The sequence below is a fragment of the Natrinema sp. LJW11 genome, from assembly GCF_056135975.1.
On record NZ_JBWBDM010000001.1, the window covers coordinates 842,477 to 930,319 of the forward strand.

Consider the following 87,843-nt stretch of genomic DNA (forward strand, 5'->3'; position numbering starts at 1 on the left):
TGAAGAGGTAGATGAACGAGTTTCGGACGTGGTTTTTTGCTCTTCTGCATCCGGCTGTGTTCTGCCGATCGATTCTTCCTCTTGATTGGCGTTGTCTGTATCCTCTGATGTACTGTCGTCGGGCTCATTGGCGAACGGATCGCTCCCGGAGCCTGATTTCATACCGTCTGTCATTCGCCTACCTCCGCGATATGTGCTGCAAGGTCACGTAACTTGTCCAGTGTTTCGACCTCGTAATCTCGCCGTCGATTCCGGTGATAACCCACGTAGTGATAGGCTGTACAGCGCTGATCCCAGCAACCATCGAATAATGATGACCGATCGCGTAACGCGATTGGAGCGCTGTATCCAAGTTCTCGAATCTGTTCTAAGTACTGGTCCCGATCCGCCGTTTTTCCTATTCCGTTTGGGACGATTGCAAGCACGCCGACATCGATCCCCAACGCGTCTTCAAGATTTACGACCATATCCTGAATCCCTTCAACGGATTGGATTCCTTTTCCAGTAGGTTCAACAGGGAGGACGAGCGATCGGGTCGCAGCCACGGCGTTATACAAGTGCGGACCAGCTGTCGCGGGTGGATCGACGATAATTGTATCGTAGTTCTCCGGGACATTCGCCTCAACCAAGACCTCACGGAGACGGTCATTCGGAGTGAATGACTCACCGAGATCCTCAGCCATTTCTTCTGCCTTCGACAACAGCTTCGGCAAGCTTTCAAGCATGTTGTGGGAAGGGACGATGTCGAAACCATAAGGGGTCTCGTAAACGAGGTCATCGAAACTTCCCTTCGGTCGATCAATGAGATGCCGAGCGATGTTATCTGCTTCCCCGTCATCACGAGGGGCAGACGTCCCAAGTAAGTAAGTCAGAGAGCCCTGCTGAGGGTCTAAGTCAATGACCAGTACGTCACGGCCCTGCTGTGAATGAGCATCAGCAAGATTGCTAGCGAGGGTACTCTTCCCGACGCCTCCAGCCTCAGAGTATGTCGTATACGTTAGCATGAATACTCATTAGTCATGCGTACTTAAAAGTATAATTAGACTTGGAAGTTATACTAATGAGTTAGACTAACCTATCACACTCCTTCAGTTAGATCTGATGTAGCGGAGATATTGTCTCAACTAGAAAATTAGACCGTATTCAGCATAGCGGTACCCGCCGTTGTGAGAGGATGGGCGCTTATACGATAGGCGGATGAACGGCGTGACATGACCGCGAACGGCGCGTCGCTGATGCGGGCACTGTTTGCTGGTATTGTTTTTGTCGCGCTGGGAATGCTCGCTATTCGGATCTTCCAGGTCCCGTTCTCCGGCCTTCTGGTATCAGTTGGAAGTTTTCTGCTTGTCGGACTTGTCGTAACGATTCTCTATTTACACGTCGTTAAGAACGTGTCACTCCCCGTCGCCGGGTCCGACTAACCCTCCGGCAAAAATGCGCTCCCTGTTCATTCAGCCGTGTAAGATACGCGCCCTGTATTGGTCACGTGGCCAACCGCAGTTCGCACCCTCTCTGAGGACGAGGGTTTATACCGGCCTGTTTATTTTAATTCTGCGAACCGATCAATGCACAATCGGAATACGGACTCAGCGCACCCCGATCTGGGAGGTATATCCCTCATTCAAACCAGTTCGGTTGCAACAACCCCTCCACTATATCGGTGGACCACTGCTGGGAGGTGGGGATAGTGAGCCAGTCCCAAAGCGGAGGCAAGTACTCACATCTCCTAGACGCACTTAATCAGCGTCAGCGCACGATTTTTGAGGAGAAAATATCTCGGTTTTCCGAGTACCTCCAGACTGAGGCGAAAGATCCCGTCAAGGGCGTCGGTTATGCAGAAGGATCTGTCCCAACTCGTGTCTCGCGTGTACTGACCATCGTCGAATGGGTCTGGGAAAACGAGGGGTTCACTACGACACTTGACCCGGAACAGGCTGACGTGGCGATGAAAGCTCTCAAAAAGAATGATATCGCTCGTGACGACGGAGAGCCCTATTCGGGGAACAGTAAGCGGAAGATCAGCGATGCCCTTGCAAACTGGTTTGCCTTCGAGAACGAAGACTGGGAGTGCTCTGTCTCTTTCTCTGAAGGCGACTCGCCACGGGACAATGCAGATCCCTTCAGCCGGTCGGAGGCTCAACTCCTTTGGGAGGCTTCGCTCGATTATAAGACGATACCCAGTTACAACAACCTTTCACCAGAGGAGCGTCGTCGATGGAAGCGTTATCTCGCACAGGAACTAGGGAAACCAATGGACGATGTTGTCCCCGCTGACTGGGACCGCGTAAACGAGGACTGGAAGATCCCCTCAATCGTTGGGTCCACGAAATGCGCTGGCTTGCGACCCGCCCTGATAGGCCGCATGCAGGTAGACTGGTACTTCCCTGACGAACAGAAAATCGTCATTCCTGGAAAGCATGCGGTCAAGAACAACGAAGAATGGGAACAGACACTTAACCAAGACGCGGCGATGGCGCTCGATAACTGGCTAGAGCAGCGATCGAACATGGAGAAATACGACTCCCGGTCAGAGATGTGGCTGACCCGGAAGGGGAACCCCTACAGTTCTGACCCACTCAACGATCTCCTCGACAATCTCATCGAAGAGTCAGGGATTAGTCACCGAGACCGGAAACTAGTCTGGTACTCCTTCCGCCATTATGTCGGGACGTACGTCTATGACGAGTACCAGGATCTGAAACTCGTGGCAGACACCCTGCGACAGAAGAGCACTGCTGCTGCCGCCTGCTACGTTCACCCGACAGAGGAACTGAAGCGACAAGCAGCGAATCTCCTGTAAACTCAAGATTATTACGGGATTCTAGTGGGAGCTAGAAGTCGATTCCAACTGGCAAAAACAGACCCGACTACCCTTTATATAACACAGATTACGACGCGGTTCCCTATAGATTGGAACTCACGAACGAGAATGCTGCCAATGCAGCTGTCAGCTCCAGCGGCTCTGTCCACCCTGTTGGTGAGCAGAGCCGCACATATCCAGACAAGTTTTCGAAGTTCACCATCTCAGTTCGCGCATGCACGGCTTTGTTGGAGGACGCTTGATCGTCGATAAGATGGTCTCACATACCACCCGTTGACGATGGCTATGCCCAGCTACCCGCGCGTTGAGTCCTCCGAATCGGGGTTGCCCGGCGGGCAACCATCTCGGGTTTTATGTAGGTAGAAGCACTAAAAGAAGGTAGTAACAGCCAGATTGCGGGGTTGCGAGGTAGATTGGTGCTCACATCGGCCGAGCCCGTTTCCCACAAGAGGATGGCCTCTCACGGCAATGACCTGGGTTCGAATCCCAGTCGGAGCATCCCAATTCGGTCCCCTTCTCGCGGTTGTGGCCTGCAGAGGTCATCCATGTTCGACTCAACGCCTAGATCAAACAAATTCGAAGGAGTCACACACAACCACGCCGTCTCGCGATTTTACCGTTTTTCCGGGCTATCCGATTCACAGGACTCGCGAACGAACGTTGATGCTGACAACAGCGCACTTCGAATCCCGAAAGAGGAGAGTACGAAAAACGAGGAACACTGGGTCGCCGGGTTGCGAGATCGAACCGCCGGGTTACACGCCCGTTGCGACTATACTACCCATTAGAACTTTCCACTCAAAATGCTTCTGAATGTCGTGAGTTGACTCGACGATACCTCTGTCGAGGATTTGCAAAACGTCCTCGCAACGTGGACGGAAAGAAGCGAATAGAACGGCTATTAGCGACGATTGCGCACAAAAACAGTGTCACTGTGACTGAATTAGCCGGGTGGTACGGGGATAAGCGACGAACTACCTATAGCTGGCTCACGCGACTCGACACTGACGAGTCGATTGAACAGGCAGTGACTAATATCTAATAATCTGAGAGAAAGCAAGAATCCTCATAAATGTTTCAAAATTCGAAGAGACTGTCTACGAATCACTCGCCGGAGTTGGGGTTGACGCATCGGCGTGGACGCCGGCGCTCGTTCAGCAGTATCTTGTCGAGACGTACGATGTCGAGTACTTGATTCCGAGTTGTCGTCGGTTGCTCAAGGAAGATGGATTGTGCTATCAGAAACACGCTGTACAGCCGCCAAATCTGACGCTGAGGTGCAAGAAATCCGTGCAAGTTGAGCCCCGCACCGCGTGGTTTCCACGCGGCGCGCGGTCTGCTGGTGAACTCTCTGGACAGCGCGATTGGACGTGTCTACTTGGTGCAATCACCGAAGACAGTGATCGCGTTTTCTCTCACCTCGAAGAGTACGTTACCGCCGATCGCGCAAATATTTCATTTCCACACTATGTAAAGAGTTCGGACATGGTTCGGTTATTGTGTTGAATGAGCGCCGAATTTTCGGATGTCGGCCGTCACGGATCTAGCGGCCCGTGACAACCTCGCCTTCGTAACGTTGCCAACGACTCGCCAGAGCTAAATCCTGCCGAAGAGTGCTGGAAACGATTCTAAGCGACACTCAGCAACCGCTTCATTGACTGACCCCACGAGCTTCCAACAGCGATTGATACAGCTATCGATCCGACCTCTGTAATATATGAGTGATTATTTCTAACGTCTACTACAGTATCGGAACTTCCGTTTGGTGGCCACAACGGTCTGGAATTGGCCGTAAACTAATAGCGGTATCGTAGAAGTTCATCGATTCGGAATACAAGACCAAGAAACACGGCCCAGTCGAGAATTGCAAACACCCGGGTGGCTACGATACTCCCTACGAGCGCAGCCACACTGAACCCTGGCGCTAGTAACGCTTCTCTTTCAGACAACGTCCGGTAGGGCTTCAGGTCGCGGCGTCGACCCGCGTGATCTCGATTCAGCGAACTACACCGGTGTCGAATTACGGAACGGCATTTTCCGGTATTTTCCTAGTTCATCCTCGGTGAGCCGGCTTTTAAGTTTGGTATACCAGTAATTCCTATCCGGAATTTTCGTTCCCCGTTACGGAATCTTTTGAGATGTGTTATCTCTAGCCAGGGTATTCTCACCCACTGGATTATACAAGCATATAGTTGTAAAGCAAAGTCCCTCTGATCCGCCCACCCCTCTCTTGGATAATGATCAATAATTATATTCAGTACTATAGTAAATTTCATCCGATATTCCAATCACGCAACTGATTAGGTTTGATTCCGCTATGTCGAACGTTCATTGGTCCCTGTCCTCACAGAACATGGTTGGCATCTCAGCGATCTCACCGTGATTCGAAGACCACGTCCGACCGTCGCACCCGCTCAAGATCGAGTACTACCGACGGGGACCTCTCATGCAACGGTCTGCTGTCTCCCACTGTTCCGAAGCGACGACGTTCCGCGATGAGGACTCCCGCTCTCGAACGGAGCGCGGGGATCGGTCCAGTGAACATCGTCATCGGATCAACGCTAACGACTTCGGTCTACACAATAGAAACCATAGGTTCCCAGCTTTGTTGCCGGGCCTCCTCCTCGCTCGTGATCAGCAGCGCTCTGGGCCCGACGATGCCGAAGGATTTGACCAAGTGCAGAAATATATCTATATGAATATAATCTATCCTATCGGTCAAGAATTAGAATTGCCGGAGATATAAGCGATCCGGGAGTTATTTGACGCTCCGAAACGTACGCCATAACATGGGAAACCGAGTTCCTGACACCCCACAGAGAGGTGGTGGCAGGCGATGAGCGACGGCAACGACGAGTTCTTCGACCGACTTGTCGATCGGGACCGGTTACGAGTTCGCCTCGAGTCCGCGCTCGGTCCGGTGGACGAGTTCGAGGTAGAGCGCCATCTCGGCGGACAGTCCAACGAAACGCTGTTCGTGACGTGGGGCGGTCGCGATCTCGTGCTCCGACGGCCGCCGCCGGGAGAGACCGCCGACACGGCACACGATGTCCTCAGGGAATACACGGTCATGGAAGCGTTACAGGAGACGTCCGTCCGGGTGCCGACGACGGTGCTGGCCGTCGAAGACGAGGACGTCATCGGTTCCGAGTTTTACTTGATGGAACGCGAGGACGGCGTCGTTATCAGGGACGAAGAGCCGACGCGGTTCGCCGAACCGCGACACCGCGAAGCGATCGGGCGCCAACTGATCGACACGCTCACCGAGATCCACAACGTCGACTACGAAGCGGCCGGACTCGGCGAGTTCGGATCACCTGCCGGTTTCACCCAACGGCAGGTCGATCGGTGGGAGTCACAGTACGAGTGGGCCTTCCAGGTGACCGAAGACGATCGGCCGGTGCCCCACATCGACGAAGTGACGTCGTGGCTCCAGGCGAACGTTCCCCAAGAGTACCCCCACACGCTCGTTCACGGGGATTATAAACTCGACAACGTCATGTTCGCTCCCGAGAAGTCGCTAGAGATCGCCGCCGTCCTCGACTGGGAGCTATCGACGCTCGGCGATCCGTTCACGGATCTCGGCTGGCTCCTCCTGTTCTGGCCCGAAACGAAAGCGGAGACCGATATCTTCGGCTCTCCGGGGGGGAGGGAGTTCCAACTGTCAGAGGGTTATCTATCGCGCGACGAACTCGTCAAGTACTACGAATCCCAGACTGAATATACGTTCCGGAATGAACGGTTCTACCGCGCACTGGCGATCTACAAGATCGGCGCGCTCAGCGAGATGTTCTACCGGCGATATCTCGAGGGGAACGCGGATAACGAGACGTACCCGCGGATGGAAGAGCGGACGGTGACCCTCGTAGACTGGGCACACCGTATCGTGAACGGCGAGGAACTCGAGTGACGGCGCAGCGCTCCTCTATCGTCTTATATGTCTGCACCGTCTGATTCGATAGCGGCGGTCTGAAGTCCGCCGACCGTGCCCTCTCCGAACCTCACAGCGACGATAATCTCGTTGGAGAGTCGGGCTGGTCGATACTCACCGGTCGACAACGATAGGTGAAAGAAGCGGAGAGAAGGCAGGTGCTTCTGCGGGAACCGTGGATGCCTTGGCTGTGTACAGGAGTTTCAGGTGCGACTGGCTTGATAATCTCTATGAATTTATCAGTGGGTTCTGTCGGTGTTTCGGGGAACCACCTCACGTTGCACGACACCACAAGTCAAGGTATAACGACCCATACCGACAATATTTTCCCCATTATGACGAGAGCCCTTACGCTATCACCTCGTCGAACAGCCCGATCGCTCGCGGATATTCGAACCCGACCTCCCCCCGGTTCGAGTGGGGCGACGAGGGGGTCTTCTCGAGGCCCCCGTTCAGACTCGTCTCGGTCTTCCATCCCGCTGACGTCACCACCGGCGCAAAACGCGTTTCCGGTTCCTTCGAACACGATGGATCGAACATCGTCTCGCTCGTTTACGGCGTCCAGTGCGCTCTTGATTCCTCGATCGATGTCATCCGACGGCGCGTTCGATCGGTCGGGTCGATCAAGTGTACTCGTCGCGATTCCGTCTCAAAGCTCGCTGATACCGCATCGTCTGACATCCCACGTAGATGACCGCAGAACGTGAAAGACATGTGCCTGTACAGTTTTGCACCGAGCGGGACGCGACGGCTCTGCTTCGGAGACTGTAACATGCAGCTACCGACCTGTTTCTTCGCCGAGAACGCTTATCGTGGGAACGTTCCCCGAGGCTATCATGATCCGTCTGTGTGTAGCTGACTGAATCTCGTACGGTACTGATTCGCACAAGTATTATTAGGGCGTAGCAAATCGGAAAGAGTATGGCTGGAACAGGAGCGGCGCCAGCAGATAATGATGGAGACACTCCAGATAGCATAGATGACCTTCCCGAAATTCTCCCTCGGTCACGATCCGATCTCTCTCTCGAACGGGGTGTTCGCATCCTACTGTATACGCTGGGTATCGCAACTGTCCTCTGGCACCTGTACTATGCCTCCAGTGGCCGGATGCCGCGATCGCAACACTCGAACATCCACTTGGGGCTGCTGCTATCGGCCTTTTACCTTGCCGATTTGGACTTCTCCCGAGAGGGCGTACGCGGACGCTTAAACAACGTCGTTTCCGCCGGATTGCTCGTCACGATCGCTGCTACGACAGCGTACGTGCACACCAATTACTGGCGATGGCTCAGAGAGGCACGGGAGCAGTTGCTCTACACGAACACTGACCTAATCGTTGGCGCGATAATCATTCTGATCACCATCCACGCGACGTGGAAAGCGTACGGAAAACTGCTCGGTCTGGTCACCGTCTTCGCAATTTTTTACGGCTATGCGGGTCCGCTCTTTCCCGGAATTCTCAACCACGGCGGCTTCTCCCTCGAGACTATCGTCTACAGCAATTCGGTGGCGCTGAACGGCGTCTACGGGTTCTTGCTGGGCGTCGGTGCGACGTGGGTGGTAATATTCATCTTCTTCGCCGGCATCGTCGAGTCCTACGGAGGCATGGAGTACGTGATCAAGGTCGGGAAATCCGTCGGCAGTCGCGTTAGTTCCGGCATTCCGCAGACCGCAGTTATCGCAAGCATGCTGATGGGATCGATCACTGGGAGCTCGGCGGCCAACGTCGCGACGACCGGCTCATTTACTATTCCGCTGATGCAGAACAACAAGATCAGCGATAAGTACGCGGCGTCGATCGAGTCTATCGCGAGCACCGGCGGCCAGATTCTGCCGCCGGTTATGGGCTCGGCCGCGTTTCTGATGGCAGACATCATCGGCGTCTCTTTCGTCGACATCATTCAGGCGGCGATCATTCCGGCGCTACTGTTCTACATCGGCATGGCGTTTACCGTTCACCTCTCGGCGAACCGGCACGGATGGCTGCTACGCGGGGACGATATCCGCGACGTTTCGGAGGAGGAGAAGGTCGGCGTCGTGGAGACACTGATCAGCACTGCCCCGTACACGTTACCGCTCGTCGTGTTGATCTACACGCTCGTCGTCCTCCGGTGGGATCCGATGAGCGCGGGAATGTACGCGATCCTCACCGTGGTTCCGGCCGCGTTGCTTCGCGACTTCATCCTCGACGGACCGTCGACGGAGACGATCCGAATCTGGGGCCGACGGACCATCGAAGGCTGCAAGATCGGCGTCGTGAATATGGCTCCGCTGGCGGCCGTGCTCGCCTCGCTCGGCATCGTCATCCGGATCATCACACAGACCGGCTTCGCGTTGAGCTTCTCGCTCCGGATGATCTCACTGGCGGGCGGCGTGTTCCTCGCAGTGCTAGCGCTCGCGATGCTCGCGAGCATCTTGTTCGGCCTCGGGATGCCGACGCCGGCCGCGTACGTCGTCGTGGCCGTGCTGACTGCCCCCGGCCTCGTGCGTCTCGGTCTCGGGGACATCACCGCCCACATGTTCGTGTTCTACTACGCGCTGCTCTCGACGATCACGCCGCCCGTCGCGCTGTCCTGTGCCGTGGCCTGTGGTATCGCGGGTGCGAGCTTCTGGGACGTCTGCAAGGAGACCATGCGACTCGGACTGTTCGCGTTCCTAATCCCGTGGATATTCGTGTTCAACGAGTCGCTGATATACTGGGACGGCGTGACGACCGCCCTCATGTTCGTGACCGCATCGGTCGGGATCATCTCGGTGGTCATCTCGTTGGTCGGTTACGACTTCCGGGGGAACCTAGGCTATCCCTCGCGAGCGGCGTACATGGCCCTCGGACTGGGAATCTGCTTCCTGCCGAACACGATGGTCAAGCTCGGTCTCAGCGCCGTGCTAGTCGTGTGGCTGATCGTCGTTGTGAACGGGAATGCTCCAACCCTCGAGACTGTCAGGACGTCTCGCTGACGCGGTCGCGCCCCTCTCCTCGCGGTCCGGTTCGATACGCGGCCCCTTCGAGGCGATCTCGGTTCTGCACGTACCAGCGTCCTCGTTCCCCTCGCCGCGCCGATAAGAGACCGGAATACATTTAGCGAGTATTGTGATTGAATAGCATATGTTAGATGGACGGACCGCGTACGTCACCGGCGCCAGTCAGGGAATCGGTCGCCGAATCGCGATCGAACTCGCGGAGCGCGGCGCATCGGTCGGCGTCGCTGCGCGAGGCGACGGCATCCACGACACTGCGGCGGAGATCGGCGATGCCCGAGCGCTCGCCGTAGAGACCGACGTCACGGAGGTCGATTCGATCGAACGCTCGCTCGAGCGAACGGCGGAGGAGTTCGACGGGATCGACTGCGTGGTCAACAACGCCGGTATTGGTGGTCCACACAAGACCGTCGAGGAGTTGCCCCTCGAGGAGTGGGAGCACACGCTGCGCGTCAACCTCACCGGCGCGTTTCTCGTCTGCAAGCACGCGCTGCCGTACCTCAAGGAAAGCGACCGGGCGAGTCTCGTCAACATCTCGTCGATCGCCGCGAAGGATCCGTATCCGACCCGGACGCCATACTCGGCGTCGAAAGCGGGGATGATCGGATTCGCGCGCGATCTCGCCTACGAGTGGGGGGAACACGACATCACCGTGAACACGGTCTGTCCGGGCGCGGTCGAGGGCGAACGCATCGAGCGAATGATCGAGAAGCAAGCGGAGAAACGCGGCGTCTCGTTCGATGAGGCCAAGCGACAGCGGATCACGGACAGACTCCCCCTCGACAGCATCGTCGATCCCGGCGACATCGGCGCGCTCGTGGCATTCCTGGCGAGTGAGCACGCGCGGAACATCACCGCACAGGACATCAACATCGATTCGGGCGCACGACAGGACTAACGGACGGATCCGTCGCGCCGGCCTCACTGAGCGACCGACCGCGTTTCGACGGCGACCGGGACGAAACCGACGCGACCGCGCGTCCGGTGGAGTCAGCTGTCGTCGCGATCGTACTCGGGGTTGCGCTTCTCGTCGAACGCGGCGATCGCCTCGTGATGCTCGACATCGTTGACGCGCTTCCACTGGTGCTCGATCGCGGCCGTGCAGTAGTCCTCGAACGACTGGCCCTAGTCGACGAGCCGGTTCGTGCGGCGAACTGCCGTCGCCGGGAAATCGAGAAGATCGGCGGCCAGCTCGTAAGCGCTGTCCACCGGCTCGTTAGCCGTTTCGACAGCCAGACCGAGTTCAACCGCATCCCTGGCTTCAATGTTCCCGGTGAGCAGATACTCCTTCGCCTTCGACTCGCCGATCAGTCGCGGCAGGAGCCACGCGCCGCCGTGGCCGGGAACGAGGCGACGCGGACGACCCCCTCCCGAAGGACGGGGTCTTCGCCGACGGTCCGAAGATCACATGCGAGCGAGACATCATAGTCCGCGCCGATCGCCGGTCCGTCAACGGCCGCAATCGAGATTCCGCGAGCGGGCTGCAGGCCGCACCGTAGCGACGCACATCGGGCCGTAACGGCGCCATTCACCGATACATATATGTATGATAATTCTCTTTAGTGTGGTATGGGTTATCAAAATGCAACCCGCCGGAAAGCACTGACAGCGATCGGAGCTGCCAGTACGTTTGGACTGGCGGGCTGTCTAGATTCGCTCAACGAACTGGGTGGCGGCGATAGCGACACGATTCAGATGCGGACCTCGACGGAAGATACAGCCGCCTATCAGCTCTCACAGGGGATCGCTGCCGTCGCCGACGAACACGGCGATTTCAGCGTCGACGCGCGACCGTCGGACGGCGCGTTACAGAGCATGCGGCTACTCGACAACGGCACCGCCGATATCGCGTACACTGACTCCCTCAACGCCTGGGAGATCGTCAACGAGGTCGGCGAGTACGAGGAGAACCCGCTCGAGAACGATATCCAATCGGTATTCTGGTACTACGACATTCAGGGCGGTCTCGCTGCCCGCGACCGAGACACCGCCGAGTCGGTGACCGACCTCCCCGGACTGTCGGTGAATCCGAATCCGGTGGGGACGGCGATGCGGACCCAGATGGAAGCGCAGCTCGAACACGCGATCAGCCTCGACGACTACGACGAGCTCGCGCTCAGCTACGGAGAGGAGGGCTCCGCGCTCAGCGAGGGAACGGCCGACGTGGTGAGCGACATCCGGATCAACGCGTCGCTGACGCCGAGCTACGTCGAGGAGCAGTACTCGATCAACGACGACGCGTGGCTGCTCACCTGGCCGGACGAGGTCATCGAATCGATCGAAGGCGACGAGCGACCGCTGACGGGCGGCTACATCAGCGCGGAGGACGCCCCTGGTCCGAACTACGGCGACCGCGACGAGGAGTACTGGACCTTCACGGTCTACAATACGTTTGTCAAGGCCGACATGGACGAAGACGTCGTCTACGACCTCCTCGAGTTGATCGTTGACAACCTCGACGAAGTAACCGAATACCACGCTCTCGCGGAAAGCTGGGAAGACACCGAAGCGCTCGCCGGACCGGCGGCGGACATTCCCGATGTCGATATGCACTCGGGTGCGCGGTCGTACTTCGAGGACCAGGGCGCGCTCTGATACGATCTACTGTAAGTCATTGCCGGTGGGACCGCGACCGCCCTGCGGTCCCACCGGTAAATCGTTACAGCAAACCGTATGAAAGGATAGGCAACCCCAGACCGAATCCGATCGACGGAGTCGTTTTCCGCAGGAAACACCGCTTCGGCTCGTCTCGCTCTTCGATCGACACGTGGGACATCGATCAGTTATTGCATGGTTCGCCACGCGCTATCGCATACCAATATTTACCTACCAGCGCCGAGTGGTTCGGCGCATGGCCGATTCGGAACCAGTGTACGTAGCGGGTGCGTACGAACACCCGACGAGAGAGGCACCCGACAAGTCGACGATGCAGCTACACGCCGAAGTCGCTCGCGGCGCGATCAACGACGCCGGCCTCGAGAAGGACAACGTCAACGGCTACTTCACCGCCGGAATGCCGTGGTACGATCGCGGGCTCACGCCGCTGATCATGGCCGACTATCTGGGTCTCGACGTGAGTTACGCGGAGACGACCGACTGGGGCGGCTCCTCTTACGTCGGCCACGTCGGACACGCGATGGACGCGATCCGCAGCGGCCGGTGCGACGTCGCGCTCATTACTCTCGCCGGGCGGCCGCGGACGGGCTCGAACGACGGCGGCGCCGAGTTCAACACTTATCAGGACGGGTTCGAAGTGACCTACGGCGCGACGACACTTTCGAAGTACGCCGTCGCCGCCCAGCGTCACATGCACGAGTACGGAACGACGCGGGAGCAACTCGCCGAGATCCGGGTCGCGGCGTCCCGGCACGCGCAGTACAACGAACACGCGCTTTTCCGGGATCCGGTAACGGTCGAGGACGTGATCGACTCGCGACCGGTCGCGGACCCGCTGCACCTGCTCGACTGCTGTGTCGTCACCGACGGGGGCGGAGCGCTGATCCTCGTCTCCGAGGACGTTCGCAGCAGCCTCGAGCGAGAATGCGTCGAGATTCTCGGCCACGGCGAGTCGATCGGGCATTTCGACGGCGGTCGACTCGACTTGACCCACACCGCCGCGCGGGAGTCGGGGCCTCGGGCGTTCGAGGAGGCGGGGATCAGTCCGGAGCACGTCGACTACGCATCGATCTACGATTCCTTCACCATCACCGTCCTTCAGACCCTCGAGGACCTGGGCTTCTGTGAGAAAGGCGAGGGTGGTGAGTTCGTCGAGGGCGGTACCTTACAGGCGCCCGACGGCGAGTTGCCATTCAACACGGACGGCGGCGGCCTCTGTTCGAACCATCCCGGGAATAGAGGCGGAATGACGAAGGTGATCGAAGCGGTCCGACAGCTCCGCGGCGAAGCCAACGAGGAGGTCCAGGTCGACGCTGACATCGCCATCGCACACGGGACCGGCGGCAGCCTCGGAACGAGACACGGCTCGATCACTGCGGTCCTCGGGAGGGAAGACCGATGATAGACCGTTGGGAACCGCGACCGGTACCAACGGTGACACCCGAGACTGAACCGTTCTGGTCGGCCGCCGCGGACGAACGGTTACTCGTCCGCGAGTGCCCCGATTGCGGGCTCGTCTACCACTATCCGAGCGCCCTCTGTCCGGACTGCTTCGCCGATGCGGAGTGGCGGGAAGCGTCCGGTCGCGGTGAGGTGTATTCGTACGCGATCCATCGTCACCTCGGCTACTGGCCGGAGGACGACCTCCCGGTCGTCTTCGCGTACGTAGAACTCGAGGAGGGTCCCCGCGTAGTCACGAACGTCGTCGACTGTCAACCTGAGGATGTCACGGTCGGCATGTCGGTGGAAGCCCAGTTCGTCCCGACCGGCGAGGACGAAATCGGAATCCCCGTTTTCGTCCCGTCAGAGCCGTAGCCGACTGGGAGCGTCCACCGGTATCACGACTCGGCGAACACGGACGGTCGACGCGGTGCGATCCATGCGGGAACCGGATGGCCCACATCCCGGAAACGTTGCTATCGGAGCAGTCGATATCGGAGTGATGCGCGGTTCGTCGCCGGCGAGACGCTGCACGTCAACGGCGGAGAACTAATGCGGCGAGGCCGGCTACTGATAGCCGTCCGGGAGTTTCTCTCGATAGGCAACGCGGTCGACCTTCCCGACGTCGGTCCGGGGGAACGAGTCGCAACGAACGACCCGCTTTGGAACCTTGTACTCCGCGAAGTTCCGCTCGGCGAACCTGAGGATCGCCTCCTCGAGTCGCGTCTCCGTTATCGTCTCGTCGGTCGGGATGACGTGGGCCTCGAGCACCGAACCGCGTCGCTCGTGGGGCGCACCGACGACGATCGCGTCGTCGACGGCGTCGTGCTCCGAGAGAACGACCTCGACCTCGCGGGGCGAGACGGTGTGGCCGGACACCTTGAGCGTGTCTTTCCGCCGCCCGAGAAAATAGAGGGATCCGTCGTCGGTCAGTCGCCCGACGTCGCCGGTATGGAGGAAGCCGTCAGATTCGAGGACGTCGTTCGTCGCGTCCGGTCGGTTCAGGTACCCCTCCATCGTCGAGGGCGATCGGAGGACGATCTCCCCCGGTTCACCGGCCGGGAGCGGTTCGTTCGTCTCGAAGTCGCGGATCTCGACCTCGACGCCGTAACACGGCTGGCCGACGAATCCCGGTTCGATCCGAGAGTCGCCGTACGTGTGCGTGTCCGTCGTGTGCGTTTCCGTGAGGCCGTAGCCCGACTCCTGGACGTAGGCGCCGGTCAGATCCTCCCACGCGTCGCTCAGTTCTCGCGTTAGCGTCGTGCCGAAGCTCGAACAGTTGGTGAACTCGCGTCGCTCCGACAGCGAGGTGAGGTCGTACCGCTGGACGTCGGGGTGGTCGACGATCTCCTGTATCGACGGCACCGCGAGCCACGTCGAGGTGACCTCGCGTTCGTCGATTGCCGACATCACCGCTTCGGGATCGTACCGGGCGAGGAGGACTACGTGACAGCCCGTCACTGCCAGGGCATCGCAGTACCGCTGTTTGCCCGCGACGTGGAACAGCGGCATCGTCCCGAGAAGGACGTCCGGCGACCCGTACCCGCGGACCTGTGCGGTCGTCGTCGCTTTGAACAGCAGGTTCCAGTGGGTGTGGACACACCCCTTCGGCAGTCCGGTCGTGCCGCCCGTGTACTGAAGCAGGGCCGTCTCGTCGAGCGCGATATCGGGCAGGTCGACCGAGCGCGTTTCCGCGAGCAGTTCCCGGAGGGGCGTCTCGTCGCCGACCGCCGCGTCGACCGTCGACTCGTCGGCGACGACCGATGGCAGGAGCGACGGGTCGGCGTTCCCGGTGAATTCACCGTACGCCGTGGCGACGATATCGGTGACGTCCGCCTCAGCGCTCGACTCACGTGCGACGTCGAGCGAATCGGTGTGGGTGACCAACACGTCAGTGCCGCTGTCGTCGAGCTGTCTGGCGACCGCGGGCGACTTGAACTGCGGGTTGATCGGCGTGACGGTCATCCCGGCCCGCTGGGCGCCGTAGTAGGCGACGAGAAACTGCGGCGAGTTCTGGAGGTAGATCCCGCAGACGTCCCCCCGGCCGTAGCCGCGTGCGCGCATCGATTTTGCGAACGTTCCGGCGAGGGAATCCACTTCGCGCCACGAGAGCGTCCGACCGTAGAACGTTACAGCCGGTTCCTCGGGGCGGTCCCGGGCGCGGACACGAACGTACTCGTGGATCGGCCGTCGGCCGGCGGGAAACGACAGCGTCCGCGGGAGGTCGTCGGGCCAGCCGTTCCGGGTCACCTCGAACGTTTCGTCCGGCGGCGGGACGTCGCTCATGCCTCGTCCTCCCGCCGATTCAACAGTTCGATCAGCTGTGCGACGGTCTCGGCGTCGTTTTCGCCGACGGTCGCGAGCAGTTCTCGAGCGCGGTCCTCGACCGCGTCGGCGGGCACGACGTCAGTCGCAAGCTCGAGCGACCGCATCCGTCGGGCGTCGATCTCTTCGCCGGTCAACAGCAGCTCGGCCGCCGGTTTCCGGCCAACGAGGTCGAGCAACTGGTCGGCGGCGCGCCGCGAGGCGATCCCGTATTTCACCTCAGGAATGACGACCGTCGCGTCGTCGCCGAGAACGACGAACTCGCAGGAGAGCGAGACGATCGCTGCCGCGCCAACCAGCGCGCCCTTGCCGGCGATCGCGACCGGGCCAGGATGAGTCTCGATCAGTCGATACACGTCCTGCAAGGTGGCGTCGAGCTCCGGATACTCCCCGTGGTAGTCGCCCGCGACGATCTCGGTGTCCATCCCCGCGGACGTCACGCGCCCCGATCCCGTGATCAGGACTCCGAGGCCCGCTTCGTCAGATATCTGGGTGAACACGTCGTGAAGTCCGTCGATCATCTCGGGCACCAACGCGTTGAGACTGTCCGGTCGATTCAACCGTATCTCGAGGTGGTCCGCCGAACGATCTAGTTCGACGAGATCAGTGTCAACAGTTGCCATGAGACTGGCGTTTGTCAGGCGGCCAATTACCTCTTTTGGTGCGCTCGGTCGATCTCGATAGCTGCGGAAACGGCGGGAGCGGGCCTGTGGGGTATCTGCCGTCCGGTTCGGTGGCATTAAGTACCGCGGCGTGAGGGTATCTACCAATGCCGCGTGAGGATATCCAACACGTCACGGTGCTCGGTTCGGGGAGTATGGGTCACGGAATCACGGAAGTCGCCGCCTTGGCCGGCTACGACGTCACGATGCGGGACATCGAGGAGGAGATCGTCGAGGAGGGGTATCGGAGCATCGAGTGGTCGCTCGAGAAACTCGCCGAGAGCGACGCGCTCGAGGAACCCGTCGACGAGATCACGGCTCGGATCGACACGGCGGTCGACCTCGAGGAGAGCGTCGCGGACGCCGATATCGTCATCGAGGCCGTTCCCGAGCAGATGAATCTGAAACGGGAGGTTTTCTCCGAGGTCGATCAGTACGCGCCTGAGGGGGCGGTTCTCGCGTCGAACACCTCGTCGCTTTCGATCACGGAAATCGCCGACGCGACGGATCGGCCGGCTGACGTCGTCGGCCTTCACTTCTTCAATCCGCCGGTGAAGATGGACCTCGTCGAAGTCATCTACGGTGAGGAGACGAGTGACGAGACGGCCGAACGAGCGTACGAGTTCGTCGAAGGCATCGGCAAGACGCCGATCTACGTGCGAAAAGACGTCCACCGGTTCGTCGTCAACAACGTTCTCGGCCCGTTCATCGACGAACCCCACTGGATGGTGTCGCAGGACGAGGCGACGATCCGCGAGGCCGACGCCGCCATGGTTCACCAGCGGGGGTACCCGATGGGGCCGTTCGAACTCGTCGACATGACCGGCATCGACGTCTCCTACCACGTTCGGCAGGCGGGCGACATCGAGGTCGCGCCCCTGATGGAAGAGAAAGTGGAGAACGACGAACTCGGCCGGAAGACCGGGACGGGTCACTACGAGTACGGGAACGGCGACGGTCCCGACTACGAGGAAGGCGACGGCGAGGACTTCGACACCCTGCGCGTCGACGCGATGATCGTCAACGAGGCCGCGCGCCTCATCGGCGACGGCGTCGCGACCGCCGACGCGGTCGACACCGGGATGCGACTCGGAACGGGGTTCCCCGAGGGACCGTGTACGTACGCCGACGAGACCGGGCTTGACGTAATCCTCGAAAAACTCGAGTCCCTGCACGACCGGTACGGCGCGGACAGGTACGAGCCAGCACCGTACCTCCGCGAACTCGTTTCGGAGGGCCGGACCGGTGAGGACGTCGGTGCGGGGTTCTACGAGTACTGACGACGTCGTCGACCACGGCCGAGTCCGTCGACCGAACCAGAATCACCGCTGACGCGGACTCACATCGAAGCACGGCCGTTCGGAGGGAACAGCCGAGCCGGAATGAAGACGTTCTGACGGGCGATTTGCACCCGCTAACCCGACCGAAACGGAGCGAGCTCGGCAAAACTGTTTTGGGCCCCCCACCCCATGGGGGAGTTACATGCAGCCGTTCGAAGAGATCGACGTCCTAGACCTGACCCAATCGATCGCCGGCCCCGTCTCGACGCAGTTCCTCGCGATGCTCGGGGCCAACGTCGTTAAAGTAGAACCACCGGAGGGCGATGCGTTCCGCGGCCTGCTCGACGGGGCGATGTTCGCGTCCGTCAACCTCGCCGGGAAGCGGAGCGTCTGTCTCGACATGAAGACCGACGAGGGGCAGGCTGCGGCGAGAGAGCTCGCTGACCAGGCAGACGTCGTCGTCGAAAGTTTCCGACCGGGTGTCGTCGAGAAGTTCGGGCTCGACTACGATTCGGTCTCGGAGACCAACGAGGACGTCGTCTACCTCTCTCTAACCGGGTTCGGACAAGAGGGTCCGTACACCGAATGGCCGGCGTACGATCCGATCATTCAGGCGATGAGCGGATTGATGTCCACCATCGGGTACAAGGACCGCCCACCGGTCCGAATCGGTGCGAGCGTGATCGACTGGGGGACCGGTACGACCGCGGCGTTCCTCCTCGCATCGGCGCTGCTCGAACACGAACAGACGGGCACCGGCGAGTACATCGACGTGAATCTGTTCGAAGTCGCGACCGCTTGGATGGGATACTGGATCGCACACTACACCGGCACCGGTGAGCTCCCGGAGCGGTCCGGGACGGGATTCGCCGGACTGGCGCCGAACGAAGTGTTCCACGCTGCGGACGACGACCCCTTCTATCTCAGCGTGGTCAACGACCACTTCTTCGAGCGGTTGTGCGACACCATCGATCGGGAGGATCTGATCACCGACGATCGGTTCCATACGAACGAGCAGCGGTGGGAAAACAGGGACGAGCTCCGCGAGATACTGAACGGCGAGTTCAGCGAGCACGATCGGAAGGACCTCTGCGAGCAACTAGCCGCCGCCGGTGTTCCGGCCGGGCCGCTCCAGCACTTCGACGAGGTCACCGAGGACCCCCACCTCGAGGCGCGGAACATGCTCACTGACTCGCACAACATCTACACGGACACGCCGGTTAAAACCGCGAACCCGCCGTTCTCGACGACCGACGGGCGGCCCGATCTCGGCGAGCGCCCGCCGGATCAGGGCGAACACACGCGCGCGGTCCTCGAGGAGCTCGGTTACTCCGACGACCAGATCGAGCGGATGATCGAGGTCGGTGCCGCGGGGCCGAGCGAGGAAAGTCAGTAATCGTCGATCCGAGGGCGTGGTCTCGGAGGGGAGTCAACTCGAATCAGCGCGGCAGAACTGCGCAAGGAACAGCAATCACCTCGTCACTCGGTCTCGGTTAGGACGCCGCGTTCGACGAGTCGCTGGATCTCGTCGTCGTCGTAGCCCCGCTCGCGGAGCACGTCGCGGTTGTGCTCGCCGAGAAACGGCGCGCGACTGCGGAGGGAGACATCAGACTCGGAGAGCGAGAGCGGCGTCGATGTCAGCGTCAGTTCTTCGTACCGCGGGTGGTCGATCTCCTCGAAGACCCCGAGATGTTCCATGTGCTCCATCTCCGCCGCTTCGGAGATCGTCTGGTATGGAGCGGCGGGAATTCCCATCTCATTGAGCGTATCGACCGCGTCTTCGACCGATTGCTTCCCGAGCCAATCCTCGAACTTCGATCGGAGGTGCTCGGCGTCTTCGACCCGCCCCTCGACGGTCTGATAGCGCTCCGCTTCGAGCAGTTCCGGCCGGTCGAGAAGTTCGCAGTACGCTCGCCAGATTCGGTCGGAGTACAACAGCAACGCGACGGAGACGTAGCCGTCGGCCGCTTCGGCCGCCCCGTAGAGCATGTCCGGTTGATAGTAGAGATTCCGTCCGCCCCGCTCCAACTCCTCGCCGAGGTTGTTGTAGAACTCGTAGGCTGCGTCGAGGTTGTGCGCGAGCGCCTCGAGCAGCGAAATTTCCACTTTCTGTCCACCCGACGAGTCGCGGTCGATGAGCGCTCCGAGCACGCTGATCGTCGCGCTGTACGCCGCGAAGTAGTCGGCGAGCGATGACTGCGATCGGATCGGCGGGCGGTCATCGTCGTAGCCCAGTAGGCTCGTGAAGCCAGACACATGCTGAGTCATCGCGTCCATTCCAGGTAATTCCGCCATCGGTCCTGACTGTCCGTATCCCGTGACGTGGACGTAGATGAGGTCCTCGTTGATATCGCGTAGCGTCTCGTAATCGACGCCAAGGCGCTCAGCGACACCCGGCGGCCAGTTTTGGATGAAGACATCGGTCCCCTCGACGAGGTCGTGAATGATTTCACCACCCTCATCAGACTTCAGATCGACCGAAAGGGCCCGCTTGTTCCGGTTGAACAGTTCGAACCCGGGGTTGTACGGTTCGCCATTGAGGGTCCGCCTATAACTGCGATACATCTCGCCGTTCGGCGGTTCGATCTTGACGACGTCTGCGCCCAGATCGGCGAGAAAGGTCGCACACAGTGGTCCTGCGATTACCTGTCCGCAGTCGATGACGGAAACGTCTGATAATGGCACATGCATACGATTAGCACGGTCGGTGATGTAGTTATCGACTCACCCGGTACCGTCCGAAATCGACGGCGAGTACCGAACCAGTGGCCGACTTGAGTTTCCCGGCAATCACCGAGTTTGCCGCGATCGATCGGTGACGGACCCGTACCGACGCCGGGTCGCAAAGTAACAGCGGCGTAATCGGTACGCCCGGGTATTAGTGCTTGACAACTCAGTCTTCGGTCGCCTTGTCGACCTCCATTCGACCGACGAATGTGGATCGCCGATAGGGCGAGCCAGTATCCGAGCGGCGTCCTCGCGAAGCGAGTCGACGAGAAGCGTGTCATCACGATCGTGGGAGGCAGAACGGCAGTCACACGCCTCTTGACCGCAATCGCCCGCTGTTCGTCGTTCTCGTCGCGTGCATCGTCCTCTTCGGTAGCGCCTCCGGTCTCCACTATAGCGTCTGGACGACGCTGCTTTTCCGTACTTACGACGATATCAGAACCGCGCTCAGGTGGCCGGATTGGGCTACTGACCTGATCACACTTTCGCCACGGGATTAGACGGATGCCGATACCACCACCGTTACCGATTCGCTAGCAACATCATCGACGCCTCAACGATCGCTGCGATACAACCGCCGAATTCGGTGTAATTGCCGGGAGTTAATGGGTCAGGTCATCTACAGCAGGCGCAGCGCAGTATTTAATAGACCTGTTCGTCCAATCGAAGGCCTTGCGTAATCTGCGAGAGAAGGCCGTCGGGTGTTGCTATTGCCGTTTTGATTCGTGTGATCCAAGACGCAACTACGTTAGACGAGGTCAGCGACCGCTTCCATTGTCGTCGCCTTCTGGGTCTCAGTCATCTCGTTAACAAAGCCGAGGCGAACAGCGTCGACGCCCTCAATGCTTGCGTACTCCTTGATCCACATCCGTACCTCCTCGGGCGTCCCTGCGGCCGCGAGTTCGTCCAGTAGTTCGTCGGGGAGGGCGGCGGCCATCGCGTCGGTATCGCGATCCTGCCACGCCTCTCGGACTTCCTCGACAATCTCGGGATAGCCCTGTTCGGCGACCGAATTGCCGTAATAGGGTCCGTAGGCACCTAGCATGAATGCGATGTTTGACCGTGCCTTCGATCGCGCGGTCTCGCGGTCCTCGCTGGCGATAGCGCGGACGATCGGGGCGACGCGCAAATCGTCGAGGCTCTTGTCAGCCAGTTCCGCGCCGCGCTCTAAGTCCTGGAGGCGCTCTCGGAGGCCGTCTTTCGTGAACATCTGTGGCGCCCAGCCGTCGCCGAAGCGGCCGGCCATCTCGGTCGCTTTGGGACCGAGCGTAGCGAGGTCAATTGGCGGTGGACTCTCGGGAGTCTGGCGATCGTAATTGAGCCCTTCGATGTCGAAAATCTCGCCCTCGTAAGCGGGATTGCCGTCCTCGTAAACCGAGCGAATGACCTCGATAGCCTCGCGGGTCCGCCGGAGCGGCCGGTCGAACTCGAGGCCGTGCCAGCGTTCGGTAATCGCAGGCGAACTCGGGCCGAGGCCGAAGCGGAACCGTCCGTCAGAAGCGTCGTGCAACGTTAGCGCCGTCTGTGCGAGCATCGCAGGCGAACGTCCGTACGGCGAGATGACGTCGTTCGAGATCCCCAGTTTGTCGGTCCGGTCAGCGGCTAGCGTCAGCGGCGGCACGATGTTCCAGCCGGTCGTCTCGCCGACCGAAATTCGGTCGAATCCTAACTCCTCAGCTTGGACAGCGCGCTCGGCGATGTCCTGCGGACGTTCGTAGTCGTAAAGTCGTACCAGTAGATCCAGTTTCGCGTTCATGAGTCTCTTCTCCGCGTCGGTAGCGTCGATTGATTGTCCGCCATCACCCGTTACCGCGTTACATGTTCACATAAAGTCAATCATTCTCGGCAGCCAGCGTTGATGTGGCAGTGTTCAGATATAGTTGAAGAAGTGAGGCGTACGGTTTTCAAAGCGATTTTTGTCCGGAAACGCACGTCTCTGACGTCCTGTTCTTCATTGATTCTGATCATTCACTAAACTATATCTATGACCATATATTCTCAATTTCAGGGCGCTCAAACGCGAGTGATAGTTATCTGCTCTCGAGCGTGTCTACAGCCTCGGCAGGCTCGACGTCGTGATCGCCGAGACGGTTCGCTGCGAATTGCCACGCCAGTGCGGCGAGTTCGGGATCGGTCTGCTTGTAATGGACGGAGAATTTGGTCAGTGAAACGGCAATCGGGAGGTCTCCCTGCTGGTCAATGAGAGGCACCACCGGCATTGGTTGCGGCTTTGCATATAGCCCATCACCGCCAGTGGCAGTCCGTGGTTCGTCGAGAGGAAGTAGTAGCGACAGGGTCATCTGGGGGATGACTACCTGCCGCACACCTGTATTCCAGAGTTATCTACAAAACAATAGCTCCAATACGCTTTGAAGCCTCGAGAAAACGCCGTCCAGAGGCCAGCGTTGAGCCCCATCCGATATCAATGGGTATCGACTTGGATGGGTCCGAAATCGGGTTTGGCAATCTGGGTATTGGCTTCACGTCGGGACGTGATTCGATCTCGGACAACGAGGGACCGTCTGTCTCGGGTCGGGCGGATTCTGTCGGGTAACGACTGAACCACCCGAACAGTCAAGCCCGAGCCAACACCTCGATCGCACTCCTTCGTGCTGGAAAAGCGAAGTAGGAGGGTGTCCAGAACCAACACTCGCAGCTTGAAGCAGTAGTTGACGGTCCCAGTCCCGAGGTGCGGGCAAACGTCTGTACGCTCGGTGCGAACGCCGATGTCCCGGCTTCAGTTGAGACACTCCGCGACCCTCGAATGAACGGTCTCAACGACACTGTCGGAGATCACGCGGCGAGTGCTCTTCAAGAGTTCTCGAGTGAATAGGGCAGGTCGCCATCAGAGCTAGTGCAAAAATAGATCTAGTGTGAGTTATCGGAGATGACCTACTCCACAATGCCGATGATCCATCGCCACCGCTGTTCGACGGTACCCTCGATATCTGCGAGCAACGCACGCGCCTTCGTAACGCGCTCGTCGACGGCGAGTTTCGGATAGAGACGCGCCGCCATCGTCGGAATGGCGTGGAAACGCCGAACGTCCTCAGCCGTCGTCGCAAAGCACCAAGTACCCGTGGTGACGGTAAACTCGTCGGCGAGCGCCGCCTCGACCGCATCGGCGCCCGTTGGCGACCGCGATTCCCGATCGAGGTCCGCGAAGACGTCTGTTCCGTCGGAATCGACCCAACCAAGCGGCGCAACGGCACCGACGACCCCGTCCGGACGCAGGACGCGTGCAGCCTCCCGCGCCGCGACTGCGGGGTCGGGGACGAGAAAGAGCGACGCGGTAAACGCGACGCCGTCGAACGAGTTGTCGACGAACGGCAGGTGATCGAAATCCGCCTCAATCCGCGGCGCAGCCTCGAGTTCGCGTAGCATCTCGCGGCTGATGTCCAGCGCGACCGTTCGCTGTACCCGCTCGGCGAAAACGTGCGTGCTCACGCCAGTGCCGGCACCGGCGTCTAAGACAGTGTTGACGGGGCCGTCCGCTCGAGCCAGCAATTCGGCGGCCAGCAGCTTGGCGAGTGCGGTGAACCGGCCGGTTCGCTGCTCGTAGGCGTCGTAGGCGGAGACGCTGTCGTCGAAGTTTGTCCGAACAACGGCTTTCATATGCTCCGATCGACCGACGACGGAATATGTATTCCCATCGGTCGAGCCCCTTGTGATAGGAGAGACGCGATAGTAGGCGTTAGAAATAACTTCTCATTTTGGGAGCAGACAGTCGATCAAGAGCGGTATCGATCGCTGTTGTCAGCCCAGAAAGCGAGTCGTAGAATCGGTTGGGACGTGTTGATTAAAGCCGTCTCCAGCACTCTTCGACCGGATTACGTTTCGGTGAATATGCTGGTAACGTGACGAGGGCGAGGTCGTCACGGGCCGCGAGGCCAATGACGGCCGATACCTAAAATATGACACTTCATCGAGCACGACGAGTAGATCCTCTTCATATTATTCAGAAAATATAGGAATGAAATGTTTCACGTGACCCGCGGTGACATACTCGGAGAATTGTGAGAAGAAGTACTCGCTATCTTTGGTAATCGATCCTAAGAGACACGTTCAGTCGCGTTGTCCGGACAAATTTCTTGGTTTGATCGATACAGACTACTGTGGGATCCATTTCCTGCCGCTTTTTTTCCAGTTCCTCGCGGAACGTTTCTTGTTCCTCAGCTTCAGATTCGGCGGCTGTACGGCGTGGTTTTTGGCAGGTCAATCCCGCTTCTTTGAGCAACCACCGGCAACTCGGGATTGAGTACTCGACACCATACGTCTCGTCAAGATACTGCTGGACGAGCGACGGCGTCCACGCCGGCGCGTCAAAGCCAACTTCATCGGGAGACTCGTGAACTGTTTTCTCGAACTCTTTTTGATATTTTCTGAAAATTTCGCGTTCTCCCAGATCGGTTAGTATCAGTAACGGCATGTACAAGCGACTCGTCAGTGTCGTGTCGCGTGAGCCAGCTATAGATTGTTCGTCGCTGAACGACGTACCACTCGGCTAGTTCAGTCTGTGTGAGGCCGTTTTTGTATGCTATTGCTGCTAATCGCCGTTGTGTCGGCTTTTTTCCTTCCACATTGTCGAGTGGATCTCGTAGTTCCTCGACAGGGATTTCGTCGAGATTATCCACTACATCCACGGCCCTATCTGAGTGGAAAGTTCTAACGGTTACTTGGCAGTCCAGGAAGTCTACATCGGAGAACAGGCACGCCCAGTCGAACCTTGCAAAGCCGGTCGCTCGGAACTCGGCTCGATCGCTCGTGCGTCAACTGTCGTCCCGTAGGTTCCCGCAGGCGGCGTATTATTGAATTGCGTCTCGAGACACGGGCGACGCTCCTGCGATGCCAGCCGATGAGTGCAGTTGTTGTCGGATGTTGCTCGTCGACGTAGTCGAATATCACTTCGAGTGTCTCTGCGTAACTCATCGCCCGCCGAATATTGGGACGATCGAACGGGCCATGCAGGTGCATCGATGGTTCAGAATGAGCATCGACGCGTTTCGATTCGCTATCGCGGGATATGGTCCATCGACTACAGTATCAGCACTGTCGGAGCCGAGTTGCCCACGCCCTCGAGAGGAGGTTCTTACGCGGGCATGTGAAGAATTTGATGAGTGCCCGGGGAGGGCTCCGAACCACGGAAAGACGAACGGGGTGAGTCTTTCCTGCCTTCACCTCGCTTCGCTCGGTGAAGACCACCGGGCTCGAAGCGAACCGGGCATGCTTCTCAGAGTTATCACTCGTCTTCGACTCGTGATTGTATCGAGAAGCATGCCCGGGGAGGGCTCCGAACCCTCGATCTCCGCATGTCCCAGGTTCGAGGCTCGGCAGTCCTCGAGGGACACGGAGGCTTCCAAGGCGAAACCGCACCGAATCTCTGAACCCTATGAGTGCGGCGCTATGTCCAGCTAAGCCACCCGGGCTCGATTACGAGTAGTGGGGTGCATTTCTTTAAGCTTTGTATTCGCAGCCGCCGTGCAACGTCGACCCACGGATTTATCATACGGTGTTACGAACGCCAGTGCATGAGCGTTCCCGGCATCGTCAACTCTACTCTCGATGGCGAAGAGATCGCAGCGCGCGTCTCTCTCGGCAGCGACGACGAGCTCTTCATCACGCCCACACGGACCATCGTCTACCGTGCAGACGGCCTTCTGAGCGACGAATCGGCCGACGAATACCCCCACGACGCCGACAGACTGACGCTCTCCGAAGGTCGTCGCAAGACGAAGTTCACGCTCGAGTACGCCCTCGACGGGGAACGGACGTTTTCGATTCCCTCGAGCGCCACCGACGACGTGTTGCATCCCGTCCTCGCCGGCGTGCTAAACGGAAACGGGATCACCGATCCGGGCGAAACGGTCGTCAAGACCTATCGGTTCAGTGAACTGACCCTGATCATCACGAGCGACCGACTCGTCAAACACATCGGCGGGCCGGTCTGGGACGGAGACTTCGAAGAGTACCACTTCGAGGACGTGACGCAACTGGCATTCGAAGACGGCAGCGTCGCCACCCAGATCGTCCTCACCGTCGACGGGCGACCCCAGCGGATCAAAGCCCCTAACGAGCAAGCGAACGATCTCCGGGAACGGCTGCAACGGGCCCTGTTCGACTACCACGACGTCGGTTCGCTCGAGGAACTCAACGAGGCGGTCGGCGGGGACGACGAGGACGAGACCAATCGCGGAGGATCGGTCGACTTCGGCGGTGGCGTCGACCCCCTCGACGCCGATCCGCCCGAACCGGACGATCACGACGCGACCGTCGAGGCCGCACGCGATGCCGCTGGGTCGGAGAGCACGGACCCGTTGGCCAGCGGCGAAACGGACGGCGTGGCGACAACCGAGTCGGAACGGCAGTCCAACGACAACGACGTCGGACAGTCCGCGTCGTCACAGGCGTCGGCAGCCGCGGATCGCGACCGTGATGAAGTGGGGACCGCTGAGACCGGCTCCCTCTTCGAAGCGAGCGACGACACCAATGCGTCGGCCGGTGCCGCCGATTCCACGGATCATGTCGACGTCGACACCCCCGGAGCCACGACCGGAGCCGACCCCGAACTCCTCGAGCGCCTCGACGCACTCGAGGTGGCGGTCGAGCGCCAGAGCGAGGTCATCGAGCAGCAGGGAGAGACGATCGAGCAGTTGATCGCTGAACTCCGGCAGGGCAGGTAGCGTCGCTTCCGCGCTCCACTGAACGCGAGGTCCGGGAACTGTGAAGTGATCCGGACGCAGTGGCCGATGATGCCCGGTTAGTCCTCGCGTCCGGTCACTTTTCGGATACACGAAGAGCCGAAGGGACCGAGTTCGCCCGCCTCGAGGTCGATGAAGTGGCCGGTCGACAGACCCGAGCCGCAGCGTCGGCAGGCGAACTCACCCTCTCTCGTGACGACGTCCCGTTCGAAGCGCACGTACTGCCGGCTCTTCGGGCGGACGATCCCGTCTTCGCGTTCGATGAGGCCGCGAAGCTCGGCTCGATCGAGTATCGTTCGGGTTACCGTCGGATCGCTCGTGACCGTCTCGAGGCGGTCGATCACTGCGGCCAGCGGAAGCGATTCGTGTTCGAGTCGGGCGAGCAACGCCAGTCCGAGTTCGACGCGGTGATCGTCCGCCTCGACACCGGATTCGCCGTCTCGTACGGTTCGGTCCCCGTCGCGATCCATCTATCTGTGGTGTCGGCTCGGGGCGAATAAACGTTGTTCCTCTCAAATCGAGGTTCGATCTGCAATAGCTATAGCTCGTAGCGGATAATATCGTCCGAATCGCATTCGGGACAGACTTCGGCATCCGCGCTCACATTTTTGCCACAGCGCCGGCATTCGAACAGGGTTTGTTCCCGGTTTCGATTGAAAATGTGTTTTAATTTTATCATAGAGATTCCGTCACGTTATTCGGATGCGATGGAGTCGTCGGTTGAACAGTCGGATCGGCTCCAATTATCGCGAGTACGGCCTTCGCCCGTACCCAACAGCGATCACAGAGAACGGTCATCGCAATACCGGAGTACGAACCGGAGGCGGAGCGGTCTTGACTCATTGAGTTGCTATTTAGGCAGGCGGCACGGCGTCGTTCAACTGGATTCGTCTGGAATCGGACGCGTGTGCTGGCAGTCGACTCGTGAGCGCGTGCGCCCGACCCCGAACCCATGCTCTTCAGGCCCTGTATTGTAGCGGTCCCCGTATATACGTGAGCCAACCGGAGTGAAAGTGGAATTCGGGAACGGCCGTTAGGAGTCAATCAGCTGTTTTCGGCTGTCTTGAGCTGCTTTCCTCACGGCACTCGAGATGGACGTGCTCGCGCTGCGGAGCCTCACGTGGTGAAGAATGCGGTCGTCGCGATACCCGACCCGCCACCGATACTCCGAATGGGACCCCGTACGGCTTGTCAGTCCTCTCGAGAAATCGATTCGTTTCGTGCGGTATCGACGATCGAAACCGGCCGCCTCCTCATCGGCGATCTTCGGTTCACGCCCTGGAGATCTCGAGTCTGCGGTCGTGCCACAGTCTAGTACCGACTGAAACGATTTACACCCTGATCGCACAGCGACCGTGCGCTCAGGTGTGCAGTGACGTTCGGTGGCTCCAATAGCAATTCGGACGCGGTCCCGGGCGTGATCAACTCGGTGCGTTCATCGCGGCTGGTCGAAGCTCCGCTGACAACAGTCGTCACCGAACGGGGAAGAGTTACAGACGGTAGTCGAGAACTCGGTTCCGGAAACGCGATCCATCCGACGGAACGGAGGACGTCCGTGGCTGCGTGAGCGAGTGACCGAGCGCGTGTTCCCGACGCTCTCTCCACTCGTTTGTTCTCGGAAACCTTATCTGACGACACACGGAAATTCCGATATGTACGATTTGACCGGCTTCCAGCGCGACCTGCTGTATACGATCGCTGGCCAAGACGACCCGCACGGCCTCGCGATCAAGGACGAACTCGAGGACTACTACGAGACGGAGATCCACCACGGACGGCTCTATCCGAACCTCGACGAAGTCGTCGACAAAGGTCTCGTCGAGAAAGGCGAACTCGACCAGCGAACGAATTACTACACGATCACGGCTCGCGGTCGGCGCGAACTCGAGGCTCGCCGAGAGTGGGAAGATCAGTACGTCGGCGAGTTGCTCTCCGAATCGGAGTGATGGAGACGATACCGGTACCAGTCGAATCCTCGACTGTCCGAAAGCGGTGAGCGACCCGCCGCTAACGGGACGGAACGTCCCAGATTCCCGTTCTGGCCGACTCGTCGTCCGCAGGTGAATAGTCACCGTCACGTTCGTACTCCTTTCAGCCCCTTCTCTGAACGGCGCTCTCGAATCCAGCGGACACGACTCGGAGAGAAGAGTGACTCCGACCGTTCCCACGGCCTGGGAATCCGCCGGTCGTTGATACCGTTGCTCCACCGCAATCCAAGAGAGGCAATCACACGGCCGGATGTACTCCGGCGGACACAGACCAATGAGTCAGACGATCGTCGGTACGGCTGACGGGGGATCGACCCGGAACGGTGAGCGCGAGACCGCTCCTGAGCGTCGGGAATCCGAGTGTCCGGAATGCGCAGGCTCGATCCACCGCGACGAGGAACGCGGCGAGCGAGCGTGTTCGGAGTGTGGCCTGGTTATCGAGACGGACGAGATCGATTACGGCCCCGAGTGGCGGGCGTTCGACGACGAGGGGGACCGGCGACGGGTCGGCGCGCCGGTGACGGCGCTTCGACACGACAAGGGCCTGAGTACGACCATCGGCTGGGAGGATCGGGACGCCTACGGCAACCAGCTCTCGGGGCGAAAGCGCGAACAGCTCCGGCGGCTGCGGACGTGGAACGAACGCTTCACATCGAAAAACGCCGCGGAACGCAACCTCAAACACGCGTTCGGCGAGATCGAGCGCATGGCGTCGGCGCTCGGGTTACCGAAGCCCTGTCGCGAAACGGCCGGCGTCCTCTATCGCCGCGCCGTCAAGGACGGACTGCTTCCGGGGCGATCGATCGAGGCGATGTCGACCGCGTGTCTGTACGCCGCCGCTCGGCGACACGGCACGCCGCGGACGCTGGTCGCGTTCGCCTCGGTGAGTCGCGTCGAAAAGCTCCCCGTCCAGCGAGCGTATCGCTATCTCTCGGACGAACTCGATCTGCAGATCGAACCCGCCGATCCGATCCACTACCTCCCGCAGTACGCGTCCGAACTCGAGATCAGCGACGACGCCGAACGGGTCGCCCGCGAGATCCTCGAGGCGGCCACGGAGCGGGACCTCCACAGCGGTCGAAGTCCGGCCGGGCTGGCTGCCGCGGCGATCTACGGTGCGGCGCGGCTGACGAACGAACGGATCACCCAGGAGACCGTCGGCGCCGAAACCGGCGTGAGCAAGGTCACGGTCCGAAACCGCTATCGGGAACTGCTGGACGCGTACGGGGAGGCCCGTGATCGATAGATGTTCGGACACCGACTCGAGCGCGAGATTCTCGACGCGCTCGCCGACGGGGAGCCGAGCTACGTCGTCGACCTCGCCGCGACGATAGACGAACACCCGGTCGCGGTCGAGCACGCCTGCGATCGCCTCCACGGGGACGGGGCGGTTCGGCCGATCGGCTGCCGGCGGTACGCGATCACCCCGTCGGGTCGCCGCCGACTCACCGACGCGAACCCGCTACCCGTCGACTCGGAGACGCCGACGGAGACGGAAGGTCGAACGTAGAATCAGTTACTCAGTTGCACGGCGGTCGTATTCGTTCTCGAGTCGTTTATCCCTCGTATCCGGCGTACTCCATGAGGTTCGCGAAGACGTCGGTATCCATCGCGTCGCGATAGACGATGCCGTTGACCATGCCACCGGGGTAGGACTCCCCGTTCATCGCGTGGTTGACCTTGTGGCAGTGCATGAGGTAGATGCCGGGGTCGGCGTCGGCCTCGAACTCGACGGTGTGACGTTCCGCGGGGGCGACGTTAGTGACGTCCTGTTCGTACTGGGCCGCTTCGGGGATCTGTCCGCCGTCTTTCTCCACGAGACGGAACCGGTGGTTGTGCGTGTGCATCGGATGGGACATGTAGCCCGCGTTGACCATGTGGAGGCGAACGGTGTCGCCGTGATCGACGATGATCGGCGAGCCGTCTTCGGGGTGGAGCGTCCGCGGGAGGCTCTTGCCGTTGATCGTGAACACGTCGGGGTTGCGGTTGCGAGGGCTGTAGTCGACGTCTTCGCCCGCGATCTGCCGGTTCACGCGGGAGTCCCAGTCTTTCAGCGTGAAGAAGTACTCCTTGTCCGCGGGTTCGTACCCCTTCGGATCGACGCGGAAGATGCCGTACATCCCCATGTCGATGTGCCGGTGGGTCTGATAGTGACAGTGGTAGAGGTGCGTTCCCGGAACGTTCGCGGGAATCGTGTAGGTGTGTTTTTCGCCGGGATTGACCGTGATACCGGTCGTCGTCGGGACGCCGTCGTTCTTCCAGGTTTTCTGCGACCCGTGGAAGTGAAGCGTGTGCGGCATATCGGCGTCCGTATTGTCCAACGTCACCTCGATGTCGTTGCCCTCGGTCGTCCGGAGGATGGGGCCCGGAACGCTCGGCTTCCCGTCGTCGGCTTTGAACGCCCAGACCTTCGGCAGTTCCACCGGGCCGCCCATCGAATCCATCGGATGAACGGCGTGTCGGGATGCAACCGACTGCAGCGTGACGCTTCCATCCTGGTCGTCGACCTGGACGACTTCCGGGGAACTCGTCCACGGCAGCTCTGAGCCGGACTCGTCAGCGGATTTCTCGGACGAATTCGACGGAGTCGAGTCCTGCGTGGCCCCCTGACTCATACAGCCGGCCAAGCCGGTCAGTGCCGCAACGCCGCCGGTCGCAGCAACGAATTCCCGTCGCGATATCCCCAGTCCGGGCGCGCCAATACGATCACTCATAACAACTCCACGTACGAAGTACCGGCGTATAACGGGTCGAGCCGGTTCTTACGGATCGGGAAGTCACGAGAACATGTTCACGGGTTCTTTATAAACGAAACGACGGCGAACCGCCGAGATCGTCGTCCAGTAGGGGACTCCCCCGAACCGAGGCCACCACTGTCAGCGACTCGTGGTCTCCGCTTGCGGTCGATTATTCGGTCCAGACCGTCTTCCGGTTGACGAACTCGAGCATCCCCTCTCGAGCGAGTTCGCGGCCGTAGCCCGACTCCTTGACGCCGCCGAACGGGACGCGCGGATCGGATTTGACGAGCTGATTGATGTAGACGCAGCCGGCGTCGATTTCGCGGGCGAGGCGTTGACCGCGAGCGCGGTCGGTCGTCCAGATACTCGCGCCGAGGCCGAACTCCGTGTCGTTCGCCTTCGCGAGGAGTCCGTCCGCGTCGTCGATCTCGTAGACGGCGGCGACGGGACCGAACGTCTCCTCGCTGTCGGCCGGACATCCCTCAGGGACGTCTGCGAGCACCGTCGGCGGATAGAACGCGCCGTCGCGGTCCATCGGCTCGCCGCCGGTGAGCACGCGAGCACCGGCCTCGGCGCTCGCTTCGACCTGTTCGTGGAGGTCTTCCATCAGGTCTTCGCGAGCCTGCGGACCGACGTCCGTGTCCTCGTCCATCGGGTCCCCCACGGTGAGCGATTCGACCTCGGCGACGAATTTCTCGAGGAACTCGTCGTAGACGTCGGTGTGGACGAGAAAGCGCTTCCCCGCGATACAGGACTGCCCGCCGTTCTGGTTTCGCGCCCACGCGCCCGTCTCGGCCGCGTCCTCGAGGTCGGCATCGTCGAGGACGACGAACGGATCGCTCCCGCCCAGTTCGAGGACGGACTTCTTGAGCTGATCGCCGGCCGTCGAGGCGACCGCGCGACCCGCCGGACCGCTGCCGGTGACGGTCGCGGCCTCGACGCGCTCGTCCTCGATGACGTCGTCGACCAGATCGGACGGAATCAGCAGCGACTGGAAGACGTCCTCGGGATACCCGGCCTTGCGGAACACGTCCTCGATGGCCCGCGCGCAGCCGGGAACGTTCGAGGCGTGTTTGAGCAGCCCGACGTTTCCCGAGGTGAGGTGCGGCGCCGCGAATCGGAAGACCTGCCAGAACGGGAAGTTCCACGGCATCACCGCTAGAATAGGGCCGAGCGGGTCGTAGACGGTTTTGACGTCCGATCCCGGCGGGCTCGGATGGGAGTCCGCCTCGAGGTAGGCGCTCCCGTGTTGGGCGTAGTGGTCACAGACCCACGCGCACTTCTCGATCTCGGCGAGCGCCTGCGAGATCGGTTTTCCCATCTCGCGGGTCATCGTCTCGGCGTACTCGCGCTCGTTCTCGCGAAGGACGTCGCCCGCCGCCGCCAGCAGTTCCTCGCGCTCCCGAACCGGACGCTCGCGCCACTCCTCGTAGGCCGCGGTCGACCGCTCGAGGGCATCCTGGACGTCGGATGCGGTGTGTTCCTCGACCGTCTCCTCGCGCTCGCCGGTGGCCGGATTGATCACTTGCATACATATGAGTGTGTATGGCGAAGACGAATAGTGTTTACGTCATTCCCGCTGAGACGTCCGGGCTGAGTCGTCCGCCGGTCGCTCTCGGAACCACCGGGTCGGATGGATCACGCCGAACGAGTTCGTCCGCACGTACAAGTGGAAGAACCGTCTCAATTCGTTCATGGCAACGGTCACATCGGTAGACGCGCTCGAGGAGACGCCACACGCCGAGGTTTTCGACGAACGGAACCCGCGAACGGTGCGATTACGCCTCGAGGCAGACGATCGCGTGCCCGCGCATCGCCATCCGGAGTCGAACGTCGTCCTCCACCTCCTCGAGGGAGCCGTCGACCTCACGCTCGGCGACGACAGCTACGCCCTCGAGTCGGGGGATATCGTTCGGTTCGACGGCGATCAAGAGATCTCCCCGCACGCGGTCGATGACAGTACGGCGCTGCTCGTGTTCGCGCCGAAAACGGACTCGTAACGAACGCCCAGTTCTCGCTTGGCCGAACGAGTGAGCGACGATGCCACCGCTCACCCGACCGTCGTCGCGACCCCTTTGGTCTGCCGATAATCGCTCGCGAGCAGCGCCTCGAGTCGCGCGACGATCGCCTCGCGATCACCCTCGACCCACTCCGCGGGATCCTTTATCGGGACGACCATGAAGCCGCGGCCACGGATCTCGGCGGCGTGGAGCGCTCCCATCTCGAGGTCGAATCGCCGTCGCTGCGTCGTGTACTCCCGGAGGACGCGGTCTGTTGCCCGGGCTCCGACCGGCAGAAGGATGTGGGCGTTGATCGCGCGGAGTTCGGCGTCGAAGAAGCGCTCGAGGTCGGCGTACGCTTCGGCGGTCGGTGCCTCCCCGTCCGGCAGGCTGCACATGTGGACGTAGCTCAGAAAGCAGTTCTCGAGGACGGGTTCGTCCCGTGGGCCGCTCGCGAAGCCCGTCTCGCGAAGAGCGTCCTGGAGCGCGAGTCCGCCCTCGGTCTCGGTGAACGGGACGCCGGTGGACTCGCCGCCGTGGATACCGGGGTAGTCGCCGATCACGTGGAAATCAGCGTTAGCGTCTCCGTAGCCGAAGACGGCCGTTCGATCACCGGGGTCGGAACGGTCGAACGGCGGGCGGAGTCCGAACGGATTGCTCGTCCTGTCGGTCACGTTTCGCACGACCGGGAGAAGGCCGTCAGCGATCAAAACCCCAGCGATCGCGGCGGGTCGATCCGGAACCGACGTGGTTCAGTCCCCGTCGAACTCGTCGCGTCGGTCGAATGGCGGTGGGTTTATACTCCGCTCGCGTGTCTCGTGTCGTACATGTATCAGGTGGGGCACTACGGTGGTGCGCTCGCGGCGTACGCGCCGCTTGGCACCACCGTCGCCCTGGGTGGATACGGCGAGATCGCCATCGTCGGCGGTCTCGTCTGCGTCGCCCTATCGACGGTACCGGACTACGACCACCGGCTGCCGCTGATCGAACACCGCGGGCCGACCCACACGATCCTTTTCGCGCTACTCGTCGGGGCCGGGCTCGCGGCGCTGACCGCCGTCCTCGTCGACGCCTCTTCCGCGTTCGTCGACGCCGGCGTGGTGAGCTTCGCGTTCCTCGTCGGGTTCGTCTCGATCGGCTCGCACCTCCTCGCGGATGCGCTGACGCCGATGGGAATCCGTCCGCTCTGGCCCCTCTCGCGCCGTCGGTACTCCCTCTCGGTGACGACCGCTGCGAACCCGATCGCCAACTACGGACTGCTCGGACTGGGCATCGTCGCCGTTCTCGCGGGAATCGGGATCGTCGTCGTCTTCGGCTGATTCGTCCCTCACAACGCGACTCCACTGCTACGGTGAGAGCGCATCTGACGCCTCGCTCGAGGCAGACCCCCGCCGGGTGAGCACGACTCCGGCGACGAACGCCGCCAGGAGCGCGACGGTAGCGGCGAGGTACGGGACCTCGAGGGTAGGGTTCGCCGCCTGTCGACCGAAGAAGAGAACGACGACCGCGAGCGGGGGTGCCGCGAGCAGTGGAATCACGGCCCGTCCGGTAAAGCGCCGGCGACCGACCATCGCGGCGACGATGGCCGCGCCGAGCAGCGTGAGACTGACGGCGTACATCGTCAGTTGCATCGTCGGCGAGTACGTCGCGATCCCGGCGTCAATAACGGGACTGAGGACGAGGTGCGCCGGGATCGCGACGATCCCGAGCGCGAGTGCGGCGGTAACGTGAGCGCCCGTCAGCCGCGGTGTCCACACGAGGACGGTGGCGATCAGGAACAGCGTGAAGATAGTGACCGCCGTCCAAAAGTGCAGCGAGAGGATGTCCATCGTGTACTGCTTGACCGTCTGCCGGCCGAGCGCGACCTGGACCGGCGTGAGGACCATTCCGGCCACGACCAGTCCGGTGACCCGCCGGTCGACGTCGGGGAGACGCCACGCCGCGAGCGCGGAGCCGACGATGGCGAACCCGGCAAACATCGAGACGAATCGGTGGAACCACTCGTAGAAACTCGGCATGCTCCCCGGCAGCAGGTTGTACGGCCCGGCGTCACACCGGGGCCAGTTGGCCTCGCAGGCCAGCCCCGAACCGGTGGCCTTCGCCGCGACGCCCAGCAGAATCGTCGCCGCGACCAGCGCGAGCGTTGCGGTCAGCAGGTGCGGATAGCCGAACCGATCGATCAACGACCGAAGTCTCGAGTCGGGCGCGTGATTGTCGTACGACACGGGCGTTCTGTCGAGGGTTAGGACGGCCCGTACTTATGTTGACCGAGTCGTCCGATTTGACGAGAATCGGCTGCTCGGCGTGCGATCGGGTTTGTACGGGCTTTCAGACGGTCTGCTGTACCGACGGTCACTTCCGCTTCGAACGCTCACGCCGATCGGCTGCACGGTGTTCGCCGCATTCAAGAACCGTCCTCGCCAGCACCCGACATGGACAAACGCGAGCGACTCGAGGCCTCCCTCGAGTCAAACGGGCTCGATTCGATCTGGTTCGCCCGGCCGAACTCGTTTGCGTGGCTCACCGGCGGCAACAGCGTCATCGATCGCGAGGGCGATACCGGCGTCGCGGCCGCCGGCTACGACGGTGACGAACTCGTGATCGTGACGAACAACATCGAAGCCGACCGCATCGCGGCCGAGGAACTGCCGGATCTCGAGGCGAGCGAGGTCTCGGTCGAACGGTTCCCCTGGTACGCGTCGTCGCTGACCGAAGCCATCACCGACCGCATCGGGAGCGACGAGCGGGCCGCGATCGACGTCGAACTGCCGGGGTTCGAGCGCGTCGATCCGACGTCGCTCCGTCAACCGCTGACCGAGCGGGATCGCGACCGCTATCGCGACCTCGGCGGCCAGACGGCGTCCGCCGTCGAGTCGGTCTGTCGGGAACTGCAGTCCGGCGACACGGAACACGAGGTCGCATCCGCGTTGCGAATCGCTCTCTCAGCTCGAGACATCGAAGCGCCGGTCGTCCTCGTCGGTGGCTCGGAACGGGCACAGCGATACCGCCACTACACGCCGACCGGGGCCGAACTCGGCGACTACGCGCTCGTCTCCGTGACCGCCCAGCGCGCCGGCCTTCACGCGAGTTGCACCCGGACCGTCGCCTTCGATCCCCCGTCGTGGCTCGAGGAGCGCCACGAGGCCGCCGCTCGCGTGGAAACGACGGCACTGGCGGCGACGCAGACGGCGGCGACGAGCGACGGCAACGCGAGCGAGAGCGGGGGGACCGCCGGCGATGTCTTCGCCGCCATTCAGGGGGCCTACGACGCGGTCGGCTACGACGGCGAGTGGGAACGCCACCATCAGGGCGGAGCCGCCGGCTTCGCCGGTCGCGAGTGGATCGCCGCGCCGGACCACGACGCGCCGGTCGAAGCGCCGATGGCCTACGCGTGGAACCCGACGGTTCAGGGCGCGAAGAGCGAGGATACCGCACTGGTCACCGACGAGGAAATCGAGGCGCTGACGGCGACGGATCGCTGGCCGACGACGACCGTCTCCGCGGTCGACCGTGACGTCGAACTCGAGCGACCGGACGTGCTCGAACTCGAGGAGTAACGGACAAGGGGAGGGACGCCGTCCGATGAGTTATTCGTCGTCAGCCCGGGCGTCGGAATCGTCGCTTTCGCCCTCGCCGACGTGGTCGCTCTCGTCTCCTTCGTCGGAGTCGGTATCGACGGTGTCGATCTGCACGTCGTCCTCGAACTCGATGATGTCGGCGTCCGGGTCGGTATCGGGATCTGCATCCGTCGCTGCGTCGTCGTCGCTCGTCGGTGCCGTGTCGTCGACGGTGATCGTCACCGGTTCGACGTACTCCTCGAGTTCGGCTCGGGCGTCGCGATCGTCCTCACGGTCGAGGACGCGATCGAGCGTGAAGATGGTGTTCAGCTCTCGTTGCACCTGATCGACGACGCCGCCGACGAGTTCGCTGGGCTGGATCGCGGTGTACTCGTAGGGGTTGTTCCCGGCCCCCTCGCTGGCGCGTTTTTCGCGCGAGACGCGGCCTTCCTCGTGGAGTTCCGCCAGCGCCTCGCGAACCGTGCTGGGATAGAGCCCGGTCCCCGTCGCGACCTCTTCGGAGGTACGTCCGGGGTCCGCCAGCAGGTAGACGTAGATCTTCGCGCGAGTTTCCGTGTCAAGGATCCACGAGAGCAGGTCGACGATCCGCTGATCGAGCTCCTCGACGGCCGGGTTTCGGCCGGCCTCGCGCTCGACGACATCGTCCGGTCCCTCGAGCGATTCGTCTCCGTCATCGGTATCGACCGGATGCTCGTCCGTGTCGTCGGACCTCATGTGGGTTCTCGTACAGGATGAGGCCTCGAGCGGAGTTAAACCTTTGTGGGGCCGACTCGGCACCGTTCGGAGACGGTCATCGGAGTGACGCGCGGCGGTTTCGATGCGACTTCCGCCCGAAATCGCACGCCTCAGTCCGTTTCGCTCCGTGCTGGTTCAGCTTATAGATTGTACCGCAGCTATTTATTATAGCGATTTGAGGAGATCGTTCTAATCCGGAAGGACTATTACCTAATTTCAAATTCTCATATTGAAGGGTATGACTGGCATATTTCGGTCGACATGGCGACAATACCGGTCAGTTCCAATCGTTTATCGAATCGGAGCAGCGTTCGTTCTCGGTGCTCTGGTTGGACTAATAGCCGGTCAACCGGCGACGTCACTGCAGCCGGTTGGAGATCTGTTCGTCCGATTACTCGAGATGATCATCGTGCCCATCATTATCTTCACACTGTTGATGGCGACGCGAGAACTCTCCCCGAAGAATTTGGGGAGGGTCGGCGGGCAGGTCGTGCTCCTGTATATCGCAACGACGGTCGTCGCGATCGCGATGGGGCTCGGTGTAAGCAATCTCATCGATCCCGGGACGGGGATGACCATAGAGGAGACGGACGTCCAGACCGAACAGACCCCGTCGCTCGTGGATCAGGTATTCAATATCGTTCCTGCGAATCCGTTCGCTGCGATAGCCGAGGGGAACATCCTCGCGATCATCTTTTTCACGCTCATCTTCGGCCTCGGGATGACGATGGTGCGAGCGGAAGTCGAACCGGACTCGGCGGTTCGAAACGGCATCGACACCATCTTCGACGTCGTCGACGCCGGAGCGGAGGTCATGTTCAAAATCGTCTGGGGGATCATGGAGTTCGGCGTCATCGGTGTGTTCGCGCTCATGGCGGCGTTGTTCGGGGAAGTCGGCGTGCAAGCGATTCGGGCGTACTTCTCTCTCTCCATGACGCTCGTGATCGCTGTCGGCCTCCAGATCACCCTCGTCTATCTACTCCTGCTCATCCGAGGGGCAGTCGGTGCGTCACCAGTGGACTTCCTCCGTGGTATCAAGGAGGCGCTCATCACGGCGCTCAGTATCCGGTCGTCCACCGCGACGCTCCCCGTCACGATGTCGGACGCCGACGAGAACCTCCGCGTCGAAGAGCGCGTGTACGGCTTCTCGCTCCCGCTGGGCGCGACCGTCAATATGGACGGGACGTCGATGTACCTCGGCATCGTCGCGGTCTTCGCCGCGAACATGGTCGGCGTCTCCCTGACGCTGGCCGAACAGTTCGCCATCCTGCTCACCGCACTCCTCGCGAGTATCGGCACTGCGGGCGTTCCCAGTGCGAGCCTCGTGATGATGACCGCGGTGTTGACGCAGGTGGGACTCCCGCTCGAGGTCATCGGGATGATCGCGGGTATCGACCCCCTGCTCGATCGCCTTCGGACGATGAACAACATCGCGGGCGACCTCGCGGTGACCACGGTCGTCGCGAAGTGGAACGACGCGATCGATCTCACGAGCGGCGTCTGGGCCGACGCACCGGCCGAGTTCGGTGACGAGTCCGTGAGTGCGACGGACGACTGAACGAGACCGCGACGGACGACTCTCCGTGGCATCCGAATCGAGACGAACCGATCGGTGGTCGTACGCGTGAACTCGTACTCGGCGCTACGAAAGTTATCTTCGGTCGCTCACCCCTCGAGCGACCGCCACGAACCTACTGCGTCTGCAAGATGAGCGACTCACACAGCGCGTCGGGCCCCTCCTCCTCGAGCAGGCGGCGCTGCCGATCCGCGCCGCTTTCCCGTTCGTACACGTCTCTGATACCGTCGACGCCGAGGCGCTCGCACTCGCGGTCGACGAGTTCGCCCAGCTCGACGGTTCCCTCGAGGTCGCGGTCGATGAACGAGGCGTCCTGTCCGTGACGGATCGCTCGCCACTTGTTCTCGTCGAGCAGTTCCCGGCGGTGTCGGTGGCCGCTCGCGCCGTCTTCGTACTCCTCGGCGAGGGCCTCGACGAGCGCGTGGGCGTACTCGACGAACGCCAGCACGATGTCGGGGTCGGCCTGCCCGTCCGGGGTGCGCAGTTCGACCGTGCCGTGGGCGGTGTGGGGCCGAACGTCGTACCAGAGTTCGCCGCGGTCGTTGATCGACTCGGTCTCGAGCATCAGCCGCTCGAATCGGTCGAACGCTTCGAAGTCCTCGAAGTGAGTCGGCATGCCGGTGTTGGGCAGCGCCTCGAAAATCTTCGCGCGGGCGGACTGGAGCCCGGTGTCGAACCCGTTCCAGTAGGGCGAGTTCGCGGAAAGCGCGAGCATGATCGGCACGTACCACCGCAGTTCGTTAGCGATCCAGACCGCCTTGTCGGCGTCGTCGACGCCGACGTGGACGTGGACGCCCGCCGTCGTGTTTCGGTGTTGTGGGTACTGAATCCGATCGAGCTGCGAGCGATAGCGGGGTTTCTCCGCGTGCTCGAGTTCTTGCCACTTCGCGAGCGGGTGGAGACCGGCGGCGGCGATGCGATAGCCGTGGTTTTCGGCGTGTTCGACCAGCGCCCGCCGGATTTCGAGCAGCGAATCGCGGGCGTCACCGGGGTCCGCTATCAGCGGCGTCTGGGTCTCGATGACGAACTTGAACAGTTCGTGATCGAGTCGGCCCTCGAGGATCTCGGGCGGGTCGTGTTCGTAGACGAGTTCGTCGGTCCCGCTGGTCGGGCGGCCGTCGGCGTCGACGACGAAACACTCCTCTTCGATCCCCAGCGTTCCCATGCGCGTAAACGATTCTCGCGACCCGCGTTCCATCGTGTCGTGCTTTCGTCCCCGATAGTAAATACGATTTGGAGTCGGTGCGTCCGACCGGCTCCTAGCCCAGGTTCTCGCGCGGGGATCAGGACGCGACGGTTTCGGCCTCGGGCTCGAGGCCCGCCTCGTCCTCGCGAAGCTTGAACTTCTGGATCTTACCGCTGGGATTCTTGGGGAGTTCGTCGACGAAGTAGTACGTCCGCGGGCGCTTGAAATCGGCGAGTCGATCGCTCTCGAGCGCGAACGCGTCGAGAGCCGCCCCCTCGACGCCGTCGGCCACCACGTACGCGACGATCCGTTCGCCCCACTCCTCGTCGGGTTCGCCGACGACGGCCGCCTCTTCGACGGCGTCGTGGGCGAACAGCACGTCCTCGACTTCGGCGGGATAGACGTTCTCGCCACCGGAGACGATCATGTCGTCTTTCCGGTCGACGACGTAGAGGTAGCCGTCCTCGTCCTGGTAGCCCAGGTCGCCGGTGTAGTACCACGTCGTCCCGTCGGCCTCGCGCAGCGACTGCGCGGTCGCCTCGGGGCGGTTCCAGTACTCCCGCATCGTACAGGGGCTGGCGATCAGTATCTCGCCGATCTCGCCCTCGTCGACTTCTCGGTCCGGATCGGCATCGGGCTCGACGATCCGTAGCCGGTGATTGAGCCCGGGCAGCCCGGCCGAGCCCTGCTTCGAGAGCTGGTCTTCTGGCGGCTGGAAGACGCCCGCGGGACCGATCTCGGTCATGCCGTAGGCCTGAAGGTAGTCGTCACAGAGGTGTTCCCGACAGTTCTCGAGCACCTGTTCGGGCATCGGTGCCGCGCCGTAGAGGCCGAGCCGGAGCGAGGAGATATCGACGTTCATCTCGGCGGCGGTCATCGAGAGCGCGTTCCAGGCGGTCGGTGCCGCGAACAGGAGCGTCACGTCGTGGGTTTCGATCGCCTCGAGCACCGCCTGTGGTTCGAACTCGTGGTGGATGACGTTCGCCGCGCCTCGATGGACGCGCGGGAAGAGGTTGCAGTGGAGTTCGGCGCAGTGATACAGCGGCATCATCGACAAGCCGACGTCGTCGCGAGTCATGTTCGCCTCCGCGATGCACAGGAGGTTGTGCTCGACCATGTCTCGGTGTTCGTGGACGACCCCTTTCGGACGCCCCGTCGTTCCCGACGTGTAGATGAAGGCGTACACGTCGTCCTCCGTGACATGAGCGTCGGGTTCCTCGGGCGAGCCCGACTCGAGCATCTCGTAGAATCCGCTCGCGTACTCCGGTATCGCCTCGCGGTCGTCGTCGATGAACACGTACTCCCCGACGGACTCGAGGTTCGGTCGTGCCCCCTCGACGGCCTCCCGCGTTTCGGACTCGAAGAGGACCATCTTCGCCTCGGCGTCGTTGACGATGTACTCGATCTCGCCCGCCGGGAGGCGGAAGTTCAGCGGGGTGAAGACGGCACCGATCTTCGCGCACGCGTAGACGGTGAGCGCCATCTCCGAGCCGTTGTACAGCACCGTCGCGACCCTGTCTCCCTTCTCGATTCCGGCCTCGAGCAAGGCGTTCGCCAGCCGATTTACCCGCTCGTCGAACGCCGCGTAGGTCCAGTACTGGTCCTTCCGCGGATAGACGATCGCGTCGCGCTCGGGGTAGCGATCGACCGTCTGCTCGAGGGTGTCACCTATCGTGGGATGGTCTGACATGCCAATGGACCGTACCACGGATGTCCTTATATTTTCTAGTGAGAATAGTACGGGTTAGTGTCGAGGGCGGTGACGAAACCGACCGATCCGCCTTCGATTTGCCAGGATTCGCTCGATGCTTGGTCGACCGAGAGGAAGCAGAAACGGCTCACGTTTCCGATCCGGACGGAGACGATCGACCGGTGTCCGAGAGGCGAGTAATCGAGAGCACCAATCCAACGGTCCCGACCGAAGCCAGAAGCAAGAACCCGTGGTCGAACGAGCCGTACTCGGCGAGCGTGCCGATGAGCAGGGGCGACGTCGCACCGACGACCATCCAGCCCGCCTTCAACGTTCCCAGCCCCGTTCCCTGCATATCGTCGGGGAGCGAGTCCGCGATATACGTCTGCGTGACCACGCCACAGCCGTTCCAGCTACTGATGAGAACCGTAACCGCGACGAGCGGACCGAGACCGGTAACGAAGGGTAACAACCATAGTCCGGTGACGCAGCCGCCGAAATACAGGACGAGCGTCGGGCGCGCGCCGAACCGGTCGAGCATGGTTCCCGAGAAGGGCTGTATAACCGCCCCGACGGCGAAGAACAACCCGAACAGCGTCGCTGCGACCGCCGGAGAGATCCCCTTCTCCACCGCGAGATACGTCGGATAGAATGAGGAAAACCCCTGTATCACGAAGGAGGCGGTGACCTGAACCGCGACGACGATCGGGATGGACTCGCGAGTGATCCCGCTTTTGATCCGCGCGAGCGTCTCGCTCGAGAGTTCGTCGACCGCGCTTTCCCCGCTCGACGTGCGGTTCGGAACGGCCATCCAGAGTCCGACGGCGACGACGAGAAAGAGGGGGGTGAACGCACCGATTCCGTACCGCCACGTGGAGTACGACGCGATAACGGCCGCCGCGACGGGAAAGGCCGTGTTTCCGAGGTTCCCCGCAGCCATCGTCAACCCGATGGCCGAGCCGGCCCGATCCGGATAGATGTCCGTGAAGATGGTGAATCGAGTCGGTCCGTAGAGCGCGGTCGCGAGGCCGAACACGATCGTTCCCGCGAACAGCATCCAGACGTTCATCGCCGTGGCGACGACGAGAAGGGTTCCGGCCGAAATGAGGGCGCTGAGGACGACCACGTTACCCTCGCCGATTCGATCGCCGAGGAACCCGCCGGGCACGTGGCCGACGGCGTACGCTCCCCAGAGCAAGGTCAACAGCAGTCCGGTCGTGGTCAATCCGATCCCGAAGTCGTCCTGCAAGTAGGGGACGAGCGCGGGGTAGACGAACCGAACGCCGATAGAGAGCGCCCACCCGGCACCGACGGCGAGGAGAATCCAGCCGCGCCCGCCGGCCCACAGGTCGCCCGTCGTCTCCCTCGCGTACCGTCTGATCGTCCGTATCGGATGTGCCACGGTGAGTCGTTGCTCTGCCTAGCAATACTCGGGTTGTTTCAGTTACGTCAGCGGCCAATGCTTCCGGGAATCGAGCGAGGGGGCCGGTTCCGGCAGTCACCGGGACGGAGTACGGCTCGTCGATCGCGAACCCCCGTTCGGGCTGGTGACCGACCGCCGGTCTCGGCGAACCGTCTCTCGCCGGAGCGCTCGGCGCGCCGGTCTCGAGGGCGACGAACGGTGGAGTCGCTCAGGGGGTCACGGATACGGAAGCGTGCGGAAGTCGGGCGGCTGGCAACGGAGTCCGCAGCGGGTCGCGGCCGCCGTTACTCACCGTTTTCCACTCACACTCGCGGCCGGCCCTCTCACGCGGCCTGCTGGCGCGGATCGAATAGCGCGCAGTTCGGGCACCACTCCGACCCGTCTGCCCGTCGAATCTTCTTCCCACTACAGTCGTCGCAGGGCTCTTCGGCATAGCGGACCATACAGTATCCGTCTGGGAGTTGGAACGATATGGGTATTTCGGTGGCCTCACGTTCTGTAATGTCTAATTCTCAGGTTATGCAGAGGGAAACGATGCGAATAATACGGCCGCCACGTGACCGAATGAGACGCCCGTGAGTCACGCCGGTCACGCGACGATCGCTGTGTGTGATCGGACGAGAACAGCAGTTCAGGGACCCGGCGGAGCTCCCCGACCGCTACCGTGCGTTCGGCGCGTCTCTGCCGACGGCTTCTCGACGGAAACTGATATTACGGATATATTTTCGGGACTAACGATCGGAACAACTCGATTACCACGCTCGTCCCGTCTACTGAATGTGGCCGTTTCCGCATCCGAAACGTTCGAACGAAAGTTCCGATTTTTGCCGATCTACGGCGGTAATTCCGTCGTAATGGCTTCCACAAGAGCAATCGGCGTCGCGGTCGTCGCGACGCTCGTTCTCCTCTCGGGGGCGAGCATCGCGTTCGCCGCGACCGACGCCGGAGGCGCGACCCAGGCGAACGAGACCGACAACGAAACGGCCAACGAAACAGCCAACGTGACGTTCGAGAACCAGACGTCGAACGGGACCGCAGTCGTGGTCAACAACACGACGCTGCCCGAGGGCGGCTTCGCCGTCATCCACGCGGCCGCGCTCACCGATGAGAACGCGTCCGAAAACGAGACGGTGACGAACATGTCCGAGGACTACGAGCCCGGAGCGGTCCTGGGTAACTCCACCTACCTCGAGGCCGGCGATCACGAGAACGTGACCGTCGAGCTCAACGAGTCCCTCGAGGAGAGCCAGGTCCTGATCGCGATGGCCCACCAGGACACGAACGGCAACGAGACGTACGAGTTCCCCGAGGCCGACGGCCCCTACGTCAGTGACGGAGAGCCGGTCATCGACGACGCGCTGATCACGCTCGAGGACGAGATGAACGAGACGAACGAGACGGCCGGCTAGAGCGCAAACGGGACGAACCCCACCGCGGCTGCATGTCGACGCCATCGAGAGGGTGGCACGCTCGAGGCGTCTCGACAGCCCGGTCACGCGATCCGGCTTCCGTCGCCGTCGACCGCGAGTTCGCAATCGTCACAGAGCCACCACCCGACCAGCGGATCGCGTTCGGGGAGCTCCCCGTCGCAGTCGGGACACCGAATCGGCTCCGCGTCTCGAGCCCCGATCATCCCTGCTCACCCGCCTCTCGAGCGGTCACCTCGTCCGTTCCGAACTCGGTCGCGCCGATCCCGCAGGCGTCCGCGAAGCGCTCGGCGCGTTGCAACAGGAGCGCGCGGCCGTCATTGGTGAGGCGGTACTCGGCGCGGGCCTCGAGTCGCCGCTTCTCGAGGAGGCCGCGCCCGACGAGGGTGCGCAGGTTCGGATCGAGTCGCAATCGGTCGACGCTGGGATACGCTCGCTCGAGCGTCTGTGTGATCGCGCGTTCGGTGGCCGGGACGCCGTCGCGCTCGAGTCGGGCGATCGCCTCGAGACAGTCGCGCTGGAAGGCGGTGAGTTCGATCCACGCGGTTCTTCCGTCGGATGCGGGGTAATTTGGTGGTGAGACGTCTGCTCGATCGGGGCGGTCATGGCCCCACGGAGTATCGTCGTTCATGGCTTCGGGAGGGTGATTTCGGGAACTGTTTGCAGGCTCAGTGTCACTAGCACCGGCTCACTTTTGTTTGGAGCCTGACCGTCAGGTCTGTCTATCCCTCTTTGAGCAACCATACTTTCTTAGAGATTGTATAATTAACGATAGATTCGATATGATCATTCTAATCGATTAAATTGCTTTCCGACGATGATTTGACGGCGTGAGGGTATTAGCGTACTATGCGGATTTCTGCTGACTGGATGGTTCTCGCCGATGATAGGATTCTCGAGTTCTTAGATGAGAACGGTCCTCGATCCCCTACGAAAATCAAAGAAGAAGGCCCCATTCCCTTCTCACGGCAACATATTAACAACCGTTGCATGAAACTCGAGAGCTACGGTCTGACTCAAAATATCGGGAACGGCGTTTACACAATTACCGAAGCCGGTGAGAGGTATCTTAAGGGGAAACTCGATTCGAGAGAATTGAAAAGTCACTCGAGTTAGCAGTTAGAATTTATTGCGGCCGCGCCACGATCCCGAGATGATCCGCGTGATACTCCTCGAGCCCCCGCGTCTCCACAATCTCGTACCCCGACGAAAGCTCCTCTCGAACGTCCTCGAACACCGCCTCGGGCTCTCGAGTCACGTCCTCGCTCCGGGCCTTCACAGCTAGCAACAACCGACCATCCTCATCCAAAAAGCGTCGATTCTCGAGCGCGACACGCGCCTGGCCCCTTGTAGCCACGTCTTGGACGATCACGTCCACGTCCGACTCGACGACGTGGGCGTAGGTCTCCGGCTTGCGGGCGTCTTTCAGCAGCGGGAAGAGTCGCTCCCGGCTCTCGGCGGCCTCGAGGAGGTCCCGAACCGGCCGCGCGGCGAACTCGACGGCGTAGGTCGGCCCGGAGAAATCGGCGACGTGGCTCACGGTCGTCCCGCTCGCGGCACCCAGATAGAGCACGGTTTCGCCGCCTTCGAGGCCGGTGTCCATCCCCAACTCGAGCATGGCACCCAGCTTCGATCGGTGGGGGTTCCACGCGCGCCACTCGCCGTCGGTCGGCTCGCCGTAGACGGGCTCCCCTCGAGTCGCGAGTCGCTCGGCCCCGTCGAACGCGCGCCGCTCGACTCCCGCCGGAAGCCCATCACTCATCGTCCGCACCTCCGTCGGTCCCGGCGTCCTCGTCCGTCGTCCGGGCCTGAATCGTCTCGATCCGTTCGGCGAGTTCCGCCTCGAGTTCGGGCTTTGACTCCCCCGAATAGTGATCCACGCGTGCGGCGATGGCGAGCTTGCCCGCCACGGCACGAGCCGCGGAGCCCCGCTCGTCGGGATGGGTCCCCCGCACCGCATCGTGCGTGTAGATGATTCCGTGCTTGGGCGAGGGCGCGTGCCCCCGCAGGTGGGCGAACAGGGCGTCCTCCGCGCCGAGCACCTGCACCGTCCCGCTTGGCTTCTTCGCGAGCTCCTCGAGCCCGCCCGCGAGGGAGATCAGGCGAGCCGCCAGCACGGGCTCGGCGAGCGCCGAGAGGTTCGGCGCGACGGCCGGCGTCTGGCGCTCGACGAACTCGCGGAGGTCGTCCGCCTCGTCCGCGAGGTCGGCCACCCGTTCGGCGAGCGAGCGGATTGCGGGCTCCTCGAGTCCGTCCTCGCCCTCGCCGCGGGCCAGCGTTCGCGCGTACTCGACGCCGGTTCCGGCGTCGGGGTCGACGGTCCCGGCCCACTCCGCCAATCGCTCGGCGAGTTCGTTCGCCGTCCGACTGCAGTCGTCCATCGCTCTGATCGCGTGGACCAACTGCTGATCGTCGGCTCGCTCGCGCTCGCGGACCGCCGCTCGAGTCGCGGCCATCGTCACGTCGTGCAGCCGGTCGTAGTAGTCCGCCGTCGAATCGACGTATCCGGCCTCGACGGCGACTGCGGGCCACTCCCGCGGTGCTTCGGCCTCGCCCTCGCTTATGGCGTCTTCGGCAGCCTCGAGATCCCCCGGCTGTAGATCCGAAAACCAGCCCGCGGTCGCGGTATCGGTCTCGTCGGTCATTACAGCGGGGTAGAGCCCGCGGTTGTAAATGCGTTCCCGAAACGACGAACGACCGGTCTCCGTCCGTTCGGTGGGACCTCACCGTCGTCACGAACGGTGTCAGCGCCGGGGTCGACGGTTCGGGACAGTCGATCACTGTTCGTATCTGGACTCATTCTCGAGAGCCACGTTCCCGGCCACACCTATTTCAGTCGTGGCCGAGTATATGTACCAAGTCCAGGCTGTCCCCGTCTCGGCGATCCGAGACGACAGCAGTTCCCGTTCGGGAACGGATTGGGCCCGGAAATCGAATTTTATGAAACTACTTGTCAAGCCACTCGACCGGCAAAGCGCCGGAAAGGGTATTGCGGCGATCGATAGCGAAGCGATGGCGGAACTCGGCGTTTCCAGCGGCGACTTCGTCACCGTTCAGGGTGATGCGGGGACTGCGGTCGCCCGCGTCCGACCGGGACGACCGGGCGAGCAACGACGCGGCGTCGTCGGCGTCGACAGTCAGACGCGGAAGGCCACCGGGTCGCGAATCGATCAGTTCGTTCGGGTCGAGCAGGCCGACGTGGCACCGGCAGACGAGTTGTCCGTCGCACTCCCAGGCGGACTGCAAATCCGCGGCGATCTCGCCTCGTATCTCCGCGAGAAGCTGGCCAACCGCGCGGTGCAGGCCGGACAGACCGTCCCGCTGGCGCTCGGATTCGGCTCCATGATGGGTCGATCCAGTCGCCGGATCCCGATCCGAATCGTCGAGACCGGCCCGGAGGGAACCGTGGTCGTCACGCAGTCGACTGACATCACCGTGGCCGAGCAGTCCGTCGAGGACGTCGACGTCGAGCGCGGAGACGAACCGGCCGACAGTGCCGAGCCGCCGGGAGTCGCCTACGAGGACGTCGGCGGCCTCGACGACGAACTCGATCAGGTTCGGGAGATGATCGAGCTGCCGATGACACACCCCGAGCTGTTTCAGGCGCTCGGCATCGAACCCCCACAGGGCGTCTTGCTCCACGGCCCGCCGGGAACCGGGAAGACGCTGATCGCGAAAGCGGTCGCCAACGAGATCGACGCCGACTTCTCGACGATCTCCGGCCCGGAGATCATGTCGAAGTACCACGGCGAGAGCGAGGAGCGCCTCCGAGAGGTCTTCGAGGAGGCCGGCGAGAACGAGCCGGCGATCATCTTCATCGACGAGATCGACTCCATCGCGCCGAAGCGAGACGACACGCAAGGCGACGTCGAGCGCCGCGTCGTCGCACAGTTGCTCTCCCTGATGGACGGCCTCGAGGACCGCGGGCAGGTGACCGTCATCGGGACGACGAACCGCGTCGACTCGATCGACAACGCGCTCCGCCGCGGCGGTCGCTTCGACCGCGAGATCGAGATCGGCGCGCCGGACACGCGGGGCCGGAAAGAGATCCTCCAGATCCACACCCGCGAGATGCCGATCGCCGACTCGGTCGATCTCGAGCAGTACGCCGAGAACACCCACGGCTTCGTCGGCGCCGACCTCGAGAGTCTCGTCCGCGAGGCGGCGATGAACGCGCTCCGACGCGTCCGCCCCGACCTCGACCTCGAAGGCGATGAGATCGACGCCGAAACGCTCGAATCGCTCGAGGTAACCGAGCAGGACATGCGGACGGCGCTCCGGGAAATTTCGCCCAGCGCGCTCCGTGAGGTCTTCGTCGAGACGCCCGACGTCACCTGGGACGACGTCGGCGGGCTCGCGGAGACCAAGGCGCGACTGCAGGAGGCCATCCAGTGGCCGATGGAGTACCCCGACGCCTACAGACAGGTGGACCTCCAGTCGCCGAAGGGCATCATGCTCCACGGGCCGCCGGGCACCGGGAAGACGCTGCTCGCGAAGGCCGTCGCGAACGAGGCCAATTCGAACTTTATCTCGATCAAAGGACCCGAGCTGTTCGACAAGTACGTCGGGGAGTCCGAGAAGGGCGTCCGCGAGATCTTCGAGAAGGCCCGATCGAACGCGCCGACCGTGATCTTCTTCGACGAGATCGATTCCATCGCGACGAAGCGCGGAAGCGGCGGCAGCGATTCGAACGTCGGCGAACGCGTCGTCAGTCAACTGCTCACCGAGCTCGACGGCCTCGAGGAACTCGAGGACGTGATCGTCATCGCGGCCACGAACCGACCGGACCTCATCGACGACGCCCTGACGCGTGCCGGCCGGATCGAGCGCAAGATCGAGGTCGGCGAGCCGGACGAGGAGACCAGACTCGAGATCCTGAAGATCCACACCCGGAACCGGCCGCTGGCCGACGACGTCGACATCGACCATCTCGCGGCCGAAACGGACGGCTTCGTGGGTGCCGATCTGGCGTCGCTCTGCCGGGAGGCGGCGACGACGGCAGTGCGCGAACACGTCCAGTCGCAGTCGGAGGAGACGCCGACGGCCGTCGAAGACATCGTCCTTACCGGAGCGCACTTCGAAGCGGCGCTCGAGGTGCTTCGTGGAGAAGACGACGACCGCGGCGAAGCGGACGAATAACGGCTGATCGTCGGTGTCTCGGCCGACCTTGTGCGGTTTTCGGACGACTATTCTTTTCGGCGGGTCGTACGTCTCGAGACGACAACTCGACTGTCCGATTATCCGAATCCTTCCGACTCGATGCGATCGGATGGCACGCCGAGTCGCTCGACTGCTTTGACGAGACTGTACACCATCGCATTGATGCCGCAGGCGTAGACGTCGATATCGGTCGGGTCCAACAGCGCTTCGACGGCTGAGTCGGGCTCTCGACGGAGCCAGCGCTCGAGCCGGTCGCCGAGCGGTGCTGCCACGGCGGTGGTGTCGGTGTGTTTCAAGAGCGCGTGCTGGACGTAGTCGGATTCGCCGTCCCAGTCCGAGAGGACGGGTTCGCGGCTCAGGCAGGGGACGAAGTGGAAGTTCTCGTGCTCGCGCTGGAGCGCTCGAAACGCCTCGTAGTAGGGCAGGTCGTCGAGCCACGCGGTCCCTAAGAACAGCCACACGTCCCGCTTTTCGCCCTCGAACTCGTCGCGACCGGTCTCGAAAACGTAATCGATCATCCCCTTGAACGGTGCGACGCCGGTGCCAGTCGCGAGAAAGACCATGTCTCGCGGCGATCGATCCTGCAAGACGAGCTCCCCGTACGGGCCCCGAACCGTGACCGTGTCCCCGGCGGTGAGCTCGTCACAGACCTGCGGCGAGAGCTTCCCGCCCGGTACCCGTCTCACGCAGATCTCGAGTTCGTCTTCCGTCGGAGAGTTCGCGATCGAGTACGCGCGCGGCGTTCCGTTGTACGCGAGACCGACGTACTGACCGGCGAGAAAGTCGATGTCCGGGCCGAAACGAGCCCGGACGAGCATCGGTTTGGGCCGCTCGTAGCGCTCGGTCAACGTCGCGACTCGCCGCGCAAGCGCTGCTTCGCCGGCCGCAACCAGCTGTTCGTCGAGGTCGGCCCAGTCGGCCGGGCCCGACACCGGACCGTATGTTTCCTCGAGGCCCGCGTCTTCGAGCCAGCGGTTGAGTGCCACGGTCACCTCCGGCCGGCGATCCTCATCCATTTTCACCACCGCAGTTACCTCGGCCGACTGCGTGAGCAGCGGTAACTCGCTCATCGCCTCGTGTTGCGAGACGTATTCGCGAACCGGTGTCTCGACCATACACTCATATGAGAGGACGCTGTGTAATACGTTCTCCCCTGCCAGACTATCTACTCGGGAATGTCATCGGCCGAACAGCCGTTCGGAACGAGACGTCCGCGACTATCGGAACCGGCACGTGACGACAGTACTCGAGCCGCGGGAAAACTGAACCGAGCCGATTACACTCCAAACGTCGCCCGCAGCATGTCGCGGGTACCGGGGCCGAGGCCGACGGCGACGACGGTGATCATGAGCAAGATCGCGTAGCGCGGGCTGTCCTCGAAGACCGTCTCGTCGAAGATCCAGATGACGAAGACGGCGGCGGCGATCTTCACGAGCAGGAACGGCCAGGCCGAGCCGGTAATCGAGACGATATCGGCCGGAAGCACGTCGGCCGTCGTGTTCGCGATCGCCCGATTGATCGGGTGCTTCGGAACGAGGTTCGCCGGGAGTCCGAGCGAGGTCGCCCAGTCGAGGCCGATCACGTTCGCGACGCCGTCGACCGCGTGCGCCCAGATGACGACGATCCCCATGTATCGCGTCCCGCGGTTCAGTTCCGGCGCGAACCGCTCGAGTGCGACCCACGTGATCGCCGTCGTCAGCGTCGCACCGACGAGGATGACCAGCGGGACCAGCGGGTAGAACTCCGCGTACTCCTTCGTCGCAGCAGTGTACGCCAGAAAGAGGATCGTCACCGTTAGCGCGGTGGTTCCGATCCCGGCCAAGGGATACTCGTAGCCCGAGACGTAGTCGTTGCGCTCGAGCCAGACCGAGGACACGACCGCGAACAGGGCGATGAAGAAGACGGTGAAGTAGATCAGCGGGCTGATGATAAAGCCGGACCACGGCAGGTCGATGGCCATCTCGCCGGTGTGGACGAAGGCCGCCGCGTTGGCGTCCTCGACGACCCGCAGCGCGCCGCCGAAGAGCATGAACGGGAACAGCGCGAAAAAGCCCGCGCGGTAGCGCTCGATCTCGAGCCGGCGGACGAGGAAGATGACCCCGAGTAGCATCAGGACCAGGGTCGGGATGTAGCCGGCGTAGGAGACGAACGTGTAGCCGGGTTCGGCGGTCGGGCCGGCGTCGGCGGGTGCTTCGGCACAGGATACCGCCTGGCCGTCGACTAACGTGGCGCAGTTCCAGCTGTGGGCGTCGGCGACGACCGGGCCCCAGAAGTACTGCCAGATGATCTCGACGTAGATCCGCTGTGGGAACAGGAGCGCGCCGAGGATCACCGCGGCGGCGAGACTCGCGACGGTCGCGGCCCAGACGCGCTCGGCCCCGAACCGGTCGATGACATCGTCCATACCGAATCCCGTAGTGGGGGGCGCTTACCGTTTCCGATTTTCAACGCGCGTGACTGTTCCCCGCGACCGGTCCCGACGAGGAACCTCGAGAGAGACCAACGCATCGCTCCGGACCAACCAACCGGCGTGCGGTGGCGCGCGCTGGCGGCCGGCCGAGTGCCAGCGAGGCGCGAACACAGTGAGCGCCTCGGAAAGAGAGCGGTGACCGGAGGGAACCGTGAGCCCAGCGAGGGCGGCCGACGATACTGCGCGAGGTTGTCGCGAGTGGAACGAGTGACAGCTTGGAAGACGCATAAGCGTCTTCCAGTGGATCAACGAAGGAACGGGGTGACTGAGTGAATCGGTTGGGGTGGGTGTGGCGATCCCCTGTTGCCACGATAGCGGGACACTTCTTCGCAATCATTCCCGTTAGAACCGACTGCTCCATTCACAATGCTATCGTAGCTATAGAGAACGTCAATATCCGAACTCCGACTCGAGAACCGTCGGTCCCGACCGCATCCGACGGCCCGTTCACTCCTCGATGTCGCGAGCCGCCGCGAGCAACTCGTCGTGAATCTCGCCGTTCGAAGCGACGATCCCCGTACTATCGTGCCGCCACCGGTCCCCTTCGAGATCGGTCACGACGCCGCCGGCCTCGCGGATCAACTGAACGCCTGCCACGGTGTCCCACGAGTTCGCTCGTAAGTTGGTCATCGTCCCCTCGAGCGCGCCCGAGGCGACCATCGCCAGCTCGAGCTGGGCGCAGCCGAAGCGGCGCATGTCGCCGAACCGCTCGACGACGGCGCGGGCGGCCGCGGCGTACTGGTCGCGCTGGTCGAAGTCCCACCAGAACGTCGGGCAGACGGTGGCCGCCTCCGGGTCGGCGCAGTCGCTGACCGACAGCGCCTCGCCGTTGCGGGACGCGCCCTCGGGGCCGACGCGGTAGCTATCGGCGAGGGCGGGACAGTCGAACGCCGCGCCGACCGGTTCGCCGTCCGCGACGGCCGCGACGGCGGTTCCGAACGCTCGAATGCCGCCGACGTAGTTGTTCGTCCCGTCGATGGGGTCGACGATCCAGGCCGGTCCGGTTTCGGGGACCTCTTTCAGCGCGTCTTCCTCCTCGCCGACGATCGGATCGTCCGGGAACGCCTCGCGGATGGTCTCGATGACGATCTCCTGTGCGTCGCGGTCGACCTGCGTCACTACGTCCGTCTTGCCGTTTTTCGCCTCGACGGCGAGCTCGGTTCGAAACGAGTCGGCCGCGACGGCGGCCCCCTCGCCCGCGGCTCGAGCCGCGACGGCTGCACGATCGGAGTCCGATTCGGGTTCGTACACGGACCATCCTCGACGGTCGGGGATGAAAAGTGGTCGTACTGCACCCCTCGAGCCGCCCTCGTCGGGCCCCTCGAGGGAGATCGGCTCTCGACGACCACGATCGATGAGCCGGTCGCTGGAGCGGGCGCTCGGGCAGGATACGGTCGGCGCCAAAAGTTTGCGAGGGCAAGACGCTCCGTCTTGCCGCGCACTGTGGTGAGTGCGAGGGGAGGGGATCGAACCCACGAACTCCTACGAGAGCGGATCTTGAGTCCGCCGCCGTTGACCGCTTGGCTACCCTCGCACGCACGCTTTCGTAGTGTCGTACAAGGGTTAAATGACCCGGTTTAGATCTCGGTACTTTCCTCGAGACGAGAAATCTACTTTCGTAATACGCTACCGCCTCGGGAGCCCTTTATTCGATGACCGCACTATTATATAATCAATTATACAAATAACATATTATGTTAAAGAGGAGAAATACGGGAGAGAGTCCACGATAGGGCCAGTAAGGGCAGAATCTACCCGAACGATGTATAGTCAGTAAACATCAATATTTATAACCCTGCCGTATCAGGTGAGTTACTATGAGTCGGATTCGGAGAGTTGACGATCAACGCGAAATGGAGCGAGTTATTGACGATTATATTACACAGGGGTACCAAGTGAAAAGCCAAGGAGAGCGAAGTGCCCGAGTGAAGGACAAAGACTGGGGATCGGCTCTCGGACACATCGTTGTCGCCCTGTTAACTCTTTGGTGGACTCTCGGGATCGGAAACGTTGCTTATGCAGCGTACAAGCGATATACGGCTGATGAAGTAACCATCAAAGTGGACGCACAAGACGACGTCTGAAGCGCCGTATCGCGAGGTGAGTAACCATGAATACAATCCGTATTTTTAGGCTGGTAGCCGCGACAGTGACGATTGTGTTTCTGTCAACGCTTTATTTGTTCCACACTGGGCGCGTGGCTCTCTCGCTTGCTCCACCGATGATTATACTGCTCCTGTCTTTTTCATTGATATTCTATGTCGGACTCTACCACGATTTCTCACGCGGGAATTCGGTCCGTCGAACTGTGGCCATCGGAGTATTATCTGTGATTCTGATTGCGTCCCTGATCTGGATTGCCGTTTCCGCTCTGTTCGGCGGAATAGCCGCTATCTTTGAGATTCGAAACGGTGGCGTGATTCTCCCCCCTGAAGAGTTCTTACCCGATTGGTGGCTTCTCGTTCTCCTCGTTCCAGCCGGGATTTTCCTCGTTTGTGGTGCGGTGCTAGATACCGAAAGACCGTCGTATTCTGCTCCGAGCGAACTGCATGAGTTGGCCGAATCACCGATCTACTTCGCTCTCACTTGCACTGTAATCGGGTTGTGGAGCGTGCTTTTCGTCGGATTGAACGTGGCACAACGAATCGTGATCATCGCTCCGATTTTCGAGGAGTTACTGAAATTCGGTGTCGCGTTGATTATTGGCGCAGCCATATTTGGTCGATCGATCTATTCTCGCATCGCGATCGCTCTGGTAATCGGCTGTATTTTCGGTCTGGTCGAACACTCGACCACGTACGCCGGGGAACCGGACATGCTCTACCTGTATCGTGTTCTGTTTCACTCGGTTTTAACGATGATTTCTGTTACGGTTTACACTGCTTTCGAAGAACGCGATCTGAACAAGTTGTTATGGATCGCTCCGATTTATCCGATCGTCCTGCATTACCTGAACAACGCATTCGCCGTTCTTTCCGGAGCGGTATTAGCTACGACGCCGGAAGAAACGCAACTGGTCGTCTCTATCGTGTTCGGCGGACTGATTCTCCTTCTCGGAGTGGCGTTGCTGATTATCGTAATCACACGGCACAATCTTGCAGAGTTACTCCATCGTGAACCGTATCTGTTCCTGAAAGGCGTGATCTGATATCCGATCTCCACTGTCACTCTCATCTCCGACTGTACGGCAATGCAGTGGAACACATCTTGGGCTGACACTAGGAGTCTGCCGCCCGAACCTCCGCTCGTCCTCAACGGTGTCGTACCGCGTCGAGACGAGTCTCGAAAGCGGTATCGCGAGCGAGGCTGCGCGGCAACTCGCTCGAGGACCGATGAAACCTCCCCGAACCGAAACGGGCCCCGTCGCTCAGGGCGTCTGCGTTTCGAGGGCCTCCTCGGTGTAGCGCCGCTCGCAGTTCAGACACTGGTATCCGCCCTCGATGTGCGCGTACAGGCGCTCGCCGCAGTGCTGACAGCGGCCGTAGGGCTGGACCATCTCGTGGAATATGGGGCTCCTACCGTGATAAATACGGTGCTTACACACGCTATAGGTCGTCTAACCGACGGAACTACCCGCCTCCGATCCTTGGCATCGATTATGGACGACCACACCCGCGACCCCACCGTCGAGCCGCCGGCCGGGAATCCGACCGGCTGGGATCCGTCCGCGGGTCGCTGGGAGCACGCGACGCTGCGCCGGGCGACCGACTGCGGCGTTCGGCTGTTCAACGACGGCGCGTACCACGAGTCCCACGACTGTTTCGAGGCCGAATGGTACAACTACGGGGCCGGCTCCGCGGAGAGCAAGTTCTGCCACGGAATGGTCCAGGTGGCCGCGGGAGCCTACAAACGCGTCGATTTCGAGAACGACGACGGCATGCGGAGCCTCTTCGAGACGGCGCTGCAGTACCTCCGCGGCCTCCCGAACGACTACTACGGGGTCGACGTGCTCGCGGTCCGAACCGCGCTCACGAACGCCCTCGAGGAGCCGGCTCGGATCGACGACTGGCGGATACGACTGGACGACGAGCGACCGACCGCTCGAGCCGTCGAGTACGAGTACGCTGACTCGCTCGAGGAGTGAGGCGACTCGCTCGAGGTCTGAAGTGATCCGAAATCTGTCGCGGTCGTGCTCGAGTCCGTTCGAGCGGAGAACCGGACGCGACCTGCGATCGGTCGACGCTGTGAAAGACCGAATCGCCTTTCCCCTTTCAGCCGAACTAACTAGTAATGAGAGTCGCACAGCTGGGGTCGGGAACGCCGGAAATCGCAGTCGTCGCGGGCGTCCACGGGGACGAACCCTGTGGCGTCCGGGCGATCGAACGCCTTCTCGACGACCAACCGACCGTCGAACGGCCCGTCAAACTCATCGTCGCCAACGAAACGGCGCTCGAGCGACAGGTGCGGTTCGTCGACGAGGATCTCAACCGAGCGTTCCCCGGCAGTCCGGACGCGAAGACGCACGAGGGACGGCTCGCACACGAACTCGTCGACGAACTCGACGGCTGTCTAACCTTCTCGATGCACTCCACGCAGAGCCACGCCGACCCCTTCGCGATCGTTAACGGGGTCAACGAGACGGCGAAAGATATCGTCCCGCAACTACCCGTCGCGGCGATGGTCGAGACGAGTAACTTCGCGGAGGGACGACTCTTCTCCGCGATCGACACCATCGAAGTCGAGTGCGGGCTGCAGGGATCGGAGACAGCCGCCGAGAACGCCGACCGACTGACGCGATCGTTCCTCACCGCAGTGGGCGCGTTGCCCGGCGACACCGTCCGCCGCGACCTGCCGATCTACCGGCTCACCGACGTTATCCGGAAGGATCAGGCCGACACCTACGAAGTGTTCGTCGAGAACTTCACGGAGGTCGAGGCCGGCGCGCCGTTCGCCGCCGCGGACGGCGAGCAGCAGGTCGCCGACGAATCGTTTTACCCTGTCCTCATGTCGTCGAACGGCTACCGGAACGTCTTCGGCTACAGCGCCGAGAAAGTGGACGTGCTCGAAACGCCCGCGACGGCGGACTGAGCCAGCAGCCGCGAGACACCTCCACCCGGCCACCGTTCGTTCCGTCTCCGACCGCCATTCGTTCCCGACTCGCTTTCGCTCGCCCACGCGGCAGGCCGCAGTTCCCGCATCGAGAGCGTCGATGGCGCAAGGCATATCCCCCGCACTGCCGTACGGGGGAGTATGGAATTCCCACCGAATCAGGGTCTCGACCAGGAGGAGGTCAACGAGCAGGTCGCCACGGCGCTCGAGGAGAACGAGGTCGTGCTCTTCATGAAGGGAACCGAACTGATGCCCCAGTGTGGCTACTCCCGCAAGGCGCTCGGGCTGATCGGCCAGCACCGCGACGAGTTCGAGACCGTCGACGTTCTCGAGTCGCTCGACGAGTTCCGGGGGGCGCTGTCCGAACGCAGCGACTGGGAGACCATCCCGCAGACGTTCGTCGACGGCGAGTTCGTCGGCGGCTCCGACATCCTCGAGGAACTCGAGGAGCGTGATGAGCTCGCTGAGACGCTCAACGCCGCGTAACGAGACGAACGCTCAAAATATTTACCATAACTGATATTTCACACATTCAATAGCAGGTCATATAAGTCACGCCCTCGTACTAGTAGATCACGACTATCGCCGTACACACCTCCCCCACAATGTCAACAGAGGAATCCAGACACGTATATCGGCTGCACTCGACACTCGAACTGCCCCTCGAAGACCTCCGCGAGCACATCGACGAGGCGAAGTACCCTGACGGGATCACCGACGTCGAAATCACGCGACGGAACAATACGCTCATTCTCAAAGCCGTCGCCGAGGACCAGTCCGTCAGCAAGTACACGCCGACGGCACAGCTCAAGGCCAGCGTCACGGAAAATCGGGTCTACGAGGAAGATCCCGACGAGCGGCGACAGAAGTCCTTCAGCTGGGACGAGGAGGAAGAAGAAGAGATCGAATCCGAACTCGTCGAGTTCGCCGCCTTCAAGGGTGACCGAGAGACCGTCCTCCAGAACTCGCTGTTGCAATACGAGATGTTCCTCGTTCTCTGTGAGATCGCCGAAGCGGCCGAGAAGGGCACCCTGACCGCGATCTCGGAGCGCGACGGGGACCTCGACGCGACCCGGATCGTCGACGGCGAACCCCGACCGGCCGACATCGAAGTCGTCGAAGGACCCCGCGACCGCGGCTCGGGTGAGGGCGGCGTCAACTGGCGGGACAACAAGTTCATCACGGACTGAGACGGTCTGTCGTAACGATCTACAGCAGCGATCGCAGGCCGGTCCGCGGGTGCGCCGGAGCTGACTGACAACGGTCCGTCCGAGCGAATCGGGAACCGATCGCTCGCCTCGACGCATCGACGAATAGCGGCGGCCACCGACGCCTCGACAACGCGATCCTGACTCTTCGAGTGCGAACAGCGTTCATCGCGACCGGATAGGTCTATATCCCCCTCGAGCCTGTACGACCCCCTCCATGGAACCCCTCACCAGCCGACGGCGATTCCTGACGGGCGCAGCCGTCGGCGCGACGGCGGGTCTCGCCGGCTTCGCGAGACGGTCTCGAGCCGGCGATGCCACGGCGCCGAACGCACTGGACGCGATCGATCGACTCCCGAACGCGGTCGGGCTCGAGACGCTGATCGACGGACTGGAGATGCCGCTGGCGCTCGAGTTCGCCCCCGGTTCGGACCGGCGATACGTCGCCTGTCGCGGCGGCCGCATCTTCGTTCACGAATCGGACGGACTCCGCGACGAGCCGTTTCTCGATCTTCGCGGAACCGTCGTTACCGGCGGTGAACGCGGGTTGCTGGGCGCGACGCTCCATCCGGATTTCGCCGAGAACCGCCGGCTGTTCGTCCACTGCAGCGTCCCGCGCCGATCCGGGACGCCGGCGGAGTTCGACCACACGGGCATCCTCGCGTCGTTCCGGGCGACCGACGACGGCAGGAGGGTTCGGCGAGACAGCGCACGCGTCGTCCTCGAGATCCCCCAACCAGCGGACTTCCACAACGGCGGCGATCTCGCGTTCGGACCGGACGGGTTCCTCTACGCCGGCATCGGCGCGGGTGGCGGCGGTGGCGGCGGCGGTCAAGACGTCACGACGGACTTTCTGGGAAGCGTTCTGCGACTCGACGTCGACGACCGGACGGCCGATCGAGCGTACGCCGTCCCCGACGACAACCCGCTCGTTGGACGGACGGGCCTCGACGAGTACTACGCGTGGGGCTTTCGGAACCCCTGGCGGCTCTCGTTCGACGACGGCGACTGCTTCGTCGCGGACGTCGGCGAGAGCGACTACGAGGAAGTCAACCGGCTCGAGAAGGGCGGGAACTACGGCTGGAACGTCAGAGAGGGGACACACTGCTACCGGGAGGAGACCTGTCCGGACCGCTCCGCCGAACGCGACGGCGGGGGCGAACCGTTCCGCGATCCGATCATCGAGTATCCGCACCCGCCGACGGAATCGGCGGTCAGCGGCGTGTCGGTCATCGGGGGCTACGTCTACCGCGGTTCGACACTTCCGGCGTTGGAGGGCGCGTACGTCTTCGGCGACTTCCTGCCCGAGGGGCGACTGTTCGCCGCCACTCGTCCCGACGACGGCGACGATCCGTGGTCGACCACCGTCCTCGAGATCGACGGCGAACCATCCCTCGAGCGACTGCTCTCCTTCGGTCGCGACGACGACGGAGAGGTGTACGCGCTCGGCACGGGTACCGGCGGGGGCGGGGTCTTCCGCGTCGTCCCCGCTACGTGAGTGTGTCTCGCACGAACCTCGTCGCACGAATTACGCACACCGCGGACGAACGCCGGTGACGGAAAGTCCGACGAGCGAGGAGGAATCCGCCTGCTGCGGCCGTCCGACCGGCGATAGACGTTTGTAGTCCCGATGGCGAACGACGAGTATGGACGATCCGGGCCCGTACGCGCTCCTCGGCCGCCTCGCCGTGGCGGCCTTCGTGATGATCGCCCCGACGCTTTGCTTTCTGGGACTGGTCCGGGGGCTCGAACGGCTGCGGGACGACGATCTGATCAACGAGTGGGCGCGAACGCGAGGACGTGACGACGCTCGCGACATCACGAAGTACGACGACGTACTCGCCGTGTTAGCGAACGAGATGGGGGTCGAGGCCGACGGCTCGTCGACGGTTCGGTGTCCCGCGTGTGGAACGTCGAACCGAGCGGGTGTAACGTACTGTCACGGCTGTCGACACCGGTTCGAGTCACCCTGACGGCCGGTTCGGCGCGGCCCCGTCGCTCGTCACTCGAGTCGGTCTTCCCACTCCGCGGCGGTCATCGACTCGCCGGTGACGCCGTTCGGTCCCTGCGCGGCCAGCAACGCGGCCGCGTCGTCCATCACGTCGGGTTGCAGGATCTCCTCGCGCTCAGCGTCGGGCAAGTGTTCCCAGATCCGCGTGTTCACCCGGCCGCCGGGATCGATCGCGTTGACGTTGATTCCGTCGTCTTCGACCTCGAGCGCGACTCCCTGCGTGAACCCCTCGAGGCCCCACTTCGACGTGATGTACGCTGCGGCGTCCGGAATCGCGTGGCGGCCGAGGCCCGAAGAGACGTTGCAAACGTTCCCCGACTCTTGCTCGCTCTCGAGCATCGCCTCGAGGACGCGTTTGGTGAACAGGTAGACCCCTTTCACGTTGACGTCCATAATCCGGTCCCACTCGTCTTCGCTCGTCTCGACCAGCGACCGGCGATCCTCGCCGAAACTGAGCCCCGAGATCCCGGCGTTGTTGATCAGCGTATCGATCCCACCGAAGCGGTCGACCGTCGACTCGACGACGCGGTCGACGGCATCGGCGTCGCGAACGTCCGCCGGCGCGACCAGCGTCTCGCCGTCCGCCGCGTCGGCCACGGCCTCGAGGTCGTCTTCGCTACGGGCCACGAGGACGACGTTCGCCCCGCGTTCCGAGAGGTGCAGCGCCATCGAGCGTCCGAGTCCCTTGCTCGCGCCGGTCACGATGATCGTCTCGTCGGTGAGAGTCGTCATACGGTGATAGTCGAGAGCCACGAAGTAATACGTTCGCCAGCGGACAGCGCGACGGGTCCGTGACGAGACGTTCCCCCATTGCGGGAGCGACATTTGCCGGCACCTCCGACACCGTCTCCCCTTTCGCCGCTCGACTCGAGTTCACGGCCGGACCACGAAGGACGCGACGTCCGAAATTCCGCGTCGACGTATCGCTGACGACCGAACCGCGACGACCCACTCGGTCCGGGATGCCGACAGAGCTTTCCGGCGACCCAAAGGATTTACATCTCCTAATTATATCTAATTACGAGATGGCCGAGAACTTCCCCGACTACGTGAACGTCGACTATTCCGACGGCGAAGGCGAAGATCCAGAGGAGTATCCCCACATTCAGGACAAAATCGAGAAAGCGATCGAGGTCACGCGCGAGGGCCTCGAGGAGTACGAGAACCCGGCGGTCATGTGGACCGGCGGTAAGGACTCGACGCTCACGCTGTACTTCATCAAGGAGGTCGCCGACCGATTCGATCTCGAGGTACCGCCCGCGGTCTTCATCGACCACTACCAACACTTCGACGAGATTCACGACTTCGTCGACCACTGGGCCGACGAGTGGGACCTCGAAGTCATCTACGCGCGAAACGAGGACGTCGGCGAGTACGTCGACGAACGCGGACTCGAGCCCGGCGACGACATCGACATCTCGGAACTCTCCGAGCACAACCGACATCACGTCGACGACATTCTCGAGTACGAGGAGGACACGTTCCCCTTCCTGCTCGACACCTACGTGGGCAACCACCTGCTCAAGACGGTCGCGCTCAACGACGCGCTCGAGGAGTACGACATCGACGGCGTCATCAGCGGCGTCCGCTGGGACGAACAGGAGGCCCGCGCCGACGAGACGTTCTTCTCGCCGCGCCACGATCCGGACATCTACCCGCCCCACGATCGTATCCAGCCCATCCTGCAGTTCGACGAGGCGGCCGTCTGGGACGCCTTCTGGAACTTCGCGGTGCCGGACACGGTCGAGAACTTCCCCGAGGAAGGCTACGTTCCCGAAAGCGACACCGACCTCCCCGAGGGCGTCGAACAGGACGACATCCCGATCTCGCCGAAGTACTTCGCCGGCTTCCGCTCGCTGGGCAGCGAAGTCAGCACCGAGAAGAGCGACCAGGAGCCCGCCTGGCTGCAGGACCTCGAGGGAACCACCGAGCGCGCGGGCCGCGCCCAGGACAAAGAGGACCTGATGGAGCGCCTGCGCGATCTGGGCTACATGTAGACCGACGGCGGTCGACCGCCGACTGACGCGCAACTACCGATGTTCTCCGTTTTCGTTCGTTCGAGAGAGTGGTAATACGAGCCGGCTCTCCTCCGTCCGACGAGAGTATTCGTCTCGAGCGATATCTCCGTCCGTCGCTACCGGCCCGTCGTCCGGTACTCGCCGTGTTTGATGCCGAGCCCCAGCATGATGAGCCCGAAGACGATCATCGACGGTGCGACCATCATCAGTACGGTGTCCATCCCCATCATCGGCGCTGCGATTAGGCCAACGACGCCGATTGCGATGACAGCGATAAACGCGGCAGCGGTCGTAGGAAGATCGAACTCCATGCGTGACCCTTGGGAATCCGATGCCTAATGCTGTCGGGAATCGGCAGGCCGTTCATCGAGGAAGACGAAACGAAGCCGCGGCGACCGAACTACTGCGACGGACGAACCAGATTCGCCAGTGCCACGACGGTTCCGAGGAACCAGCCCAGCGGGAACGAGATCCCGACCCACATCGCGGCGTAGGCCGGCCCCTCGAGCGTGTAATTGTCGCGCAGATAGTCGCTCAGACCGCCGACGAACAACACGTTGTCGAGCGCCCAGACGGCGAATTCGTAGCTGGGATCGAGGACGTAGGGATGCAGCGACGGCGTGACGAGCGCGGCGACGACGGGCGGGAGAAACAGCGCCGTCATCGCGAACGGGTACGCGAGGACGGCCGTCGTGGCGCGGCCGCCGATCTTCGAGAACGTCGCGGCGAGAGCGGTCGAAACCGTCGCGACGCCGCTCGCCGCTGCGACCGCGAGGACCGCCTCGAGGGGGATCTCGACCTGATCCATGTACGACATCGCACCCCAGGCGATCGTCAGGAGTCCCCAGCCGAGCAGTGCAACGCCGGTGACGCCGACGATGCCCAGTCTGGTCCTGGTCGAGTCGAGTTTCGCCGCGTAAAAGCGGGTTCCGAGACCGAGTACAGTCAACGGATAGAGGAAGAGCAAGCCGATGACCCCGAGCACGCTCCAGCCGTGATAGGCGATCTTCTGCGGGAGGGACTCGGGCTTCCACTTGCCCATGACGGAGTGACCGCGGCCGCGTTGCCTGGGGAAGACGATCTCCATCCAGGCCCCGTGTAACCGCCGAACGTCGGCCTTGATCGCGCCGACGAGCCCACCGCCGCCACCGCGTTGTGAGCGGGTAGACATACGCGAGCCAAAAAGCCGGTGTACCGTAAACTTTCCTGCTTTTTCTTTCCAGATGATATATCGATGATAGCCCCGCTGTGAGTCCGCACAGCGGCTATCAACGGTGAACGGGGATCCAGATGAACGCCGCGAGAGCCGCTGTCGCCGATCAGTTCCAGGGGGCGAAGTCGGGGTCGACCTGACGGCTCGTCTCGTCGATCGCGTCGATCGTGTTGATATCCTCCCGATCGAGTTCCACGGTCAGGGATTCCCAGTTGTCGCCGATGTGGTCCGCGCCGGTCGCCTTCGGAATCGTCGTGACTCCCTTTTCGCGCGCCCAGGCGAGGCTAACCTGCGCCTCGGTGACGCCGTGTTTCTCCGCGACGTCCTGAATCTCGGGCCGGTCGAACACCTGTCCGCGGGCCAGCGGCGAGTAGCCGACGACCTCCACGTCGTAGTTGTCACAGGCCTCTCGGATCTCCTCCTGAGGGAGCATCGGGTGGAGTTCGACCTGATTTGCGAAGATCGGCGCATCGCAGACGTCGACGGCTACCTCGAGATTTTCGGGGAGGAAGTTGCTGACCCCGACGTTCTCGATCAGCCCGTCGTCGTACAGTTCCGACAGCGCCGACAGCGTCTCCTCGGCGTCGTACTCACCGGACGGCCAGTGGGCGTACAGCAGGTCGACGGAGTCGACGCCGAGGCGGTCTAAGCTGTCGCGGGTGGACTCTATGACGGCGTCGTGGTCCAGTTTCGAGATCCAGACCTTGGTCGCGAGGAAGATCTCCTCGCGGTCGACGTCCGCTGCCGCGATACCGTCGCCGACCGCGTCCTCGTTTCGGTACGCCTGCGCGGTGTCGATGTGACGGTAGCCCGTCTCGAGGGCCGTGCGGACGCTCTCGGCGCACTGCTCGGCGTCGTCGTTCTCCCACGTGCCGAGCCCGAGCATCGGCATGCCGTTGGCGGTCGGGCACGTCCCCGGAGCGATCGCGTCGGCGTCTTCTGTTACCATGTGCGAACGGTGGAGGAGAACGCGAAAATGGGTTTGGGTTGCGGAGAGCGATTCGGGTTACGACAGCGAAGTTCGCGGGTAAACGTTTCATGTGGGCCGTTAACTCGGACCAATAGCGCTCGCCGTTACTCGTACAGGTGGTCCCACGGTCGCTCGCGCTCGAGCGCCGCGCTCGCCGCGAGGATGTCGTCGTCGGCGAATCGACGACCGACGACCTGGAGGCCGACGGGGTAGCCGCGCTCGGTCAGCCCCGCGGGCGCGGAAGCGACGGGGTGGCCGGTCCAGTTGAACGGCCAAGTCATCGGCCACTCCCAGGCCTCGGCCCCGAGGTCGGCGTCTAGCTCCACGTCGGCTCGCGAGAGCGTCGGTGCCACGAGCAAGTCGTAGTCGGCCAGCACGTCCTCGACGGCGTCGTAGACGCCCGTCCGAACGATCCCGGATCGGGCGGCGTCCGCGGGGCCGTACTCGTCCGCGATGTGGAGCATCGCGAGCAGACTGTCGGAGACCTCGTCGGAGCGCTCCCGAAAGTCGACGCCGTGGGCTTCCTCGACGATCGTCGCACTCTCGAGGACGGAACTCGTGTACGCCGGCAGCGCGGCCTCGCTCAGGTCGCCCATCGAGTAGCCGTGGTCGAGCGAGATTTCGTCGACCGTCGCGCCGGCGTCGGCCAGCGCGGTGACGGCCTCGTCGACGACAGCCCGCACCTCGTCGGCGACCGGAAAGACGTCGAGATCCGAGCTGTACGCGATCCGGTAGTCGTCGATCGGCCGCTCGAGCGCGTCGAGGTAGTCGATATCGATCGGAACGCTATTCGGGTCGGCCGAATGCGGGCCGCCCATCAGCGACAGCATGAGCGCGGCGTCTTCCACGGTCCGGGTCATCGGCCCCTTCGTCGTGTGCTGGATCTCCCGGCCGAACGCGCTCGGCCGGCCGTCGTCGGGTACCAGCCCGAACGTCGGTTTGAACCCGTAGACGCCGCAGGCCGCGGCGGGAATGCGCAGCGAGCCGCCCGCGTCGCTACCCGTCGCGATCGGAGCCATGCGGGCACCGAGGGCCGCCGCCGAGCCGCCGGAGGAGCCGCCCGCGTTCAGCTCGGTGTCGATCGGCGACGCCGTCGCGCCGACCACCTCGTTGTCGGTCGTCCCCTTGTGACCCAGCTCCGGCGTGTTCGTCTTCCCGATCACGATCGCACCGGCGTCCTCGAGGCGCTCGACGATCGCCGCGGTCCGATCCGCGACGTGGTCCGAGAACAGCGCCGACCCGTACGTGTGGCGGATCCCTTCCTTCTCCGAGCCGAGATCTTTCAGCGCGAGCGGGACACCGTGGAGCGGACCCACGTCTTCACCCCCGTCCAGCGCCCGATCGGCCTCGGCTGCGGCTTCGCGCGCATGCTCCGCGCAGACCGTGACGTAGGCGTTGATTTCGTCGTCTCGCTCGTCGATTCGCTCGAGGTGCGCCTCGACGGCTTCGGTAGCCGTCACGTCCCCGCTCCGGATTCGGTCGGCGAGTTCCGCCGCAGAAGCCCGCGTGAGTTCCGTCTGGCGTGACATACCGCTAGGACCACCCGGTGTCGTGATATACGTTAGCTTGACTTTCGAGACGGCGTGGTGTGAATCGTAGCACGCCGGTCGACTTCCGAGTCCACCGTCCTCGAGCGCGCGGCGGCAGGGCTGATCTGACCTCGCTTCCAGTAGGGACACTTCTTTATGAGCGAGCAGTTCGAACGGTCACTATTCCGCTCACTCGCCCTAGCTCTTATATACGATGTATGTAATGAGTGAGATATGTCGACTGATTCGGACGGAGACACCACGTTAGCAGCATTGGCGCACGTATCATCACTAGTTGCAGCATTTCTCGGCCCGTTGCTTATTCTGTTACTCGCGGACGACGGTGACACACTTGTCAAAGAGAACGCCAAAAACTCATTGAATTTTCAGATAATGATCGCTATCGCGTTCATTATTTCCGGTCTACTACTGGTGGTCCTCATCGGGTTCTTCTTGTTCCCGCTGGTCGCATTAGTGGACCTTATTCTGGTCATTATCGCGACAGTGAAAGCCAACGACGGTGAGATTTACTCGTACCCCTACACGCCGAGTATCATCTGAGACGGGCCGCCGTAGTATAGTCCGGCGTGAGGCAAGCCGTAACTGCAGACCGTCGTAGTAGACGTGATTGTCAACCGAGGGTGGATGCGCTCTTTCGATACAGTAGTGAGAGCAACTGTGTCCGTTTCGTTCTCCGACACCTCCCCGTAACGACTGGTGGCCCGGTTGGTACCGACAGCGGCTGATAGTACTTGCATGCGAGAGGCGGAGCGTGTACCGAACGGGGTATTCTGGTGGAGACGAGTGAGAAAATGTCCGTTTTCGTGGGCACGGGACGTTTCCGCGCCTTCCCCTCCCGGCCGCCCGCTGTGCTCGCTCACTCATCCGACGCACTGATGTCGTCTCGCGATTCACCGTCGTTCGTCGCTCGATAGCGCGTCACCGCACGGCGGGTGATCGGTCAGCGTGAAACGTCGCGTTCCTCGACCCTGCGTGAGTTTCGCGGTGCATCCCGAATAGCGAACCCCTACCGACTACTGCTACTGGTACATCCGGAGCGGCTGGGCCTGCGAGCTCTCGTCCTGGCCGATCGCCTGCATCTGCTGGGCCAACTCCTCCCGTTTCGCCCGAATCTCTTCGGCGCGGTCGACGAGTTCCGTCACGTCGATCTCGAGGTCGGCGACCGGCGCGATACCGTCCTCGAGCAGGACGCTCGCGGCTTCGGGGTCGGGGAACTGCGGGCTGCACTCGACGACGAGGCCGAGGCTGCCGTAGTCTTCCTGCGCGGCGCGGTTGATGAGCGCCCCCGTCGGACCGGTGATGACGCCGTCTTCCGACGGAATCGGGATGTCGGACCCCTCGAGTCGCTCGCCGCCGTCGCCGGTCGCGATCCCGTAGAGTGCGGGCCGGTTCTCGCCGTCGCGTTCGGCGGGGAGCCCGCTCAGGTAGATCGGCGCAGCCCCCCGCTCGACGATCCAGCCGGTCAGGCAGTCGGCGACGCTCTCGACCGCCTGCGAGGCGATCGGCGCGTCGCTCTGGAGGGCGATCAGATCGTGCTCCTCGCTGACGTAGAGCCGCACCGGGGGACGCGCCGTTCGGTCACCGCTCCGATAGACACCGATCCGCGGTAATCCCTCGCAGTGAACGCTCGCGTAGTAGCGCATCTCGAGTTCCTCGACGAGGTGATCGGTCGCGATTTTCCCGACGAGACCGACGCCCGGGAACCCCTCGACGAGCGTGGGGTTCTCCAACTCCGCTTCCGGTCCCTGAAGCCGAATTTCTGCCATGCTCAGACCGATGACTGTCAGCGACATAAAATCGAGGGCGGCACGCCGGCGCGAACGGCCGGGCGTCGTCGCCGACGGCTCGACGTCCTCACTCGGAGAGGGGTGCGTCCACTCGAGTCGACACCGCGTCGACGAGCGCGTCGGCGATCGCGCTCTTCCGATGACCGACCTGGAGGTGGCGATAGACGCGGTCCTGGCTTTCGCCAGTCAGCTGACAGAGGGGGCACTCGATCGAACGGTCCCGCGACTCCAGGGCCGCCTGCGTCCGCGCCGATTCGTCGTCGCTCGGTGAACCCGTTGACATACGAACGCACGTCTCTCGCCCTCGCTGAAAGCGGTTTCTAGGAGGCCTATTGAGAGATCCGCTGGGATAGGCAGCGGTACACAGCCGTGACCGTAGCGACGTTTCGCTCCCCTCGCCTTCGAAACCCACAAGCGCCCCGCACTCGAATCCGCGCTCGATGGAGCCACTCGAGCGGTATCGACCGATCATCGACGACTTCGACGCCTTTCTGGCGGCCTGCGAGCGGCCGCTCGGTAACGCCGTCCGCGTCAATACGATCAAGGCCTCCGTCGAGCGGACGCTCGCGGCCCTCGACGGAGAGGGCGTCGGCTACGACCAGGCCGACTGGAACCCGCGCGTCCTGACCCTCGATATCGACTCGCCGGGTTCGACGTGGACCTCCTTTCACGGCTTTACCCACGGCCAGGAGGAGGTCTCGGCGGTGCCGCCGGTCGTCCTCGATCCCGAGCCCGGCGATCGGGTCTGGGACTGTTGTGCCGCCCCCGGCGGGAAGGCGACCCAGATCGCGGCGCTGATGGACGATCGGGGAACGGTCGTCGCGAACGACAACAACCTCGGGCGTATCTCGGCGCTGCGATTCAACGCCGAGCGACTCGGCGCGTCAAGTCTCGCGGTGACCAACGCCGACGCCCGGAACTACTCGCTCGAGCGCTTCGACTTCGACGAGTTCGACCGCGCACTCGTCGACGCGCCCTGTTCCTGCGAGGGGACGATCCGGAAGAATCCCGACGCGCTCGACAACTGGTCGGAGGGCCACGTCTCCTCCGTCGCGGGTATCCAGAAGGGGATCGTTCGGCGTGCGATCCAGGCCACTCGCGAGGGCGGGACCGTCGTCTACTCGACGTGTACCTTCGCGCCCGAGGAGAACGAAGCTATCGTCCAGCACGCGCTCGAGACCGAATCCTGCCGCGTCGTCGATTTCGACCTCGACCTCGAGCACTCGTCGGGACTGACCGAGTGGGACGGCGACGAGTTCGACTCGAGTCTCTCGAACGCGGCCCGGCTCTACCCCCACCAGAACGACACGGGCGGCTTCTTCGTCGCGAAACTGGAGGTGACCGCCGAATGAGCGACGACCGAGACGGCGACGGCACCGCGTCGGAGACGAACGACGGCCAGCGGTTCGATCGACTGCCCGCGACCGAAGCGGAGCGAACCGTCGAGGGACGGGCCACGCGCGAGGAGGTCGTCGACCTCTTCGCGGATCGATTCGGAATCACGCCCGAGACGTTCGACGACTACACGTTCTGGGAGAAGGGCGCGGGCAAGATCTGGATCTACGCCGGCGACGCGCCGACGCCGATCGAAATCGAGGCGATCGGCATGACCTGTCTGCGGACCCGACAGGAACACTGGAAGCCCACGACGGACTTCGTCCAGCGCTTCGGCCAGTACGCGACCGAGTGCGTGATCGAACTCGAGCGCGAGCAGGCGCGGCGGTTCGCAACCGGCGAGGACCAGGAACTCGAGTGGAACGGCGATTGGGGCTATCTCGTCGCCGCCCACGAGATCGCCGGTGAGCGCGAACCGCTCGGCGTCGGCCTCTACGTCCACGGCGAACTGCGCTCGATGGTGCCGAAGGGGCGACAGCGCGACCTCGAGTCCTGACGGTCCCCGAACCGCCGTTTCCGTGGCGACACTATCACTCCGTTCCAACCATCTGGTGTGCAGTGGCGCGCGCTGTCGGCTGGCCGAGCGTCGCGAGGCGCGACCACAGTGAGCGCCTCGAAATGTGAGCGGAGACCGCAGGGGACCGCGAGCCAGCGAGGACAGCCGATGATACTGCGCGAGGCATGAGTGAACGCAGTGAACGAATCGGCTGGGGAGGGCGTGGTAGTCCCCTTTTGTCACGATATCAGGACGAATCTTCTCATCTGCCCGCCTTGGAGCACGTCGATCAGCAAATTCGGCCTCCGTGTGATCGACCGCCTATCCCCGCGGTTACAGGGGTGCGCCGACCAGCACGAGCTTCGCGCGCTCGTCGCCGCGGTTGTGGATCTGTCGGGTCTCCTCGGGGTCCAGTCGAATCGCCTCATCCGTCTCGAGCGTCACCGTCTCGTCCGCGTCGGGAAGCTCGATGTCGACCGTCCCGGCGACCACGTAGTACACCTCTTCCTGTCCGGACTCGGCCTCGGCGTGTTCCATCCCCTTGCCACCGGGCTCGAGTTCGAGCACGGAGATGCCGAGTTCGTCCGTATCGAGTTCCTCCTTGAGGAACCACATGCCGCCCCACTCCTCGTCGACGACTGAGTCCGGATCGGTCTTGGCTGCGGTATCGTAGCCCATACCCCATCGTTTTCGTTTCGAGACTTAAATCAGGGGGACGACGAACCCGCCCGCGCGACGGCCACTCGAGATCGGCCGAGCGCGACAACCCCCATCCCTAAGCCGTCCCGGCACGCAGCGAGACGTATGCGATCGCCGGCACAGAACGCGGAACTGGCGTTGCTCCTCGAGGTCGCGGGGACGCCCAAACCGGGCAACGTCGACCGCCACCACGACCTCGCGGAGCTGCGGTTCGAACACTTCCTCGCCGGAGCGGTGGGGGCCCGCGAGGGGCTCGAGCTGGCGGCTGACGGGGCTGCGGTCGGAGCGTCGTTCGAGCGGGCCGTCGAGGAGATGGCCGCTCAGGAGGGGGGAAACACGCAGTTCGGGGCGCTCCTGTTGCTCGTCCCGCTCGTGCGAGCCGCCCGCGAGGATCTGTCCCAGCCCGTCGCCGAGGCCGTCGTTCGGGAGACGACCGTCGGCGACGCCGCGTCGTTCTACCGCGCGTTCGACCACGTCGACGTCGGGGTCGACGAGCCGCCCGAGGACATGACGGCCCTCGACGTGCGCCGCGGCGCGGACGCGATCCCGGCCCTCGAGGCGCGCGGGCTGACGCTGTTCGACGTCATGGAGCGAAGCGTCCCGGGAGACGACGTCGCTCGCGAGTGGCTCCGGGGATTCGATCGGTCGTTTGCGGCCGCCGAACGGCTCGCCGGAGCTGACGGCACGGTCTCGGAGCGGACCGCGGCGGTCTTCCTCTCGCTGCTCGCCGAGCGGCCCGACACCCTCGTCTCGACGCGCCACGACGAGGCGACCGCCCGGGAGGTGACCGACCGCGCCGCGGAACTGGTCGCGGCCGACGCCCTCGAGACGGATCGCGACGCCGTCGAGGGCTTCGCCGACGACCTCGTCGAGCGCGGGATCAACCCGGGGACCACGGCGGACGTCACCGCAGCCGGGTTGTTCGTCGCGCTCGAGCGCGGGGCGATCGAGCTATGACCGACGATCGGACGACGCGTGAGAGCCCAGCGGCGGACGACGATCGTGCCACTGGAACGGCCGAAAGCGAACGCGACGAACCCGCACCGGCGGAGTGGCCCGTCGCCCTCTCGGGCGTCACCGAGTCGGTCGTGACCACGCTGGGACCGAACGGTCTGTGGAACGCCGCGGCGCTCGGCCTTCGCGCCGGCCATCCCGTCACCGCACGGACCTGGAGGAATACTCGTACTCGCCGGAACTTCCACCGGCAGGGCGAGGGCTACGTCCAGTTCGTCGACGATCCCGTCGACTTCGCCGACGCCGCCCTCTCGATCGTCGAACGCGAGGGGCCGATCCTCGAGTCAGCGAGCGCGTGGGCGCGCGTGAGCGTCGAGCGCGTCGAGTCCGGAACCGACGGCGGCACCGACTGGGAGGCGTGGACGCTCACCCCGCTCGAGTCAGCGGTCGTGAGCGAACGGGTCCCGACGATCGACCGCGGGTTCGGAGCCGTCGTCGAGGCGACCGTCGCCGCCTCGCGGCTCTCGGTCGCGGGCTACGACGAAGCCGAACTCCGCGATCGGCTCGCCCACTGCGCCTCCGTCGTCGATCGGGCCGGGGGACCGCGCGAGCGCGAGGCGCTCGAGCGCGTGCGGGAGCACTCGAGTTGGTAGCCTCGACGCGAGGAGCGACTCGATCGACATTCCGGAGCGGCGAAGAGAAAGGGATTAAGAGCCTCTGGACGGAACCACTCCACATGGCAATCAAACCGGCCTACGTCAAGAAGACCGGGACCCTCCTCCTGGAGCGGTATCCGGAGGCGTTCACGACCGATTTCGAGCAGAACAAAGAGAGCGTCACGAAGCTCACGAACGTCGAGTCCAAGGGCGTCCGCAACCGCATCGCGGGCTACGTGACTCGAAAGAAAGGCGCAGAAGTCCCCGCGTAAGTCGGTATTCTCGCCGCGAACAGTAGTTACACGACACGCTACCGAGCTCCAGGGCTCGCTGAACTCGCTCGAGAGCCGTCGGTCACGGTTCCCGAGACGTTCTGGAAGTCCGTGCCACGCCGGATGTCAATCGCTTCGCTAGCGATCGGGACTCGCGCGTCGTCGATCGAAGCCGTGACGAAGCGTCGACGATCGGAAACTGGTACTGGTCGCAACGCGACCGAAAAATCGAGTTATTCGTCGAGACCGGGCTCCATGTAGACCGCGGCGACGAGCGCCACGAGGGCGACGCCGAGCCCGAATACGAGCCCGACGGCACCCGTCAGAATGGAGAGCTGGTAGCCGATTCCCGGCAACACGCCGTCGATAAACCCGAGATAGCCGAAGGCGAGGGCAAGCAGTGCAGCGACGGCCGCGAGAGCCGCCGCACCCATGCTGAACCGCGTCTCGAGCAGTCCCCGATCGCTCGTACTCGTGGTCGAACTCGTCATCGGGGCCACCTCTGGCCGGCGGCCTCGAGTCGATCCTGTCGGTAGTGCATCGGTCGCTAGGAGCCGCTCCCGTTTCTTAATATCTTCTATCCGACCGTCGCGACCCGCCGTCTCGCGACGGCAGCGCCGTCGGGCGGAGTGCGATTTTCCGGAGCACCGTTCGGAGAACCCCTCGGCCGGCAACTCCGTCGTTTGACATGCGCTACCGAAAACCCAAACGGTTTTGCGGACACGACTCGGAGTGGCGGAAAATGGCAGTACGAGTAGGCGTACTCGGTGCGACCGGCGCCGTCGGACAGCGACTCATCCAACTTCTCGATCCCCACCCGGAGTTCGAGATCGCAGCGCTGACCGCGAGCGAGGCGAGCGCCGGCAAGACGTATCGACAGGCCGCGAAGTGGCGCGTCGACAGCCCCATCCCGGCGGACGTGGCCGACACAACCGTTACGGCAACCGACCCCGACGAGGTCCCCGACGATATCGATCTCCTCTTCTCGTCGCTCCCCTCGAGCGTCGGCGCGGAAGTCGAGCCCGGCTTCTGCGAGGACGGCTACGTGGTCTCCTCGAACTCCTCGAACGGCCGGATGGACGACGACATCCCCCTCGTGATTCCGGAGGTCAACGCCGAACACCTCGACTTGCTCGAGGTCCAGCGCGACGAGCGCGGCTGGGACGGTGCGATGGTCAAGAACCCGAACTGCTCGACGATCACCTTCGTCCCCACGCTCGCGGCCCTGACCGACTTCGGCCTCGAGACGGTCCACGTCTCGACCCTGCAAGCCGTCTCCGGCGCGGGCTACGACGGCGTCTCCTCGATGGAGATCATCGACAACGCCATCCCGTACATCGGCAGCGAGGAGGACAAACTCGAGACCGAGTCGCGAAAACTGCTCGGCGACTTCGACGGCGCGTCGCTCAGCCACAACGACATGGCGGTCTCGGCGTCGTGTAATCGCATCCCGACGATCGACGGCCACCTCGAGAACGTCTGGGTCGAAACGGAAGACGAACTCACCCCCGAGGCGGCCGCCGAAGCCATGCGGGAGTACCCCTCGCTCGAGCTTCGTTCCTCGCCCGACCCGCTCATCCACGTCTTCGAGGAGCCGGACCGGCCACAACCCCGAATGGACCGCACGCTCGGCGGCGGGATGGCCATCGCCGCGGGCGGCCTGCAGGAATCGCCGTTCGGACTCCAGTACAACTGTCTCGCCCACAACACGATCCGCGGTGCCGCCGGTGCGAGCGTCCTCAACGGCGAACTGCTGCTCGAGAACGGCTACATATAGAGACGACGGGCTCGAGCGATTGCTGCCCCGTCGACCGATATTTTCGCCTGCACTGAGCAGGTCGGACGGATACCGACGCGATCGGGACCGGTCCGCGAAACGTAAGCGGCTCCTTGGCAGGCGATGGCCGGAACAGTGAGACAGTATAACAATCGTTCGGAACGGAGATCGAGAGGGTGAGAGCGTATGGTCCTTATCGTCGAGTACGAAATCGAGACGCCGATTCTCCGACGGGCGATCGAAGCCGTCTCGAGGATCGAGGTCGAAGAGATCTATCAGTCCGAGACGGGAGAAACGAAGCTCATCTGTTGGGCCTACGGCGACAGCCTCGAGGACATCGACGCAGCGCTAAATGACGACGAGACGATCCGCGAACACTCGCTCCTCGAGGAAACTGACGGCCGTCGTCTATACAGCGTGACACTATCGGAGCAGGGGCGGAAACACTTGACATATCCCACGGCGGCGGAGTACGATATCGGATTCCACGAGATAAGTGTTAGAAACGTGACTAAAATTCGCGCGCGGATCCCGACGCGGGAGGCGCTGTTCGCGTATCGCGACGTCTGTCGCGAAAAGGAGATTCCGTTTCGGATTCAGCGACTCTTCCGGGAATCGAACCCGTCCAGCGATCGATACGGGATCACCGACAGCCAGCGAGAAGCGTTGCTGGTCGCTCTCGAGGAGGGGTACTTCGACGTCCCCCGGGGAACGACGTTATCGGCGGTCGCCGAGCAGTTGGATATCTCGGCTCAAGCGCTGTCCGCTCGTCTTCGGCGAGGGCAGGCCAATCTGCTTCAGAATACGGTGAGCGAACAGGACCCTTCTTAAAGGGTTGACCATCCAATCGTAGTCACTTCCCGCATCGGATCAGTACGTGAGGTATGGAAATCGAGTCACCAACCGGTGAGCGACAACTGCGCGACGAGAGCGGGACGTATCAGTTCGAATCGAACAAGCCCCTCAGCGAAGCGGTTATCGCCGCGGTCGCGTCGGAATCTGCGATAGACGCGCTCGATCTCGCGGAGGAGTTCGGACCGCTGTACGATGCGATCGATCCGACCGCGCTCGATTCGCTGTTTCAGTCGCCGGGGGAAAACGGACAGCCCGTCGGTTCCGTCACGTTCGAGTACGCCACCTATCGAGTCACGGTCGACCAGACGGGCCGCATCGAACTCGTAGACCAGCAGTAACGGTACTTTCGGACGGGCGACCCGAACGAAAAACCACGACGGGCTATATCCGTTCTACTACCGCTCTATTCCTCGTTTCGCGGCAGCGCAACCACCGGAATCGAGGCCTCCTTCACCAGCCGGCGAGCCACGTTGCCGGTGAGCAGTTCCACGAACCGATTGTTCTCGCGAGGCTCAAAGACAACGGCGTCGACATCGCGCTCCGCTGCGGCATCGAAGATCGTCTCGACGACGTCGGTCCCGAAAAGGATCGCCGTCTCGACCGTTCCGGCCGTCCCCTCGAGCGGCCCCTGAGCGCGCTCGAAAATCTCCCGAGCGTACTCCTCGCGTTGCTCGACCGAGGCCTTGTCGGGCGCACCGCCGGCTTTCTCGATCACGTTAACGAAGAGCACCCTACTCGAGGGTGCGAGGTGCGGTACGAGCGCCGCGGCCGTTCGCTCCCCGTCGTCCGGATCGGCGACGGGAACCAGGATCGTCCCGTCGAACGTCAGCGTCATCGGTCCTCCTCCGCTCGCGCGGGATCGGTCGGTAGTATCGGTTCCATACGCGTGATTCGCAGCAGAAGGGTAAAAAAAGTGCGTCAGATTGCGTGGGCGGACGGACGGATGACGGCACCGTTCGATCGAGCGGGTGACGGCACCGTTTTGCCGTCACCGATCAGGGGAGAACCTGATTTTCGAGATCGGCGTCCGTTCCCGACTCGTCGAACCGGCGGCGATTTTCCGCCACGATGTCTGCCAGCCGGTCGTAGTACCGCGGCGTGTGACCCGCGTTGTGGGGCGTAATCTGGACGTTTTCGAAGGTCCAGAGCGGGTGCTCCTCGGGCAGCGGTTCGGGGTCTGTCACGTCGAGCGACGCGCCGCGGATCCAGTTCGACCGCAGCGCTTCGACCAGCGCGTCCGTCTCGACGACCGGTCCGCGGGCGACGTTGACCAGCACCGCCTCGGGATCGATCGTTACGAACGCTTCGCGATCGAGCAGGCCGCGGGTCGTCTCCGTCAGCGGACAGGCGAGCACCAGGTAATCCGTGCGCGCGAGCGCGTCGTCGAACGCCGCGCCCTCGAATCCGATCACCTCGTCGGTCGGGCCGCCCTTCTCGGGCGTGTAGCGCACGCCGATCGTCTCGACGCCGAACGGCTCGAGTCGGTCACAGACCGCTTGTCCGATCGCGCCCAGTCCGACGACGGTGACCGTCGCTCCCTGCAGTTCGTGGGCCCTGTAATGGCGCCACTCGCGGCGGCGCTGGCGGCGCGCGCCGACGTGGAACCGTCGGGTGAAGTGCAAGATCGCCCCCAGTACGTGCTCGCCGATGTTCGGCCCGTGGACGCCCGAGGCGTTCGTCACCGCGACGCCTCGTTCCTCGAGTCGCTCGAGGGGGAGGTGGCCGGTCCCCGCGTACGCGCAGGCGAAGACGGAAAGGTTCTCGGCCGCGCCGAGCAGGTCCGCATCGAGAGTCATGCCGGTAACGAACGTCGCGTTCCGAATCGCCTCGCGCTCCTCGGCCGGCGTGCGCGCGAGCGCGACGGAGTGGTCCGGCAGTCGGTCGCGGATCGCGTCGGCGAACTGTTCGATGGGAATGCCGTGAGTCCCCTTCCGGAGGACGAGCACGTCCGGCGCGGTCGTATCACTCATGTCCGTGGACTCGTCCAGTGCGATCAAAAACGTTCGTCTCGCGGCACGGTGCTCGATGCGAGAGACGGCTCCCGCAGCGCTCGGGCGTGGGATCCCGTCGGTCGGTAGTCGACGAGGTCGCACCAAGGCAGCCGCTGCGAAAACGGAGTCCGTCCGAACGCGGTTTACGGCCCTCCAAGCCAGTCTCCGACCGCGAGCCGAGTAGTCAGATCATTATGTTTAAGCGGGGGAGATGCGAAGTCCATTGCAATGCCTTCAGACGAGTTCCTCGATGGCGAAACGCTTACCGGACGGCAAGCGACGATAATCTTCTTCGGCTTCCTCACTTTCGTTATCCTCTCCGGAGTCTTGCTGGTGCTTCTCAGGGGTTTCTTTTAACGCCGCCGACCCGATCTGGCCGTTCGCAGCTGTCGTATAGTGGTCGTGTACTCGCTGTCACAGCGGACGGAGCGATTCGAGGACCGGTCCACCGTGCAGACATTTGCCTCGCAGTTTTTATAATGGCTCACTGAGTCTCCACGGCGTATGGAACGCGTAGACGTCGCGATCGTCGGCGGCGGCCCCGCTGGTGCGTCCGCGGCCGAGCAGGCCGCGGCCCACGGTGCCGAAACGGTACTCTTCGAGCAGGGGGTTCCCCGGGAGGACCGGGACGGGCCGGGGCCGGACTCGACCGACGCCGCCGGGATGCTCGACTACTGGATCGACATCATGGAGTTCGACTACCGGGAGATTCCCGACGAGGTCATCCACCGGGAGCTCGAGGCCACGGAGTTCGTCGGCCCGAACAGCAACGTCGAGTTGCGGACGACCGGGATGGAGGCCAGCTACCCACACTTCGGGTACACCTTCCACCGCGCGCGCATGGACGACTGGCTCTACGAGCGAGCGACCGACGCGGGTGCCGATCTCCGCGTCGGGACCGGCGTCACGGACCTCGAGACCGATCTGCGAGCGTCCGGTCCGCAGGGACCGACCCACACGCTGACGCTCTCGAACGGCGACGAACTCGAGGCCCAGTACGTCGTCCTCGCCGACGGCCCGCAGCGCCGGATCACGCTCGACGCCCTCGACCAGTTCACTGCACCCGGCCGGAGCGTCTCCGATCACCTCTCGCCGCCGGACGCGAATCACATCGCCTATCAGGAGTATCGGGAGTTTCCACCCGAACTGTTCGAAGCGTTCGAGGACCGACTCAAGTTCTGGTGGGGGTACATGCCCGGCGAGACCGCCTACCCGTGGGTGTTCCCGAACGACGGCACGGTCGCCCGCGTCGGCCTGACGATGCCCATCGGAATGGACCTCGCCGACGTCGAGAATCCCGGCTCCTACAAGCTCCTGCGACCGGACGACGACCGAATCCCCTCGGGTGCCGAGTACATCAGTCGCCTCCTCGAGCAGGAGTACGGCGACGAGTACGATATCGAGACGGACATTCCCCGCGTCGAAGACCGCGGGAAGTCGAAGGGGACCGAAACCTATCCGATCTCCTCGACGCGCCCGATCGAGTCGCCCGTCGGCGCGAACATCGCCGTCGCCGGCGGCGCGATGGGCACGACCTCGGCGTTCCACGAGGGCGGCTACCACGTCGCCGTCCGCACCGGCAAGATCGCCGGCCGACTCGCCGCGACGGATTCGATCGCGAACTACAACGACATCTGGAAGCGCGCGATCGGCGACGAGATCCTGCGGAACGTCGCCTTCGCGGACATCGTCGCGGACTACGGGCCCGACGACTGGGACTGGGCGTTCGACACGATCAACGACATGCAGGGCAACGGGTCGGACAACGCCCTGATCACCAAGCGCTACACCGCCGGAATCGACGCCGCGAAGATCCTCACGGCGTACAAGCGCCAGAAGTTCACGTACCGCGACGGTCGCTACGTCCAGCTTTCGGAAGACGACTACTTCTACTGAGGCGGCCGGTTCCAGTCGTTCGGGATCGAGCCGGGAACGGGGATTCGAGTACCGCTGAACTGATCGCGTCGGAACGGGGAACCGCGATTGGACTCTAACACGTCCCTAATCGCTTGTACGCGGTGAGCCTTTTTCGGGGCCGACGTGGAAGCGGGGGTATGGACGCTGATGGACGCACCGAGACGTCCGACGAAGACCCCCCTCGAGCCGACGGTTCCGGACATCGCGTCCCCGAGGGGCAGGCTCCCGAAGAGTACGGCGACCATCGCGGCCGCGGCGACCACGACGAGCACGACCACCGGAGTCGCTGGCCGCTCGTCGCCGCCGCGGGAGCCGCCGGCCTCTACGGCGGCGTCGCGATCGCCATCCTCGGAAACGAAACCGGCCTCCTCCCGCCCCTGGCCGGCATCGGTCTGGCCGTGGCCGGGACGGTCGTCCTGCTGGCCGGCATCGCGGGCTGGGTCGAACAGGCGTTTCTGGCACCGGCTCGAGACGCACGGGGGGCCCTCAAATCGCGCGAATCGTACGTCTCGACGACGCTGCTCTTTCTCGCGACCGACGTCTCGACGTTCGGCGCGCTCTTTATCTACTATTTCTTCGTCAGGATCGGCTCGTGGCCGCCGGAAGAGCTCCCGCCGCTGCTGGGCTCCCTCGTGGTCGTCAACACGGCCATCCTGATCGCGAGCAGCGTCACCTTCCACTACGCACACGAGGCGCTCGAGGACGACGACCGACGACGATTCATCGGACTGCTCGGAGCGACGCTCGGACTCGGCCTCGTCTTCCTCGCCGGGCAGGTCTACGAGTATTACGAGTTCGTCGCCGCGGAGGGCTTCACACTCACGAGCGGCATCTTCGGAACCGCGTTCTTCGGGCTGACCGGACTCCACGGGTTCCACGTCGCGCTGGGCGTCGGTGGCATCGCCGTCCTCTGCTGGCGGGCGCTTCGGGGCCACTACGGCCCGGATCGAGACACGTCCGTCGCAACCGTCTCGCTGTACTGGCACTTCGTCGACGTCGTCTGGCTCTTCCTCGTCGTCGTCCTCTACGTCGGCGCGTCGGTGTGAGGAGACCGGGCGGTTCGGTGGGACGGACGACCGAGCCTCCGTCGGGACGGGTCACGGTATTTCGTCGTGATCGAGATCGGTCTCGAGGACCTGCAGACTGGGTGAGCCGCAGTCACAGAAGTTCGACTGACCGAGCGGCTGGAGGCTGCCGTCGGGCCAGATCTGGACGATCCCGATCTCGTCGCACTGTTCGCATTTCGCCGCCGCTCGTTGTTTCTCATCGTTGTTACCCACCAGAGTCACCTCGTGTGTCGGCTTCGTACGACAGCGAACGGGGAAAAACCCCGTGGCCGGTCGAGCAACGACGGACCACGGAGCCGGCGCGAACCGGCCCGCGACGTTCGATTCCGGCCCGTCACTCGAGGCCGACGGTGACGAACCGTTGACTGGCGGCTCCCGGCGATTCCCGGGTGGCTCCCAGCTGGAAGGATCGATCCGGCTCGAGGGTCGCCTCCGATTCGGTAAATAGGAACGCACGATACGACGGCGCGTGGTCGTAGGCGATCACGTGAGCCTGGTAGGTGTCTTCGAACCGACCGGGAGACGGATGCCAGTCGAGGTCGGTTTCGACGACTGTGAACTGACTACCCGGCGTGAATTGATAGGGGTACATCATGCCGTGATCGATCGCTTCGCCGCTGGAGTCGGTGGATTTCGATCGCGCGTCGGCAGATCCCCCGGGGGAACCCAACAGCGCTCCCGTCGACACTGCGCCGTACTTGACGAACGTGCGTCGTGATGTCGACCAGCTATCCTCAGTCATGCGCTGATTCCCGACCACCGGGGTCGTTATAACTGTATTCCATGATGACACAACGATCGACGTGTTTGCCGCGAGACGCGATATCGCACCGGAGAGCATTTCTCTCGCGTGACTCGAGTGATCGATATCAGATAATCACCAGTCACTCAAAATGTCACTACGAGTCGTAACAGTTGTTTATCCCACTTGATGTGGTCAGGAATGAGTGGATGTTCTTCCACGAACCGGAGCTCCAATACGAGGTCACCGTCGAAGAACCAGACCCGCACTTCGCGAAGCTCCTGCAGCAAGCGATCGGCGGCCAAGAAGGCGAAATGCGTGTTGCCATGCAGTACATGTTCCAGGCCTGGGCCCTCCCCGAGGGGTACGAAGAGTATCGAAACCTGTTGATGGAAACCGCCACCGAGGAACTCGGCCACATCGAGATGCTCGCATCGGCCGTCACGAAGAATCTCCGGGGCTCGTCCAAGCAGATGAGCGACGACGCCCAGGAGACCGCGGCAACGGCCGCGGCGATGACCGGTCAGAACCCGCGTCAGTTCCTCTCGGCGGGCGAGTCGGCCATGCCCGTCGACAGTAACGGCGCTCCGTTTACCGGCAACTACATCGTCGCGTCGGGCAATCTCGCGGGCGACCTCTACGCGAACGTGATGGCCGAATCGACCGGTCGGACCCTCGCGACGCGGCTCTGGGAGTACACCGACGATCCCGGTATGAAGGACATGCTCTCCTACCTGATCGCCCGGGACACCATGCACCAGAACCAGTGGCTGCAGGCCCTCGAGACGCTCGACGATCCGGTGCCGGTTCCCGCGAGCTTCCCGCAGGACCAGGAGAATCAGGATTTCAACTACACGTTCATGTCGACCAGGCGGGAAGAGCAGCCGGATCCCGAGTACCCCTGGACCCAGGGCGAGGCCCCGGACGGCAAAGGGCAGTTCTCCTACGCCGCCGAACAGCCGGGTGACGGCGAAGTCATCGCTCCCCAACCCAGCCCGATGACGAACGACACGCCGAACAGGACGAACGAATCGTCCGACTCGAGCGAATAGAATCGAATTGACGGCCCTGTCGGCCGGCCGCTCCGGTCACCAGCCACCCGACTCGCTGCTTTCGCTCGAATTCGCCGCTCGGACGTGATCGAGCAGCGCGCTCACTCCGTCCGACCGTTCCGCATGCGCTCCTCGAAACCGGCCATCTTCCGGTAGATCGGCGGCGTCAGGACGCCGAGAATCCCCACGAGGATCGCGATGGCACCGATCGGGAACAGCAACGGCGCGACCTCGAGACAGGAGTTCAAGGATGCGATCTGAACGTAGTAGCGATCGCCCTCGTACTCGACGATCGCCCCCTCGAGCAGCGCCTCCCGGTTCGCCAGTTCGCCGGCGACCGTGCCCTCCTGAAGCGGGCTGTCGATCGCCTCCTCGAGGGCCGTCCGTTCGGCCGCCGAGAGTTCCTCGGCGGGCAACGTCTCGATGGTCGCCAACGCGCCCTCGTATTCGTCGGCCGGTGTCACCGTGAGCGTGGGTTCCCCACAGAGGCCGACGCCGTCCTGGACGACGACGTATCCGCCGACGATCGCGAGCGGGAGCCCGATTGCGATCAGGACGACGCCGAGAAAGGGCGCGGCGTACGTCAACAGCAGCGACTCCGAGGACGCGGTCGGTTCCACCGGCCCCGTCTCGTCCGTGGCGGGCGGGACGTTAGTAGCGGACGGTTCGTCGGCAGTCGGAGGGTCGTCCCTGCCGGGAGATGCGTCGTCACCGTCGCTCATTCGTTCTCGTCCTCCCCCGTCGACGGGCGGCGTCGGCGACCGCCGAGATACGCGATCGTTCCCGCGAGTCCGAGCCCGTAGATCCAGTGAGCGAGCGGGACGAAGATGAGGAACGTTATCAGCTCGAGGCCGGTCTGTCCGGTGTAGAAGGCGAGCGCGAACCCGGGTGAGATGACCGTCGCATACCACAGTCCGGTGACGAGGGTGAGCTCGCCCGGCAGGTACTCGCCCAGCGAGAGGAACAACAGGGGCCAGACCGTCGTTCCGGCGACGAGGAAGAGCCCGTAGCCGAGAGCGAGATCCGCCGGCAACCCGACGAACGTCGCGAGGGTCGCGAACGACTCGAAGTCGAACGCACCGAGAAGGACGGCGACGGCGAGCACGCCCGACATGAGTAGCGTCCCGACGGCACCGCCGACCGCACCGGTACCGGCGTCGTTCGCAACGGTCCGGGCGACCGGCTCGATACGGCCGTACAGCGACAGCGGCCGGTCGTCCTGTGCGGGCACGTAGGACGGGCGCACCTCCTCCGGTTCGCTCGGCGGGACCCCGCGCTCGCGCTCGAGTCGGTCCTCGAACCACTGCCACTCGGGTGTGAACTGCTCCGTCGCCTTCAGTTCCCAGGGGTCAGCGGTCTCGATCGGCGTCCCCTGGAAGTACGACCAGATCATGTTATAGAGCCACATGAGGACGCTGATCCCGATGAGGAACGCGCCGACGGTCGCGACCACCTGCAGCCCCGAGTATCCCGCCGGGTAGGTCGCGTATCGGCGGGGGAGCTCGAGGAATCCGAGCGCCATCAGCGTCATGAACGTGACTGCGGAGCCGACGACCAGCAGCGACGACTGGAAAATCGCGAGCCGGCGGTCGTACATCCGGCCGGTGAGCATCGGATACCAGTAGTAGCTCGCGGCGAACATCATGAGGGGAATGATCCCCATGAGAATGAGATGGAAGTGGCCGACCACGTAGTAGGTGCCGTGATAGATGACGTCGACCGGGATGACCGCGAGGAAGATGCCGGTGACGCCACCGACGATGAACAGGCCGATCGAGCCGACACAGAGGATCGTCGGCGCTGCGAGTTTGACGTCACCGTTCCACATGGTGGTGATCCAGTTGAACACCTTGATCGCGCTTGGAACGGCGATGGCGATCGACGTCGCCATGAAACTCGCCCGGACGCGGGGATCGACGCCGGTGACGAACATGTGGTGAGCCCAGACGCCGAAGGAGAGGACCCCGATCGCGATCGTCGAGTAGACGATGAACTTGAATCCGAACAGCTTCCGTCCGACGAACTTCGGCAGTATGAAGCTCATCAGCCCGGTCGCCGGCAAGAAGATAATGTAGACCTCCGGGTGGCCCCAGAACCACAGCAAGTGCTGCCAGAGGACGGGGCCGCCTCCCTCGACCGCGAAGAACGTCGTGCCGAAATTCCGGTCGAACAGGAGCATGAGCAACGCGGTTCCCAGCAGCGGGAACGCGAAGATGATGATCGCGCTCGTGATGAGCATGTTCCAAGAGAAGATGTCGAGGTTCGCCCACCCGATCGACTCGTCGCGCTCGTAGATGATCGTCGTGATGAAGTTGATCGCACCGATCGTGGTAGCGATGCCACTCAAGTGGAGCCCCAGGAGGAGGAAATTCGTCTGCGGGTTCGGTGCCAGCGATAAGGGCGGATACATCGTCCACCCGATCGCCGGCTCCTGAAACGCTAACAGAACCGATATCCAGTCCGTCGGGACGACGACGGCAAGGACCGCTCCCGTTACTTCGGCGACGATCCCCAACCGAGCGAGCAGCAGCGAGGGCGGCAACAGCCAGAACCCGATAGCGTTGAGCCGCGGAAACGCCATATCGTCGGCTCCGATCAACAGTGGCAGGAAGTAGTTCCCGATCCCGAAAAACACCGGCGTAACGAAGAAGATCAGCATCGTCAGTCCGTGCATCGTGAACAGTTCGTTGTACGTCTGTTCGGTCCAGAGGTTCGCCTCCGGGGTCAACAGATGCGTCCGGATCATCATCGCATCGATCCCGCCCCAGATCGCCGCGACGGTGCCGAACGCGATGTAGAGCAGCCCGATCTCGCGGTGGTTCGTCGTCGTCGTCCAGCGAACGGCGGCCGCCTTCGCGTCGCCGAGTCCCAGCCGGCGCTCGCGACCCGTCACATACCCGCCGTCAGGCGACGGCTCGGCTCGTAACCGCTGTGCGACGAGAACGACCAGTAGACAGCCAACGACGACAGCCCCGAACAACGAGACCTCGACGAGTGCACGGTTCATCGTCGTCCGCCACCCCTGATGGCCCGACCGCACCGCTCATCGCCGTGCATAGCGGTGGACTCATTATCGACCCCCATAAAGATCAACTAACTATTTCGTGACTTTCTCCTCCCCTCACATGTACTCGATCGTATTTCACTTGCCGAACCAGTTCGAAACCGTGAAAGTTTATCAATTCGTGAATGACGTATTTCAGGCCGGTTATTGAACCACCGCCAATGGGAAGTCGCCGTCGCACGATCGTCGCACTCGCCGTCGCGACGCTCTCGAGTCTCCTCGCACTAACGGGAACGGCCGCTGCACAGTCGGAAAACCGAGAACTCATCGACGGCCTCGAGTACCAGTTGCTCTACGTGGCCCTGCCGCTGACGCTGTTCGTCCTCGTGATTCTGGTCTATGCGGCCGTCAAGTTCCACGACAACGACGATCCCGAACCCACCACGGAAGATCCTGCCCTAGAAATCACCTGGACCGTTGCAACGGCGCTCATTCTGTTGTTCGTCGGTCTCTCCGGCTACAGCGTCCTCGTCAACCCGTACGTGTCGCCGTCGCAAGCACTCGACAGCGACAACCGAAGTCAAGAGGGGTTCGAGTCGTTCGCCGATCTCCCCGAGACCGGTGACGAGGAGGTATACGTTACCGGCTACCAGTGGGAGTGGCAAGCGAGCTATCCCGGCGCAAACGTCACGACCGAAGACGAAATCGTGATACCCGCCGACGAGAACGTAACCCTCTGGCTCACGAGCGACGACGTGATCCACTCACTGTTCGCGTCCGATCTCGGCATCAAGCAGGACGCGTTCCCCGGACGCTATACTCGCGCCCGAACGATCGTTTCCGAGCCCGGACGGTACGACGCCGTCTGTACCGAGTTCTGCGGTGCTGGCCACTCGAGAATGGAAGCTGACATCGTCGTCGTCGAACCGGACACGTACGATCAGTGGCTCGAGGCGAACGAGGGCAACGTCACCACAGCACCGGAACCCGGCTGATCGCTCGCAGCCCCAGTCGATACTCGGGGGCGGTCAGTATGCTGGAATCCCACTCACTTCTAGCCGGACACGACGCACGGCACGGCCACTCGAGTCTGCAAGAGTTAAACGGACCGCGGCCCTACGAGAAGTGCGTGCCTTTAGTCCCCGTCCGAGCAGACCCATTCGGGTGCGATGACAGTACGGCGAACCCGGGCACGCGACAATAGTACTTCGGAGGGCTCCCACGAGTTCTCCCGCCCGGCACGAGGGTTAGCCAGCCGACGCGGCACGCCGCCTCGGGATGAGGCTGGACGTTAGTGTTCCGGGCGCACATCTACTCTGTTCAGAGGGATCGCTTTCGCTCAGTATCGACTTATCGTCGTTACAGGTGCCGTGATTACCATACCGCTAGCTGGTACCCCCTCTTAGACGCCGTTACTTCCGTTATGCTCCCCCACAGACGCAGCTTTCGATGGGACTACCGCGAGTGCTCGGTACGTTCTGTCAGCGGGTCAATCGAAGAGTATGGTCGTGCACCAGTGACAGCGTCACTCTTGAACTGTCGTTCAGCATCGCTACTCAGTCGCGGGTATAAATACAGAAAACCCCGCATAACAACTGCCGAAGCAGCTGCTGTGCGGGGTCGAAAGTACGAGTATGAGTGGAGGCGGCGAAACGAGTTTCCCAGAGGCTCGCGCACTCCAGTACTCACCGTAACGCTGGCGAGCTTATC

Annotated in this window: 84 protein-coding genes, 2 tRNA genes and 3 pseudogenes (1 of these 89 running past the window's edge); 45 read left to right on the forward strand and 44 right to left on the reverse strand. The window is 62.7% G+C overall.

Annotated elements, in window-relative coordinates; all coding sequences use genetic code 11:
- Together AC0QDI_RS04085 and AC0QDI_RS04090 are read right to left on the reverse strand one after the other, a co-directional pair.
- On the reverse strand, positions 1 to 174 hold the 5' portion of the coding sequence (locus tag AC0QDI_RS04085; protein ID WP_474665469.1) for a DUF7970 domain-containing protein. The gene continues 264 nt to the left of window position 1, outside the view; the window shows 174 of its 438 coding nt (coding positions 1–174); it begins with the start codon at positions 172 to 174; its stop codon lies off the left edge, out of view.
- Positions 171 to 1,004 (reverse strand): ParA family protein, encoded by an 834-nt coding sequence (locus AC0QDI_RS04090; protein WP_474665471.1) that lies wholly within the window; start codon positions 1,002 to 1,004, stop codon positions 171 to 173. Before AC0QDI_RS04090 ends, AC0QDI_RS04085 begins: the two co-directional genes overlap by 4 nt.
- Positions 1,005 to 1,211: 207 nt before the next feature.
- Here AC0QDI_RS04090 and AC0QDI_RS04095 point away from each other — a divergent pair, with 207 nt between their 5' ends.
- The 4 genes and pseudogenes from AC0QDI_RS04095 (at position 1,212) to AC0QDI_RS04110 (ending at position 6,731) form a co-directional block, all read left to right on the forward strand.
- Complete coding sequence (locus AC0QDI_RS04095; RefSeq protein WP_474665473.1) at positions 1,212 to 1,421, forward strand: hypothetical protein; 210 nt, start codon at positions 1,212 to 1,214, stop codon at positions 1,419 to 1,421.
- 266 nt (positions 1,422 to 1,687) lie between these two features.
- A complete protein-coding gene (locus AC0QDI_RS04100) occupies positions 1,688 to 2,800 on the forward strand; it encodes a tyrosine-type recombinase/integrase (RefSeq protein WP_474665475.1) in 1,113 nt (370 codons plus the stop codon).
- 872 nt (positions 2,801 to 3,672) lie between these two features.
- Positions 3,673 to 4,556, forward strand: a pseudogene (locus AC0QDI_RS04105) (transposase).
- A 1,101-nt stretch (positions 4,557 to 5,657) separates the two neighbouring features.
- Positions 5,658 to 6,731: a phosphotransferase family protein gene (locus AC0QDI_RS04110; protein WP_474665477.1), complete on the forward strand. Its 1,074-nt coding sequence runs from the start codon at positions 5,658 to 5,660 to the stop codon at positions 6,729 to 6,731.
- 316 nt (positions 6,732 to 7,047) lie between these two features.
- Here AC0QDI_RS04110 and AC0QDI_RS04115 read toward each other — a convergent pair whose 3' ends face one another.
- On the reverse strand, positions 7,048 to 7,395 hold the full coding sequence (locus tag AC0QDI_RS04115) for an enoyl-CoA hydratase/isomerase family protein (protein WP_474665665.1): 348 nt from the start codon (positions 7,393 to 7,395) through the stop codon (positions 7,048 to 7,050).
- Positions 7,396 to 7,673: 278 nt separating this feature from the next.
- Here AC0QDI_RS04115 and AC0QDI_RS04120 point away from each other — a divergent pair, with 278 nt between their 5' ends.
- From AC0QDI_RS04120 to AC0QDI_RS04145, 6 genes are all read left to right on the forward strand, one after another.
- A complete protein-coding gene (locus AC0QDI_RS04120; protein ID WP_474665479.1) occupies positions 7,674 to 9,710 on the forward strand; it encodes a TRAP transporter permease in 2,037 nt (678 codons plus the stop codon).
- Between the two features lie 148 nt (positions 9,711 to 9,858).
- On the forward strand, positions 9,859 to 10,629 hold the full coding sequence (locus AC0QDI_RS04125) for an SDR family NAD(P)-dependent oxidoreductase (RefSeq protein WP_474665481.1): 771 nt from the start codon (positions 9,859 to 9,861) through the stop codon (positions 10,627 to 10,629).
- A gap of 86 nt (positions 10,630 to 10,715) precedes the next feature.
- Positions 10,716 to 11,159 carry a hypothetical protein gene (locus tag AC0QDI_RS04130; protein ID WP_474665483.1) on the forward strand — a complete coding sequence of 148 codons (444 nt, stop codon included), beginning with the start codon at positions 10,716 to 10,718 and terminating at the stop codon, positions 11,157 to 11,159.
- Between the two features lie 141 nt (positions 11,160 to 11,300).
- On the forward strand, positions 11,301 to 12,326 hold the full coding sequence (locus AC0QDI_RS04135) for a TAXI family TRAP transporter solute-binding subunit (RefSeq protein WP_474665485.1): 1,026 nt from the start codon (positions 11,301 to 11,303) through the stop codon (positions 12,324 to 12,326).
- A 256-nt stretch (positions 12,327 to 12,582) separates the two neighbouring features.
- Positions 12,583 to 13,749, forward strand: coding sequence for a thiolase domain-containing protein (locus AC0QDI_RS04140; protein WP_474665487.1), 1,167 nt, complete (start codon positions 12,583 to 12,585; stop codon positions 13,747 to 13,749).
- A gap of 32 nt (positions 13,750 to 13,781) precedes the next feature.
- Positions 13,782 to 14,162: a Zn-ribbon domain-containing OB-fold protein gene (locus tag AC0QDI_RS04145; protein WP_474665489.1), complete on the forward strand. Its 381-nt coding sequence runs from the start codon at positions 13,782 to 13,784 to the stop codon at positions 14,160 to 14,162.
- A gap of 192 nt (positions 14,163 to 14,354) precedes the next feature.
- Here AC0QDI_RS04145 and AC0QDI_RS04150 read toward each other — a convergent pair whose 3' ends face one another.
- Together AC0QDI_RS04150 and AC0QDI_RS04155 are read right to left on the reverse strand one after the other, a co-directional pair.
- Positions 14,355 to 16,073 carry an AMP-binding protein gene (locus tag AC0QDI_RS04150; RefSeq protein WP_474665491.1) on the reverse strand — a complete coding sequence of 573 codons (1,719 nt, stop codon included), beginning with the start codon at positions 16,071 to 16,073 and terminating at the stop codon, positions 14,355 to 14,357.
- Positions 16,070 to 16,735 carry an enoyl-CoA hydratase/isomerase family protein gene (locus AC0QDI_RS04155; protein ID WP_474665493.1) on the reverse strand — a complete coding sequence of 222 codons (666 nt, stop codon included), beginning with the start codon at positions 16,733 to 16,735 and terminating at the stop codon, positions 16,070 to 16,072. Before AC0QDI_RS04155 ends, AC0QDI_RS04150 begins: the two co-directional genes overlap by 4 nt.
- A gap of 146 nt (positions 16,736 to 16,881) precedes the next feature.
- On the opposite strand from AC0QDI_RS04155, the pseudogene AC0QDI_RS04160 reads away from it, so the two are divergent.
- Together AC0QDI_RS04160 and AC0QDI_RS04165 are read left to right on the forward strand one after the other, a co-directional pair.
- Positions 16,882 to 18,051, forward strand: a pseudogene (locus AC0QDI_RS04160) (3-hydroxyacyl-CoA dehydrogenase); the annotation flags it as partial.
- 205 nt (positions 18,052 to 18,256) lie between these two features.
- Positions 18,257 to 19,450 carry a CaiB/BaiF CoA transferase family protein gene (locus tag AC0QDI_RS04165; RefSeq protein WP_474665495.1) on the forward strand — a complete coding sequence of 398 codons (1,194 nt, stop codon included), beginning with the start codon at positions 18,257 to 18,259 and terminating at the stop codon, positions 19,448 to 19,450.
- Between the two features lie 83 nt (positions 19,451 to 19,533).
- Here AC0QDI_RS04165 and AC0QDI_RS04170 read toward each other — a convergent pair whose 3' ends face one another.
- From AC0QDI_RS04170 to AC0QDI_RS04195, 6 genes and pseudogenes are all read right to left on the reverse strand, one after another.
- Positions 19,534 to 20,739: a CaiB/BaiF CoA transferase family protein gene (locus AC0QDI_RS04170; protein ID WP_474665497.1), complete on the reverse strand. Its 1,206-nt coding sequence runs from the start codon at positions 20,737 to 20,739 to the stop codon at positions 19,534 to 19,536.
- A gap of 790 nt (positions 20,740 to 21,529) precedes the next feature.
- Positions 21,530 to 22,537: a TIGR04024 family LLM class F420-dependent oxidoreductase gene (locus tag AC0QDI_RS04175; protein WP_474665499.1), complete on the reverse strand. Its 1,008-nt coding sequence runs from the start codon at positions 22,535 to 22,537 to the stop codon at positions 21,530 to 21,532.
- Positions 22,538 to 22,811: 274 nt separating this feature from the next.
- Positions 22,812 to 23,105, reverse strand: a complete 294-nt coding sequence (locus AC0QDI_RS04180; RefSeq protein ID WP_474665501.1) for a hypothetical protein — start codon at positions 23,103 to 23,105, stop codon at positions 22,812 to 22,814.
- Positions 23,106 to 23,673: 568 nt separating this feature from the next.
- Entirely contained in the window at positions 23,674 to 24,396 is a 723-nt protein-coding gene (locus tag AC0QDI_RS04185) for a class I SAM-dependent methyltransferase (protein ID WP_474665503.1), read from the reverse strand.
- Between the two features lie 79 nt (positions 24,397 to 24,475).
- Positions 24,476 to 25,415 (reverse strand): annotated as a pseudogene (locus AC0QDI_RS04190) (IS630 family transposase).
- Between the two features lie 641 nt (positions 25,416 to 26,056).
- Positions 26,057 to 26,207, reverse strand: a tRNA-Met gene (locus AC0QDI_RS04195).
- A 102-nt stretch (positions 26,208 to 26,309) separates the two neighbouring features.
- On the opposite strand from AC0QDI_RS04195, the gene AC0QDI_RS04200 reads away from it, so the two are divergent.
- The gene (locus AC0QDI_RS04200; RefSeq protein ID WP_474665505.1) at positions 26,310 to 27,461 is read left to right on the forward strand and encodes a DUF7115 domain-containing protein; all 1,152 of its coding nucleotides are present in this window, start codon (positions 26,310 to 26,312) and stop codon (positions 27,459 to 27,461) included.
- Positions 27,462 to 27,538: 77 nt separating this feature from the next.
- On the opposite strand, the gene AC0QDI_RS04205 is transcribed toward AC0QDI_RS04200, so the two are convergent.
- The gene (locus AC0QDI_RS04205; protein ID WP_474665507.1) at positions 27,539 to 27,949 is read right to left on the reverse strand and encodes a DUF5830 family protein; all 411 of its coding nucleotides are present in this window, start codon (positions 27,947 to 27,949) and stop codon (positions 27,539 to 27,541) included.
- A gap of 1,182 nt (positions 27,950 to 29,131) precedes the next feature.
- Here AC0QDI_RS04205 and AC0QDI_RS04210 point away from each other — a divergent pair.
- The 3 genes from AC0QDI_RS04210 (at position 29,132) to AC0QDI_RS04220 (ending at position 30,977) form a co-directional block, all read left to right on the forward strand.
- Positions 29,132 to 29,425 (forward strand): PadR family transcriptional regulator, encoded by a 294-nt coding sequence (locus AC0QDI_RS04210; protein ID WP_474665509.1) that lies wholly within the window; start codon positions 29,132 to 29,134, stop codon positions 29,423 to 29,425.
- A gap of 316 nt (positions 29,426 to 29,741) precedes the next feature.
- Positions 29,742 to 30,713 carry a transcription initiation factor IIB gene (locus tag AC0QDI_RS04215; protein WP_474665511.1) on the forward strand — a complete coding sequence of 324 codons (972 nt, stop codon included), beginning with the start codon at positions 29,742 to 29,744 and terminating at the stop codon, positions 30,711 to 30,713.
- Positions 30,714 to 30,977, forward strand: a complete 264-nt coding sequence (locus tag AC0QDI_RS04220) for a MarR family transcriptional regulator (RefSeq protein ID WP_474665513.1) — start codon at positions 30,714 to 30,716, stop codon at positions 30,975 to 30,977.
- Positions 30,978 to 31,023: 46 nt separating this feature from the next.
- On the opposite strand, the gene AC0QDI_RS04225 is transcribed toward AC0QDI_RS04220, so the two are convergent.
- Entirely contained in the window at positions 31,024 to 32,181 is a 1,158-nt protein-coding gene (locus AC0QDI_RS04225) for a multicopper oxidase domain-containing protein (protein ID WP_474665515.1), read from the reverse strand.
- 193 nt (positions 32,182 to 32,374) lie between these two features.
- Complete coding sequence (locus tag AC0QDI_RS04230) at positions 32,375 to 33,736, reverse strand: NAD-dependent succinate-semialdehyde dehydrogenase (RefSeq protein ID WP_474665517.1); 1,362 nt, start codon at positions 33,734 to 33,736, stop codon at positions 32,375 to 32,377.
- Between the two features lie 163 nt (positions 33,737 to 33,899).
- Between AC0QDI_RS04230 and AC0QDI_RS04235 the strand changes: the two genes are divergently transcribed.
- Positions 33,900 to 34,205 carry a cupin domain-containing protein gene (locus AC0QDI_RS04235; protein ID WP_474665519.1) on the forward strand — a complete coding sequence of 102 codons (306 nt, stop codon included), beginning with the start codon at positions 33,900 to 33,902 and terminating at the stop codon, positions 34,203 to 34,205.
- Between the two features lie 50 nt (positions 34,206 to 34,255).
- Here AC0QDI_RS04235 and AC0QDI_RS04240 read toward each other — a convergent pair whose 3' ends face one another.
- On the reverse strand, positions 34,256 to 34,888 hold the full coding sequence (locus tag AC0QDI_RS04240; protein WP_474665520.1) for a uracil-DNA glycosylase family protein: 633 nt from the start codon (positions 34,886 to 34,888) through the stop codon (positions 34,256 to 34,258).
- Between the two features lie 144 nt (positions 34,889 to 35,032).
- Here AC0QDI_RS04240 and AC0QDI_RS04245 point away from each other — a divergent pair, with 144 nt between their 5' ends.
- Positions 35,033 to 35,524 (forward strand): metal-dependent hydrolase, encoded by a 492-nt coding sequence (locus AC0QDI_RS04245; RefSeq protein ID WP_474665522.1) that lies wholly within the window; start codon positions 35,033 to 35,035, stop codon positions 35,522 to 35,524.
- A gap of 27 nt (positions 35,525 to 35,551) precedes the next feature.
- Here the strand turns inward: AC0QDI_RS04245 and AC0QDI_RS04250 are convergent, their stop codons facing one another.
- Positions 35,552 to 36,430, reverse strand: coding sequence for a COX15/CtaA family protein (locus tag AC0QDI_RS04250; protein WP_474665524.1), 879 nt, complete (start codon positions 36,428 to 36,430; stop codon positions 35,552 to 35,554).
- A gap of 207 nt (positions 36,431 to 36,637) precedes the next feature.
- On the opposite strand from AC0QDI_RS04250, the gene AC0QDI_RS04255 reads away from it, so the two are divergent.
- Positions 36,638 to 37,762, forward strand: coding sequence for a M24 family metallopeptidase (locus AC0QDI_RS04255; protein ID WP_474665526.1), 1,125 nt, complete (start codon positions 36,638 to 36,640; stop codon positions 37,760 to 37,762).
- A gap of 30 nt (positions 37,763 to 37,792) precedes the next feature.
- Here AC0QDI_RS04255 and AC0QDI_RS04260 read toward each other — a convergent pair whose 3' ends face one another.
- Positions 37,793 to 38,497: a helix-turn-helix domain-containing protein gene (locus AC0QDI_RS04260; protein WP_474665528.1), complete on the reverse strand. Its 705-nt coding sequence runs from the start codon at positions 38,495 to 38,497 to the stop codon at positions 37,793 to 37,795.
- A 259-nt stretch (positions 38,498 to 38,756) separates the two neighbouring features.
- Between AC0QDI_RS04260 and AC0QDI_RS04265 the strand changes: the two genes are divergently transcribed.
- A complete protein-coding gene (locus AC0QDI_RS04265; protein ID WP_474665530.1) occupies positions 38,757 to 40,076 on the forward strand; it encodes a dicarboxylate/amino acid:cation symporter in 1,320 nt (439 codons plus the stop codon).
- 133 nt (positions 40,077 to 40,209) lie between these two features.
- Here AC0QDI_RS04265 and AC0QDI_RS04270 read toward each other — a convergent pair whose 3' ends face one another.
- From AC0QDI_RS04270 to AC0QDI_RS04280, 3 genes are all read right to left on the reverse strand, one after another.
- The gene (locus AC0QDI_RS04270; RefSeq protein WP_474665532.1) at positions 40,210 to 41,292 is read right to left on the reverse strand and encodes a glutamate--cysteine ligase; all 1,083 of its coding nucleotides are present in this window, start codon (positions 41,290 to 41,292) and stop codon (positions 40,210 to 40,212) included.
- A gap of 85 nt (positions 41,293 to 41,377) precedes the next feature.
- Entirely contained in the window at positions 41,378 to 42,970 is a 1,593-nt protein-coding gene (locus tag AC0QDI_RS04275; protein ID WP_474665534.1) for a fatty acid--CoA ligase, read from the reverse strand.
- Positions 42,971 to 43,118: 148 nt separating this feature from the next.
- Positions 43,119 to 44,372 carry an MFS transporter gene (locus AC0QDI_RS04280; RefSeq protein ID WP_474665536.1) on the reverse strand — a complete coding sequence of 418 codons (1,254 nt, stop codon included), beginning with the start codon at positions 44,370 to 44,372 and terminating at the stop codon, positions 43,119 to 43,121.
- An 875-nt stretch (positions 44,373 to 45,247) separates the two neighbouring features.
- Between AC0QDI_RS04280 and AC0QDI_RS04285 the strand changes: the two genes are divergently transcribed.
- Positions 45,248 to 45,802, forward strand: a complete 555-nt coding sequence (locus AC0QDI_RS04285) for a DUF7282 domain-containing protein (RefSeq protein ID WP_474665538.1) — start codon at positions 45,248 to 45,250, stop codon at positions 45,800 to 45,802.
- Positions 45,803 to 45,885: 83 nt separating this feature from the next.
- Here AC0QDI_RS04285 and AC0QDI_RS04290 read toward each other — a convergent pair whose 3' ends face one another.
- From AC0QDI_RS04290 to AC0QDI_RS04305, 4 genes are all read right to left on the reverse strand, one after another.
- Complete coding sequence (locus tag AC0QDI_RS04290; RefSeq protein WP_474665540.1) at positions 45,886 to 46,026, reverse strand: hypothetical protein; 141 nt, start codon at positions 46,024 to 46,026, stop codon at positions 45,886 to 45,888.
- Positions 46,023 to 46,451 (reverse strand): helix-turn-helix domain-containing protein, encoded by a 429-nt coding sequence (locus AC0QDI_RS04295; RefSeq protein WP_474665542.1) that lies wholly within the window; start codon positions 46,449 to 46,451, stop codon positions 46,023 to 46,025. The genes AC0QDI_RS04290 and AC0QDI_RS04295 overlap by 4 nt, the downstream gene beginning before the upstream one ends.
- Positions 46,452 to 46,946: 495 nt before the next feature.
- On the reverse strand, positions 46,947 to 47,582 hold the full coding sequence (locus AC0QDI_RS04300) for a fibrillarin-like rRNA/tRNA 2'-O-methyltransferase (protein WP_474665544.1): 636 nt from the start codon (positions 47,580 to 47,582) through the stop codon (positions 46,947 to 46,949).
- Positions 47,575 to 48,465, reverse strand: a complete 891-nt coding sequence (locus tag AC0QDI_RS04305) for an NOP5/NOP56 family protein (protein ID WP_474665546.1) — start codon at positions 48,463 to 48,465, stop codon at positions 47,575 to 47,577. Before AC0QDI_RS04305 ends, AC0QDI_RS04300 begins: the two co-directional genes overlap by 8 nt.
- A gap of 295 nt (positions 48,466 to 48,760) precedes the next feature.
- On the opposite strand from AC0QDI_RS04305, the gene AC0QDI_RS04310 reads away from it, so the two are divergent.
- Positions 48,761 to 50,959: a CDC48 family AAA ATPase gene (locus tag AC0QDI_RS04310; protein ID WP_474665548.1), complete on the forward strand. Its 2,199-nt coding sequence runs from the start codon at positions 48,761 to 48,763 to the stop codon at positions 50,957 to 50,959.
- Positions 50,960 to 51,057: 98 nt separating this feature from the next.
- Here AC0QDI_RS04310 and AC0QDI_RS04315 read toward each other — a convergent pair whose 3' ends face one another.
- The 4 genes from AC0QDI_RS04315 to AC0QDI_RS04330 all read right to left on the reverse strand — a co-directional run bounded on the left by AC0QDI_RS04315 (position 51,058) and on the right by AC0QDI_RS04330 (position 54,984).
- On the reverse strand, positions 51,058 to 52,095 hold the full coding sequence (locus AC0QDI_RS04315; RefSeq protein ID WP_474665550.1) for a ferredoxin--NADP reductase: 1,038 nt from the start codon (positions 52,093 to 52,095) through the stop codon (positions 51,058 to 51,060).
- Between the two features lie 161 nt (positions 52,096 to 52,256).
- Positions 52,257 to 53,384, reverse strand: coding sequence for a DUF63 family protein (locus AC0QDI_RS04320; RefSeq protein WP_474665552.1), 1,128 nt, complete (start codon positions 53,382 to 53,384; stop codon positions 52,257 to 52,259).
- Between the two features lie 513 nt (positions 53,385 to 53,897).
- A complete protein-coding gene (locus tag AC0QDI_RS04325) occupies positions 53,898 to 54,701 on the reverse strand; it encodes an inositol monophosphatase family protein (protein ID WP_474665554.1) in 804 nt (267 codons plus the stop codon).
- A 200-nt stretch (positions 54,702 to 54,901) separates the two neighbouring features.
- Positions 54,902 to 54,984, reverse strand: a tRNA-Leu gene (locus AC0QDI_RS04330).
- Between the two features lie 319 nt (positions 54,985 to 55,303).
- Between AC0QDI_RS04330 and AC0QDI_RS04335 the strand changes: the two genes are divergently transcribed.
- A complete protein-coding gene (locus AC0QDI_RS04335) occupies positions 55,304 to 55,534 on the forward strand; it encodes a DUF8108 domain-containing protein (protein ID WP_098727041.1) in 231 nt (76 codons plus the stop codon).
- Positions 55,535 to 55,560: 26 nt separating this feature from the next.
- On the forward strand, positions 55,561 to 56,598 hold the full coding sequence (locus AC0QDI_RS04340) for a hypothetical protein (protein ID WP_474665556.1): 1,038 nt from the start codon (positions 55,561 to 55,563) through the stop codon (positions 56,596 to 56,598).
- A gap of 219 nt (positions 56,599 to 56,817) precedes the next feature.
- Here AC0QDI_RS04340 and AC0QDI_RS04345 read toward each other — a convergent pair whose 3' ends face one another.
- A complete protein-coding gene (locus AC0QDI_RS04345) occupies positions 56,818 to 56,946 on the reverse strand; it encodes a hypothetical protein (RefSeq protein WP_474665558.1) in 129 nt (42 codons plus the stop codon).
- A gap of 102 nt (positions 56,947 to 57,048) precedes the next feature.
- Between AC0QDI_RS04345 and AC0QDI_RS04350 the strand changes: the two genes are divergently transcribed.
- The 6 genes from AC0QDI_RS04350 (at position 57,049) to AC0QDI_RS04375 (ending at position 61,680) form a co-directional block, all read left to right on the forward strand.
- The gene (locus AC0QDI_RS04350; RefSeq protein ID WP_474665560.1) at positions 57,049 to 57,534 is read left to right on the forward strand and encodes a DUF309 domain-containing protein; all 486 of its coding nucleotides are present in this window, start codon (positions 57,049 to 57,051) and stop codon (positions 57,532 to 57,534) included.
- 146 nt (positions 57,535 to 57,680) lie between these two features.
- The gene (locus AC0QDI_RS04355; protein WP_474665562.1) at positions 57,681 to 58,478 is read left to right on the forward strand and encodes a M14 family metallopeptidase; all 798 of its coding nucleotides are present in this window, start codon (positions 57,681 to 57,683) and stop codon (positions 58,476 to 58,478) included.
- A 162-nt stretch (positions 58,479 to 58,640) separates the two neighbouring features.
- On the forward strand, positions 58,641 to 58,985 hold the full coding sequence (locus tag AC0QDI_RS04360) for a glutaredoxin family protein (protein ID WP_474665564.1): 345 nt from the start codon (positions 58,641 to 58,643) through the stop codon (positions 58,983 to 58,985).
- Between the two features lie 119 nt (positions 58,986 to 59,104).
- Positions 59,105 to 59,689 (forward strand): DUF7110 family protein, encoded by a 585-nt coding sequence (locus AC0QDI_RS04365; protein ID WP_474665566.1) that lies wholly within the window; start codon positions 59,105 to 59,107, stop codon positions 59,687 to 59,689.
- Positions 59,690 to 59,924: 235 nt separating this feature from the next.
- Positions 59,925 to 61,205 (forward strand): PQQ-dependent sugar dehydrogenase, encoded by a 1,281-nt coding sequence (locus AC0QDI_RS04370; protein ID WP_474665568.1) that lies wholly within the window; start codon positions 59,925 to 59,927, stop codon positions 61,203 to 61,205.
- Positions 61,206 to 61,353: 148 nt separating this feature from the next.
- Positions 61,354 to 61,680, forward strand: a complete 327-nt coding sequence (locus AC0QDI_RS04375; RefSeq protein ID WP_474665570.1) for a DUF7577 domain-containing protein — start codon at positions 61,354 to 61,356, stop codon at positions 61,678 to 61,680.
- Between the two features lie 29 nt (positions 61,681 to 61,709).
- Here the strand turns inward: AC0QDI_RS04375 and AC0QDI_RS04380 are convergent, their stop codons facing one another.
- Complete coding sequence (locus AC0QDI_RS04380) at positions 61,710 to 62,450, reverse strand: SDR family NAD(P)-dependent oxidoreductase (protein WP_474665572.1); 741 nt, start codon at positions 62,448 to 62,450, stop codon at positions 61,710 to 61,712.
- A gap of 293 nt (positions 62,451 to 62,743) precedes the next feature.
- Here AC0QDI_RS04380 and AC0QDI_RS04385 point away from each other — a divergent pair, with 293 nt between their 5' ends.
- Entirely contained in the window at positions 62,744 to 63,715 is a 972-nt protein-coding gene (locus AC0QDI_RS04385; RefSeq protein ID WP_474665574.1) for a phosphoadenosine phosphosulfate reductase family protein, read from the forward strand.
- 137 nt (positions 63,716 to 63,852) lie between these two features.
- Here the strand turns inward: AC0QDI_RS04385 and AC0QDI_RS04390 are convergent, their stop codons facing one another.
- From AC0QDI_RS04390 to AC0QDI_RS04405, 4 genes are all read right to left on the reverse strand, one after another.
- Positions 63,853 to 64,047 carry a DUF7333 family protein gene (locus AC0QDI_RS04390; protein WP_474665576.1) on the reverse strand — a complete coding sequence of 65 codons (195 nt, stop codon included), beginning with the start codon at positions 64,045 to 64,047 and terminating at the stop codon, positions 63,853 to 63,855.
- Positions 64,048 to 64,136: 89 nt separating this feature from the next.
- Positions 64,137 to 64,907: a hypothetical protein gene (locus AC0QDI_RS04395; protein ID WP_474665578.1), complete on the reverse strand. Its 771-nt coding sequence runs from the start codon at positions 64,905 to 64,907 to the stop codon at positions 64,137 to 64,139.
- A 148-nt stretch (positions 64,908 to 65,055) separates the two neighbouring features.
- The gene (locus AC0QDI_RS04400) at positions 65,056 to 65,898 is read right to left on the reverse strand and encodes an aldo/keto reductase (RefSeq protein WP_474665580.1); all 843 of its coding nucleotides are present in this window, start codon (positions 65,896 to 65,898) and stop codon (positions 65,056 to 65,058) included.
- Between the two features lie 125 nt (positions 65,899 to 66,023).
- A complete protein-coding gene (locus AC0QDI_RS04405) occupies positions 66,024 to 67,448 on the reverse strand; it encodes an amidase (protein WP_474665582.1) in 1,425 nt (474 codons plus the stop codon).
- Between the two features lie 234 nt (positions 67,449 to 67,682).
- Here AC0QDI_RS04405 and AC0QDI_RS04410 point away from each other — a divergent pair, with 234 nt between their 5' ends.
- Complete coding sequence (locus tag AC0QDI_RS04410) at positions 67,683 to 68,009, forward strand: DUF4870 domain-containing protein (RefSeq protein WP_474665584.1); 327 nt, start codon at positions 67,683 to 67,685, stop codon at positions 68,007 to 68,009.
- A 479-nt stretch (positions 68,010 to 68,488) separates the two neighbouring features.
- Here the strand turns inward: AC0QDI_RS04410 and AC0QDI_RS04415 are convergent, their stop codons facing one another.
- Positions 68,489 to 69,235 (reverse strand): proteasome assembly chaperone family protein, encoded by a 747-nt coding sequence (locus AC0QDI_RS04415; RefSeq protein ID WP_474665586.1) that lies wholly within the window; start codon positions 69,233 to 69,235, stop codon positions 68,489 to 68,491.
- A gap of 88 nt (positions 69,236 to 69,323) precedes the next feature.
- Positions 69,324 to 69,539: a hypothetical protein gene (locus AC0QDI_RS04420; protein ID WP_474665588.1), complete on the reverse strand. Its 216-nt coding sequence runs from the start codon at positions 69,537 to 69,539 to the stop codon at positions 69,324 to 69,326.
- Positions 69,540 to 69,696: 157 nt separating this feature from the next.
- On the opposite strand from AC0QDI_RS04420, the gene AC0QDI_RS04425 reads away from it, so the two are divergent.
- On the forward strand, positions 69,697 to 70,608 hold the full coding sequence (locus AC0QDI_RS04425) for an RsmB/NOP family class I SAM-dependent RNA methyltransferase (RefSeq protein ID WP_474665590.1): 912 nt from the start codon (positions 69,697 to 69,699) through the stop codon (positions 70,606 to 70,608).
- The gene (locus tag AC0QDI_RS04430; RefSeq protein WP_474665592.1) at positions 70,605 to 71,147 is read left to right on the forward strand and encodes a DUF7122 family protein; all 543 of its coding nucleotides are present in this window, start codon (positions 70,605 to 70,607) and stop codon (positions 71,145 to 71,147) included. Before AC0QDI_RS04425 ends, AC0QDI_RS04430 begins: the two co-directional genes overlap by 4 nt.
- Before the next feature lie 333 nt (positions 71,148 to 71,480).
- On the opposite strand, the gene AC0QDI_RS04435 is transcribed toward AC0QDI_RS04430, so the two are convergent.
- Positions 71,481 to 71,825 (reverse strand): cupin domain-containing protein, encoded by a 345-nt coding sequence (locus AC0QDI_RS04435; RefSeq protein WP_474665594.1) that lies wholly within the window; start codon positions 71,823 to 71,825, stop codon positions 71,481 to 71,483.
- A 126-nt stretch (positions 71,826 to 71,951) separates the two neighbouring features.
- On the opposite strand from AC0QDI_RS04435, the gene AC0QDI_RS04440 reads away from it, so the two are divergent.
- From AC0QDI_RS04440 to AC0QDI_RS04450, 3 genes are all read left to right on the forward strand, one after another.
- Positions 71,952 to 72,803: a triphosphoribosyl-dephospho-CoA synthase gene (locus AC0QDI_RS04440; protein WP_474665596.1), complete on the forward strand. Its 852-nt coding sequence runs from the start codon at positions 71,952 to 71,954 to the stop codon at positions 72,801 to 72,803.
- A complete protein-coding gene (locus AC0QDI_RS04445) occupies positions 72,800 to 73,453 on the forward strand; it encodes a DUF447 domain-containing protein (RefSeq protein ID WP_474665598.1) in 654 nt (217 codons plus the stop codon). Before AC0QDI_RS04440 ends, AC0QDI_RS04445 begins: the two co-directional genes overlap by 4 nt.
- An 83-nt stretch (positions 73,454 to 73,536) precedes the next feature.
- Positions 73,537 to 73,728, forward strand: coding sequence for a 30S ribosomal protein S17e (locus AC0QDI_RS04450; RefSeq protein WP_006432730.1), 192 nt, complete (start codon positions 73,537 to 73,539; stop codon positions 73,726 to 73,728).
- Between the two features lie 233 nt (positions 73,729 to 73,961).
- Here AC0QDI_RS04450 and AC0QDI_RS04455 read toward each other — a convergent pair whose 3' ends face one another.
- On the reverse strand, positions 73,962 to 74,228 hold the full coding sequence (locus tag AC0QDI_RS04455) for a hypothetical protein (protein ID WP_474665600.1): 267 nt from the start codon (positions 74,226 to 74,228) through the stop codon (positions 73,962 to 73,964).
- Between the two features lie 242 nt (positions 74,229 to 74,470).
- Between AC0QDI_RS04455 and asd the strand changes: the two genes are divergently transcribed.
- From asd to AC0QDI_RS04470, 3 genes are all read left to right on the forward strand, one after another.
- Entirely contained in the window at positions 74,471 to 75,505 is a 1,035-nt protein-coding gene (gene asd / locus AC0QDI_RS04460; protein ID WP_474665602.1) for an aspartate-semialdehyde dehydrogenase, read from the forward strand.
- A gap of 186 nt (positions 75,506 to 75,691) precedes the next feature.
- Positions 75,692 to 76,336 (forward strand): helix-turn-helix domain-containing protein, encoded by a 645-nt coding sequence (locus AC0QDI_RS04465; RefSeq protein WP_474665604.1) that lies wholly within the window; start codon positions 75,692 to 75,694, stop codon positions 76,334 to 76,336.
- Between the two features lie 53 nt (positions 76,337 to 76,389).
- On the forward strand, positions 76,390 to 76,698 hold the full coding sequence (locus AC0QDI_RS04470) for a HalOD1 output domain-containing protein (RefSeq protein ID WP_474665606.1): 309 nt from the start codon (positions 76,390 to 76,392) through the stop codon (positions 76,696 to 76,698).
- Between the two features lie 65 nt (positions 76,699 to 76,763).
- Here AC0QDI_RS04470 and AC0QDI_RS04475 read toward each other — a convergent pair whose 3' ends face one another.
- Together AC0QDI_RS04475 and AC0QDI_RS04480 are read right to left on the reverse strand one after the other, a co-directional pair.
- Positions 76,764 to 77,195 (reverse strand): universal stress protein, encoded by a 432-nt coding sequence (locus tag AC0QDI_RS04475; protein ID WP_474665608.1) that lies wholly within the window; start codon positions 77,193 to 77,195, stop codon positions 76,764 to 76,766.
- A gap of 160 nt (positions 77,196 to 77,355) precedes the next feature.
- On the reverse strand, positions 77,356 to 78,330 hold the full coding sequence (locus tag AC0QDI_RS04480; protein ID WP_474665610.1) for a D-2-hydroxyacid dehydrogenase: 975 nt from the start codon (positions 78,328 to 78,330) through the stop codon (positions 77,356 to 77,358).
- Between the two features lie 249 nt (positions 78,331 to 78,579).
- Between AC0QDI_RS04480 and AC0QDI_RS04485 the strand changes: the two genes are divergently transcribed.
- From AC0QDI_RS04485 to AC0QDI_RS04495, 3 genes are all read left to right on the forward strand, one after another.
- Positions 78,580 to 78,708, forward strand: coding sequence for a hypothetical protein (locus AC0QDI_RS04485; RefSeq protein ID WP_474665612.1), 129 nt, complete (start codon positions 78,580 to 78,582; stop codon positions 78,706 to 78,708).
- 147 nt (positions 78,709 to 78,855) lie between these two features.
- Positions 78,856 to 80,247: an NAD(P)/FAD-dependent oxidoreductase gene (locus AC0QDI_RS04490; RefSeq protein ID WP_474665614.1), complete on the forward strand. Its 1,392-nt coding sequence runs from the start codon at positions 78,856 to 78,858 to the stop codon at positions 80,245 to 80,247.
- A gap of 158 nt (positions 80,248 to 80,405) precedes the next feature.
- The gene (locus tag AC0QDI_RS04495) at positions 80,406 to 81,314 is read left to right on the forward strand and encodes a cytochrome c oxidase subunit 3 (RefSeq protein WP_474665616.1); all 909 of its coding nucleotides are present in this window, start codon (positions 80,406 to 80,408) and stop codon (positions 81,312 to 81,314) included.
- Positions 81,315 to 81,365: 51 nt separating this feature from the next.
- On the opposite strand, the gene AC0QDI_RS04500 is transcribed toward AC0QDI_RS04495, so the two are convergent.
- A complete protein-coding gene (locus AC0QDI_RS04500) occupies positions 81,366 to 81,557 on the reverse strand; it encodes a hypothetical protein (protein WP_474665618.1) in 192 nt (63 codons plus the stop codon).
- Between the two features lie 112 nt (positions 81,558 to 81,669).
- On the reverse strand, positions 81,670 to 82,077 hold the full coding sequence (locus AC0QDI_RS04505) for a hypothetical protein (protein WP_474665620.1): 408 nt from the start codon (positions 82,075 to 82,077) through the stop codon (positions 81,670 to 81,672).
- A 209-nt stretch (positions 82,078 to 82,286) separates the two neighbouring features.
- Between AC0QDI_RS04505 and AC0QDI_RS04510 the strand changes: the two genes are divergently transcribed.
- Complete coding sequence (locus AC0QDI_RS04510; protein WP_474665622.1) at positions 82,287 to 83,129, forward strand: manganese catalase; 843 nt, start codon at positions 82,287 to 82,289, stop codon at positions 83,127 to 83,129.
- Between the two features lie 101 nt (positions 83,130 to 83,230).
- Here AC0QDI_RS04510 and AC0QDI_RS04515 read toward each other — a convergent pair whose 3' ends face one another.
- Both AC0QDI_RS04515 and AC0QDI_RS04520 read right to left on the reverse strand, forming a co-directional pair.
- Positions 83,231 to 83,851 carry a DUF7979 domain-containing protein gene (locus AC0QDI_RS04515; RefSeq protein WP_474665624.1) on the reverse strand — a complete coding sequence of 207 codons (621 nt, stop codon included), beginning with the start codon at positions 83,849 to 83,851 and terminating at the stop codon, positions 83,231 to 83,233.
- Positions 83,848 to 86,136 carry a DUF6789 family protein gene (locus AC0QDI_RS04520; RefSeq protein WP_474665626.1) on the reverse strand — a complete coding sequence of 763 codons (2,289 nt, stop codon included), beginning with the start codon at positions 86,134 to 86,136 and terminating at the stop codon, positions 83,848 to 83,850. The genes AC0QDI_RS04515 and AC0QDI_RS04520 overlap by 4 nt, the downstream gene beginning before the upstream one ends.
- A gap of 218 nt (positions 86,137 to 86,354) precedes the next feature.
- Here AC0QDI_RS04520 and coxB point away from each other — a divergent pair, with 218 nt between their 5' ends.
- Positions 86,355 to 87,128, forward strand: a complete 774-nt coding sequence (coxB, locus tag AC0QDI_RS04525; protein WP_474665628.1) for a cytochrome c oxidase subunit II — start codon at positions 86,355 to 86,357, stop codon at positions 87,126 to 87,128.
- Positions 87,129 to 87,843: the final 715 nt, after the last annotated feature.

Coding starts and splice junctions, on each gene's coding strand:
- AC0QDI_RS04410 (WP_474665584.1), top strand. CDS start 67,683: ATGTCGACTGATTCGGACGGAGACACCACGTTAGCAGCATTGGCGCAC.
- AC0QDI_RS04135 (WP_474665485.1), top strand. CDS start 11,301: ATGGGTTATCAAAATGCAACCCGCCGGAAAGCACTGACAGCGATCGGA.
- AC0QDI_RS04095 (WP_474665473.1), top strand. CDS start 1,212: ATGACCGCGAACGGCGCGTCGCTGATGCGGGCACTGTTTGCTGGTATT.
- AC0QDI_RS04450 (WP_006432730.1), top strand. CDS start 73,537: ATGGCAATCAAACCGGCCTACGTCAAGAAGACCGGGACCCTCCTCCTG.
- AC0QDI_RS04245 (WP_474665522.1), top strand. CDS start 35,033: ATGTATCAGGTGGGGCACTACGGTGGTGCGCTCGCGGCGTACGCGCCG.
- AC0QDI_RS04230 (WP_474665517.1), bottom strand. CDS start 33,736: ATGCAAGTGATCAATCCGGCCACCGGCGAGCGCGAGGAGACGGTCGAG.
- AC0QDI_RS04470 (WP_474665606.1), top strand. CDS start 76,390: ATGGAAATCGAGTCACCAACCGGTGAGCGACAACTGCGCGACGAGAGC.
- AC0QDI_RS04345 (WP_474665558.1), bottom strand. CDS start 56,946: ATGGTCCAGCCCTACGGCCGCTGTCAGCACTGCGGCGAGCGCCTGTAC.
- AC0QDI_RS04390 (WP_474665576.1), bottom strand. CDS start 64,047: ATGGAGTTCGATCTTCCTACGACCGCTGCCGCGTTTATCGCTGTCATC.
- AC0QDI_RS04215 (WP_474665511.1), top strand. CDS start 29,742: ATGAGTCAGACGATCGTCGGTACGGCTGACGGGGGATCGACCCGGAAC.
- AC0QDI_RS04440 (WP_474665596.1), top strand. CDS start 71,952: ATGCGATCGCCGGCACAGAACGCGGAACTGGCGTTGCTCCTCGAGGTC.
- AC0QDI_RS04365 (WP_474665566.1), top strand. CDS start 59,105: ATGTCAACAGAGGAATCCAGACACGTATATCGGCTGCACTCGACACTC.
- AC0QDI_RS04415 (WP_474665586.1), bottom strand. CDS start 69,235: ATGGCAGAAATTCGGCTTCAGGGACCGGAAGCGGAGTTGGAGAACCCC.
- AC0QDI_RS04430 (WP_474665592.1), top strand. CDS start 70,605: ATGAGCGACGACCGAGACGGCGACGGCACCGCGTCGGAGACGAACGAC.
- AC0QDI_RS04350 (WP_474665560.1), top strand. CDS start 57,049: ATGGACGACCACACCCGCGACCCCACCGTCGAGCCGCCGGCCGGGAAT.
- AC0QDI_RS04155 (WP_474665493.1), bottom strand. CDS start 16,735: ATGGCAACTGTTGACACTGATCTCGTCGAACTAGATCGTTCGGCGGAC.
- AC0QDI_RS04520 (WP_474665626.1), bottom strand. CDS start 86,136: ATGAACCGTGCACTCGTCGAGGTCTCGTTGTTCGGGGCTGTCGTCGTT.
- AC0QDI_RS04305 (WP_474665546.1), bottom strand. CDS start 48,465: ATGACCGACGAGACCGATACCGCGACCGCGGGCTGGTTTTCGGATCTA.
- AC0QDI_RS04425 (WP_474665590.1), top strand. CDS start 69,697: ATGGAGCCACTCGAGCGGTATCGACCGATCATCGACGACTTCGACGCC.
- AC0QDI_RS04355 (WP_474665562.1), top strand. CDS start 57,681: ATGAGAGTCGCACAGCTGGGGTCGGGAACGCCGGAAATCGCAGTCGTC.
- AC0QDI_RS04165 (WP_474665495.1), top strand. CDS start 18,257: ATGCAGCCGTTCGAAGAGATCGACGTCCTAGACCTGACCCAATCGATC.
- AC0QDI_RS04140 (WP_474665487.1), top strand. CDS start 12,583: ATGGCCGATTCGGAACCAGTGTACGTAGCGGGTGCGTACGAACACCCG.
- AC0QDI_RS04385 (WP_474665574.1), top strand. CDS start 62,744: ATGGCCGAGAACTTCCCCGACTACGTGAACGTCGACTATTCCGACGGC.
- AC0QDI_RS04420 (WP_474665588.1), bottom strand. CDS start 69,539: ATGTCAACGGGTTCACCGAGCGACGACGAATCGGCGCGGACGCAGGCG.
- AC0QDI_RS04395 (WP_474665578.1), bottom strand. CDS start 64,907: ATGTCTACCCGCTCACAACGCGGTGGCGGCGGTGGGCTCGTCGGCGCG.
- AC0QDI_RS04380 (WP_474665572.1), bottom strand. CDS start 62,450: ATGACGACTCTCACCGACGAGACGATCATCGTGACCGGCGCGAGCAAG.
- AC0QDI_RS04300 (WP_474665544.1), bottom strand. CDS start 47,582: ATGAGTGATGGGCTTCCGGCGGGAGTCGAGCGGCGCGCGTTCGACGGG.
- AC0QDI_RS04120 (WP_474665479.1), top strand. CDS start 7,674: ATGGCTGGAACAGGAGCGGCGCCAGCAGATAATGATGGAGACACTCCA.
- AC0QDI_RS04315 (WP_474665550.1), bottom strand. CDS start 52,095: ATGGTCGAGACACCGGTTCGCGAATACGTCTCGCAACACGAGGCGATG.
- AC0QDI_RS04510 (WP_474665622.1), top strand. CDS start 82,287: ATGTTCTTCCACGAACCGGAGCTCCAATACGAGGTCACCGTCGAAGAA.
- AC0QDI_RS04225 (WP_474665515.1), bottom strand. CDS start 32,181: ATGAGTGATCGTATTGGCGCGCCCGGACTGGGGATATCGCGACGGGAA.
- AC0QDI_RS04185 (WP_474665503.1), bottom strand. CDS start 24,396: ATGAAAGCCGTTGTTCGGACAAACTTCGACGACAGCGTCTCCGCCTAC.
- AC0QDI_RS04270 (WP_474665532.1), bottom strand. CDS start 41,292: ATGGAACGCGGGTCGCGAGAATCGTTTACGCGCATGGGAACGCTGGGG.
- AC0QDI_RS04360 (WP_474665564.1), top strand. CDS start 58,641: ATGGAATTCCCACCGAATCAGGGTCTCGACCAGGAGGAGGTCAACGAG.
- AC0QDI_RS04335 (WP_098727041.1), top strand. CDS start 55,304: ATGGAGCGAGTTATTGACGATTATATTACACAGGGGTACCAAGTGAAA.
- AC0QDI_RS04295 (WP_474665542.1), bottom strand. CDS start 46,451: ATGAACGACGATACTCCGTGGGGCCATGACCGCCCCGATCGAGCAGAC.
- AC0QDI_RS04485 (WP_474665612.1), top strand. CDS start 78,580: ATGCCTTCAGACGAGTTCCTCGATGGCGAAACGCTTACCGGACGGCAA.
- AC0QDI_RS04200 (WP_474665505.1), top strand. CDS start 26,310: ATGAGCGTTCCCGGCATCGTCAACTCTACTCTCGATGGCGAAGAGATC.
- AC0QDI_RS04275 (WP_474665534.1), bottom strand. CDS start 42,970: ATGTCAGACCATCCCACGATAGGTGACACCCTCGAGCAGACGGTCGAT.
- AC0QDI_RS04445 (WP_474665598.1), top strand. CDS start 72,800: ATGACCGACGATCGGACGACGCGTGAGAGCCCAGCGGCGGACGACGAT.
- AC0QDI_RS04320 (WP_474665552.1), bottom strand. CDS start 53,384: ATGGACGATGTCATCGACCGGTTCGGGGCCGAGCGCGTCTGGGCCGCG.
- AC0QDI_RS04210 (WP_474665509.1), top strand. CDS start 29,132: ATGTACGATTTGACCGGCTTCCAGCGCGACCTGCTGTATACGATCGCT.
- AC0QDI_RS04235 (WP_474665519.1), top strand. CDS start 33,900: ATGGCAACGGTCACATCGGTAGACGCGCTCGAGGAGACGCCACACGCC.
- AC0QDI_RS04405 (WP_474665582.1), bottom strand. CDS start 67,448: ATGTCACGCCAGACGGAACTCACGCGGGCTTCTGCGGCGGAACTCGCC.
- AC0QDI_RS04515 (WP_474665624.1), bottom strand. CDS start 83,851: ATGAGCGACGGTGACGACGCATCTCCCGGCAGGGACGACCCTCCGACT.
- AC0QDI_RS04205 (WP_474665507.1), bottom strand. CDS start 27,949: ATGGATCGCGACGGGGACCGAACCGTACGAGACGGCGAATCCGGTGTC.
- AC0QDI_RS04125 (WP_474665481.1), top strand. CDS start 9,859: ATGTTAGATGGACGGACCGCGTACGTCACCGGCGCCAGTCAGGGAATC.
- AC0QDI_RS04505 (WP_474665620.1), bottom strand. CDS start 82,077: ATGACTGAGGATAGCTGGTCGACATCACGACGCACGTTCGTCAAGTAC.
- AC0QDI_RS04260 (WP_474665528.1), bottom strand. CDS start 38,497: ATGAGGTCCGACGACACGGACGAGCATCCGGTCGATACCGATGACGGA.
- AC0QDI_RS04285 (WP_474665538.1), top strand. CDS start 45,248: ATGGCTTCCACAAGAGCAATCGGCGTCGCGGTCGTCGCGACGCTCGTT.
- AC0QDI_RS04310 (WP_474665548.1), top strand. CDS start 48,761: ATGAAACTACTTGTCAAGCCACTCGACCGGCAAAGCGCCGGAAAGGGT.
- AC0QDI_RS04090 (WP_474665471.1), bottom strand. CDS start 1,004: ATGCTAACGTATACGACATACTCTGAGGCTGGAGGCGTCGGGAAGAGT.
- AC0QDI_RS04175 (WP_474665499.1), bottom strand. CDS start 22,537: ATGAACGCGAAACTGGATCTACTGGTACGACTTTACGACTACGAACGT.
- AC0QDI_RS04435 (WP_474665594.1), bottom strand. CDS start 71,825: ATGGGCTACGATACCGCAGCCAAGACCGATCCGGACTCAGTCGTCGAC.
- AC0QDI_RS04490 (WP_474665614.1), top strand. CDS start 78,856: ATGGAACGCGTAGACGTCGCGATCGTCGGCGGCGGCCCCGCTGGTGCG.
- AC0QDI_RS04495 (WP_474665616.1), top strand. CDS start 80,406: ATGGACGCTGATGGACGCACCGAGACGTCCGACGAAGACCCCCCTCGA.
- AC0QDI_RS04375 (WP_474665570.1), top strand. CDS start 61,354: ATGGACGATCCGGGCCCGTACGCGCTCCTCGGCCGCCTCGCCGTGGCG.
- AC0QDI_RS04150 (WP_474665491.1), bottom strand. CDS start 16,073: ATGAGCGACGTCCCGCCGCCGGACGAAACGTTCGAGGTGACCCGGAAC.
- AC0QDI_RS04265 (WP_474665530.1), top strand. CDS start 38,757: ATGACTGGCATATTTCGGTCGACATGGCGACAATACCGGTCAGTTCCA.
- AC0QDI_RS04255 (WP_474665526.1), top strand. CDS start 36,638: ATGGACAAACGCGAGCGACTCGAGGCCTCCCTCGAGTCAAACGGGCTC.
- AC0QDI_RS04400 (WP_474665580.1), bottom strand. CDS start 65,898: ATGGTAACAGAAGACGCCGACGCGATCGCTCCGGGGACGTGCCCGACC.
- AC0QDI_RS04475 (WP_474665608.1), bottom strand. CDS start 77,195: ATGACGCTGACGTTCGACGGGACGATCCTGGTTCCCGTCGCCGATCCG.
- AC0QDI_RS04220 (WP_474665513.1), top strand. CDS start 30,714: ATGTTCGGACACCGACTCGAGCGCGAGATTCTCGACGCGCTCGCCGAC.
- AC0QDI_RS04340 (WP_474665556.1), top strand. CDS start 55,561: ATGAATACAATCCGTATTTTTAGGCTGGTAGCCGCGACAGTGACGATT.
- coxB (WP_474665628.1), top strand. CDS start 86,355: ATGGGAAGTCGCCGTCGCACGATCGTCGCACTCGCCGTCGCGACGCTC.
- AC0QDI_RS04110 (WP_474665477.1), top strand. CDS start 5,658: ATGAGCGACGGCAACGACGAGTTCTTCGACCGACTTGTCGATCGGGAC.
- AC0QDI_RS04465 (WP_474665604.1), top strand. CDS start 75,692: ATGGTCCTTATCGTCGAGTACGAAATCGAGACGCCGATTCTCCGACGG.
- AC0QDI_RS04290 (WP_474665540.1), bottom strand. CDS start 46,026: ATGATCGGGGCTCGAGACGCGGAGCCGATTCGGTGTCCCGACTGCGAC.
- AC0QDI_RS04370 (WP_474665568.1), top strand. CDS start 59,925: ATGGAACCCCTCACCAGCCGACGGCGATTCCTGACGGGCGCAGCCGTC.
- AC0QDI_RS04480 (WP_474665610.1), bottom strand. CDS start 78,330: ATGAGTGATACGACCGCGCCGGACGTGCTCGTCCTCCGGAAGGGGACT.
- asd (WP_474665602.1), top strand. CDS start 74,471: ATGGCAGTACGAGTAGGCGTACTCGGTGCGACCGGCGCCGTCGGACAG.